Raw genomic sequence first — 115,343 nt, 5'->3', positions numbered from 1 at the left:
CAGGCCGGGCAGCTGCTGACGCCCGAGGTCGGCAGCAACCGGCTCAGGCTGGTTCGCACCAGCAGCTCCCAACAACCCGCCAGCCTGCTGCGGCTGGCCGACGGCACGCTGCTGATGGCGGGCTGGAACGGCATTGCCAGAGTGACACCATGAAACCCGCAATTTCCATGAGCGCCGCCGAATTGGCGCAAGACTTCGACCCCCGCTCGGGCTCGCTGGTGGAGCGCGCGCTGTTCAACCATCGCGGTGTGGTGCTGCTGGTATGCGCCATGGTGACGGTGCTGCTCGGATGGTCGGCCTTGCGCTTGCAGTTCAACGCCAGCTACGAAAAAACCATTCCGCAAAGCCACCCCTACATCGCCAACTGGATGGCGCATCAGGCCGACCTCAAGGGCCTGGGCAATGCGGTGCGCATCGCCGTGGCTAACCCCAAGGGGGAGATTTACGACGCGGCTTACCTGGAGACGCTGCGCAGCCTGAACGACAAGCTGTTCCTGATGCCCGGCGTGGACCGCGCGGCCATGAAGTCGCTGTGGACGCCGAATATGCGCTGGACCGGTGTCACCGAAGAGGGGCTGGAAGGCGGCCCGGTGGTGCCCGACGGCTACAACGGCCAGGCCGACAGTCTGCAGGCCTTGCGCGCCAATGTGCAGCGCTCGGGGGAGATCGGCCAGATCGTCGCCTTCGATGGCCAGTCGAGCGTGATCTTTCTGCCCCTGCTGGCCCAGGACGCGGCGGGCAAGAAGCTCGATTACGTGGCGCTGTCGCAGCAGCTGGATGCGCTGCGCACCGAATATGAAGCCAAGGGCCTCACGGTGCACATCACCGGCTTCGCCAAGATCGTCGGCGACCTGATCGCCGGGCTGCGCCAGGTGCTGGGCTTCTTCGCGGTGGCGATCGTGATCGCCGCGGCCATGGTCTACGGCTATACCCGCTGCCTGCGCTCGACCGCCCTGGTGGTGGCCAGCTCGCTGATCGCCGTGGTCTGGCAGCTCGGCCTGCTGCCGGTGCTTGGCTATGCGCTGGACCCGTACTCGATGCTGGTGCCGTTCCTGGTGTTTGCCATCGGCATGAGCCACGGCGCACAGAAGATGAACGGCATCATGCAGGACATAGGCCGGGGTACACCCAAGTGGATTGCCGCGCGCTACACCTTCCGCCGCCTGTTCCTGGCGGGGCTGACCGCGCTGCTGGCCGACGCCGTGGGCTTTGCGGTGCTGCTGGCCATCGACATCCGCGTGATCCAGGAGCTGGCGATTGCCGCCAGCATCGGCGTGGCGGCGTTGATCTTCACCAACCTGATCGTGCTGCCGATCCTGCTCAGCTATACCGGCGTGAGCCCCGGTGCGGCCGCGCGTAGTGCGCAGACGGAACGCGACTTCGCCGCCGCGGGCGCGCATGAACGCAGTGGTTTTTGGCATGCGATCGAGCGCTTCACCGAGCGCCGCTGGGCCCTGCCCACCGTGCTGGCGTCGCTGGCACTGGCTGTTGGCGGCTTTGCGGTCAGTCGGCATCTGGCCATTGGCGATCTGGACCCGGGTGCGCCCGAGCTGCGCGCCGACTCGCGCTACAACCGGGATGTCGGCTTTGTCAACGCCCACTATGGCGCCAGCAGCGACGTGTTCGCGGTGATGGTTAAAACCCCCGACGGCGCCTGTGCCGACTACGACACCCTGATGCGCGTCGATGCGCTCGAATGGCAGCTGCGGCAACTGCCCGGCGTGGAGTCCACCAGCTCGCTGGCCCGCCTGAACCGCCTGATGCTGGCCGGTCTGAACGAGGGCCACCCCAAGTGGTTCGAGCTGATCCCGAACCAGGCCATGCTGAACATGGTGACCGGCAATGCACCGCGCGGCCTGTACAACGAGACCTGCAGCCTGCTCACCGTCAATGCCTTTCTGAAGGACCATAAGGCCGCCACGCTCAGCGCCGTGGTCGACAGCGTGAACAGCTTCGCGGCCGCCAACGACGGTGCCAAGGCCCAGTTTCTGCTGGCAGCCGGCAGCGCCGGCGTCGAGGCCGCCACCAATATCGTGGTGCGCGAGGCCTGGCACCGCATGCTGTTCCTGGTGTATGCCGCCGTGGTGGTGCTGGCCTTCGTTACCTTCCGCTCCTGGCGCGCGGTACTGGTGGCCGTGCTGCCGCTAATGCTGACCTCGGTGCTGGCCGAGGCGCTGATGGTGGCGCTGGGCATGGGCGTCAAGGTGGCGACCTTGCCGGTGATTGCGCTGGGTGTGGGCATCGGTGTGGACTACGCGCTGTACATCCTGAGCGTGATGTTGGCTGAGCTACGTAAAGGCGCGAGCCTGGCCCAGTCGTACCGGATGGCCCTGCACTTCACCGGGCGCGTGGTGCTGCTGACCGGTTTGACCCTGGCCGTGGCGGTGGCCACCTGGGTGTTTTCGCCGATTAAGTTCCAGGCCGATATGGGCGTGCTGCTGGCTTTCATGTTCCTGTGGAACATGCTGGGCGCCTTGCTGGTACTGCCGGCCCTGTCGCACTGGCTGCTGAAGCCCTTGGCGCAGGCCCAACCCGTGGCTTCTGTGCTGCAACCCGCTTAAGAGCTATTGCCCATGACCGAATCCCTGACCTGTGCCATTGGCCCCTTGCGGGCCCACCATTTCGGCATCAGCGTGCCCGACCTGGGCGAGGCCATCGCCTGGTACGAACGCATGCTCGGCTTCACGCTGGAGGAGCGGGTGTTCATCGCCAAGATTCCGGCGCATATCGCCTTTGTCAAACGCGGCAGCTTTCGCATAGAGATCTTCGAGGTCGAAGGTGCGGCCGCGCTGCCCGAAGACCGCCGCACGCCGAATCTCGACCTCAAGACCCATGGCAACAAGCACATGTGCTTCGAGGTACCGGATGTGCCCGCTGCCGTCACGGCCCTGCGCGCCGCCGGGGCCGACATTGCCTTCGAGCTGACGGTGGACGGCAACCCCACGGCCTTTGTGCGCGACTGCGCGGGCAACCTGATCGAGTTTCTGCAGCCTTTTGAATCCCGCCCAGGCCACCCAGGCCACCCAGGTCGCTCAGCCTGAGCCGTCACTTTTTATTTTTGATAGGAGAACCCCATGATCCAGCATCTCAAAACCGGTAAGCCTGCTCAGTTCAAGGCCGACATCAACACACAAGTGCGCGCCACCGTGGAAGGCATCCTCGGCGACATCGAAAGCCGTGGCGACGCGGCGGTACGCGAATACAGCGCCAAGTTCGACAAATGGTCGCCCGAGAGCTTCCGCCTGAGCCAGATCGAAATCGATGCCTGCATCGCCTCCCTCAGCCCGCAGGCGCTGGCCGACATCCAATTCGCCCAGGCCCAGATACGCCGCTTCGCGCAGATCCAGAAGAGTTCCATGCACGACGTGGAGATCGAAACCCTGCCCGGCGTGGTGCTCGGCCACCGCAACATCCCGATGAACTCGGTGGGCTGCTACATCCCCGGCGGCAAGTACCCGCTGATCGCCTCGGCCCACATGAGTGTGCTCACCGCCAAGGTGGCGGGTGTGAAGCGCATCATCGCCTGCGCTCCGCCGTTCGACGGCAAGCCCTGCCCCGAGATCGTTGCCGCCATGCACCTGGCCGGCGCGGACGAGATCTACTGCCTGGGTGGTGTGCAGGCTGTGGCCGCCATGGCCATCGGCACGGAAACCATCAAGGGCGTGGACATGATCGTCGGCCCCGGCAACGCCTATGTGGCCGAAGCCAAGCGCCAGTTGTTCGGCCGCGTCGGCATCGACCTGTTCGCCGGCCCGACCGAGACCATGGTGATCTGCGACGACACGGTGGATGCCGAACTGGTGGCCGTGGACCTGCTGGGCCAGGCCGAGCACGGCCCCACATCCCCCGCCTATTGCCTGACCACCAGCAAAAAAATCGCCGCCGAGCTGCCCGCCGCCATCGAAGCCGTACTGGCACGCCTGGACACCGCACCCATCGCCAGCGTCTCCTGGCGCGACTATGGCGAGATCATCCTCTGCGACTCCGATGAGGAGATGCTGGCCGAGTCCGAGCGCCTGTGCTCCGAGCATGTGCAAGTCATGACCCGGGACCCGGACTGGTTCCTGCAGCGCATGACCAACTACGGTGGCCTGTTCCTCGGCCATCGCACCAACGTCAGTTACGGCGACAAGGTGATTGGCACCAACCACACCCTGCCCACGCAAGGTGCGGGGCGCTACACCGGCGGCCTGTGGGTGGGCAAGTTCATCAAGACCCATACCTACCAGCGCGTGCTGACCGACGAAGCCTCGGTGGCGGTGGGCGAGTATTGCTCGCGCCTATGTGGCTACGAGCACATGAGCGGCCACAAGGAGCAGGCGGATATCCGTGTTCGTCGATTCAAAATCGTTGCTTGAGAAGGTGAGCATGATGCGTATGTTGCAAGGCCAGGTAGCCGTGGTCACCGGCGGTGCCGGCGGCATCGGCGAGGCGATTTGCCGCGGGCTGGCCGGTGCCGGTTGCGCCGTGGTGGTGGGCTACAACAGTTCGCAGGGGCCGGCGCAGGCGCTGGTCGACAGCCTGCCTGCCGTGGACCTGCCGCATGCGGCACTCAAGGCACCGGTGACGGACAGCGCAGCCCTGGCAGTGCTGGCGACCGAAGTGCAGGCCCGCTACGGCCGCTGCGACATCCTGGTGAACTGCGCCGGCACCACGCGCTTTGTCGCTCATCCGGATCTGGATGGTCTGGATAACAGCTTGATAGACCAGATATTGACGACCAATGTGCGTGGCCCGTTCGCGGCCGTGCGGGCCCTGAAGCCCTTGCTGGCCGCGCCGCGCGCCGAGGGCGGCACGGGCCTGGTGGTCAACATCTCGTCGATCGCGGCGGTCAGCGCCATGGGCAGCAACATCATGTACTGCGCCTCCAAGGCTGCGCTGGACAACATGACCAAGTCGCTGGCGCGCGCGCTGGCGCCGCAGATCCGCGTGCTGTCGGTATCGCCGGGTCTGGCCGATACCGATTTCGTCAAATCCCTGGACCCGGCCTGGCGCAACGAGCAGGCCGGCCGCACGCCGCTGCAGCGCCTGGCCCTGCCCGAGGAAGTGGCTGCTGCCGTTCTGGCGGCCGCCACCCATCTGACCTTTACCACTGGCGCGGTCATTCCCGTGGACGGTGGTCGCCCATTGGCCTAAACCGAGAAAAACATCTTATGAAACTCGCCACCCTCAAAGACGGCAGCCGCGATGGCCGCCTGGTCGTGGTCTCCAAAGATTTGCGCCGCGCCGCTTTCGCCGAGTCTGTTGCGCCCACCCTGCAGTACGCCATCGAGCATTGGGCGGCTACGGCACCCGGCCTGCAGTCGCTCTACGAGTTGCTGAACGCCGGCCGGGCATTGGTCGATTTTGCTTTCGACCCCGCCCAGGCGATGGCGCCGCTGCCGCGCACGCACCAGTTTGTCGATGCCTCGGCCTTTCTCAACCACGGCAAGATCATGGAGCAGGCCTACCAGCTCAGCATCAAGAAGACCGCTGGCATTCCGATACTGGTGCAGCGCCAGAGCGACGACTTTGCAGGCCCCTACGACGACTACCCGTTTCCCACCGAAGCCGACAACGGCGACTTCGAAGGCGAGTTTGCGGCTGTCGTCGACGACATCGCCATGGGCAGCAGCGCCACGCAGTGCGAAAGCAAGATCCGGCTGCTGATGATCCTCAACGACGTCAGCATGCGCACCCATTTGTTCCGTGAACTGGGCATGGGCTTTGGTTTGATAAACGCCAAGCCTGCCACCGTGTTCGGCCCGGTGGCCGTCACGCCCGACGAACTCGGCGACGCCTGGCATGGCGGGCGGGTGCACTTGGACATGCACGTCAGCCGCAACGGCGAGTGGTTCGGCCACCCGAACGGACGCGAGATGGATTGGAGCTTTGGCGAACTGCTGGCGCACCTGGCCTACAACCGTAATCTGCGCGCCGGCACCATTCTGGGCTCGGGCACGGTATCCAACCAGGCGCACCGCAGCGTGGGCTCAGCCTGCCTGGCCGAACGCCGGGCGGTGGAGAAAATCGACAGCGGCGACTCAAGCACGCCGTTCCTGAAGTTCGGCGACCGCCTGCGCTTCGAGGTACAGGATGCGCAAGGCCAATCCATCTTCGGGGCGATCGAGCACCGCTTCGTCGCGACATCTCAACAGGACGCTATATGAGCAACAACTACGACATCGTCGCCATGGGCGCCGGCCACAACGGCCTGGTGGCCGCGGCCTATCTGGCCAAGGCCGGCAAGAAGGTGCTGGTGCTGGAGCGCAAGAGCTACCCCGGCGGCGGGGTCTCCACGCGCCAGCTCAACACGCCCGGCTACTGGCACGACGAGCACAGCAGCGTGCACATCATGATTCAGGGCAACCCCATGCTGCGCAACGATGAGCTGGGTTTGCTGAGCCAGCATGGCCTGAAGTACCACTACTCGCCGGTGCCGCACGCCACCATCTTCCCCGACCAGTCGGTGCTCTACACCTACAAGGACGTGGACAAGACCTGCGAATGCTTCTCCAAGGTGTCGCAAAAAGATGCCGACACCTACCGCGCGTTCGTCAAGATGAGCCAGGGCGTGCTGCAGATGTTCATGCCCGGCCTGTATTCGCCGCCACCGCCGCTGGGCGAACTGGTGGCCATGTTGGACCGCAGCGACGAAGGCAGGCTGATGCTGGACTACATGAATCGTGACTGCCTCGACCTGGTGAACCAGCTCTACGAGAGCGACAAGATCAAGATCCACTTGCTGCGCCTGGTTAGCGAAAACCTGCAGGCCCCCAATGAGCTGGGCACCGGCATGGGCGTGCTGCTGATGCCCGGCATCATCCACACCTACGGCGTGAGCCAGCCCATCGGCGGCAGTGGCAAGCTCACCGAATCGTTGGTGCGCTGCATCGAGAGCCATGGCGGCGAAGTGCGCTGCAATGCCGAGGTGGCGAAGATCATCACCAGCGATGGCCGCGCCAAGGGTTTGCGCCTGAGCAGCGGTGAGGAGATCATGGCACGTGACGCGGTGATCGGCGCTATCCACCCCCATGTGCTGCGCAAGTTCATGGACGGGGTGCCCGAGCCGGTGATGAAACGCGCCGAGCGTGCCACGCTGGCGCCGTTCTCCATCATGGTTAGCCACTATGACCTGAAGGAAAACGTGCGCTACTACGCCGACAAGGACGTGGGCCTGGCGACCATGCTGGAGTTCATGGCGACCGACAAGCTCGACGAGATGCTGGAAGACTTCGACGGCTTGAAGCGCGGCCTGATCACGCCGCGCAGGCTGTGCGCGGGCGGGGACGAAAGCATAGGCGATAAGACCCGGGTGCCGCCCGGCGCAGGCATGTTCCACGGCATCACCTTCGCGCCCTATAAGCTGGCCGATGGTAGACAGTGGGACGACGTGAAGGAAGAGATCGGCGACCTGTCGCTGGCGCACTACCGCAAGTTCATCAGCAACCTCAGCAGCGACAACATCATCGCCCGCAGCATCGTCAGCCCGCTGGACCTGGAGCGCAGCAGCCCCAACAGCATGATGCGCGGCGACTTGCATGGGGTGGCGCCGTACTTCTACCAGAGCGCCGGGCACCGGCCCACGCCCGACCTGGGCCAGTACACGGTGCCGGGCGTGGAGCGCCTGTACCTGGCCGGGCCTTTCCAGCATCCGGGCGGCGGGGTCTACGGTGCCGGCCGGGCCACGGCGATCAAGATGTTCGAGCAGCTCGGCATGGACTTCGGCAGTGTCGCGGGTGGCAGCCGGCAAGACAGCGGCGTGCCCGCCACCATCGCCGCTGCCAAGAAGGAAGGCATGATCCTGCGCGGCGCCGCCGACGAAGAGTTGATGCACGTCGAGTCGATGAACCGCGTTGGCAACGAGCTGGTGATCAAGGGCAAGAGCTTCGGCACCATGCCGATGGAAGCCCGGCTCGACGCCGATTCGGCACGTGCGGGCTTGAAGATGCTGGGCCTGTCCAAGCTGGCCTTCCTGGCGACGCTGCCCTTCCGCAAAGGGGGCGAACGATGAGCCATGTCGTCGTTACCGGCGCACAGGGTTTTGTCGGGCAGGCGCTGGTTCAACGGCTGCTGGCCGATGGCCTGAACGGCCAGGCCGTGCAGCGCATGAGCCTGATGGACGTGGGCTTCGACGCGCCGCATGCCGATGCCCGCGTGGCCCAGTTCGCCGGCAGCATTGCCGATGCTGCCGTGCGTGCTGCAGCCTATGCGCGTCCGGTGGATGCGGTATTCCATCTGGCCAGCATCCCCGGCGGTGCGGCAGAGAAGAACTACGCCTTGGGCCGCAGCATCAATCTGGATGCGACCCTGGGCTTGCTGGAAGATCTGCGCGGCCAAGCCAAAGCTCCGCGCTTTGTGTTCGCCAGCACCGTTGCCGTCTATGGCGAGCAGTTGCCGCCGCAGGTCGACGAAGCCACCTTGCCCGCCCCGGCCCTGACCTACGGCGCGCACAAGCTGATGGGCGAATATCTGGTGGCAGATGCTTCGCGCCTGGGCTGGGTGCAGGGCTGCTCGCTGCGCCTGCCCGGCGTGGTGGCGCGGCCGGGAGACGGGGCCGGAATGATGTCGGCCTTCATGAGCCAGCTGTTCTGGAAGCTCGGCCGAGGTGAGTCCATCACCGTGCCGGTGTCGCCCGAAGGCGTGGCCTGGTGGATATCGGTCGGCGCCTGTGTCGACAACCTGCTGCACGCCGCCTGTGTGGACCCGGCCCGACTGTATGCCCGCCGCAGCTACCAGATGCCGGTGTTGCGCCTGACCGTGGCCGAAGTGGTGGAGGCCCTGGCGCAGCGCTTCGGCGCGGACCGCCGGGCCCTGGTGACCTACGCGCCCGACCCCTTCATCGAAAAGCTGTTCGCGGCTTACCCCCCTTTAGCTACCCCGCAGGCCGAGGCTCTTGGCCTGGTCCATGACGGTTCGGTGGATCAACTCATTACCAGGAGCATGGCATGAATATCGTTGGATTGGAGACGCTGGTCTTCGGCGTGGAAGACATGGCCGCAGGGCGGCAGTACTTGCTGGACTACGGCTTGAAGGAGATCGACGCCTCGGCCGTGGGCGGCACCTACGAGGCGCTGGACGGCACGGCAGTGGTGCTGCGCCACGCCAGCGACCCGGGCCTGCCGGCAAGCAATGCGCCGTCGCCCAACCTGCGCGAAACCGTCTACGGCGTTGCCGACGCGGCCACTTTACGCGCCCTGGCCGACAACCTGAGCGCCGACCGCGAGATGCGCTTCGACGACGAAGGCTCGCTGCACACGCTGGACGACGGCGGCTATGCGATTGCCTTTTGCATCACACGCCGCCGCGCCATCGTGGCGCCGCACATCGGCATCAATGTGCCGGGCCAGGCGCCGGGCCGCGCAGCCAATGTCTGCGCGGCAGACAAGGCCGAGAAGATCCTGCCGCGCTCGCTGTCGCACGTGGTTTACTTCGTGCCCGACGTGGCCAAGGCCGAGGCCTTCTACCAGGACCGGCTGGGCTTTCGCGTCACCGACCGCTTCATCGGCCTCGGCCCGTTCATGCGGCCCCAGGGCACGCTGGACCACCACTGCCTGTTCATGATCCAGAGCTTCAACTCCCACATGGTGGGAATGAACCATTTCACCTTCCATCTGGGCTCGGCCAACGAGGTGCTGCATGCGGGTTGGCGCTTTGCGCAGCAGGGCTACAAGAGCTTCTGGGGGCCGGGTCGCCACATCATGGGCAGCAACTATTTCTGGTACTTCAACAGCCCCTTTGGGGGCACCATGGAATTCGATGCCGACATGGATCTGCACGACGACAGCTGGAGCCCGCGCGCCATGCCGCCGGGCTCGGACAACTCGCAGATCTTCCTGTTCCAGCATGCCCCGAAGTGGGCTCCGGGCGAATAGGCGATGCGAGCCCTGTGCCGTCTTAACGATGTGCCCGACGGTGCCGCCCGCGGCCTGCTGCGGCGCGGCAACGACGACCAGGTCTTCGCGCTGCGCCAGGGCGATGCGGTGCGGGTCTGGCTCAACGACTGTCCGCACAACCACCGGCCGCTGGAGTACCGGCAAGACCAGTTCCTGTCGGCCGACGGCCAGTACATCGTCTGCTATGCGCATTCCGCGCATTTCGACCGCGAGAGCGGCTACTGTTTTGCCGGACCGTGCGAAGGCCGAAGTCTGATTCCGGTGCCCTCCAATGTGGTCGACGGCGTGGTGTGGATTGGCGCCGAGTTGCCTACGATTTTTGATTGAAAGAGAGATTGCGATGTTCCAGTATTTCCCCACCAATTACGTGTGGAGCCTGTCCACCATGATCGCCCTGACGCACGGCGGTAACCTCGGCGAGGTGGATGCCATGTGCGCGCCCATTCTGGAGGCGTCCCGCGCCGGTGACGACATCGGTACGCATGCATTCTTCGATACCTGGAAGGGCGGCGGCGACAAACTAATTGCCTTGGCCGATGACGATCTGCGCAAGGGCCACAAACTGTCTGCGGGCGAAAAGCTGGGCCGCGCGGGCCTGTATTACTGCATTGCCGAGCGCATGCAGGCTCATGGTTTCGAGGCACGGCTGGCCACCTACCAGCGCTCGCTGGAACTGTTCGCCCAGGCGCGTTCCTTGGCCCGAGAAAACTGCGAACGGGTGGAGATTCCTTTTGAGGGTAAACATCTGGCTGGCCTGCTGGTGCGCGCAGAAAACACCAGCGGCCCGGCACCCATCGTGCTGGTCATAAACGGCCTGGACAGCACCAAGGAGATGCTGCAAAAAAGCGTGATGGGCACGATGTTTGCCCGGCGCGGCCTGTCGGCCTTGTTCATCGATCAGCCCGGCACCGGCGAGGCCTTGCGCCTGCACGGCATGCCCGCGGTGCACAACACTGAAGTCTGGGCATCGAAGATCGTGGACTGGCTGGAACAGCAGCCGTTTGCCGATGCCCGGCGCATCGGCGCGCTCGGTGTTTCGCTCGGAGGCTATTACTGTCCGCGCGCCGTGGCTTTCGAGTCGCGTTTCGCCTGCGGTGCCGTCTGGGGTGCCAACCACGACTGGCGTGAGGTGCAGCAGGCGCGCTTGAAGCGCGAAGGCGAGAACCCGGTGCCGCATTACTGGAAGCATGTGCAATGGGTTTTCGGCGCGAGCGATATGGACGACTTCCTGGCCAAGGCCGAGGCCATGCACCTGAACGGTGTGCTGGACCGCATCCGCGTGCCCTTTCTCGTCACCCATGGCGAAAGCGACCGCCAGATCCCGCTGAAGTACGCGCACCAGACCTTCGCGCAACTGGTCAACAGTCCGAAGAAAGAGCTGATGATTTTTGACGAAAGCACGGGCGGTGTGGAACACAGCTCGCTGGACAACCCGAACAACGCGGGCAACCAGATCGCCGATTGGCTGGCCGAGCAGCTCGGCGGCACGACAGCCTGAAGAATAGCGGAGGAGACAAACATGGCATTGGTGAACAAGGTTCTTGTGATCGGTGGCGGCATTGGCGGCATGTGTGCCGCTATCCAATGCGCCAAGCAGGGCATCGCGGTCGACCTGGTCGAGATCAGCCCGGAGTGGACGGTGTACGGCGCGGGCATCACCGTCAGCGGCCCGACCCTGCGTGCCCTGCGCAGCGTCGGCGTGGTGGACGAGGTGGTGCGCCGCGGGGGGCATTGGTCGGCCATCGACATTTGCAATGCCGATGGCGTGGTGCTCAACACCGTGCCCATGGCCCATGCCGTGGGGGCAGACGAATTGCCGCCGGCCGGCGGCATCATGCGCCCGGTGCTGGCCGACATCCTGAGCCAGGCGACCCGTGCGACCGGTGTCCAGGTGCGGCTGGGGCTGTCGTTCGCGCAGATCAACCAGGACGCAGACGGGGTGGACGTGGTTTTTACCGACGGCAGCCAGGGCCGCTACGACCTCGTGATCGGGGCTGATGGCGTCAACTCCAAGGTGCGCGAGGCGTTGTTTCCAGGTGCCCCAGCACCGCGCTTCAGCGGCCAGGGTTCATGGCGCTGCGTGGTGCCGCGCACCCGGCGCAATTCCACCATCTTCATGGGCGCCACCACCAAGGCCGGGCTCAATCCGGTGTCCGACACCGAGAGTTATCTGTTCGTGCTGGACCACCGCGATAACTTCGACTTCATCCCAGCCGCGCAATGGCCGGCGCTGCTCGCCGAGTTGCTGCAGGAGTTCGGCGGCGACCTGGCCGGCATTCGCCAGGGCCTGCTCGACGGCAACAGCTACAGCATCGTCTACCGCCCCCTGATGGGCCTGATGATGGACGCGCCCTGGCACCGCGGCCGGGTGGTGCTGCTCGGCGACGCCGTGCATGCGACCACGCCGCACCTGGCCTCGGGCGCGGGCATCGCGGTCGAAGGCGCAGTGGTTCTGGCCGAAGAACTGGTGCGCTGCCAGTTCCTCGAAGGCGCCTTGCGCGCCTATGCGGGGCGCCGCTACGACCGGGCGCGCCTGGTGGTGAGCAGCTCCATGCGCATGGGGGAAATCGAGCAGACCGGTGGCTCCAAGGAAGAGCACACCCGCGTCATGCTGAACGCGATGACGACGCTGAGCGCGCCGATTTAAGGATCGGGAGACAACATGCAAAGACGTCATCTTTTGCAGGCCGGCACGGCGTTGGCGGCGACCACCGCCTTCGATGCCGTAGCAGCCCTGGGGGCCGAGAGCAAACCCCTGACGATTCTGGTCGGCTTCGGTCCGGGCGGCCCGGTGGACACCGTGGCGCGGCAACTGGTGGAGCCGCTGCGTGAATTGCTGGGGCGGCCGGTGCTGGTTGACTACAAGCCCGGTGTGGGCGGACAGATGGCCTTGACTGCTGTGAAACAGGCAGCGCCGGACGGTGCCGTTCTGGCGCTGTCGCCGCCCAGCCCGTTGACGATTTCCCCCAGCACCTTTGACAAGCTGCCGTATGACCCATTCAAGGACTTTGCGCCGGTCTGCTCGGCTTGCACCTTCGATTTCTCCCTGGTGGTGGGCTCCGATCATCCAGCGCGCACGCTGGCCGAGTTGGTGGCCTGGTGCAAGCAAAATCCGAAGCAGGCGAACCTGGGCGTGGCCGGCCTCGGTTCGAGCCCGCACTTCCTGGCCTGGCTGTTCGCCAGGAAGGCGGGCATTGCGCTGGAGCCGATTGCCTATAGGGGCACGCCCAATATGGCCCAGGAGGTGGCCGGCGGCCAGCTCGCCTGTGCCTTCAGCCCACAGGCCAACTTCGCGGAACTGGTCAAGGCCGGTAGGCTGCGCATGCTGGCGACCACCGGCGCGGTGCGCAGCACGGCCTTCCCGCAAGTGCCGACCTTTGGCGAATCGGGCTATGCCGAATTGCAGAGCGAAGAATGGTTCGCCTTTTTCGCCCGGACCGGAACACCGCCTGCCATGCTCAACGTATTCGCCGAGGCGGTACGCCAGGTCGTGGCGCGCGACACGGTGCGGCTACATCTGCTGGGCATGGGCTTCAACCCCGAGGCGTGTGGTGCCAGCAGACTGGCACAGGACATCCGTACCGATTTCGAACGCTGGGCCGAAGTGGTTCGGCGCACCGGCTTCAAGGCCGACAGTTGAATTTTTTGGAGCCCTTCATGAAAACTGCTTCTCATCCCCGAATCGCGCTGGTCACCGGTGCCGCTGGTGGCTTGGGCCACGCCTTCGCCATGCGCCTGGCGGCCAGCGGTCATCAACTGGTGCTGACCGACCGCCTGCCTTGCTCCGAATTGCTTGAGCAGATTCGCGGCGCGGGTGGCCGGGCCGATGCGCTGGCCTGCGACCTTGCGGACCCCACCGACGTACAGCGCTTCGCCGCCGAGGTGCTGGCCAAGCTCGGCCGGGTCGACGTGCTGGTGAACAACGCGGCCTTCATGCCGCACGCCCCTCTGGGCAGTATCAGCGCCAGCTTGTGGCGGCAGATCATGGCGGTCAATATGGACGCGCCATTCCTGCTGGCCCAGGCCTTCGCCCCGGGCATGGCCGAGCGCGGCTGGGGCCGCATCGTCAACCTCGCTTCCAGCACCGTCTGGGGACCGCCGCCGGGCATGGCGGTCTATGCCTGCAGCAAGATGGGCGTGATCGGCCTGACCCGCGCTCTGGCATCCGAACTGGGCGGGCAGGGCATCACCGTCAATGCCATCTCGCCCGGCCTGACGCGGCATCCCGGCAGCGCCGCCAATATCCCGTCCGAGGCCTTTGAGGGCGTGCGCGCGCGCCAGTTCATCCCGCGCACCGAAGTGCCCGATGACCTGACCGGTGCCCTGGCCTTCCTGGCCTCCGACGACTCCACTTTCATCACCGGCCAGGTGCTGAATGTGGACGGCGGCGGCTTTGGCTTCTGACCACTCCACCCAAGGTAACTCCATGAGCAAACCCCGCAATCCCCTGGTCGGCTGGCAAGTCGATCGCAGCAGCATCCGCAACGTCGGCGTCGGCTTGCAGCGCCCCGAATGCATCCTGGCCGAAGCCGACGGCACGCTGTGGGCCGCAGACCCGCGCGGCGTGATGCGCATCGCCGCCGACGGCACGCAGACCTTGATCCGCCAGCAAGGCCAGCAGCAGGCATCCGGAGAGCGCGAGCTCACCGCGGAGTCGCTGATACTCGGCGGCAGCCTGCCCAATGGCATTGCTTTTGACCGCGATGGCAACATCATCATCGCCAACTTCGGCAATGACAGCATCGAACTGATGACGCGTGTGGGCGACTCGCGCAGGCTCTACGACAGCATCGACGGCCAGCCGCTGGGCAAGGCCAACTTTGTGCTTACCGATTCGAAGGGGCGCATCTGGTTCACGGTGACCACCCGGCTGCAGCCCTGGACCCGCTCCATCAACGAGAAGACGGCCGATGGCTATGTGGGCCTGATAGACGAGAAAGGCATCCGCATCGTCGCCGATGGTTTCGTCGGCACCAACGAGATTCGCCTGGACGCGAAGGAGGAATGGCTGTATGTGGTGGAGTCGAACGCGCGCCGCATCTCGCGCCTGCGAGTGGCGGACGACGGCTCCTGCCATGGACGTGAAATTTTTGGACCGAGCAATCTGGGCGGCATTCCTGACGGCTTTGCCTTTGACGCGTTTGGAAATCTGTGGATCACCCTGATCATGGCCGAACGGCTGGTGGCGCTGACGCCGGAAGGTGACTTGCTGACCCTGCTCGACGACGGCAACCCCGAGGCGATTGACAACTTTGACCAGCATTTCTATGGCGGCAGCATGACGCCCGAGATCATGGCGACTTGCAAGGGCACGCTGGCGCCGTGGATGGCCAGCCTGACCTTCGGCGGGCCGGACCTGCAGACCGTGTATCTGGGCAGCCTCATGGGTGATACGCTGCCGAGCTTTCGCGCGCCGGTGGCCGGGCTGCCCATGTCGCATTGGTGGGCGCGCTGAGACTTTTTCGATTACAAAAAATGAGGAGACAAACATGTCAGCAAATACCGCTTTTCTATCCACCGCACGGCCTGCGCTTGCGCCATCTGAACCCAGGCTGATCCACGCCATCATCCTGTTGGTGACCTGTGGCCTGACGGTGCTGGTCACCGCCGTGCTGGGCCCGAGCTTGCCGGCGATGCAGGCGCACTTCGCCCACGTCCCGGGCGTCGACTTTCTGGTGCCGCTGACGATGACGGCACCGATGCTCACCATGGCCGCCATCAGCGTCTTCGCCGGCGAGCTGGCCGACCGCATCGGCCGCAAGCCAATGTTGGTGGGCGCGGCCGTGCTGTACGCCCTGGTGGGCACGGCACCGCTGTATTTGGACTCGCTGCCCGCTATCATCGCCAGCCGCCTGGCGCTAGGCGTGCTCGAAGGCGTGCTAATGACGGTGAGCACCACCATGATTGGCGACTACTACAGCGGCAAGCAGCGCGAGCGCCTGATGTCGCTGCAGACCACGGTGGCCTCGACCTCGGCCTTCGTGCTCAATACCGTAGGCGGCATGATCGCCGAGCACGGCTGGCGCGCGCCGTACATGGTGTTCGCCATCAGTCTGCTGCTGGCACCGCTGATGGCGATGTACCTGTGGGAACCCAAGACCCGCGCCAGTATGTCGGCGGACGAGGTGGCTGCCGACAGCCGAAGCTTCAGCGCCGGCCTGCTGGTTTTCATCTGCGGGCTGACGGTGTTGCTGGGCATCATGTTCCTAACGGTACCGGTGCATTTTGGTTACCTGCACAGCGCCATAGGCGTGCAGTCGCCATCGCAGATCGGCCTGGCCTATGGCGTGAACAGCCTGGGGGTGATCAGCGGCACGCTGCTGTTTGGCTGGGTGCTTGCCCCACGTTTGAAGGTGGCTTACCAACTGGCCCTGGGCGTGACGATTGCAGGCCTGGGCTTTGTGCTGATGCAGCTGGCCGGGGACTACAGCGCCTTGACGGTCGCGGGCTTCGTCAATGGTTTGGGCGCCGGCATCGTACTGCCGGCGATGGTGACCTGGAATGTGCGCGAGCTGCCGATGTCGCGCCGTGGCATGGGGGTCGGGGCGTTCCAGTCTTGTTTCACTCTCGGGCTGTTCTTGAATCCGCTGATCATCGTGGGCCTGGAAAAATTCCTGCACGTGCCGCGTGCCGAGGTCGTCGGCTTGGTGGGCTTCGTGCTGCTGGTGCTGGCACTCATCGCCTTGCTGAGCGGCGTGCTGGGCAGGCGTGGTCGATAAGGTGAAACAAGCTGCTATGGAAAACGTACCCATGCATCCGGTATTTACACCCGCCATGCCGGGCAAGCGTGGCGACCGGCTGGCCGGCAAGGTCGCCGTGGTGACCGGCATCGGCGCCGGTATTGGCCGCGGCATCGCGCTGATGTTTGCCCAGCAGGGTGCCAGCGTAGTGGGCTGCGATATTGACGCCGCCAGCGCCCAGGCTACGGTGGACGAGGCGGCCCGGCAGGACTTGGCGATCCACAGCCTGCATCCGCTGGACCTGACCCAGCCGGAGCCGGTGCAGCGCCTGATCGAGCAGACGGTGGCTCTGCATGGCGGCATCGACATCCTGGTCAACGCAGCCGCCTTCGGTTCCTTCGCGTGGCTGGAGGCGATGGACTACGAGACCCAGTGGCGCAAGACGCTGACCGGCGAAGTCGACATCGTATTCCTGGCATGCCAAGCTGCTTGGCCGCATCTGAAGGCCCGGAGCGGTAGCTCGGTGATTAACTTCGCCTCGGCCAATGCGCATATGGCCCTGCCTTTGTCGGCGGCGCTCGCGCATTGCGCGGGCAAGGGCGCGGTACTTGCCATGAGCCGCCAGCTGGCGATGGAGGGCGGGCCGTTCGGCATCCGCGTCAACACCATCTCGCCGGCGCTGGTGGAGACGGCCGCCACGCGCCGTCCGCTGGACCATGTTCCGGGCTTTCGCGACAAGGTGCTGGAGAAGTGCATGCTCAAGCGCATAGGCCAGCCCGAAGACATTGGCTGGCTGGCGATTTATCTGGCATCCGACGAGTCGGGTTGGGTGACTGCGGCCGACTTCAACATTGATGCCGGGGCCACCGCCTGGTAAACGCTTTTAAGTTGTCTCCGCCGCAATCGCCTTGAGCTGCTGGCGCAGCCAGGTATGCGCGGCATCCTGGTCGTTGTGGCGGTTCCACTGCATGACCAGATTCAGGGGGGGAATGTCGAAAGGGACCGGCAGTAGGCGTACGGGTAGCAAGCGCGCATACATTTGTGCGAGTCGCTTGTGCATGGTGGCAATGCGCTGGGTCCCGACGACCAGCAGCGGCAGGGCATTGAAGGTGCTGGCCGTGACGACGACGTTGCGCGCCACGCCATGCGTGGATAGAAACCAACTTTCGAAAGTCGGCACGCGCTGGTCGCCAAACTGCGTCGCCACATGCCTGGCGGCCATATAGTCGTCGAAGCTGATGGCATCGCGGCTGTAGCCTGTCCATACCACGCAGGTGTAGCCCTCGTTTAGCAGATCTTCTTGCGGATGCGCGGCGCTGGCATTGCGGTCAGGGTAGATGGCGATGTCCACTTCGCCGCGTTCCAGTTTTTGTAGGTTGCTGTCGCCCAGGCCCACGACGTCGATGGAGATGCCTGGTGCTTCCGACTCCAGCCGTTGCGCCAAAGGTGTCAACAGAACCGAAGTGGCGTAGTCCGATGCGTTAAAGACAAAGCGTCGCAGCTCGCATCCAGGATCGAAGTCGGACTTGGCCGCCAGGGTGGCGCGCGAGCGCAGGATGATGTCGCGTACCGGTTCACGCAAGCTTTGTGCAAGTGGGGTGAGCTCCATGCGGCGACCTACCTGCGTCAGCAGCTCGTCACCGAAGTGTTCACGTAGCCGACCCAGAGCACTGCTGATGGCCGATGCTCCTATGTTTAGTTGCTCTCCTGTGCGGGTGATGCTACAGGTCTCCAGTAGTGCATCCAGTGTCACAAAAAGATTCAAGTCGAAATGGCCTAAACGCATTGTTCGATTGTTGCACTACTGAAAGCAGATTCGTGTCTACCTCCCTCAGAAAATTTCCAACGTCTGGATTTCCAGAGGCGTAGAACTACAAAGCCAGTCCAAGATTTCTGCTGCCCCCCATTGGGGGTTCTTGTGCCAGTTTCAAACGAACCGGCCTCATCGCAAGGAAAGTGTATCCAGCTTAGTTCTACAAGGATTCAGGGTAGTCATCAAATTATTGGCTGTGCTGGTCATTCTGCAGTTGGCACCAGCAGCAGAAACAAAGCAATCAGTACAGCACTACGGAGAAGGCTCAAGCGGGCGACGGGTGACTCGGCGGCCGTTCCGAGGTGGGGCCACCCTGATGGCCGTCTGCTCAATTCACTGCGACGGCTTCCGTCGGTTGGGCCCTTTCAGCGCTTGCCGCTGGAACCGCTATGACGTCTGCGGAGACCGCAATGGGTTCAGCGCGGGTGGTCGTGGCGACGACTTTGATATCTTCCTTCGTCCGCTTAGGTGCCTTTTGGGCTGCCTTGGCTGCGGGTTTGGCGCTGGTGGTCTTCATGGTTACATTTGCCGGCGTCACGGCAACTTCAGCATTCGCTGGCGGCTTGGCTTCGACAGCTGACGCCGCTTTTTCTTTTTTGGAGGCCTGGGTGTCCTTGATGGCTTTGGCTGGCTTGGTCGCTGACGCAGCATTGTCGACAGCCTTGCCAGCACTTGCGCTCACGGCGACAGCTTTGATATTTTTAGCAGAAGCGGCGGTGGGAATGGGAGCCAAGGCAGCGGTTGCTGTCAGCTTTTTCTCCAGCGCTTTGATTTTGCGGGTTGCCGATGCGAGTGCGCGCTGTGATTCTTCATGGGCTGCATTTGCCGCAGCCAACGTAGCCGCATGCTCTCCGACGGTGAGCTTATTGCTGGCTTTGAGGAGCTTCAGTTCGGCTTTTGTTTTGACGATTCTTTGCAGCGCAGCCGCTGGAACCTGTACCGACCAGTCGCCGTCGGTATCGGTGATCGACGTGAAGTCCACTTTCTCCGATGTGAGGAAAGCCAGCTTCTTGGGTAACTCAAACCGTCCAGAGTCGATACGTGCGCGGTCAATTTTCTTAGCCATGGATACTTCTATAGTGAGGGATGAAACGAGAGTATTTTAGGAGGACATTGCTGCGTATCGACTCTCGACTTCAGACTGTCAGTTTTCGGTCGGCGGCAACAGTACGTGTTGACCGACAAGTTAGCATGCATCGACGCCGCCTCCGAATGGGACTGCGACTTCCCAGACACGCCGATTTCTCAAGATCGACCACCGCTCGTTGACGTGCACACACTTGCCCTCAATCATCTCCCGTGGCCACGTCGACCCATAGTCGGCCTCAACTGTGGCTCCAGATGTCAGGCGCACGACAAGCCTCCCGTCTTGGTCCAACTCGTTAGTAGGTTCTAAAAGAATTTTGGTCGCGCGACCTTGGTCCACACGAAAGTGCAACGACTGGTGGAGCACCACTAATAGGGCGGCGAGAGGCACAACCAGCAAGAAGGTCTTGGGAAAGCGCTGACTGATGTAGGGAAAGGCGGCGTTCCTGAAGATGCCGATCCACCAATACAAGATGCCTATGCCCGCACCCAGACCAAGGTAGACGACATTGTTCGCGGTGGCAAGCCGATCGATTCGGAACCAGCCGCGCATCCGCGCATGATGGCATCGAGGACAAAGTAGATTGCGCCACAGGCCGCACCTGCGAGCAACGCGTGCCACCAATCTAGCCACCGCATTCTTTGCAGAACGAAGAAAAGGGGAACTGCGAATGCGACCGTGACCACTAGCATTATTGGGTAGGCGACCAGCGCGAACATCCCAAATGAAAGGCTCACCACCAATGGCGCGAGAAAGAAGGCAAGCCAGACGCGGCGCATGTTTTGCGTGCTAACGTAGAAGTGAGGGGCGGCCGGAGCGAAGTGGAGGGAACCACAAGCGCAGCTTGTGGCCGTCCCTCTCGACTGCCGGGTTAGCCCACGAATGGGCGAAGGTCTTCTTTGGCATACCTCTTACCAACTTTCTTTCCATTCTCTTCCAAGGTGAAAAACCACTTCCGCTCTTTGTGATGCCAAACAAACTCAATGACGGCACCAACATGCGGAGTGACGTTGTTTGCATTCACAACGACCTCGGCCTTATCTCCCTTTCTAAATGCTGGAGGGGGTTTTCCTTGAGAGATTTCATCGTCAGAGAGTCCCATGGCAATTTCTTGAAGCCAAGGGTATGGACGAAGAGCAGCCTCAAGCTCGGCGCGATTCAGAGCCATTGATAAGAGGCCATAGCTCAAATACCACGACAAAATTGACTTGGCGCCAACTAGATCAGCGTTGGGTGAGGACAGAAACTCTTGAAGCTGACCCACGAGCCAAGCCACTCTTGAGTCTCTTCCACACACTGGTTGATCGTCGGAACTCATAAGGGCTAACGTTGAAGCTGAGCCGAGAGCGGCGGCTTGCCGACGCGAGTCGGCTCGAGCGACTGGTTAGACCGCATCTCGCCTGCCGCTAAGAACGTGAATTGGATCGATCACGAAGTCTTGCGCGCGGGACCGCCCTATTGCCGCTGCAAGTTGAGCGAGATCTGGTTCGACTGGCTCCCAGAACTCCGCCGAAAACAGAACACAACTCAAATCCCGGGCAAGCCCGCAAATGGATTGCTCAAACCGCGCATCCCTGGTTCGCACATCCACTCGCGCGAATAGCTCGCCCGAGCCATCCTCATTGAGGAGTAAATCGACTCTGTTCCCCTCGACTTCGCCGAAAACCAGCCAGTTCTCACACATGAGCCAATGCGCTCCAATTCGTTCGCTGAGTAGCGCGTGTGCAAGCACCACTCGTTGGTCCTCCAAGGATGGGACTTCGTGCCCATCTTCCGTTCGCCACGGCAGAGGACCATCCCGCGACGCAAATGACAGATCGAATTGCCAAATTGCCATGATGTGGTTCTGCGGTCTAACGTGAAGATGACCGGACCGCAACACTTTGCGGCTTCGCCGCGTTTTGCTGTTGTGGGTCCGTGTCGATTGGCATGTTAAGCCGCGGGCAGCTTCGTTTCATGGGCGTGTCCGAGGAGTTGTGTCAGCCGTTGGTCGAGGACTAGTTGGTTCGCCGAACGTCCCATGCTCGCCTCCGCCAACGCGAGCAGCTTCAAGATTTCGACGGATTCCCAGTTGGTTTCTTCGGCAATTGATCTTAGCCAGTCACCAGCAATACCGAGTTCGTTGTGCTCAAGGTACTCAGCTACTTCGTCAAGTGCGCCGGTCGTCGCAGGCGTAAGCGTGATGAGCGCCTTTGCCTGTAGCAAGTACTGCTCTGTGCGACTCCAGGAGGAAAGTAGATCGGGCGTGACCATGACTCGTCGAGCGGTTCAACGTAATGTAGACCGCAAAACCTGCGGGATCAGCTGGGCGATGCGGGATATTCTGGACACGGCTTCCTTCTGAGAGTGGCTTGCAGCCTACGTTTTTGACGACCTTGCTGTGCAAACATCCAGGTATAAAAATTCCGTGAAACCCGGCAGGCTTGTAATCGGGAAACTATGGCTTACGACGACATGAAATCGAGGCGCTCGCAGGGCAAGGTTGTGACCTCGGAAATGCTGGGTGGCGCATCGCAGACCGCTTTGGAGAGCGATGCCCACCGTCGGCTTGGGGGCCACAACAGACCTTGGCGATTGTTGGAAGTAGTCGCGTACCCAATAAATTACGGTATCTTCTGGTCATTAAAAAGGCCTCAGCCAATGACTACCAGTAAACGCACCTTGTTATCCGCAGCGTTTGTTGCATTTCCTTTGTGGGGTACAGCTGGCGTGGCTGCTTCAGTTCCCCATCTACCGTTGGCTGTAGGGAACCTGCTGTATTTCTCTTGGTTTTTAGGATTTTTAGTCACACCTGTCAGGCTAATCTTCTTCAAGGACGATGAAGGTTTTTTCTCGAGATTAATTTTGGCCATTTTGTATCTGGCTATCGGCTCAGTCGTAGCATTTTTCACCGGATGGGTTTCGGTGTGTGCCTTCATGTCTGCTTGTCATTGAGCACGAAAGTCCGCTGTTGGCCGATAGTACCTATTCGCCAAACACCTCCCAACGACAGCAACCAGCCTGAAGCGGCCATCGGTAGGGACGGCTTTGCAGCGAAAGCAGCCGGTTGGGCTATCGCTGCGAACGACTCGTTTGCGTGGATAAGCCGACAACTGAGTGCCTAGGCACAGTTGCCAGCCACTTCTTCACAGCTCAGTCTGCTCTGACATTTCCAAGGCGTCCAAGACCTTTATGTCGAGGTAGCGAACCGTAATTTCCAACTTGGTATGTCGGCCACATAGGCCTTGAACACCAGCTTGTCTAGGAAGTGCTTCAACCTACTTGATGGTGGCACTACGCGCAGCCTGCAAAAACGAGACTGCACGGGTGCGTTTCAGCATTCGGGTGAGCGGCCGCAGAAACGACGGCACAGTTCGGTCAGTGCTTGATCATCACGTGGCGAATCACCGTGTAATCCTCCAAGCCATATATCGACATGTCTTTGCCGTAGCCAGACTGCTTTACACCACCGTGTGGCATCTCGCTCACCAGCATGAAATGGGTATTGACCCAAGTGCAGCCGTACTGCAGGCGTGCCGCAAGACGGTGAGCTCGACCTACGTCAGAGGTCCACACCGATGATGCCAGGCCATAATCAGAGTCGTTTGCCCAGGACAGTGCCTGCGCCTCGTCTTCAAATTCGGTCACGGAAACCACCGGGCCGAAAATCTCCCTGCGCACCACTTCGTCGTCTTGCCGCGCGCCGGCCAGTACCGTGGGTTCGAAGAAGTATCCGGGACCTTCCACGCGTTTCCCGCCCGTCACGACTTTTATGTGTGGCAGTAACCGTGCTCGATCCACGAAGCCGACGACACGGTCCAAGTGCTGTTGGGTAATCAGCGGCCCCAGCTCAGTTTCAGGATCATCCTGAAGACCAAATTTGATACTGCGTACGGCGATGCCGAGCTTTTCAACGAAGCGAGCGTAAATACCTTTTTGCGCATAGATGCGGCAGGCTGCGGTGCAATCCTGGCCGGCGTTATAGAAACCGAAACTACGTATGCCCTCTACAGCCGCATCGATGTCTGCATCGTCGAAAATGATGACAGGGGCTTTGCCTCCCAATTCCATATGCATACGCTTAACGGTGGCAGCAGTGCTGGCGATGATATGACTGCCGGTGGCCACTGACCCCGTCAGTGAGACCATCCGCACTTTCTCGTGGGTAGTAAGCGGCTTGCCTACACTGGGCCCTCGTCCGAACACTACATTGACCACGCCCGCAGGGAAAACCGTGGCCATTAACGAGGCTAACTTAAGCGCCGTCAGCGGTGTCTGTTCGGAAGGCTTGAGGACAACGGTATTGCCGGCCGCCAAGGCTGGAGCCAGTTTCCACGCGGCCATCATCAGTGGATAGTTCCAAGGCGCAATCGAGGCGACGACACCCACCGGATCGCGCCGGATCATCGAAGTATGACCTGGCAAATATTCGCCCGCCGCCGAGCCTTGCAAACACCGGCTCGCGCCAGCGAAAAAACGAAATACATCGGACACGTTAGGCAGTTCGTCCCCCAAGACGGCTGCGTAAGGTTTGCCACAATTATTCGATTCCAGCCGGGCCAGTTCTACGGCATGGCTATCGATGAGGTCAGCCAGTTTAAGCAACAACAGCGAGCGATCCTTTGGCGTGGTCTGGGACCAGCTCTCGAAGGCGGCGTCAGCGGCTTGCACCGCGCAATCAACCTGCGCAGGCGTAGCCTCGGCAATGTCCACTAGCGCGGTCCCCAGAGAAGGGTTCATCACCGCGAGCTGTTCGCCTTCGCCTGCGACCAATTTGCCGTTAATAAGCATTTCAATGTGCATAAGTTTCTCCAATGAATGCAAGCGCCATATGCCTGCACTTTCAAGCAATTTAGATTTACCGGACAATAAGTTTCTGACTAAGTCGACTGTCCAGTTGGGCAGTCACGACAGGTTTGCGTATCGGCCACATGGTTTTTCATGCAGCCTTGAACTCATAGTGGGGCGCTATACGGGTATGTCCAACGATTGCTTGCCTTTCAGAATCCACGCGACGATGCCACCGAGTACGAGCCATGCGACTCCGACGAGTTGGGCGTTCGAGTTCGCGCTGAACAGTGCGTAGCAGAGGACGGCCGCACCCAGCACGGGGGAAACGAGATGTCTGAAGAAGGAGCGATCAGTCTTACCCCTGAAGAAAGCGATGACAGAAGCATGCAACATCACATAGGCACACAACGCGCCGAACGTGACCATTGTTACGATGGTTTCAATCTCGTCTTTGCCGACAATGGCAATCACCAGCGAGAGCGCAGCGACTAGGTATAGCGCAGTCGTTGGTGCTTCATTTTTATTAAGTTTGGCGAGCACACGAGGCAGCTTTTTATCGCGTGCCATGCAGTAGATGACTTTTGCCGTGGTGGCCTGGGAGATAAGTGCATTGGCAAGCAAGGCTATCAGTGCATTCGTCAAAGTGATGACGGGCAGGAACCACGTCCCCACCACTTGGGTGCTGACCGTGTAAAAGGCAACATCAACGGCGCCGTCCTGATATTTCGACCCCAGGGGAACGAACACAGACGCCAGGTAGACTTGCGCAACGAACAGCACGGTCACGATCACCAGTAACAACATCGTAGCCCGTGATACGGTTTTACCGCCCCCCTCGGCCTCCTCGTTCAATGTCGAAACAGCGTCGAAGCCGATGAAGGCCAGGGCGGCGATTGGTAGGGCGCCAAACACGGCGGACATGCTAAATTGCGACGGGTTATAGAAAGGCGCTAACAGTTGCTCCTTGGAAACCGCTCCTCCGGCGATAAGGCCAACCGCAAACACGACGAAAATCGAGAGGACAACCAACTGGATGACCAGCAGCACCTTTCCCACATTCACATTAACGGTGATACCGAACAGATTAACGATCATGGGCACAGCGACAAAAATCCCTAACCAAACCACCTTGTCGATGCCGGGAAACAAAGGTTGCAAGGCCGCCGCACCGAGAATCGCCAGCAACGCGGGAAGCAACAGATAGTCCAGCAAGATGGCCCAACCCGCCATAAAGCCGAATGTTGCATTGGTTCCCTTTGTCACATAAGAATAGACCGATCCCGAAAGAGGGATTCGTTTCGCCATTTCGCTGTAGCTGATTGCACTGAACACCATAGCGATGGCAGCCAACGCATAAGTCAGCGCAGTCAGCCCATTGGACGCGTTGTGAATGGCGCCAAAGACAGAGACAGGAGCAATCGGAACGAAGTAAAGCAACCCGTAGACAATGACGTCCGTCAGCGAAAGTTTCTTGCTGAGTTGACTATTTTCACTGGGTACGACCAAGGTATCACTCATTTTTTGTTGCCTCTTGACGATTGGTCCGGATCTTCACCCGGACATTTTTTAGGTACGGTTGCCGCGTGTCTTCAGCGTTGCTGTGGAACCGCGCACCTCTTGTGTTATTTGCACATCGGAACTGAACAAAACCTATTCACTCAAACACCACGATGGGTCTTTTGGTGTTCGATGATTTCAGTTTAGGAGCTCCTGTTACTGTCGACTATCGAACCAGCGAACCGCGCTTTTCGTGTGAGTGCACGGCGCCTTTATTGCTATGAACTTGTCAGTCAATTGCAATCGATGACGACGTCCAACGCTTCAGGGTGCAGGAACCGCTTGAGCACATTGCCGGTGAGCCGCGCGACATTGTTGTCGTAACGGTTGTGGGAAAGTGAACCGGTGTAGGCAATCGATCCCACTGAGAATACGCCGCCCCCTCCTGGCAACGGACACAGAACGATGTCCGCGCGGACACGGGACTGCTCGGTCCCGCCAATGCCGGGGATTGATTCGTAGACGTCCTCGGCGGCGAGAAGATAGGCGTCCGTCAGCGGCCCGGACGTCGCCAGAACCAGCGCTCCCGGCGGGGATCCCAGGGACGGGTCGTACCGGTCAATCTCCGCACCGGCAGCGCCACCACCCATGATTCCGAAGTCGCCAATGCGCTCGTCACTGCCAATCCCTTCAAACGCAAAAGCGGCGAGTGGGTCGTAGCTGTCGGTCAGGCGTTGGTAATACGTGCAGCGGTCGAAACCTTGCGCGGCGAACCCCACGCCTAGCAGTCGCTGCGGCGCCTTACCCTTGTTGCGCCATAAACCGGCCATTTCACCGGATGTCTGGTGGCGACGATCCCCAAACGGCGACTCGTGGGGGCGTGTACCCGCATCTGACCTGCGCAACTCCATGACATGCCGCTCTTCCGGATCAAATGAAACAGTCGCGAAAAAACCGTTTCCGCCCAGGTACATCAAACGTCCGCCGTTCCCCGTAAAAGCCTCGATGGCGTTGAGCTCGTTGCGTGTCACATATTCTGGATGACTGCCCGTGATTAGGACCTTGTAGTCCTTGAGCAGGTCGACGCCTTCGCGATCTAGGTCTTCATCCGTTAGCGCGTCGAATTCGCAGCCGATTGTGTCGAGCCAATGAACGATGCAGAGGTCAGCAGGAAGCCCCCATACGCCCTCTGCCTGGAACCAGGCGCGGTGTTTGGGGTTGAGCGTCAGGATGGGGCGCCGCGTGCTGCCAAAGACGACGCCAGAACCATCGTTATGGATTTCATAACAGGAACGACCGAATTCAGGATGGTTCTGAAGCGTCAGGTCTTGCCGATCAATGATCGGTGTCCGACTGACGATGATTTCCGCGCCATTGGCTTCAAAGGCTATTCGGTCGTTGGCGTAAGCCAGATAAGTCGCCGTTGAGAATAGCACCGCCACTTCACGCTTCTGACGTCCCGGCCTGACGAAGAACGGGATGTATTGTTCAACGCCTGCACCGCACAGTTTCGCGGCGTATACACCACTCGCGAGATCGTTCGGGACCTGAATCTTGAACGCCGTTGGCCACTGGGCGTCGGTGATGTCATCGTCGTGAAAATGAATTGCATCAAACTCGTCAGGTGCCCCCCGGAAGTCGTCGCTCAACCCCTTAAACCTATGGCCCGCCACGCCCCGTGTCGGCGTGTTGAAGCAGCGTCCATGCAAACCATTTCCAGACAGGTCTACAACATCGGTGAGCAACAGGCCATCGTCACGAAGGCTCTTGCCAAAGTGCCAGGCGGCCAGCTCGGCAACAACCGTATCGCCGAGAGAGGGACGCAGAATGCGGACTCCACCGATTTTCCCGTTGTAGGCGGCATTCGCCAGCCATCGACCGTCTTGCTGACGGGCCAGCGCCCCGATCCTGAAGGGTGCCTGACTTTCGGTCAGTCTCGCGCCGAACGGGACATTTCGCGATTCTGCGCGCAAGGCGGTTGCGCTCGCTGAGAGACGGTTCATGATGTTGTCGATTGGTGTCTGCTCCAGGCAGACCGTCCCAGCATCCGATTTGACACTGACTATGACGCGGTACCACTGGTGTGCAATAAGTGGCGTTGCTAACGATACTTTCTTTGTCTCACCATCTGCCACCCATATAAACGTTGGCCGACCTTCCTCCAGCACAAGGGCGTAGCCAGAACAACTGGCCACGGACCAGTCTCCCAAAATGGCCTGTAGGTCCGAACCACTGTCAAATGAGTTCTGCGTAACGTGGTACGCCCCGAAGTTGCCCGAACGCGTGCCTTGTGGCAGTGTCGGATAGACATGGGCTTCAATGACCAAACCCTTAAGGGATCGAAGAAGTCCTTGCGTGTCGGTGATTTCCACATATGAGCCCGGCTGGCACGCATACTGCATACCTTCGTAGCTCCCCTCGAACGACGATTCAACAGGCGCCTCAAGGAAACCGGGGCCCGCCTCCCCCGTAAATCCGTGCTGCAGCTTTACAAGTGAGGCGTCATATCTTTTGACCCCTTCACAACTCACCATGAAAGAAAGGCTTTCACCCGGAGACACAGAGAATCTGTCGCTATAGCCGAAAATTTTCTGACTGATCTGGTTCATTCTCATTTCATCCATTAAGCGATTGAGCATCCGGTTCGCGCGACTCTCCCGCGAAAAGGGCTCGGTATCGAAGCGAAAAAATGTGACGCAAAGCGTCTTCGTAAGTGAGGAAAATGCCAGGGCTTCGAACGAAGTTGCCCGGTTCTCCAATCACAATGTTCCCGACGCCCCATGGCCCGTCGGTACCCAGCGAAATGACAATCGCCTTGCCGGCGATAGACGCGCCGCCCAGCCCACGCACGACCCGTCGGGTCTTATCATCATGTGGCCCGAGCGGAGACCGTTCGTAGGCGCCGATCACGCCAGAGTCGCAGTCGTCACGCAGGCGCCTAAAAACCCGAGTCTGGAACAAAGCGGCCAATTCGGCTTCGCGATCTGAGGAGGTACGCATGGTCATACCCTCTGCCCGGTAGTTATAGGTGTGTTCATAGTTTTCCCTTGCTTGTCAGTCGATTGCGCAGATATCTAAAAATGCGCCTGGCCGCGTGACGGCGCGCTCGTCCAGAGGAGATACGCTGACCGCCCTGTATCGGTAGCGACATCGTCCGACGGATCGCCCCCGCGATCTATCGCGTGAGAGCACCAAGATTTTCGTCAGCGCGCACGGTGCGCAGAGTGGTTGCACGAGTCTGGTCTTTGCTCGCAACCGGCTCACCTACAGAGCAACGGCTCACGGCATACCTCTACTCCCGCACCATGGGTCCGCTTTAACCGGACGCAGTCATCCAACGGTTATCATCGAAATGGCACACGGGGCTTCCGACGGCTTGCTAGGCTGGTCCGGAAGTTATGGCATAAGGCTTGCTTGAGCTTCTAAGGCAGTTTTTTAGGAGGGCGTGTGGATTCTCTACATTTGATAACACGGTTCTCGACGGGTGAGGTTCATCCACAAAGACGTCTTGCTGCCTGGCAAGATTTCATGAGCGATGTCTACTACCCGATAGACGTGGCGGCCTACAACCCGGCATCGTTCTGCGGAGTCATTGAATCCACCCAGATCGGCGCAGTCGGGATTACTCGCTTTGCCGCTGATGCGCAACGGGCTGTGCGCCGCAAAGTACATGCCGGACGCGATGACTCGGATTTTTTCGCACTGGTCATGCCGACCATGCAAACTGAGCAGTTCACGCACCTGGGCCGATTTGGAGACGTTGCACCAGGGCAGGTCTCTGTCTTCAATTCCGCAGAAGCCTATCAGCTGGATATCCCCAACGGCACGAGAAACGTAACAGTCAAAATACCGGCCGACCAATTCAGGGCGATGTGTCCGAAAATTGATGCGCGTTGTGGCCGCGTCGACGTCGCCAATTCGCGTTTTGTGCCGCTGCTAACGCAATTCGCGTTGCAAGCATTGGAAAACGCCTCCTGCCTCTCCCCCGAGCATGTCCGAAGCTTGGAGAGAGGATTACTGGAATTGGCTTTTTTGATGATGGATGTACCGGAGACCGATGCAGCGGGGGATTCACGAACCGTCATCGACCACTTCTTTCACCGTGTCATGGCGTATATCGCGGCAAACTTTCACGACGCGGATCTTGCACCTGAGCGAGCGGCTCAAGCTCATCGCGTTTCCATCCGCTATGTCCACAAGGTTTTCCAGGCCCACGATACGACGTTCGGGCAAGAACTTCGTCTTGCTCGGCTCAGGCACGCTCAAAAGCTTCTGCGCGAGAATGCGCTGCACAAGGCTCGGCCCACGACCATTGCGGAAGTGGCCTACAACTGTGGTTTTTCCAGTCAGTCGCTTTTTTCCGTCCGGTTCAAGGAAGCTTTTGGATATTCACCTCGAGACGAAAAAAGCCATTAATCCCACGTGATTTGTTACTGCCAACCTTCAATTGGCCAGTTTAGCGCGCTTGTGCCAATGCCGAACTGATAGGTCGCATTTATCAGGAAAAGATCATCCAGGTTCTTTCTGCAAGCACTCGGGGTGGTCACGATATTACTGGCTGGTCGATTTGGAATGGACGCCAACACTCCTTGGGCTGATAATAGGCTTGGCCTTTGACCTTGCTGGGACAGTGATTGATGTAAGGAGCACCATTGGTGCCACAAGCGTTGCCAAACGACGGTGCGATAAAGGCATGGCCTGCCGGCTCTTGCTGACATAGGCTAGGCTCTTCGCAGAGTTTGTTTTGCCTGCAGGCCATAACGCTTTTCAATTTTCCTGGGTTGCTTAGCCAAGTGCCGCTTGCCAGCTCAGGACTACGCATCGTAGTCACGATGGAGAACATCTTCGCGTCGCCGAACACCGTCGACCATTCGGCAAAGTCCAGGTTGGTCGTGATCACGACGCGGGTGTGTTCGTATAGCTTGCCGGACGCGTGAGCCAGCCGAATAGGCAAGGTGTTCGGCCTACTCACCGGAATTGCAGTGGTTGTCACCCAGCTACTATCTGCTCTTTGGCCTGCCACAAAACGCGAAAATCTTTCATAATATTGTTCAAATAGGACATCAACCCAGTTTGAATACGCATCAACACGCACCATGTCGAGTGGCGCCATCATTGATTTGACTTTGCCCGGGGACGTCGACAATGTCCCGCGGTCCGTTGTTGCCCTGAGCGCCAAATCTGTAACGAAGGGCTGGGAAAACGCGAGGCATCAACACCACAAGGCACAGCTGATTTACTCCGTTCGCGGCATCCTTAACTGCGAAATCGAGGATGGCGTTTGGATCGTGCCTCCCCAATGCGCCATATGGATACCCGGAGACTTGCCCCACTCGGCACGAGGGTCGGGTGAAACAGAATGCTATTGCCTCTTCTTCGAACCTAACGCTGCACCGGAGCTTCCGAAAACCTGTTGCACGATTTCGGTATCGCCACTGCTACACGAGCTGCTTCTGAAGGTCGCCAGTTTTCCCGTGTTATACGCGCTGGGGGGGCGGGAAGACCGGCTGATTGCCACATTGCTCGACGAGTTAGTCGAGGCTTCTGTGGAGGACCTGCACCTGCCTATGCCGCGCGATCCGCGATTGCGCCGTCTCGCGGAGATGATGCTGGCCGACCCGGCGGGCAAGACCTCCAAGGCTGCATGGGGCCCCCGCATTGGCATGAGCGAGCGAAGCATGAGCCGTCTCCTGCTGCATGACATTGGAATGAGTTTCGGCCGCTGGCGTCGGCAATTGCATGTGATCCTTGCGCTTCAACGCCTGACCAAGGGTGAAAGCGTGCAGACGGTGGCATTGGAGCTGGGATACGAAAACGCCAGCGGGTTCGTCACCATGTTCCGTAAGGCGACGGGCAAGCCTCCGGCACGATACCTCTCGGATCGCACGAACCGCGCAGAGCGTGCTTGCGCACAGGGGATCATGCTCCCCGATGAAATACCGCCCTGATTGGACAAAGCTGTCTTGGCTCGGGACTGCCAGCTTTCATCCACCACCTACTGTCTTTCCTTGCGGAGTTGCCGGCGTTTTGCAAATGTCGTGGTGATGTAGACACCGGCTCGGCGTCGACACCAAAGCCCTCCTCGTATGCCAGCGACTGCAGATGTTCACGCAGATGAATGCCAGTACGCGCGAGAACAACAACGCAGGTCATAGCAGCGTTTAGCGCGTCCTGCTTGATGGAATAGGTTGTCCATGTACCCCTTCCGTATAGACCCGGAACCCAGCAATCCATAAATCATCCAACGCTCGTTTGGTTGATCCCGGCGCGAAGCTGTCGAATCGCCTGCTGAGGGACGGGATGCATCTGGCTGATCTCGCCAAGGCGCTGGTGGCGGTGCGAGTTGCTATATAGGGTCAGCGCCAGGATTGCGTCGAGTCAGCGCTGATTTCACAAGAGACCAGCGACCGCGCTCGCAGGTCGATCTCATGACCATCAATGCAGGCGGCGCACTTTTGGCCAAGGCGGGTGATTGGCCTGAATGAATAATAATCTGGCCATATTCAGCAATACGGTCAGCCTTGCTTCATTGTTAAATACATCATCTAAACGCTAATGAGTTTTATTTGATGCGAGATTTCACGAATGCCGGACAGTTCCAGCGACAAATGGGTATGGGTCTCTTGCGCGTCGTCTTTCTTGGGCGGCGTAGACCCAGCAAGGGCGACATCATGAACGTTCCCCGAAGCGTGCTGGGTCCAGCGGTCGCCGCGGCTATTTTCGTCGGCGCGCAGGGCGCATGCGCCGCCGAGCCAGCGCAGCCCCATGGAGAGATCGAGCAAAACACGGCTCAGGAGGAGCCGACCTTACCGGCCGTCACCGTGACGGGCCGTGTGGATGAAGCGACCACCGAGGGTACAGGCTCCTACACCACGGGCGAGACGACGGCGGCCACGCACCTGCCGCTATCGCTGCAGGAAACACCGCAGTCGGTAACGGTGATCACCCGCCAGCGCATGGACGACCAGCAATTGAATTCGGTGCAGGGCGTGCTGGACAACACCACGGGCGTCGCGTCGTACCAGTCCGACAGCGAACGAACGAGTTTCTATTCGCGTGGCTTCTTGATCAACAACGTTCAGTACGACGGCATCCCCACCATCGTCGGCAACATCGTCAATGGGAGCGGCATCGGTTCTCTCGATACCGCGTTCTATGATCGTGTCGAAGTCGTGCGCGGCGCCTCCGGCTTGCTGACCAGCACCGGCAACCCCTCGGCCGCGATCAACCTGGTACGCAAACGACCGACCCGTGAATTCTCTGCGTCCGCATCGGTTGGGGTGGGCAGCTGGGATACCCACCGGGGAGTGGCCGATGTGTCCACTCCGTTGACCGAGGACGGCCGCATTCGCGCGCGCATGGTGGGGACGTACCAAGACGGGCACTCGTACATCGACGGCTACAAGCCGCAGAGGAAGTCGTTCTACGGCATCATAGAGGCAGATCTGACACCCCACACTACGGTGAGCCTGGGCTATGACTACCAGGACATCACACCGAAGGGCTCCACCTGGGGAGGTTTGCCTTTATGGTTCAGCGACGGCACGCAGGCGGAGTATTCACGCCCCAGGAACTACGCGCAGGACTGGAGCCATTCGGACAACACCCTTAAGACGGCCTTTGCCGAGATGGAGCACCGCTTCAACAACGGCTGGAAAATCCGGGCCGTCGCTAACCAATACCGTACGGCATACGATGCAGAGCTGCTCGGCTTGGTCGGCCGCCCCGATCGCGCCACGGGCCTGGGCGCCTTTCCCGTCGCATTGGAGTCCGAAGGTCGCAGCCGTCAAAACACCTTCGACGTGATGGCGAGCGGCCCCTTCGAACTGCTGGGTCGCCAACATGACCTGGTGGTGGGTGCAACGAGTTCGCGCCGCACGGCCAGCCAAGCGGATATCGCTCCGTTCTTTGCAGGCTTTGCGCCGGTCAATGTCTATGACCTGAGCACAGCTTTTGCCCGCCCCAATTTCGATGCCATGGCTTCGATACCGACCCGCACCCGAATCAAGCAGAGCGGTGTCTATAGCGCAGCCCGGTTTTCGCTGGCCGAGCCTCTGAAGCTCATCGTCGGCGGCCGCTTCAGCAACTACGAAATCGACGACGTCGCAGGTGCGTCGTCGTTGCACTACAAGAAGAGCAGTGAATTCACCCCGTACGCCGGCTTGGTCTACGACATCGACAAGACCTATTCGGCCTACGTGAGCTACACAGGCATCTTCAATCCGCAAACCGACTATCGCGACAGCAGGGGCAACGTGCTCACGCCGTCGAAGGGAAAAACCAAGGAAATCGGCCTCAAAGGCGCTTACATGGAAGGGCGTCTGAATGCGTCGGTGGCCTTGTTTGAGACCGAGCTGGACAACGCTGCACAGATGGTCGCAGGAACCTATACGCCAGGTGGTGCCCAAGCCTATAGAGGCTCTGATGGAACGAAGTCGCGCGGTATCGAGCTGGACTTGCAGGGCGAGCTGGCGCATGGCTGGAACATCTACGCAGGTATCGCCCATTTCACCGCGCAAGATGGCGATGGCGTCCGCTTGAATTCGCAACTACCGCGCACCACGGCGCAGCTTTTCACCACCTACCAGTTGCCCGGAGAGTGGAGCAAGTTGACGCTCGGCGGAGGCGTTAAATGGCAAAGCCGTTTCTACCAGGCGCCCAACACTGGCACCAGTTCGCTGGGCGGAGAACAGGACTCTTATGCCCTGGTATCACTGATGGGGCGTTACGCCATCACAAAGCAGACCAACGTGGCCGTCAACGTCAACAACGTTTTCGACAAGAAGTACGCCCTACAGAAGGGCGATTTCGACACCGTGGGTTATGGCGCACCACGCAACGTGATGGTGACGCTGAACTACAGGTATTGATTTGCCCGAAGGCGAACGCTTCAGCCGTTGGAAATCCTCATACGTACAAACATTGATTATCGAGAAAGCTCCTATGCCCCTTCAGTCCCCCCTACGCCTCGCACCAGACTTGGCCATGAACAACCCAAACAAGGTCGCCTTGTTCTGGTTGACGACAGCTTGCGGTGCCGTTCTTTTTGTCACCTTCCAGTTGTTCTTTTACGTAAACGACTTTGCGAGGGCGCCCGGAGCGAGACCTGCAATTACCTTTGAGCCCGACATACTGTGGATGTTCTCCGCGTTCTACGGTTGTTGGATCATCACGGTGCTCGTCGCACTGATCGGAACCCGTAAGGCGCAGTGGTTTGCCTTGGTCTTCGGCAGCCTGCTTGTCGTGCTGAATACCCTCGGGGGGATCGCGGACGGGTTGCGCGATGGATGGCACATCGCCTTTTCAGCGGCTTTTTTCATTACGTTGCCCGGCGTGTTCGCCATTGCGACCACCTGGCGGCACATCAAAAGAAAAGGAAACAGCCATGCTGATGAATAGTTCTGACTTCCCTTTGGTCTGGATGAATCTTACCCAAGAACCTGGACATGATCACCAGAAGGACTTCGACGAATTCGAGGCTAATTTGCAGCGCGGGGAGCCCTTCGTACTCTTGACCGATACCGCACCTGCTGAAGACCATGAGCACTCGCCGGAAGAAAAGAAACGTACCGCGCTCTGGATGAAGAAGCACAAGGTTGAACTGCGAAGACTGGTTCTGGCAATGGTCCTGGTCGAGCCGAACTCCGTTAAACGTCTTGGATTGAAGGCATTTGCGGTTGTTTTTGCCAAGTTCTGGGGCTACCCTCTACTTCTTGCGCCTTCGCGAGAGCAGGCAATAGAAATGGCAAGAGAACTGCTTTCAATGGACGTGAAGTCATCTTACTGATCTCGCCCACGATCGTCCTGAATATGGGATACGGAATCCAGGGGCAAGGTCAGTTGCCAACGGATGGCTCTGGCCAAGTTCGAAGCGTTGCATCGCCAGCGCGCTGGCGATGCAACGCATCCCCTCACCACCACAGAAATCTATTAACCTCGCAACCAGGACTTCCGCTTTATGGGTGGTACGGCAGAGGGGGCAGGTCATCGTCAGCCAACACTTGTGTTGCTGAAAATTCCCAGGAAGTCCTAAGGATTCCGTCAGACTCTAAAGTCACTAGGCGATGCTCCAAACCTCTGTTTGAATGCCTTACTGAAATGTGCTGCGCTGCTAAAGCCCCATGACAGCGCGATGTTCGTTAGAGATCGTTTTGTACAATCGCTGTTCACCAACTCATCCTTGCATCGTTCTAGTCGGCGCATCCAGATGTAGCGCGAGATGGTCAAGCCGCCGTCGTCGAAAACGTCGTAGAGATAGCGCTTGGAACAGTTGAGTCGTTGGGCGATCAGATTGATCCCAAGTTCGGGATCGGATAAATTGCTTTCGATGAAGTCACGTACCCGGGTTCGCAAAACAAGCTTTAGCGATACCGGGGATCGCCCGCCTGCCTGTTCCCGTACAGCATCTACAACGAGGCTGCAGATCAGTTCGGCAACTTGCTTGATCCCATTCGCGTCGCAGTTCTGCAATTCTTGAAGCGTGGTGTTCAATAAGGCAAGTGCCAATCGTGCACCTCCAGACCTCGCCGAAAGACGTTGCCCCAGGACTTTCGTCGAAGCGTCATGACCCAAAGGCAGGCGATCCATCGGTATGGAAACTACCACCTGCTCGACCGCCTGTAGATTGGTGAATGAGTAACTCGCTGCGGGGTCGTACACGATGAAATCGCCCGAGGCCAGGTCCACAGTGTTTCTGTCTTGCTGGAAGCGACAAGTGCCATGGGTCTGGGCCAGGATCTTCAGGCGATCGATGGAGTCACTGCTCATTCTCTCCACTGCGTGTTCAACCCGATGTGCTGTCGCTGTGATGCGGCAAACGGATAGAAAGCCGACGCTGCCAAGCTCAAGCCGACCTCTGAAACTCTCGCCGACCAAAGCGAGCGAGCGCACGTGCCCGTATCGTTGCCATGCAGGATCATTCCAAAGATCAAATACGCTCGAATCTTCTGGCCGTTCACGCGAAACCACCTTCAGTATGTCCAAATCATCGTCTCCTGCAGCCGGCTCTGTATGGCAGGCATTGCACGAATTGTCGACGCATTAGCGCGTCTGTTCAAGCACGCAAAGCTAGTGCAAATAAACCCGAAAACCGAGGCTTCAGGTCTTTGTTGGTTGGAGGAGTGCACTGCTTGAGCCTCGTGGGCGGGTTTTCCCTTGTGCACGGTGAAACAAGTGCAATCCGCACTAGCAGGCAAGTTGACGCAGGTCCTATTTCATACAGTCTGACCTCGACAGCCGACGCATCCGCAGGGCTGATTCGGACCGACGGTACGACCTGAAAGCAAGCTATGACCACATACCCTGAATTGCAACTCCACATCGATGGCGAATGGCTCGGAAAGAACGGCCGGGATACGATGCCAGTGCTTAACCCTGCCACCGAAGAGGTGCTAGCCCAACTGCCGATCGCCAGCCGGGATGATCTGGCGCAGGCTGTGGCGGCCGCCGCGCGCGGCCACGCAGTCTGGTCGGTGATGTCGGCCTACGATCGCGCCAAGATACTCTGGCGCACGGCGGCGTTGCTGCGCGAGCGCGCCGACCATATCGCCGAGCTAATGACGCTGGAGCAGGGCAAACCGCTTGCAGAGTCAAAAGGCGAAGTGGCCGGCCTTTCCGACATTCTGGAGTGGGATGCGGAAGAAGGGCGGCGCACCTATGGTCGCATCATCCCGTCGCGTGTGGCCGGGCAGCGTCAGCTAGTTGTGAAGGAGCCGATCGGGCCGGTTGCCGTGCTCACGCCTTGGAACTACCCGGCCTTGATTCCGGTGCGTAAGATATCGTCAGTGCTTGCCGCGGGCTGTTCCTGCATCATCAAACCAGCCGAAGAAACTGCTGCCTGCTCGATGGAAATCGTGCGTGCGTTTATCGATGCCGGCCTGCCCAAAGGGGTGCTCAACCTGGTTTACGGCGTACCGGCAGACATTTCCGACCACCTGCTGAAGGCGCCAGAGGTGCGCGGCGTGGCTTTCACTGGCTCGACCGCGATCGGCAAGCAGCTGAGTTCGTTGGCTGCGTTAAGCCTTAAGCGCATGGTGATGGAACTCGGCGGGCATGCGCCGGTGCTGGTGTTTGACGATGTCAATGTTGCGGAGGTCGCCACGATGTCGGCCATGCGCAAGTACCGCAACGCTGGCCAAGGTTGTATTAACCCGACCCGTTTCTATCTGCACGACAGCATCTTCGACGAGTTCTCTGAGCGTTATGTTGCAGCGGTGAAGGCCATCCGCGTCGGCAACGGAATGGACTCCGAATCCCGGATGGGCCCGCTGGCGCATGAGCGGCGCGTGCAGGCGATGCAGTCCTGTGTTGATGATGCCTTGGCGCATGGCGGCAAACTGTTGTGCGGTGGTGAGCGTCCCGCTGGTAAAGGCTATTTCTGGACACCCGCGGTGCTGGCAGACGTGCCCAATACCGCCCATGTGATGAACGAGGAGCCCTTCGGTCCTATCACCGTGCTGAACCGTTTCGGCGATGCCGAGGCGGTCATGCGTGAGGCCAACGGTCTGCCATATGGACTTGCAGCCTATGCGTTCACGAAGGACGGCGCGCGTGCGAACTGGGCGGCATCGACACTGCAGTTCGGTATGGTGGGCATCAACAGCTACACCCTCGGTGCACCTGGTGCCATCGGTTCGCCCGAGCCACCTTTCGGTGGGTACAAGGACAGCGGCTACGGTTCCGAGGGCGGCATTGAAGGCCTGCTGGCTTTCATGGACACCAAGTTCATCTGCCAGGTCTAAGCATGCGCATCGACGTCCACGCCCACTTCATGAGCCGCGATTACTATGCGGCGCTGGAAAACCTGCCCGGGGTCACGGTCGACCGCCGTGCGCAGGGCATGAGCTTTTTGATCAAGGACGGCGCGCAATGGCTGCCGTTCCGTGATGCGATGTTCGGCACAGACAAGCTGCTGGCCGACATGGACCGCAAGGGCATCGACCTGCGCGTGTTGTCGCTCTCCACGCCGAGCGTCTATCTGTTCGAACCAGAGCCCAGGGTGGAACTGTGCCGCCGTATGAACGACGATCTGGTGGCGCTGGTGGCCCAGCGCCCCGACCGTCTGCGTGCCTTTGCGACCCTGCCCTTACCAGATGTCCAGGGTTCCCTAGAAGAGCTGGAGCGGGTGCGCGGCATGCCTGGTGTCGTCGGCATTACCATTGGATCCAACCTTGACGGGATGCCGCTTTCGGACCGTTCGCTCGAGCCGTTGTGGGCGCGCCTGAATGCGCTACGTATGCCGGTTTTCGAGCATCCGATGGTGCCGACGTTCGCTGCTGCGATGAACGAATTCACTTTGCCGGTGCGGGTTGGCTTTCTGCTCGACACCAGTCTGGCCATGTGCAGAATGATTTACGCCGGTGTGTTCGAGCGGCACCCGGATTTCCCGTTTATCGTCGCGCACACCGGTGCCTCGTTCCTTGACCTGATGGAGCGGCTTGACAACGGTTTTCGCAACTATGCCGAATGCCGCGAACACATCACCCGGCTGCCGAGCGAGTTCGCCAGAAACTTCTACTACGACACGTGTTCGTTTTTCGGCCCACTGATCACGCTGGCACACGGGTATATCGGACGCGAAAAGCTGCTGTTCGGCACCGACTACCCCTTCATCGACCGCGGCGCTGAACACGTGGCCGAGCTGCCTATTTCCGCGGACGACAAGGATCTGATTCTCGGCGGCAATGCCCGCCGACTCTTCGGCTTGTAAGGCCATAAGGCTCACCATAATGCACAACACTTTTCCTGATACCCCTGTTTACACCGGATACAACGCACCTGGCCGCTTCGAAGGCGAAATCCATGACCTCGAGGTCGTGAGTGGAGAAGTTCCGAAGGAACTGGCTGGGACGTTCTTCCGCGTCGGTCCTGACCCTGCGTATCCCCCGAAGCTCGGCAGCGATATCCATTTCAATGGCGACGGCATCGTTACCGCCTTCACGTTCAAGAATGGCCACGTCGATTTCAAGGCGCGTTACGCTGAGACGGACAAGTTCAAGTTGGAGCGCGCGGCGCGCAAGGCGCTATTCGGTGCCTACCGAAATCCCTTCACCGATGTTCCAGAGGTGGCCGGCCAAATCCGAGGCACCGCCAACACCAATGTGGTCTACCACCATGGACGCTTGCTGGCCTTTAAAGAAGACAGCCCGCCGCTGGCCATGGACCCGCATACGCTGCGAACGCAGGGCTACTACTGGTTCGATGGTCAGTTCTCGTCCGAGAACGCGAAGTTCAAGAGCCAGACCTACACCGCCCATCCTAAGATTGACCCCAAGAGTGGTGAGCTGTTCGGTTTCGGCTACGCGGCCAAGGGCGTGGCCACCAAGGACATCGCCTACTACGTGGCCGACAAGGAAGGACGTATCACCCACGAGGCCTGGTTCGAGGCACCCTACAGCGCCATGGTGCACGACTTCGTCGTCACCGAAAACTACGTCGCGTTCCCGATCACACCGATCACCAGCAGTTTGGAGCGTGCTCAGCGCGGCGAAAGCGTGTTCATGTGGGATAGCGCGTTGCCCGTCTACGTCGGTGTAATGCCCCGCTACGGACGGGGAGACCAGATTCGCTGGTTCCGCGGACCGACCTGTTTCGAAGCGCACTTTGTGAATGGCTTTGACAAGGACGGCAAGGTCTATATCGACGGCGCGCAGGCGCAAGGTAACGTATTCCCGTTTTTCCCGGACGTGACCGGTGCCCCGTTCAATCCCAAGGTTGTGTTGCCTTACCTGTCGCGCTGGACGCTGGACATGAACGGCGATGGCGAGACCTTTGGCAATGAACGCCTGTCAGACTCTGTGGTCGAGTTTCCGTGCATCGACCCACGTTACGCCATGCGCAAGTACCGCCATGCCTGGCTGCTAGCGCAGGATCCGGACCGTCCCTTCATCCACCAGAAGATGGTCTTCAACTCGCTCGCCCATGTCGATGTGGTCAGCGGCAAAACCCGCACTTATTTTGCGGGTCCGAACGAAGGTCCGCAGGAGCCCTTTTTCATCGGCAAGGGGCCTGATGCCGCCGAGGGGGAAGGCTGGGTGGGCGCGCTGTTCTGCAATCTCGAAAAACTCACCACCGACCTTCGCCTGTTTGATGCGCTCAACGTGGACGCTGGTCCGGTGTGTGTGATCAAGCTGCCGGTGCGGTTGCGGCCTGGCTTGCATGGCGGATGGGTTCACGAAAAAGACTTGGCTCATAAGCCCTGAGCGCCCCCGGTAACGAACGAATCCAAGAGGAGACATATGATAAAAATAACCCCTATGCTGATCGGGGGCGAGCCTACGCTCGCCCATAACCAGGCTACTTTCGAGCGTCTAAACCCCCTGGACGGCAGTGTGGCCTCGCGGGCTGCCGCCGGTACCGCTGGCGATGCGGTAGCTGCAGTCGAGGCGGCGGCGAAGGCATTCCCCGCGTGGTCGGCGTTAGGTCCCAGCGAACGCCGCCGGACACTTACCTTGGCCGCTGACGCGCTCGAGGCGCGGGGCGATGCATTTGCTGCTGCGATGGCGGCCGAGACGGGTGCTTCAGCGTTGTGGGCTGGTTTCAATGTGCATTTGGCCGCCGATATGCTGCGTGACGCCGCGGCGCTTACCACGCAGATTGCCGGCACGGTCATTCCGTCAGATATTCCCGGCAGTCTGGCACTTGCCGTGCGCCAACCCGCTGGCGTCGTGCTTGGCATTGCGCCGTGGAATGCGCCGGTGATTCTGGGTGTACGTGCCATTGCGGTACCACTGGCCTGCGGTAACACCGTGGTGCTCAAAGGCTCCGAGCTGTGCCCGGCCACCCAAGGCTTGATCGTTCAGGCTCTGCAGGCGGGCGGCATACCGCCTGGGGTAGTCAATTTCGTCACCAATGCGCCGGCCGATGCGGCAGAAATCGTGGAGGCCATGATCGCCCACAGCGCAGTGCGCCGCATCAACTTCACTGGTTCGACACGCGTCGGCCGCTTGATTGCGATGAGCTGCGCGCGCCACCTCAAGCCCTCGGTGCTGGAGCTGGGCGGCAAGGCTCCTTTCCTCGTTCTGGACGACGCCGATCTCGATGCCGCAGTAGCCGCCGCTGCCTTTGGTGGGTATGCCAACTCGGGCCAGATCTGCATGTCCACCGAGCGCCTGGTGGTCGACAACGCGGTAGCTGATGCCTTTGTCGCCAAGCTGGCCGACAAGCTGCGCACGCTGCCGCTCGGTGATCCGCGCGACAACTCGAAGGGCCCAGTGGTGCTCGGCTCCGTGGTCGACATGGGCACCGTCGCGCGCTGCAATTCTTTGATCGACGATGCACTGGCACAAGGCGCGACCCTGGTGTGCGGCGGCCGCGCCGACACGACGTTGATGCCGGCGACTCTGCTCGACCATGTGACCCCAGCGATGAAGATTTTTCATGAGGAAAGCTTTGGCCCGGTTAAGGGTGTTGTACGTGTTTCCGGGGTTGAGGCGGCCATCGCCTGCGCGAATGACAACGAATTCGGCCTCTCCGCCGCCGTGTTCGGCCGAGACGTGGCGCGGGCCTGGAGCGTCGCCCAACGAATCGAATCGGGTATGTGCCATGTCAACGGCCCGACGGTGCATGACGAGGCACAGATGCCATTTGGCGGTGTCAAGGGCAGCGGCTGGGGCCGCTTCGGCGGTGCCGCCGGCATTGCCGAATTCACCGATCTGCGCTGGATTACCGTGCAGACCGCGCCCCGCCACTATCCGTTCTGACCCGGTCCGCCTCAAGTCCGAGACTTACCATGAAATCTGAAATCACGATTGACGCGAGCGTGCTCCCTGATGAACAACCGTTGCAGTGGCGGCGGATCATTGTCTTCCTGCTCATCTTCCTTACGCTCGCGATCGACGGTATCGACACGCAGGTCACGAGTTATCTCGCGCCAACCATAGCCAAGGACTGGGGTGTCAGCAAGGCTGCAATGGGGATACTCTTCAGCGTCGGGCTCGCCGGCAGTGCACTGGGTGCGCTGACTTTGGGCGCCCTGGGCGATACGCTTGGCCCGCGCCGCATCGTTATTTGGCTGACCGCTGTCATCGGAGTGGCGACGCTGGCTATGGCGTATGTCCATACGGTCGAGCAGCTCGCGGCGCTGCGTTTTGTTACCGGTGTGGGAGTTGGCGGTTCGCTGCCCAATCTGGTGGCACTTGCGTCGCAACTTGCACCGCGTCAGCGGCGTGCCACGCTGGTCACGATGACCGGTTGCGGGTTCCCGGTGGGTGCCGCGCTGGCTGGCCTACTTAGCACCTGGCTACTTGCGAGTCACAGCTGGCGTGATGTCTATCTTGCCGCCGGCGCTTTCCCTTTGTTGTTGTTGCCGTTGATGCTGGCACTGCTGCCTGATTCGATTCCCTGTCTGTTGCGTCGACGCAATGGGCAGGTTGGGGCTGCGACGACGCTGCGCCGTCTCTATCCAGGCCTGCCGGTGGATTGCCACGTCGGTTGGGGCGGTGTCAATGCGCGTACCACCCGACTGCCGTTGATAACGATCTTCCAGGGCAGGCGCGCGATCGTGTCGATGCTGCTGTCCGGCATCTTCTTTCTGAGCCTAATGAATGTGTACTTCCTCGCCAATTGGCTGCCCGAGCTGCTACAGCGTGCCCACGGTACGCCAAGTGAGTCGTTGATCGCGACGACGGTGTTCAATTTCGGCGGGGTAGCTGGTGCGTTGTTGTTCGGGCGCTTTATCGATGCGTTCGGCTACCGCCGCGTGCTCAGCATTGGCTTCGTTTGTTGCGCTGCGAGCATGTTTGTACTTGCCAATGGACAGTTCGACTTTCAACTCTTACTGGTCGCTGCATTCACCGGAGGCTTCCTCGTCCTTGGTGGTCAAGGTGCGCTAAATGCGCTGCCTTCGCTGTTGTACCCGTCGGACCAGCACTCGACTGCTACGGGTTGGGCGCTGGGCACGGGGCGTCTCGGTTCCGTGCTCGGTCCGGCGCTGGCCGGCATGTTGCTCAGCGCGCATTGGACCAATGCGCAGGTGCTTATGTTGGCCGCCTTGCTACCTCTTGGTGCCGCCACGTTACTGACGGTCCTCACGCGTTTTGCACCTTCTTCCACAGACTCTTCGACCACTAAAACCCTTTAACGACACCCAGGAGACAAAATGAAAAGAACAATTTGTATTACCCTCGCCGCCGCCTTGCCTGCCGTGGCTGCCATGGCCCAATCGAGCAGCGTCACCATCTACGGGACAGTGGGGCTTGGTATTACGCACGTCAACAGCTCAAGCGGCGGTTCGCGCTGGCTTGAAGAGTCGGGTGTGCTGCGCGCTGGGAGACTTGGATTCACAGGAACCGAAGACCTGGGCGGTGGATTGAGCGCCGTGTTCACGCTCGAGCAAGGTATTCTCGCCGACGCCGGTGCTGCTGGCCAGGGTGGTCGGTTGTTTGGGCGGCAGTCGTGGGTTGGACTATCCAGCAAGTCCCTAGGGGCAATTACTTTGGGTCGCCAGTATGACATGATGAATCGTTTGGTTCGCTACTCAACAGCGGGTGATATCGGTGCAGTTTATGGCTTTCACCATGGCGACTACGATCGCGTGAGCGGATTTCGGATTGATAACTCCATCAAATATGTCAGCCCGGTATTTGGCGGTGGTGCACAACTGGCGCTCCTTACCGCACCCGGAGAGGATACGGGGCAGCGCACCATTAGTGGTGGGCTAAGCTACGCAAATGGCCCGCTAGATATTGCGGTGTCATTTGCTTCAACGAAGCGGCAGACCATCAACCCATCGGCCGATCTGGGTGTGGCCACGTTCTTCGGTGCCACCGCGGGATCGATCGTCGCCGACAAGGTGACTCCGCGCGGCTTCGGCGTGAACTACAACTTTGGGTCCTTCAAACCACACTTTGCTTACACCAGCGTTCGCATCGAGCGCAGCGGCAAATCGACGTCGCTGGATAGCATGGATATTGGTGTTAGCTATCCGATCGGTTTGGCATCCATCGGCGCAGGCATGACCCATTCCAAGCTCGAAAGCGCGAGTTGGGACCAGTATTCGGTTGGCTACATCTACAACTTGTCGAAGCGAACCAAGATCTACGGCAACATCAATTATCAAAAAGCATCTGGAACGGCACGCAACGCCGTCATGCCGACGCTGGTGGCTGCTTCTGGGCGATCCCAGCTTGTGCCGCACGTTGGTCTGACCCACGATTTTTGAACGGACTAGCTGAGCATGAACCTGAATATTCGATCCTTCTTTTCCACATTGCTGGCGCTGGTATGGATTGTCCATATAGGCACAGCGTCTGCGCAGGCCTTTGTGCCATCGGCACCTGCTGCGATGGTCGCTGTGGCGCCGACACCGCCGCGCCTGGACTTTGTCTACGAAGCACGCGTCAAGCTTGGCGAGCTGAAGATGATGGGCAATTACAGCGACCGTCACGAGCGTGGCGCGTTACAACTGCTCGGCGGCAGTTTTGAAGGGCCTGGATTGCGCGGCACAGTCTTACCATCGACCAAGGACTGGCCCGTCTATTACGGCAACGGGGTGCGTCTGACCGACGTCAACTACGTTTTTTTGACCGAGGACGGTGTACACCTTTTTGTCACGGTCAAAGGTTTTCGCTACGACCCGTCGAAGATGACAGGCAGTCTGCTGGCCTCGGAGAAGGTGCAGCCCGCTCCCAATCTGTTGCGCGTCTTAATCGATATCCAGGCACCGGTGGATTCCGCTTACGCCTGGATGAACTACAACCTGTTCGTCGGCGTTGCAGGACAGTCGCAGCCCGGAGCCAATCGCACGGCGGTTCTGCGTGTCTACCGTCTGTTGTGAGTGCAATCTGCACTGAGTAAAACAACCATGATTGAACTGAACGACGACCAGCAGCCGCACTGGCTGCCCGACATGCCGCCGCAATTCGAGTTCGCGTTCCACATGCGGGTGGTGACCGGGCCGATCTCGCGCCTGCAGCAAATCAACGGCGGCGGTAGCGACATGCTGATGATGACCATTGACGGCGGCGACGTGCGCGGCCCGCGGGTCAGCGGCAAACTGATGCCGGGCGGCACCGAGTGGCCTCTGGTGTATCCGGACGGTGTATCGCGCATCGATGCCCGTTATTCCTTCGTCTGCGACGACGGTACCGTGATCGGCGTGCGCAACAGTGGCTTCCGGCGCGGGCCGCCAGAGGTGATGGTGCGCTTGCTGAGCCGTCGCGAAGTCGTGGATGCGCGTGACTATTACTTCCGCACCTGGTCGATGTTCGATGCACCGGCGGGACCGCACCAATGGCTTGGCCAAACCGTCTTCGTCGGAATTGGCGAGCGCCACCCGGATCTGCTGCACCTGCGTTATTACGCGATGCTTTGAGGTGGTCGATCCATCATCCCCTTCTGAGGAGAAAAATCTTGAAACGTAGAGACTTCATTATTGGCGGCGGTGCCGCCGCCGCAATCGGTGTGCCTATCGCGGCAAACGCCCAGGGCAACAACTTTCGCATCATTGTGGGTTTTGCGGCCGGCGCAGGTGCGGACGCAATCGCACGCAAGCTGGCCGACAAGCTGCGCGAGTCGCTGGAAGCCCCGGTCATCGTCGAGAACGTGCCCGGCGTGTCGGGTCGCCTGGCCGCAACGCAGGTCAAGCAGGCGGCACCCAACGGCCGCACCATGTTGCTTGCGCCTTCGACGACGATCACTATCGTACCCAATCTCTTTCCAAATGATCGGCGCTACGACCCAGTGCGCGACTTCATTCCGGTGACTGGAATCGCGACGGTGCCGCTCGGGTTCGTCGTAGGGCCGGCAGCCAAGGGAACGACCCTGGCCGAATACGTGCGATGGGCCAAGTCCGACCCGAAGAACGCGACCTACGCTTCCCCGGGCGCTGGCTCTGGGGCGCATTTTATGGGCGCGATGTTTGCCAAGGCTGCTGGCCTGGAGATGGCGCACGTACCCTACAAGGGGGCCGCACCCGCGCAACAGGATTTGCTGGCGGGTCAGGTGCCTGCCTATGCAGGCATCATCGGCCGCTTCGTGATCGACCAGCACAAGGCAGGTCGCATCAAGGTGCTTGCCATGTCGCAGCCCCAGCGCTCACCATACTTACCGGACGTACCTACATTTTCAGAGGCTGGATTTTCTTCCGTTGTTGCCAGTGAATGGACCGGATTGTTCCTTCCTGCGAAGACGCCAACGGACATCGTCGACAACCTGCACCAGAAAGTGGTTGCCGCGCTTCAACAGCCCGACCTGCGGAAGTTGTTAGCCGACGGTGGGCAGGAGCCTATTGCCAACAGCCGTACGGATTTCGCTGCCCAGATCGGGGCTGAACTGACGGCATGGGGGCCGGTGATCCGTGCCTCCGGATTCAAACTGGAAGAATGAGAGAAAGGAACCTTATATGACTGAAACTTTCCAACTTGACGATTCGATTCGTCCCACTAAGCTCGGAACGACCATGCTTCCTGAACTCGAGCTCGCGTTTCGATCACGTGTGCTGGTGGTGCCGGAAATCCGTACGCTGGGTGACGTTGGCGGCATGGGAGTACGCAAGATGTTGTCTATTGTCGGTGGCGACTTCGAGGGGCCGAAGCTGCGCGGTACCATTCTTGCTGGTGGAGGTGACTGGCCTCTGATCCGTCCGGACAAGGTCGGTTTGGTTGATGCACGCTACACGCTGATGACGGATGACGGGGTGTACATCAACATCGTCAACACTGGCTACCGGCACGGGCCGGAGAACGTGATTTCACACCTCGAGTCGAAGCAAGGTGTACCCGATCCGTCCGCGTATTACTTGCGAACCTATACCCGCTTTGAATCACCGACTGGCAAGTACGACTGGCTGAACCACCATGTGTTCGTCGGCCTCGGCGAGCGGCATCCGAAGGTGCTGTTCCTGCATTACTACATGCTGAAATAGGTAGTTGATATGGATATTCAACTGCAGTTCCTGTTCGTATTCAAAGGTACCGGCCGTCCGATCATCCATGAGATGGGACCTGGCCCTCTCGGTAACCGGCGCTTAGTTGCACTGGACGATCAAGCAACCTTTGAGGGTCCACGTCTCCGCGGTACGTTGCTACCTGGTGGCATCGATCTGCAGCTGACACGTCTGGATGGTGTCACGGAAATCGATGCCAACTATCTGCTGCGCACTGACGACGGCGTTCTTTTGAAGGTCACGAACATGGGGATTCGACATACGCAATCAAGGACTGTGGAACTTGGTCAAACTGAGCTGCCGCACGAAAACTATTTCCGCTGCACACCAAAAATAGAAGCGCCATCGGGACGTTACGACTGGCTGAACCGCAGTATCTACATCGGCACAGGAATTCGCAGCAAAGATGGAATAGAACTGTGGTTTTATCGTGTTTTGTAACGTGAATGGGTGCAGCTGTAAAACCATATAGCATTGGAAATGGCCAGCTCACGTCGCCTTGATTGCATCTGCAATCGGACCCGAATGGCCCAGATATCCCGCATCTTGAAGGGGGCTTTCTGGCCGACGATTTTCCCCTTATTCCATGGGGTCGCGGGACTGGTAGATTTGTCATGGTCCATGATGTGCTCCTGTTGAAGGTGCGACGGCGCCGTCTTCGCGTTGACGAACGTCGCCACAATATGGTCCGATGACCCTCGGTGGAACAAAATCGGCCAGCACTGGGTATTACAGCCCGCCCTCCATTTCTCCATATTCTTGATGACGCTAGCACCTACCGGCGTTTCAAGCTACGACAACATACGACGACCCAGACTGCAGAATACAAACTCTTACTCGATGTAAGGATTTTTGACCCAGGGCAGGCTCAAGGCCGGTGTTTGGGACGGTTTCCTATGAACAAGGTCAATCCATGGGTAGTACAGGATCCATCCGAATCGGCGCGATGCCAGTGGCCTTGGACGCAGGTGTTGTGCCCATCTTGAAAAAAAGCGCGCCACGTTCGTTTATTGGAGTGCGCCGGATGGCGACCCTTTTGGCCGGTTGCATGGGGTTGACGGTCCTTGCCGGATACGTCTTTCAGCTCCAGGCGACGCCTTATTGGCCCGCAGAACTCGCTCGAACGCGCCCTTACACCGCAATCTGTCTCGTGCTCTTGGCGCTAGGCATGGCACCATTGCCAAAACGCGGCTCATGGTTGCACCGTGGCGCCTGCTTCGCTCTGCTTACCTTGATCGCCATGATGCTGGCGAAGCTCGCTTTTCTATTGGTCAGCACACGAAGCGCTACACCGATGGTAGGTCCTGATGCCGCATATTCCTGGTGGGCTGTAGACACGTCTTATTCGATGAAGCCCAACATCGCAGGGGCGCTGCTGCTGTTGTCGGTTGGCGAGCTCTTGCGGCGTTCCCTTTACCCGCGAATATCTCAAATACTTGCGTGCGGCGCTCTGGCGCTCATGCTACTGGCCGTGACAGGTGTCCTCGCCGAACTATCCCCCTTTTGGGGATCTGTCGGATTGCCATCCCTGTTTGGCATCGTCGCCCTTTCCACCGCGCTGCTGCTCGGAACTGCCCGCCACGGCTTTATGCGTGCCGTCACGGCACCGACCGAACCCGGCCGTCTAGCCCGCACTCTGCTGGGGGGCTCAACCGTCCTTCTGGTCCTAACGGGATGGGTCGTTTCATACCGTATCGACAATCCTGGGATTCCGCTGCCTGCAGACGGGACGTTGCTGGTTTCTGCGACTGTATTCGCTATCGGCTTGACCTGGGTCGTGATCGCCGTCTCCATCATGCGAGCGGACAGGCATTTTCGGCTGCGGCGGGTCGCCCAGCGACTACTTGAGCGAACAGCCCGCCGCGATGCTCTTACCGGCTTGCTGAACCGGGACAGCGTGGCGGCTCTTCGCGCTGCCAATCTCGCGAATCATCTGCCTTCAGCCAGTCTTTTCATTGATATAGACCGTTTCAGATCCGTGAACGAAGCGTTGGGCTCAGCGCAAGGCGACCTGGTCTTGAAAGAGGTCGCACGCCGCTTGGTGGCGATTAGCAAAGGCGCCTCCGTGGGGCGGCTAGGTGGCGACGAGTTTGCGATCTATATGGGCGGGGTGGCTTTGACAGAGGCGGAGTTGATGGGCGCAGAGGTCGTCGCGGAGCTGGCGAGACCCTTTGTCATGGAGGATCAACACTTCCGCCTGACCGCAAGCGTTGGCATTGCGCACACGGACAGTGCGGGAGAGACAGATCTTCGGCAGGCTGCAGACGATGCCATGTATGTGGCAAAAGCCCGTGGCGGAAATCAGTCGGTCGTTTTCACCCGCTCCATGCATGACATTCGACAGCAAGATGTGGAACTCGAGCAATCGCTGCACAAGGCATTGATCTCCGATGAAGAACTCGAGCTCTTCTACCAACCGGTAGTTAGCGTGAAAGATCGGAAACTCGTGGCCGTCGAAGCGTTGGCACGTTGGCGGCATCCGCAGTTGGGCATGATTCCGCCAGACAGATTCATTCTTCTCGCCGAAAAAGTCGGGCTGATGGCCATATTGGGACGCAAGCTTATGCGGTTGGCCGTGCAGCAGGCCGCAGCGTGGGAGACGTCGCGCCCTGGTCAGGTGCCTGTCCTGAACATCAATGTTTCGCCGGTTCAGTTTGCGGAAGGGGACGTGATTGCGGATCTGGCCGCCATCGTACATAGCCATGGGCTGACCGAAAACCGATTTTGCATCGAAGTGACTGAAAGCGTTTTTGCGACGCCGGCGGCTACAGTGGCACTGTTGCAGGCACGCGAAATGGGCTTCAAGGTTGCCATGGACGACTTTGGGGTCGGCTATTCCACACTGTCGCAGTTGCCTCGGCTTCCTCTGACTTCAGTGAAGTTGGATCGCAGCTTCATTGTCCATGCGACAGAAAGCCATGGCGACGCCGTGATGTTCTCTGCGGTTACACAGCTTGTTCATGCGCTCGGCCCCATGCTTGTGGCCGAAGGGATCGAGACTGAGTCCCAGTGGGATCTGATCGCCGAATCTGGATGCGATGCGGCCCAGGGCTATCTGATCGCCAAGCCAATGGATGCGCCAGCGTTTGCCGCATGGCAGGAAAAACGACTTGTCGGGACCGTTGTGTAGCGGCTCCGAGCAAGCTCAATTCAATAATTTCTTCTCGATGCAAGATATTCTTTTCAAGCTACAGGATGGCGGCCTCGAATGAGAGAACAAAGCTATGCGCCTAGGCACTCCAGTTGTTCCACAGCCTTTCGTTGCACCCTAACGAATGACAGCAGTGGAGCAATCCGCAAAGCGGCTTCGGGCCCAAAGAAGCCAGTCAAGTCTTCTCGCAAGCCGTCATATTAGGGGTGCAAGCTGAGGCCTGCCGGCCCATAAAAAAATGATGCGGATGATCTTCGCTGAACTGACAACGCACATCGAAATGCATGAGTGAAGCACTTGCGGTGCCATGCGATGGCCAACCGGGACACCCCTCTTTGACAAAGCGAACCCAGGAGCCGTGCATGAATTTGGCTAGCGCGGTTGGTGCCCCCGGCCCGGTGATCTCGTCACCGGCCATGGTGGCCACCTGATCGAAGACGAACGGGATTTCGATACCGTGAGCCGCGCCCAATCTTCCGTCGCATTTGGGCGATGACCAATCGAACTCATAGAGGTAAGCCGGAACTCCCGCAGCGCTGGCCTCTTTGGCGATGCTGCGAGCAGCAGTGCGATAGAAGTAGTCCGACTGCATGGCGCAGAGTGTCTCTCCCGGTGTGCGTCCGGCGCCGGTGACCGGATCGATGGCGTAACGGCACGCCATTTCGGCCGTCATGCCTACGTCACGGGTAAATTCCCGTAGGTCGGCCTCGGTGGTGCGCTCCATGGCGCCCGTGGGCACGGCATATAGCCGCATTTCCTCGCGATTGCACCCGACCAGCACTGAGATACGGCGCGAACGCATGACCCAGGCGTCCGCCATCGCCTGCAAGGGTGGTGCCTCGAGGACCGACCCGTCCACCACGGCCCTGATCGGAAAGAAGTTGCGCGTGTTGAAGCCGAAGCTTCGGCGCAGGGCGGGGTCGTCCGCCAGCCGCTTGAGCGTGGCCACCAAGGTCGGCAATGGCACTGCCGAGAGGGCTTCCCGCGTCAGCGGCACGGCCAGCAGCGCAGCAATGGCGTTCGCAGCCACATCGGCCTCGGTGGCCGTGTGGGTGGCCAGGCTCGGGCTTTGCAGAATTACTTTGTCGAAGAGCCCTTCGGCGCAGGGCATACCCATGAGGCATGCGATGGCGCCAGCGCCAGCCGAACCACCGGCAACAGTAACGCGCGATGGGTCGCCGCCGAACGCCGCGATGTTGTGTTGTACCCAACGCAGCGCCGTAATTTGGTCGAGGAGTCCCCGGTTGGCCGGCGCCCCCGGCATTGACATGAAGCCGTCCACGCCCACGCGGTAATTCACCGATATGAAGACGATGCCGTTCTTGGCGAATTTGGCCCCGTCGTACACCGGATCGGCAGCGTCGCCGCGCATGTAGGCTCCGCCAGGAACCCACACCATGACAGGGCAACTGGCGGCCGCATCGGCAGGCGCCCAGATATTCAGGGCCAGGCAATCCTCCCCGCCGAACATCGAAGCACCCGGCACGCGTGCCGCTTGGGGAGAGGCCGGCGCGAAAGTAAACGCCGGCCTCGATCCGGTCCATGCCGGCACGGGCACGGGCGGCTTGAAACGTAGCGCCCCAAAAGGTGCTAGCCCATAACGAACGCCACGGTAAACCGCGACGCCGCCCTCCAGGGTGCCCTCCAAAACCCCACCATGATCCAACGCGGTGCGAACGGTGTTGCGAGGCGCGGACAGAGAATCGCTGCTGCGCGCGCCCTCCGGGACGGTGTCATTCAGCAAGGTCCAGCCTTTCGATCAAGGGTTTGAACACGGCCGTGTACCGGTCCGTCCAGAGCTTCACGTCGGCCGGCGACGATTTCACCGGCACGGCATTGATGGCCTCCATGCGGGTGTTGTACGCTTCGGAGGCAACGCACTTGGCTGTTACGTCGCCCAGCCGCTTCAACACATCGGGTGGCGTTCCGGCCTTTGCCACCAACGCCAGCCAGCCGGGTAGCGCCATCTCTTTCGAGCCGGTCAATTCGAGGATGGTGGGAACCTGTGGGAACGCCTTGTCGCGGGTCTCCGTGTAGATGGCCAGCGGAATCATCCGGCCGTCCTTGATGAGCGGCGCGGCGGTGCCGGAGGTCACCGTCATGATTTGAATCTGGCCACCCATTAAAGCGGTCACGGCCGCACCTTCTCCAACGAAAGGCACATGCGTGCTTTCCACCTTCAGCTGCTGCGCCACACCAGCAGTCAGCAGATGCGCCGGGCTTCCTTTGCCGGGGGAGCCGAAATCGATGCCGCCGGCTGCCTTCTTTGCTGCCGTAGCAATGTCCGAATACTGCTTGATGCCGCTGGAGACGCTTGCGACCAGCAGCAATGGAGAAGTACTCAGCACGGTAATGCCAGCGAAATCTTTCTGCGGGTTGTACGGCAGTTGTTTGTAGATGTAGGGCGTGATCGTCATCTGCGACATCCCCACCGTCATGACGTTGTAGCCGTCGGCCGGCTGGCTTTTCAGGAAATTTGTCGCGAGCACGCCGTTGGCGCCTGGCTTGTTGAGAGTCACGATGGGCTGCCCAAGCTCGCGCGAGGCGCAGTCGGCCCACACCCGGCTGATCGCCTCGGACTGGCTACCGGGTGGCTGCTGTGCAATCAGCTGGATCAGCCGGCTGGGATAGGGTGTGGTCTGCGCGGATGCAATGGCTGCATGGAGTGCAAGGGCACAGCCCAGCAATTTACCTGCCGTGAGGCGCGTTTGGTGGTTCATGTTTTTCAAGGAATGTCCCTATTATTTGAGTTGGTCGACGCCACCTTTCCAGCAAGCGGCGCTGGTTACACAAAAGTGCATGGGTGTCGAAGCGGATGGTAAAAACCGCCTTGTGATCCGGCAAACGGATATTTCGAATGGCAGCCCTCATAAAATTGATGCATGCACCATTTGCCCTCGACTACCGCTCTCCGGTGCTTCGATGCGAGCGCTCGCCTTCTCAGCTTCACGAAGGCTGCCCAGGCCGTGAACCTTACGCAAAGCGCTGTCAGCCATCACATTCAGGCGCTGGAGCAAACCTTGGGCATCGAACTATTTGACCGGGACCGCAGCGGGCTCAAGCTCACGCCAGCGGGGTTGCGCTACTGGGAAGACACTTCGACCGTGTTGCATCAGCTCCAGCGCGCCGCCGTGCGCGCAGTGTCAGGCGACGAAGCTGGGCATCGATTGAACATCGCAGTGCCCTCGGCCTTTGCCAATTTCTGGTTGATGCCGCGGCTGAGCAGCTTTGTCGAGTCCCACCGGGACATCATGCTCAATCTCACCAATCGGGTCGACGGCGAGAATGCCTTCAACAGCAACGATGACGCCGCAATCGAGTTGTGCGAGGGGGCCACGCCGGGTATTGATGCACGCGAGGTGCTCTCGTTGGTGTACCAACCCTACGCCAGTGTCAGCCTGATCGAGCGCTCTGGTGTTGCGATGGAAGCCAATGGCGCGCTGTCTGTAGATGGGCTGATCTATCTGCTGTCAAACTACTCTTTGATCCGGACCAGCATGGCGGGAGGCTGGGCGGCTTGGATCAAGGTCGCCGGCCTAAGGAGCGCAAGCTTGGCTGAAAGAGCGGAGCAAGGCCCCGTCTACGCGCAGGCCTCTTTGGCCTTATCGGCCGCGATGGGCAGCATCGGCATCGCCTTGTTACCGAAATACATTGTGTCTGGCGCCATGGACACTGGCCAGCTTGTTCGATTGAGCGACGTGGGCTGGAAGGCCAACCGCAGTTACTTTCTCAGATGGCCTGCCACTCAATCCAGCAATCCGGCGCTAATGAGATTTGAGGCATGGATTGCGAGTCAAGCGGAAGCGGAGGCTGAGATGCCCACACGGGGTTGATCCAGACCACGCGATGGAAAAGGAGTAGCGCTGCCCAGCACAGCAAGCGCTGAGCAATGAGTTCGGCCCTACAACCTTGAAAAATCTCCGTGCGCTATCGAGCGAGCCGCGAGGCCTGCCACGGATCAGCGTTCATCGGATCGAAGATTTATCTGGAACCGGTGTACTTACTGTGGAACCCAATAGGCGAAGTTGAGTGACTGGTTTTGGCCGGTAGTACCTATTCGGCAGACAGGTGCCAACGACCGCAACCAGCCTGAAGCGGCCGTCGGCTGAAACAGCTCTGCGAGGGGTGCAGCCAAGGACTCGGCCATGCTGTTCTCCGGCCTCTGAGGTACTTGCCGACGTTCAAGTCGATCGGCCGCGAATCAAGCATTTAACTTGTCAAGTTTCGCAACCAGGTCCTCGGCTCTCAAGTGCGTGTACCGCTTAAGCATCTGCATCGATTTATGCCCACTGATTGCAGACACCTCTTGATCGCTCCTGATCAATCTGTCCGCGGCAGCAACACACCGTGGCCAAGAAAGCCGCACCGGCTAAATCGGTTGATGCTAAAGCAGCTGCCGATTTAGCCAAGGCCAAGCCTTTCAAAGACAAGCTCAACAAGACCAAACTGACTGCACATCTGGCAGCAGCGTCTGGCGTAGAGATCAAAGGCGTACGTGCCCTGCTGGCAGCTTTGGAAGCGACGATGCTGGCATCGCTGCACAAGAAGGGTGCTGGCGAGTTCGCCATTCCAGGTCTGGTGCGCGTCGCGCCATCCAGGTGCCGGCCAAGAAGGCCCGAAAAAGTATCAATCCGTTCACCAAGGAAGAGCAGGTTTTCAAAGCCAAGCCAGCCACGGTGAAGCTCCGCGCAACTTTCTTCAAGAGGCTCAAGGACGCGGCGATTTAAAAATCTATGATGAAGACACTGCTCATTTCCGAAACTATCACCGAGCAATCTCTTTGCTAAATACAGGAAACGCTCGGGCGAAGTTATGCGGCCCGGTCTGTTTCCTCACAGGCTCTCAGTTGGATTTTCGCCAGGCAAAACAGGTGCCGGCCAGCAAGATAAATGCGCCGATGATGACCTTTTGCCAGGTACTGGGCACACCGGCCAGTATCAGCACATTGTTGATCAGCGTGACCAGCAGCACGCCCAGCAGGGTGCCGCCCACCGTACCGCTGCCGCCAGTGATGCGGGCGCCGCCCAGGATGACTGCGGCAATTACATCCAGCTCGCTGCCCACCAGGTCGAAAGGGTTGGCCAGGCGCGTGCTGGACACATGCACGATGCCCGCCAGTCCCGATAGAAGGCCGGCATAGGCAAACACGAACACATGCACCGTGCGCAAGTTGTAGCCCAGGCGCTCGGCAATTGTCAGGCTGCCGCCAATGGCGTAGACAGCGCGGCCCACCAGGGTGCGGTTCAGTAGCCACCAGGTCAGGCCGGCGGCCAGTATCAGCACCAAAAATGTCAGGGGCAATACCGAGTGCAGGCCCTCGGGCGTGTCATGGCGCCACAGGGCCAGCTTGCCGAACGCATCCATGGAGGCGGGCACGTTCATGAAGAACACCGTGCCCACAAAGGTCAGCAGGATGCCGCGGTACAGGTACTGGGTGCCTATGGTGACGATCAGCGAGGGCGCCTTCAGCCAATGCACCATCAAGCCATTTAAGGCCCCCAGCGCCGTACCTCCGGCGCAGCCTGCTATCAAAATTAAAGCGATAGAAGTGTCTGGGAAATGGGTGAGTACCAGCTTGGTGATGCCGTACATGGTCAGCGCTGCGATGGCGGCAAACGACACATCGATGCCGCCCGCGGCCAGCACAATCAGTACGCCCAGTGCAAACAGGCCCAACACCGTACAGGCCCGCAGAATGTCGAACAGCACCGGCAGCTGGAAGAAGCTGGGGTTGACGATGCCCACCGCCAGGCTGACCAGCACGATCAGCAGCAGCGTCAGGGCCGACGGATTACGGCCCATCCAGTGGAGCCAGGACCTGGCCTTGGAAGGAGAGGGGGCCGATGCGGCGCGCGGCACCGCTGCAGAGGAGACAGTTGCAGTCATGGTGTGGTGATGGAGGAGTTGTCGGAAACCAAGGTGCGGTAGAGCTCGCTTTCGTCCAGGCCTTCGGCGTCGAAGGTCTGCGTAACGCGGCCTTTGCTCATCATCATGATGCGGTCGCAGTTCTGTAGCAGCTCAGGCAGGTCGTCGCTCACCAGGATGACGCCCAGGCCGTCATCGGCCAGCTTCTGGATGATGCGGTAAATGGTGTCTTTGGAGCCCACGTCCACGCCCACGGTCGGCCCGTGCAGTATCAACACGCGCGGCTGGATGGCCAGCCAGCGGCCAATCAAGACGCGCTGTTGGTTACCGCCGGACAGCGACTGCACAGCGCGATCCACATCGGGGGTGGCGATCTGCAGGTTCTGGATGGTGGCATCGGCCAGGGTCTGGCATTTTTTGGCGTCCAGCGCGCCGGTGCGACCCCTCAGGCGGTTCAGCACCACGGTCACGATGTTGTCGCGGATGGACTTGTCCAGGAACAGGCCCTCGTTGATGCGGTCTTCAGGCACATAGCCTATGCCGTGCTGGATGGCGTCGCGCGGGGTTTTGAGCGCAATCGATTCGGCGCCCAGGGTGATGCGCCCTGCGTCTGCGGCCTGCACGCCGGCCAGAGCCAGTGCCAGCTCATTGCGGCCCGAATCCAGCAGGCCGGTAATGCCCAGGATCTCGCCTTTGTGCAGTTCGAAACTCACGTCGGCGAAGGCCTGGCCATGGCCTAGCTTGTCCACGCGCAGCAACGGGACATGGCTGTGTGACTGCTGGCGGTAGCGCGCGCCGTCGAGCTGCTTGCCGGTCATCCAGTGGCTGAGTTCGGCTTTGGTGAAATTCTGGATCGGACCTTGCGTGACCTTGGCGCCGTCGCGGAACACGATGGCCTGGCCGCCAATGGCAAAGCATTCGTCCAACTTGTGGCTGACGAACAAAACCGCCACGCCGCTGGCGCGCAGGCCCTCGACCACGCGGACCAGGTTGTCCACCTCCTTTTGCGTCAAGGATGTGGTTGGTTCGTCCATGATGACCATGCGGGCGCGGGTGGCGATGGCCCGAGCGATGGCCAGCAGCTGGCGCGTTGCCAGGGGCAGCTCGCCCACGCGGGTGGCCAGAAAATCGTCGTCGGTGGGCAGGTTTACCGTGGCCAGTGCGCGCCTGGCGGTGGCGGCCACGGCCGCGCGGTCAAAGCGGCGTGCCAGCCGACCGCCGGTGTGCACCAGCTGTTCGCTGAGCGCCACGTTCTCGGCCACGCTCATATTGGGCAGCAGCGACAGATCCTGGTACACGGTCTCGATGCCCAGCGTCAGCGCCTGCAGTGGCGACAGTTCGGCATGGGCGACGCCGTCCACCACCAGATCGCCCTGGCTGGGCGGCTGGGCGCCGGAGATGATCTTGATCAGCGTGCTTTTGCCGCAGCCGTTTTCGCCCAGCAGGTGGTAGATCTCACCGGCTTCTATGGTCAGCGAAATGCCGCGCAGCGCGTGCACGCCGGCGAAGCGTTTGTGTACATCGCGCACATGCAGAAAGACGCGGCGCTCAGCGCTCCCGTGCGACGCGCCGTGTGCGTGGGGGGTATCGTTCATGGCTTGGCTCTCATTGCGTGTCTTGGCGGGGGCGGGGGGGGGCAGAGCCCCGTTGCCGGGGCTCTGCTGGAAAGTGCCCAGACTAGAACGCGTATTTCTTGTAGTTCTGCTTGTCCACTTCCACCCAGGCCTGGCCGGTCACGATTACGCCCACACCTGGGCCCTTTTTGACCTGCACCTTGTTGTAGCCGGTGACGCCCATGTCCATGCCATCGGTAGGCTGCTTGCCATCCAGCAGCAGCTTGGCGACCTTGTTCATCACAATGCCGGCGTCTTTCGGGTCCCAGAAGGCGATGCCGCCTACGGCGCCAGACTCCAGGAACTTGGCGGCCTCGCTGGGCAAACCTGTTCCGTAGACGCAGATCTTGCCTTGCAGACCCGCTTCTTCCACCGCCCGGCCGATGCCCAGCACGTCCAGCGAGGACGAGCCCTGGAAGCCCTTCAGGTCGGGGTGCTTGCGCAGCATTTCCTTGGCTTTGGAATAGGCTTTTTCGGCATCGTTGGCGGACTCGTTCTTGGCGTCTACCAGGGTCATCTTGGGGTACTTCTTGGTGGCATTGCCTGCACCGCCATCTGCCCATTGGACCTGCGATTGGCTGCCCAGAGAGCCGACTAGCGAAGTCCATTTTCCGGACTCGCCCATGCAAGCCGCCAGGCGGTCGTTCAGACGCGCGCCATAGGCGGTGTTGTCGAACGCTTCGATGTCGGCCATGGTGTTCTTCTGGTTGTCGGCTTCATGCGTCACCACCTTGATGCCGCGTTCCATGGCGCGCTTGAGTACAGGCTCCAGGGTGGGCGGGTCCATGGACACCACGGCAATCGCATCCACCTTCTTGGCCACCAGGTCTTCGACCAGGCGCTGCTGCTGGGCCGCATCCGATTGGGCGGGGCCGATTTGCTGGGTTGTCACGCCAGGGGTGGACGCGCCAAACTCCTTGACGCCGACTTCCATGCGGTTGAACCAGCTGATACCGGTGATCTTCACAACGGTGACGATATTTTGGGGTTTGCCTTGGGCGAACAAGGCGCCGGCAAAGCCCAGAGAACTCAAAACAAGAACAGCGCAAGCAGATTTTTTAAACATATTTGTCTCCTAACCCTCGGGTGATTTACGGTGATCCAGGAGGGGGCTGGTTCAACGATGCGCGATTGCGCGGTAACAAAGCGGAAAAGTTGGGCAGGCTCCAGCGTGCCGAGGCCAGGAAGACCAGCAGCAGCAGGCCCCAGGCACAGTCGCGGAAGAAATTGGATATGCCCAGCAGGTTGAAGGTGCTCGACAGCAGCTGCAGCGCCATGGCCGAGAAAAACAGGCACACCATGCGGCCATAGCCACCCTGCGGACGGACCCCGGCCATCACCGCCATCAGAATGGCAATCAACAAGTAAGACGTGCCGTAGTCCGATTTCACGCTGGCCGTGCGCGCCGCGATGATGACCCCGGCCACTGCAGCCAGCAGGCCGCTCACCGCATAAGTGCCCATCAGCATGCGCTCTTGCGAGATGCCGCTGTAGCGTGCGGCTTTGGCGTTGGTGCCCAGCAGGAACAGGCGGATGCCAAAAGTGCTGTAGCGCAGCAGCCAGCCCACCAGCAACAAGATCACCAGAAATATGGCAAACGGGATGGGGACACCCCACACCAGCTCATTGCCAATGGCTGATAGCGGCTCTGCATTGCCCACCCGCAGGCTGGAGCCGTTGGTCAGCACCACAGCGGCGCCGGTGAACAACAGCTGTGTGCCCAGCGTGCAGAGTATGGGCGTCAGGCCTGCGATGGAGATCAGCCAACCATTCAGCAGACCGCCAGCCGTGCCCACCAGGAGCGCAATCAGCGCAAAGGTCAACGTGTACATCCACGGCGCCGTGTCGGCAGAGAACAGCAGCGGCGCCATGCTGGCCGCAACCACACCGGCCAGGTTGGCCAGGGCTACGCCCGACAGGTCGATGCCGCCGTTGCCAGAAATCATGGATAGCGCAACGCCGATGGCGATCAAGGCCAGTTCGGGCAACTGGCTGGCCATGGACTGGAAGTTGTAGACATCCAGAAAGTCGCCGCCCGACAACAGCGTGGCTGCCAGCAGGATGGCAACATTGATGCCGACCAGAAAATTCAGCTGCGGGTCTGCGGATTTGAACTTCATGGCGCGTACCTCAGGCGTATTTGCGCAGCAGCGCATCGACTTCGGCGCGCGTGGGCATGGACGGCGCCGTGCCTGCCCGCGTCACCGAGATTGCCGCCACGGCAGAGCCAAAGCGTGCGGCGGCCCGTGGGCTGGCGCCTTCGGCCAGGGCCGTGGCAAAGCCGCCGTTGAACGCGTCACCCGCGCCCGCGGTTTCCACCACGTGGCCGGCCTCGAAAGGCGGGATGTGCACCGATTCCTGAGCGCTGTGCAGCAAGGCACCGTGCGCCCCCAGGGTGATCAGGGCGCAGCCCACGCCTTTGGCCAACAGGGCATCGCCGGCTTTGCGGGCCTGCGCCAGGTTGCCCACCGGCAAGCCGGTCAAGGCCGCGGCTTCGTGCTCGTTCGGCGTGATGTAGTCGCACAGCGCATACACGGCGTCGTCGAAAGCCAGCGCGGGTGCCGGGTTGAAGATGGTGGTTGTGCCCGCGGCCCGGGCAATCTCCAGGCCGCGCTGTGCCGCTGCCGCCGATTGCTCCAGCTGGGTCATGAAGACCCGGGCGCCCTGGATGGCGGAGGCCGCAGCCTCTACATCGCTGACTTGGATGTGCGCAGCCGCACCGGGTGACACGATGATGGCGTTGTCACCCGTGGTCTCCTGCACAAAGATGAAGGCTGCGCCGGTGGCGGCATCTGCAAGCTGGCTCACCTGGATGGTGATGCCTTCTTGGGCCCACAGTGCCAGGGCCGCGTCGCCAAAAGCGTCTTTGCCCAGCTTGGAGATGAAGGTAACTTTGCCGCCTGCGCGGGCCGCCGCCACGGCTTGGTTGGAGCCCTTGCCGCCCGGACCCATGGCAAAGCTGGAGCCGGCAACGGTCTCGCCGATCCCGGGTAAGCCGGCGGCGCGGAATGCCAGGTCGGCCACATAAATGCCCAATACGGTCACGCCGTGCTGGGAGGTGTTGGTGGTGTACATGGCGTCAGGCTTCCGGTGCGATCACGCCTTTTTTGAGCAGAAAGCAGCCGTAGAAGCGGCGCTCGCTGGTCGCAATGACGCAATAGGCTTTGCGGGCGGCTTCGTAGAACGCGAAGCGCTCTATCGAGCCCATGGGCCAATGTTTGCCTTCTGCTCGGTCGATCTCGGCCTGCAGCTCGGTTTGCACCGGGGGGATCTCGTCGGGCTGGCCCATGATTTCCATGCGCTGTACCGGTGTCTCCACCGCGCCGTCGAGCGGCATCACCGACAGGATGGCACGCGCGGCCTCTTGCGTACCGACACCGTCGATGCGCAGCACCCGGCCGAGTACGGTTTGGCGGGCCACCGAGTCGGCGGGGAAGTTGCCGTCGCACAGCACCAGTTCATCGCCATGGCCCATGGCGCGCAATGCGTACAGCACGTCTGCATTGAGCAGCGGATTGATTGATTTCAGCATGTCTCCTCCTATTGTTTTTAGTGCGATGTTTGGGGTGCTAAGTCAGTCGCCATAGGGCACCCAGATGTTCTTGACCTGCACCGCGTGGCGCAGAAAGGTGGGGCCCTCTGCGGCGGCCGGGTTGTGCCAGTCGGTGGCCAGGCCGTGGTCCACCAGCGTGCGTTTCAGGTTGCCGGCCGACAGCTTCTCCGTGCTGAGCGATAGCGCCGCCGAGCCAAAAGCCCATAGGCTGTCCACATCGTCGTGCTCGGCCAGTGTTTGGGCGAGGGTGGCGGATATGCCCGTCACCACGTTCACTACGCCGCCGGGTAGATCCGACGACTCCAGCACCTGGCAGAAGTCCGTCACGGCCAGTGGGAAGCGCTCGCTCGGCACCACTACCACGCGGTTGCCCATGGCAATCAAGGGCGCCACCAGGCTGATGAACGCCAGCAGGGGTGACTCGTCGGGGCACACCACACCCACTACGCCGATCGCTTCGGTCATGGCCAGCGCCACGCCCCGCAGGGGTGGCACGTGCACCACGCCTTCGTATTTGTCGGCCCAGGCGCCGTAGCTGAACAGGCGGGCGACGGATGCCTCTACTTCGGCTTCGGCCGCGGCGGCGCTGACGCCGGTGGTGACTGCAATGCGGTCGGCAAACTCGCTGGCACGGATCGCCAGGTTTTCTGCCAGGTAGTACAGCGCCTGCGCGCGGCGATGCGGTGTGGCAGATGACCAGGCACTGGCGGCGTGCGCAGCGGTCACCGCGTTGCGTATGTCCTTGCGGTTGCCGGTGCCGACTTCGCCTTGCGGTACGCCGTTCGGCGCGTACACGGTGTGGGAATACTCGCCGTCTGGCCGCACCTGTTTGCCACCGATAAAGAGCTTCTGCGTACGGTCTACTCCGACCAGGCGCACTACGGGTTTCTTGGAACTTGTTTTTTCCTTGGGTGCGGTGACGGCCAGGGCTTTGCGTGGCGTACGCTGGGCCCAGGCGCGTGGCTTCAGGTATTCGTAGCAGCCCTCGCGCCCACCTTCGCGGCCGTAGCCGGATTCGCGGTAACCACCGAATCCCACACCCGCATCGAACAGGTTGGTGGCGTTAATCCAGACCACACCGGCTTGCAACTTGGGTGCCATGCCCAGCGCCAGGCCTATGGTTTCGCTCCACACGCTGGCGGCCAGGCCATAGCGGCTGTTGTTGGCCAGGGTCAAAGCTTCGTCAGGCGTGCGGAAGGTCATGGACACCAGCACCGGGCCAAAGATTTCTTCTGTCGCCACGGTGGACGCTGGATGTACATTGGTCAGCAAAGTAGGTGGGAAGAAGCTCCCGCCCGTGGGGCAAGCATGTGGCGCCTGGTAGCACTCTGCGCCTTCGCGTACGCCGGTATCGACGAGTTTGCGCACGCGGGCGATCTGCGACGGATCGATCAGCGCACCCATGTCGATGCATTTGTCCAGGGGCATGCCCACGCGCAGGGTCAGCATGCGCTGCTTCAGGCGGTCGATGAAGTCGGCGGCAATGCTTTCCTGCAGCAGCAGGCGCGAGCCGGCGCAGCACACCTGGCCCTGGTTGAACCAGATAGCGTCCACCACGCCTTCCACGGCAGCGTCCAGGTCGGCGTCGTCGAACACGATGAAGGGGGACTTGCCGCCCAGCTCCAAGGTCAATGATTTGCCGCTGCCCGCCGTGTGTTGGCGTATCAAGCGGCCTACCTCGGTGGAGCCGGTAAAGGCGATCTTGTTCACGTCCGGGTGGGCCACCAGAGCAGCACCGGTGGTGCCGTCGCCCGTGACCACATTCAGTACACCGGCGGGCAGTCCCACTTGGGCAGCCAGTTCGGCAAACAGCAGCGCGGTCAGTGGCGTGAATTCGGCCGGTTTCAGTACAACGGTGTTGCCCAAGGCCAAGGCCGGGGCGATCTTCCAGGCCAGCATCAGCAGTGGGAAGTTCCAGGGAATGATCTGGCCGATGACGCCCAAGGGCACCTGGTCGGAAAACTCGCGTTCCTGCAGCTGGGCCCAGCCCGCGTGGTGGTAGAAGTGGCGGGCCGCCAGCGGCACGTCCAGATCGCGGGTTTCGCGGATGGGCTTGCCGTTGTCCAGCGCCTCCAGCACGGCGAACTGGCGGGCGTGGCGCTGCACCATGCGGGCCAGCGCATACAGATAGCGGGCCCGGCCGGGGCCACCCAGGGCTTCCCACTTGGCTTGGGCGGCGCGGGCGGCGACTACGGCGGCATCCACATCGGCGCTTGACCCTTGGGCCACGGAGGCTAGGCGTTGCGTGGTGGCGGGCTCCAGTGTGTCGAAATACACGCCCTCGGCGGGGGCGGTCTGGCTGCCGTTGACGAAGTGGCCGAAGCCTTCGGCATGCTTGGCCAACCAGTGGCGCACCTCGGTATCGCTTTCGGGGGCTGGGCCGTAGTCCATGGTGTCAAAGTAGTGGGCGACGTTCATCGCTTTATCCGATCGGGTGGTGGTGGAAGGCCGAGTAGCGGCCAGTCAAGTGGTGCTCCAGTTGGCGCTCGATGTCGGCCAGCAGGGTAGATGCGCCAACGCGGAACAGGTCGGGCTCCAGCCAGTCGCGGCCGAGCTCTTCCTTCATCAGCACCTGGTACTCCAGCACGCCTTTGGCGGTGGACACGCCGCCGGCGGGCTTGTAGCCCACCCGGAAGCCCGTCAAGGCCTCGTAGGCGCGGATCATGCGCAGCATCACCAGGGTGACCAGCAGCGTGGCATTCACGCTTTCCTTGCCGGTAGAGGTCTTGATGAAGTCAGCCCCAGCCATCATGCAGACCATGGAGGCCTTGGCGACATTGCGCAGGGTCTTGAGTTCACCGGTGGCCAGGATGGCCTTGACGTGGGCGTCGCCACACGCGCGGCGGAAGTCACGCATCTCGTTGTAGAGCGCTTGCCAGTTGCCGGTGAGCACATGCTCGCGGGTGATGACGATGTCGATTTCTTGCGCGTCGTCACGCACCGAGGCTTCGATTTCCTTGAGCTTGAGGTCGTGGGGAATCAGCCCTGCCGGAAAGCCTGTGGACACGGCCGCGACGGGAATGCCCGTGCCCTGCAAAGCTTCGACCGCTGTGGCGACGAAGCGGTGGTACACGCAGACGGCCCCGGTGCGCAGCTGGCGGTCTGCAAAGCCGAGTTGCTCCAACAAATCAGGGCGTACCGGCTGGATGGCCTTGGCACACAGGCGGCGCACGCGCTCTGCCGTGTCGTCACCACTCAGCGTAGTCAAGTCTATGCAGCTGATGGCTTTGAGCAACCAGCCGGCTTGGGCATTCTTTTTGACCGAGCGGCGGCCGGGCAAGCTGGCGACGCGGCGTTCGGCTGCGGACAGGTTGACGCGCAGAGCGTCGATCCAGCTCCTGTCGAAGGCCACGCCTGCATTGCGCAGATGCTGCGGACTGGCAGCCGTGGTGGGCACGACCCGGTGCAGGGCCTGCGGTACGTCGCGCAAGGCAATCGATGTGGTTGTCATAGTGGGGGCTGCAAAGCGCTGGCGAGCGCATTGGAGTGGGGTGGTGGGAACTCTGAAAACATGCTGTGTCTCGGTTGGCATGCGCTTGCATCTTTGGAGAGCGCCGCGCATTTCGTTGTGGTGTTATGAATGTTATTACAGTAACATTTATTTGTGCAACATGTTTTTATAAAAACATTCAGATGCTCGATACTTACCCTTGGTCAGATATGGAAATTCAACATGCGTAAAACATCCGGGGCTGAAGCTCGGCTCCTGCGACTCGCTCGGATGCAGGAGCTGGTCTATGCCAATGGCCCGCTTCCTCTCAAGGCGGCAGCGCAGGCGCTGAACGTGACAGAAATGACGGTTCGCCGCGATCTGGCTGCCACCGATGCGCCTCTGTCTTGCTTGGGAGGCTACGTGCTGGCAGCCACATTGCCTGCATCGGAGAAGTACTCGTTGGACATAGCAGGCGATGAGCATGCTCCAAACAAGCGTCTGGCCTGCGAGCGGGCTGCCCAGTTCGTGGAAGAGGGGGATTGCATCTTTGTGGATTGCGGCACCACCATGGCGCAGTTTGCCGAAGCTCTGCCAACCGGCATGTCACTGAGTGTGGTGTGCTATTCGCTTAACGTGGCCAACATCTTGAGCCGCCGACCGAACATCCAGTTGATGCTGATGGGCGGCTTGTACAACGCCTCGTCGGCGACTTTTTACTCGGATGACGCGGTGCAGTACCTGGAGCGCCTGGGTGTCAACAAAGCGTTTATTTCTGCTGGCGGTGTGCAAACTGACCGGGGCGTTAGCTGCTCCAATTTTCACGAGGTGCCTGTGAAGCAAGCGGCGATGCGTGTCGCGACAGAGCGGTTTCTAGTGATTGATGAGAGCAAGCTGGGGCGCGTGCGGCCGGCTTTCTTTGGCCCGCTTGATGGGTTTTCCCAGATCATCGTGGGCGGAGCCGTCCCGCCTGGGTTGCGTAAGTTGTTTAAGGGGATGCCCTTGCTGACAGTGCCAATTAGCAGCTGACGGCCATGCCATGTAGTTCGGTGGCGGAATATTCGTAAATGAAACTAACGTGCAGAAAGGATATGCGTTTTTTGGGCTATATCGCTCTCGGGATAGCTTCCGGCAATGGCTTCTACGCGGTCACCAATCAGCTTTTAAGGGCAAACCTGCCTGCAGCGGCAATGTCCTTGATGGGGAGCCGCGACCTATGCATTTTTGCCATACATAACCTTTGTGCCCACAGCACTCGCGGCCGTTTATTTGGGCAAATGGGGACTCGCCATTTTCAGAGGCATTTGATCCTTTTCAGGGTCTACAGATGAATCGAAGAGTTGGTGCCCCCACGACTCAACCAATCTTTGCACGATCTCCGCAACGACTTTGCAAGCCGGTGAAAGCTTGCCCTGTTTGGGCAAGGCCAGGGTCACGTGGCGGAACAGGTCTGGCTTGACCAGCTTGCTGGCTTGAAGCCGGCCACTCTTGAGTTCAGGAATCACAGAATAAGGGCCCAGCACGGAATACAGTCCAGGCGTGTGCGCCACCAGTTCCTTCTGGACCGTCAGCGAATCTGCCTCGGCGATGGGTTCAAGCTTGAATCCAAGGCTTCTAGCGGTTTCGTCCAAGGCATTGCGCCAGTGGCTTGGCCGCCGAGGCAGCACCAAGCGCAGACCTGCCAGGCGGGAGAAGTTCACCGTGGGCTCTTGGGTCATTGCGTCGCCTGGCGCTGAAATCAAATAGGTGTGCGCGACCGACAGCAGCTTTTCTTCCCGCCCGCTCGGGCGATTGAAGCGAAACAGGATTGCCAGATCCACCGTTCCGGTGTCCAGCATCGTGTCGAGTTCGGTGCCTTGCGCTTCGGTGATGTTGAGTCGGACGCCTGGATGCTCCATCTGCAGCTGCTCGAAGAGTCGGGTCATCAGCGGATGTGCGGCCGAAGGAATGATGCCCAGCCGCACTTCTCCCAGCAATTTGCCCGACTCGGCATGCAGTTCCTCCGTGAGTCGGTCTGTGTCCTGCAGCCAGGCGCGCAGCCGCAGCGCCACGCGCGCGCCAAGCTCGGTCAACGCCACTCCGCGCCCTGTGCGCCGGAACAGCGGCCCTCCAAACCCCGCCTCGAAGTCGGTGATCTGCCGGCTGATATGCGATTGCACGGTCTGTCGGCGCGCCGCCACCTTGCTCAGGCTACCTGCCTCGGCGACCTCCAGGAACAGTCTGACGCTCGCAATATGCATGGGGATTACCCGGATGTGTTATGCCATTAATGGCAAATCTGAAACCTCTGAATTGTATCTATTCGGAATTCTTCCAGATTTCTACATTAGCTGCACGAGGTTTCGCGCAAGGGTTTGACAGCGCGAAACCAACGTCCATTCAGCTAAGGAGAAAGCAATGAAACTGGTCAGTTTTGAGCATGAAGGCAGCGCTACCTACGGGGTCGCGCAGCAGAGTGAATACCTCCAACCTTCGGCCGACTTTTTAAGCCGCTACCCGGATGTCGTATCGGTGTTGCGAGGCAATGCACTCGCAGAACTCGAAGCCGGGCTGAGTGCTGCCACCCGCATCCAGGCTGCGAGCACGCGCGCACTGCCGGTCATCCCCAACCCAAACAAGCTCATCTGCGTGGGGCTGAACTACAAGACCCATGTTGCTGAAACCAAGCGTGCCGACAGTGACTACCCCTCATTGTTCCTCCGCTTCAACGACAGCCTGGCCGCCCAGGGCGACGTGGTGTTGCGCCCGGCGTTCTCCGATCGCTTCGACTGGGAGGGCGAATTGGCCTTTGTGATCGGCAAGGGCGGCCGCCATATCCCGAAGGAGCAGGCCTTTGAGCACATCGCAGGTTATGCCTGTTTCAACGACATCAGTGTGCGTGACTGGCAGCGCCACACCCACCAGTTCACGCCGGGCAAGAATTTCCCTGGTACCGCCCCGTTCGGACCTTGCCTCGTCACACGTGACGAAGTGCCTGACGTCACGAAGTTGACGCTGGAGACCCGCGTCAACGGTCAAGTGATGCAGCACGCTAGCTTGGCCGACCTGATCTTCGACATTCCCGTGCTGGTCGAGTACATCTCCCGCTTCACGCCGCTGTCGCCGGGCGACGTGATAGCCACCGGCACGCCCGGAGGTGTGGGTGACCGCCGCGAACCACCGCTGTACATGAAGGAAGGCGATGTGGTCGAGGTCGAGATTACCGGCCTGGGCGTGCTGCGTAACCGCATCGGCACAGCTACCTAAACCCCGCACCCAAAGAGACCCATTCCATCATGGCAAGCAAACCCCAACTGCGCATCGCCGTCGACATCGGCGGCACCTTTACCGACATGGCGGCCTTTGACGAGAGCACCGGCAAGCTGCTGTTCGGCAAGGCCTTGTCGACCCACGGCCAACTGGTCAACGGTATCCAGGCGACGCTGGATAGCGCCGACATCGATCTGCGCGACGGCAACCTGTTCCTGCATGGTTCCACCATCGCGATCAATACGCTGCTCGAGCGCACCGGTGCCAACACGGCGCTCCTGATCACCGAGGGCTTCCGCGACATCTACGAGATCGGCCGTGTCAACCGGCCCGATGCCTACAACCTGTTCTTCAACAAACACCAGCCACTGGTCAAGCGCTCGCTGCGCTTCGAGGTGGCCGAGCGTCTGCGCGCCGATGGCAGCATCCACAAGCCACTGGACGAGGCCGCCGTGCGCGAACTGGCCCGCGAACTGCGCGGCAAGGAAGTGGAGGCCGTGGCCGTGTTGCTGCTGCACTCCTACCGCAACCCGGCACATGAGCAGCGCGTCAAGCAGATCTTGCAGGAAGAGATTCCTGGCGCCTTTGTCTGCGCCTCGCATGAACTCTCCCAGGAGTACCGCGAGTTCGAGCGGGTCTCCACCGCGGTGGCCAACGCCTACGTCGGCCCGCGTGTCTCGGCCTACCTCGGCGAACTGGAGGCCCACCTGGGCCAAAAGGGCTTCAACGGCGATTTCTACATCGTGCAGTCCACGGGCGGCTTGTTCCCGGTGGAACACGCGCGGGTCGGCTGCGTGCGCATGCTGGAGTCCGGCCCCGCTGCTGGCGTGATCGGTGCGCAGGCCATCTGCGCCCAGCTCGGCATGGGCGATGCGATTGCCTTCGACATGGGCGGCACCACGGCCAAGGCCGGCGTCATTAGCGAAGGCCGGCCACTCACCACCGGCTCGGCGCTGATCGGCGGTTATGAACGTGCTCTGCCGATACAAATCCCGATGATGGACATCCATGAGGTCGGCACCGGTGGCGGTTCGATCGCCCGCGTGGAGACCGGCAATGCGTTGCGCGTGGGACCACAGAGCGCCGGCTCCATCCCCGGCCCGGTGGCTTATGGCCGCGGTGGCAAGGAACCGACGGTGACCGATGCCAACCTGCTGTTGGGGCGGCTCGATGCCGAGCATTTCCTCGGCGGCGAACTCAAGCTCGACCTGGAAGCCTGCGAGCGCCAGATGCGCGAACGGGTAGCTGGTCCGTTGGGTCTGGATCCGACCGAGGCGGCCGACGGCATCCTGCGCATCGCGGTGACGCAGATGTCGCATGCCGTGAAGGCGGTGACGACTGAGCGCGGGCTGGATGCCGGCAGCTTCACCATGGTGGTGTACGGCGGCGCCGGGCCGCTGCACGCTTCGGCCATTGCCCGCGAAATCGGCATTCGCAAGGTGCTGATCCCCTACGCACCAGGCTATTTCTCGGCCTACGGCATGCTGTTCTCCGACTTGCGCTACGACTATGTGCGTTCGGTGTTCCGCAAGCTCAACGACGTGTCGTTCGAGGAGATTGAGGCAGCATACAAGACGATGGAGGACGAGGGCCGTGCCGCGCTCGCCCAATCTGGCGTCAAAGCCGATGGTGTGGTGATCGAGCGCGCGGCCGACATGCGCTACGTGGGCCAGGAACACGCCGTCACGGTGGACTTGCCGTTGGCCTACTTCGAAGGCCGCGACCGCTCGGCCATCAAGCAGCAGTTCGACGAGCTGCACAAGGTGCGCTACGGTACCTCAGCGCCCAAGGAGCCGGCCGATCTGGTGAGCCTACGCGTAACCGTGCTGGGCACCATGAAAAAGCCGCCCAAACATAGCGTGGACGAAGGCTCTTCCAAGCCCGAGAAGGCCGCGCTGCGGGCCGTCAAGCCAGTGTACTTCCGCCAGGGCGGCTGGGCCGACACGCCGGTCTACACACGCGAGCTGCTGCGCGCGGGCAACACCATCACCGGCCCGGCACTGATCGAGGAGCACGCCTCCACCACGGTCATCCAGCCTGGTGATGACTTGCGCGTGGATGAACTTGGCAACCTTCAAATCAACATCGGGAGCGACCGGACATGAGCACCAACCAGAACATCAGCGTGGCGATCGACCCCGTCACCGTCGAGATCATCCGCAACGGTCTGTATGCCGTCACGGAGGAGATGAAGACCAACCTCACGCGCACCGCCTACAACCTCATCATCTACGAGGCGCTGGACTTCACAGTCGGTCTGTTCACCAAGGAAGGCGACACGGTCTCCATCGGCCTCGGCCTGCCGATGTTCATCCGTGGCATGTCCGAGACGGTGAAGGCCAAGATCCGGCACTTCGGCTATGACAACATCCTGCCGGGCGACATCCTGGTCACCAACGACGCCTACACCACCGGCAGCCATCTGAACCACTTCACGTTCACGATGCCGGTGTTCCACGAAGGCAAGCTCGAAGGCTTCACCTGCTGCATGGCGCATTGGCTGGATGTGGGCGGCACGCTGGGCAATGTGACCACCGATATTTTCAGCGAGGGGATCCAGATCCCCATCATGAAATACCAGCGTGAGGGCGTGGTCAACCAGGACCTGATCGACATCATCGCCATGAACGTGCGGCTGGCCGAACGGGCACTGGGCGACCTGCGCGCGCAGATCACCGCCATCACCACCGGCGAGCGCCGCTATGTCGAACTGCTGCAGCGTTACGGCGTCGATGCAGTGAATGGCTCGATCCGCCAGATCATGGACTCCAGCGAGGCGGTGGCGCGCAAGAACACCCTGTCGATTCCCGACGGCGTGTACGAGGCCGAATCGTTCATGGACGACGACGGCCTGGACATCGGAAAACGCATACCGATCCGCGTGAAAGTGACCGTCGCGGGTGACGAGATGACGGTAGACCTGTCAGAAGTCAGCAAGCAGGTGCGCGGCTTCTACAACTCCGGTTTCACCACCGGCATCGCCTGCGCGCAGGTGGCCTACAAGTGCTTGACCACGCCGACCGATTACCCGGTGAATGATGGCAGCTTTCGGCCGCTGAAAGTGATCATGCCCATGGGCACGGTGATCAGCGCCCAGCGCCCGTACCCGATGCGGGTGTGGATGACCTTCCCGATGACGGTGATCGACACCATCTTCAAGGCATTGGCCCCGGCCATTCCCCACCGCTCCATCGCCGGCCACCACGCCGACCTGGTGTTCCCCAACATCCACGGCATTTCGCCGGAGGACGGTCGGCTGTTCATCGTGGGCATCGGCCCGCTGGGCGGCGGCTGGGGTGCCAAGAGCAGCGAGGACGGTGTCTCGGTCACCGTCTGCATCAATGACGGCGACACACACAACAGCCCGACCGAACAACTGGAGGCCAAGTACCCCGTGCTGGTGGAGAAGTACGAGATCCGCCGGGACAGCGCAGGTGCCGGTAAATACCGTGGCGGCCTCGGCGCAGAGATGGTGGTGCAAGCACTCTCGCCCTTCACCGTGACCACCCGCATCGACCGCGTGCACTGCAAGCCCTGGGGCCTGGAAGGCGGCGGCGACGCGATGGGGAATGGCTTGGCTGTGCGCCACAAGGGTGAATGGAAGACCGACCACCTGAACGCGAAGATATTTAACGTGCGGCTCGAACGAGGTGACGCGTACAAAATGCTCTCGGGCGGCGGTGGTGGCTTCGGCGACCCGCTGGAGCGCGATGTCGAACTGGTCGCCGAGGATGTACGCGAAGGCTACGTCAGCGCCGAGGTGGCTCGCGAAGTCTACCGGGTTGCGCTCGATTCGAAGGGGCAGGTCGCACAGGAGGCTACACGTGCCTTGCGCAAATCGCCTGCTCCTGTGCGCAATGGTGCGACGGAAAACGTCGCCTGGGACGGACAGTGAGTCTCGCCATGGCGGATGACCTGGCGCAGCGTGCCGACCGCATGCTCAGCCTGTGGAGCGACCTGTCCATGCGCCATGTCGCCCTCGGGGGCGCGTGCGCCTGCGGTACCGGTGGCGTAAGCCTGAGGCTCGAAGACTTCGAGCTAGACATTGTGGGCTATCTGGAAGACGTAGGCCTGCGCTGCGGCGTGGAGGAGGTTGTCAACTTCTTCAATGCGCTGCAGAAGTCTGCTGCGCAGGACCAGCCCTTGAGCCACTTGCTGCACGAAGTACAGCAGGACCGGCTGCCAGGTGTTGTGGCGGAATGGTTGCTCCCCAAAATAGAGCGCACCTTGACGTCGTTTTCCGAGCTGCACGGTGCCGGGGCGAGGGGATAGCCATGGGTGGTCATTTTTCTTCATTGCTGGCTTCCGACGCTGCTCTGGGCGAGCGTGTGCCGGTGACGGTGCTGACAGGCTTTCTCGGCAGCGGCAAAACCACTCTGCTGAACCGGCTGTTGCGGCTCCCGGACTTGCACGGCACGGCAGTGATCGTCAACGAGTTTGGCGCGGTGGGCATCGATCACGACCTCATCGCGCAGACCACGGACGACACCATCCTGCTCGCCAATGGTTGCATGTGCTGCGCAGTACGCGGCGATCTGGTGGAAGCGCTGAATCGAATTGCTGAGCGTACCGGGCCACCGCTGCGGCAGGTGTTGATCGAGACCAGCGGCCTGGCCGATCCTGGGCCGATTCTTCGTACCTTGATGGCGGACCCTGGCATCCGCAGTCGCTTCGAGCTGGCGGGCGTTGCCTGCACCGTCGATGCAGTGCTGGGCATGGGTACCTTGGATCGCCATCCTGAATCTGTGCGGCAGGTGGCAGTCGCCGACCGTCTGTTCTTGACTAAAACCGATTTGCTGGAGGATGGCCCATTGCTGTCACCCCTGGTGGAGCGGCTACGCGAGATCAATGGGCTGGCCCAGCTGCATGCGGACCGTGAAAACCAGCCCCAAGTGCTGCACGATCACATCCAGGCCCGAAAGAGTACGCATGTGGCGCCGACGGATGCGCTGTTTTACCGTGCGCAGTACGCAGCAGGGGACATGGCCGAGGACGCTGCACCACAGCACCGGGACGGTATCTCGAGCTTTGTCCTGGTACGGGATGTGCCGCTACCGCGCGATGCATTCGCCACCTGGCTGGACATGGTGATCGCGATGCGCGGCGAGGATTTGCTGCGCGTCAAAGGTCTGATCCAGCAGGCCGAAGATCCAGACCGACCGCTGGTAATCCATGGCGTCCAGCACCTCTTTCATCCGCCGGAGTTATTGCCGGCCTGGCCCAGCGCTGATCGGCGTACCCGCATCGTCTTCATTACCCGCGGGGTCGATGCGCAGGCGCTGGGAGAAACCCTCGACGTACTGGTTCGCAGACACCTGCGGCGCAGTCCGTCCACTCTTTGACGATCTACATTTTCGAACAATAGGAGACAAGATGAAATTCCTGAAAATAGTCGCCGCGACCGCTGCGTTCGCAATGCTGCCGGCCTGGTCCCAAGGGGCGAAGTTCCCGGAGCACGAGCGCACCATCAAGATCATCGTGCCCTTCGCTGCCGGCGGCGGAGTGGACAACGCAGCCCGTCTGTTGGGCGACCAGCTGCGCAAGCTACTCGGTGTGACCGTGATCGTGGACAACAAAACCGGGGCCAGCGGTACCCTCGGCGGCAGGTTTGTCCAGACCTCGCCCGCCGACGGCTATACCTTGCTGTTCTCTGCCGCGACCCACGTGCTTGCCAAACAGGTGCTGGCCAATGCCCCCTACGATCCACAGACGGATTTCACGCCGGTCGCACGCGTGGGAGAAGCTCCATTGATGCTGGTCATCGCCCCGCAACTGCCACAAACAAAGGTGGCCGAGGTGCTCAGTGCAGCAAGGCAGCAACCAGAGAAGTGGACGGCTGGCATCCCAGCAGCGGGAGCACCCAGTCATCTGGCCACGCTGCTGTTGGCCAAGCAAGGCAATGTCAAGTTCACCTTTGTTCCCTACAAGGGTACGCAGCCGGCACTCGTGGACGTCGCCGGCGGCCACGTGAACGTGCTGCTGGATTCGATGATTTCGGTGATGCCGCTTGCCAAGGCGGGCCGGGTTAAACCGATCGCCATCACATCGAAGAATCGCAGTGCGCTGGCGCCGGAGGTTCCTACAGTGCAGGAAAGTGGCATTCCGAACTTTTCCTATGTGTCCTGGTATGGCGTCTGGGCACCCAAGGGCATGCCCGCCGACCGGGTGGCGATCCTGAATGCAGCGATCAACGCCTCGACTACAGAACTCGCGAAGACGGGAGTTTTTGCCAATTTAGGGATCGATCCCGTCACCGAGAGCGCTGAGCAATTCCGGCAGTACATCGCCGCCGATGTAGCGCAAGGTACCGAGCTTCTGAAGAGCGCCGGGTTCAAGCCTGAGTAGCGACTACAGACCCTGACGCCCGGGGGCCGCCAACGAACGGTCTCCGGAGCCTTGCCGGTGGCGCATGAAACTGCCAGCCGGGTTCACTTCTGCGGTTTGCGATAGCAACGTTGCAGCACAAACAACCAAAAGGAGAAGAAGTATGTTCAGAGCTATGGGTATGGTCGGCCTCGGCATGGCCTGTGTTTCTGTGATGGCGCAATCGTCGGTCACTATTTCAGGAACGATGGACCTCGCCATTCGACAGGTCCGTAACGGATCACTGGGAGCGGTCAACTCTGAAGTCAGCGGCGCCAACTCAACGAGCAAGCTGATCCTTCGCGGCACGGAGGATTTGGGTGCTGGCTTGAGTGCAGCCTTTTACCTTGACGGGACTATCCTCGCTGACACTGGTGTCGGTGGAGCGAATGTGCCAGCAGGCCAAATGTGGGACCGCCGCTCCACGGTGGGTCTGATTGATGCGCGGCTCGGTGAGCTCCGTTTGGGCCGCGACTGGGTACCGACGCACCTGGTGTGGAGTAGTTTCGATCCATTCGCAACCCTTGGCATCGCCAGCGCCAACACCTTTCGATCGCTTTCGGCGTCTCGTGCGCTAGGCCAGGCATTTGGCACGGCACCTGAAAGTCAGGCGGCCAACCCTACGCTGCGGGTCAGCAACGCAGCAGAGTACTTCCTGCCCACTGGTCTTGGCGGCGTGTATGGAAGCGTCATCGCCACTGCGAAAGAAGGTGGCACCACAGCAACCGGCTTTACGCGGGCCGATGGCTTCCGGCTGGGATGGTCTGGCAGCGGCTTCAATATCGCGGCTGCGCAGTTCCGCACACGCAATGCCGCCGCGGACCAGACATTTAAGGACCAAGTGTATGGCGCATCCTATGACTTCGGTGTCGTGAAGCTCGGTGTCGCCCAGAGACGCTGGATCTACGGTGCGGATCGCACGGTCAACACCCAGCTGGGTGCGTCGATTCCCGCGGGCCCGGGTGTCATCAAGCTCAGCTACGTTCGCGCGGACCAGACGGGGGTTACTGTCGCGCAGAGCGCGAACGATGCTCATCTCATAGGCGCGGGCTACGTTTACAGTCTTTCCAAGCGCACGGCTGTGTATGGCCATATGGCTCGCGTTACAAACAAGGGTTCCGCGGTGTTCGTGGTTCCTGGTGGAATGGCGGTAAGTGCCAATGCGGTGGCAGCGAACTACTTTGGAGGCCAGAAGTCGAGCGCTTTTGAGGCAGGTATTCGCCACGACTTTTGATTTTTTAAAGAAAGTGCTGTCCTATGCGTTTTAGAGGGATGAGGGGCTAATTTGAGGGATGTAAACCTATGAGAATTTGCTTCCTCTGGGTTCTCGGACACAGCAAAACCGTTGTCAGTTTGTTGCCAGTGGCTCGCCGGACGCGATGGATTTGGCCGGATGTTGCTGGACGCTGAATTCAATAAAATCAATGACTTAGCGATCTTGAAGTCCGGCTAAATCCGAGTAAATCCAGGGTTTCTGGCCTCATAATCCTTTGGTCGAGTGTTCAAGTCACTTACGCCCTACCATTCATGTCCATGGCTTACGAGAAATCGTAGGCCATTTTTTATGGCCGTCCGAAATCCTGCGGCCAACGCCTGGTGCCTTCATTCGTCTGAAGGGCTCCACGGTCTTCTGAGGCTATCTCATTTCTCTTTTTTGACTTGGACGGCGGTTGCTTACGTCGTAGCATTCAATGTCTGCTTAAGATGGACTGACCAGGTTGAACTGCCCATCACTTCGAAAGAATCGTATGAACTTTCAAGGTCAAAACTATGGTTTACCCATGGGGTCAGATGTGCACCGAGATGGCCTGTTCTTGGAACTCCATCCCAGACGGGGCCACGGCGCCAGTCCTCAATTTAGATTGCTTCGCTGGTGGATCGCCTTGTCATCGGCCCTTTTGCTCCTCGGCCATGGCAGCGCTACCGGCGTGGAGATCGTGCGCTACCCGATCCCCGAGAGCGCTGCCGACCAGCGCTACGACTATCCGCGCAAACTACTAGAACTGGTGCTGTCCAAGACCCGTACTGCATACCGGGTGGAATACCCCGCGGTTTCGATGAGCCAAAGCCGCCAGATCGTTGAGTTGGAGGCCGGACGAATGATCGACGTTGCCCCGCTTCCGTCTTCCGCCGAACGGGAAGCAAGGCTGCTGCCGATACGCGTTCCGCTCAACAAGGGCTTGCTGGGTTGGCGGTTGGGACTGGTTCGTAAGGGTGATACCGACCGTGTTGCGCAAGTTAAAACACTGGCCGACTTGATGGGCGTGCGCCTTGCCCAGGGTCAAGATTGGCCAGACACGCAGATTCTGAGCGGCAACGGCCTTGAGGTCATCAACGGCTCCAACTACGAAGGCCTGTTCAAGATGCTGGAGAGCCAGCGCTTCGATTACTTTCCCCGCAGCGTGATGGAAATCTGGGATGAGCAAGAAACCCACGCCAGCACGCTCGAAATCGAACCGCATCTGGCCCTGCACTATTTCTACGACAGCTATTTTTTCGTCAATAAGCGCAATACCAAACTCGCCGCCGACATCACCGAAGGCATGGAGAAGGCCGTGGCCGACGGGTCGTTCGACAAGCTCTTCAATCAACATTGGGGCGAGCGTGTGCGCAAGGCCAGGTTGAATGAGCGCACGGTGATCGAGTTGCGCAATCCCTTGTTGACACCGGAAACGCCCTCGCACCGGCCAGAGCTGTGGTACGGCGTACGGCGCTGATCCGTGCGGCGGCCGCTATCTGCAAAGCAGAAGTGTCCAACCAAGTAACGCATCTCCGCTCGTGCGTACCAGCGATGAGCACTGGGACGATTGGCAATTCCCAAGTCAGGGCCTGATGCCTTAACCTGGCTTCGGCGAAATGCAACGACGGCGGGAAATACAGTTGCCGGCGAGGGTGCTCCTTGGGCGAATGTGCTGTGTAAGGGTGAAGCTGCCCCGGAGCCGCATTTCAACCGATTGCATTACTCCTTGACGCAGGGTTTCTATGCATATGCCAGTCCGGCGTATCGGATGCTGGCTTGCGGCTAAGTCCGGATCGCCGTCTATCAGATTGCCGCAAGGCAGGCATACCTCGTTAAAAATCAATAACTTAGCTTGATTTTTCCAGCCGTTTTGAAGTGGCACAAGGGTTGCTCTACAGCGTGGCCAGCCGCATCGCCCGATGCGAGACAAGGCCATGACACAGGAGACAACAAATGACGATGATGGGCGACCATGACCCCGCTGAGACCCGCGAATGGTTGGATGCATTGGGCGCTGTGCAGCAGCACCGCGGCAGCGAACGCACCAACTTTCTGCTCAACCGTCTGGTCGACGCAGGGCGACGCGAAGGGGTGTATGTGCCGCGGTCCCTGACTACGGCTTACAAGAACACCATTGCGCCGGAGAACGAGGAGAAGTCGCCTGGCGACCGTGACATCGAACACCGCCTGCGCTCCATCATCCGCTGGAACGCGATGGCCATCATCTTGCGCGCCAACAAGGACTCGTCGGAACTTGGTGGTCACATCGCCAGCTTCCAGTCGGCTGCCACGCTGTACGACATCGGTTTTGGCCATTTCTGGCACGCGGCGACCGACACGCATGGTGGCGACCTGCTGTTCATCCAGGGACACAGTTCGCCCGGCATTTATGCCCGCGCCTTCCTCGAGGGGCGCCTCACCGAGCAGCAACTGTTGAATTACCGTCAGGAGACCGACGGCCAGGGCATTCCGTCCTATCCGCACCCCTGGCTGATGCCCGACTTCTGGCAGTTCCCCACGGTGTCCATGGGCCTGGGCCCGCTGATGGCGATCTACCAGGCGCGCTTTCTCAAGTACCTGCATGGCCGAGGCCTGGCCGACACCACGCCGCGCAAAGTCTGGGCCTTTATGGGCGATGGCGAGATGGACGAGCCCGAATCGCTGGGCGCGATCTCGCTGGCCGGCCGCGAGAACCTCGACAACCTGGTGTTCGTCATCAACTGCAATCTGCAGCGCCTGGACGGCCCGGTGCGCGGCAACGGCAAGATCATCCAGGAGCTGGAATCGGTGTTCCGCGGCGCGGGCTGGAACGTCATCAAGATCGTTTGGGGCAGCGGCTGGGATGCGCTGCTGGCCAAGGACAAGAGCGGCAAGCTGCTGCAGCGCATGGAAGAGTGCGTTGACGGCGAGTACCAGGACTTCAAGAGCAAGAGCGGCGCATATGTGCGCGAGCACTTCTTCGGCAAATACGACGAAACCCGCACGCTGGTGGCCGACATGAGTGACGACGAGATCTGGGGGCTGACGCGCGGCGGCCATGATCCGGTGAAGGTGTTTGCAGCCTATGCCGCGGCCGTCAAGCACACCGGCCAGCCGACCTTGATCCTGCCGAAGACGGTGAAGGGCTACGGCATGGGCGAATCCGGCGAAGGCCAGATGATCGCCCACCAGGCCAAGAAGATGACGCAGGACGCGCTGCGCGGCTTCCGCGACCGCTTCCAGATCCCGGTGTCGGACGAAGACCTGCCCAACATCCCCTTCATCAAGCTGCCCGAAGACAGCCCCGAGATGCAATACCTGCGCGCGCGCCGCGCCGCACTCGGCGGCTACCTGCCGCAGCGCCGGCAGAAATCGGCCTCGCTGGAGATCCCGCCGCTGGCCAGCTTTGAGCGCCTGCTCAAGGACACCGGCGAGCGCGAGATCTCCACCACCATGGCCTTTGTGCAGATGCTCGGCACCCTGGTGCGCGACAAGCAGATCGGCAAACACGTGGTGCCCATCGTGCCCGACGAGTCGCGCACCTTCGGCATGGAAGGCATGTTCCGCCAGCTCGGCATCTGGTCGTCTCTCGGCCAGCTGTACAAGCCGCAGGACGCCGACCAACTGATGTACTACCGCGAGTCGAAAGACGGCCAGGTGCTGCAGGAGGGCATCAACGAAGGCGGCGCCATGTCGAGCTGGATCGTCGCGGCTACTTCGTATAGCACGAACAACGTGCCGATGATCCCGTTCTACATCTACTACTCGATGTTCGGCCTGCAGCGCGTGGGTGACCTGGCCTGGCTGGCCGGCGACATCCGTGCCCGCGGCTTCTTGCTGGGCGGCACGGCAGGGCGCACTACGCTGAACGGCGAAGGCCTGCAGCACGAGGACGGCCATAGCCACATCCTGGCCGGCACGATCCCCAACTGCGTCAGCTACGACCCGACCTTCGCCTACGAGGTGGTGACCATCATCCGCGACGGCATGCGCCGCATGTATGCCGAGCAGGAAGACGTGTACTACTACGTCACCCTGATGAATGAAAACTACCCGCACCCCGGCATGCCCGAAGGCAGCGAGGCGGGCATCCTCAAGGGCCTGTACCAGCTGAGCGATGGCGGCAAGACGCCCGAAACAGGAAAGAAAAAGGGCCTGCGCGTCCAGCTCATGGGAAGCGGCACCATCCTGCGCGAAGTGATGTTCGCGGCCGAGCTGCTGAAGGCGGACTTCGGCATCGCCGCCGATGTGTGGAGCGCCACCAGCTACAACGAGCTGCGCCGCGACGGCATGGCCGCCGAGCGCTGGAGCCGGCTGCACCCCACCGAGCCGGTGCGCAAGAGCCACGTCGAGCATTGCCTGGAAGGCCATGACGGCCCGGTGATCGCCGCTACCGACTACATGCGCAACTACGCCGACCAGGTGCGCGAATACGTGCAGGCCGCGGGTCGACGCTACACCGTGCTGGGCACCGACGGTTTCGGCCGCAGCGACTACCGCAAGAAGCTGCGCCGCTTCTTCGAGGTCGACCGCTGGCATGTGGCCGTGGCCGCACTCAAGGCGCTGGCCGACGACGGCGTGATCAAGCCAAGCGTCGTTGCCGACGCGATCAAGCAATACGGGCTCGACGCCGAGCGTGCCGCCCCCTGGACTGTGTGAGACGCAATATGAGCAATTCAATCGACATCCAAGTGCCTGACATCGGCGACTTCTCTGACGTGCCAGTGATCGAGATCTTCGTCAAGGTCGGCGATACCGTGAAGGCCGAGGACCCGCTGGTCTCGCTGGAATCCGACAAGGCCACGCTGGACGTGCCCGCGCCGCGCGGCGGCGTGGTCAAGGCCATCGCGGTGAAGCTGGGCGACAAGGTCAGCCAGGGCAGCGTGATCATGCAGTTCGAGGCCGAAGGCGGCGCTGCCGCAGCCGCGCCGCCTGCCGAGGTCGCCAAGCCCAGCGTCACTGCGCCACCGTCGGCGGTGAGCGCGCCGGCCGGCCTGGCCGAGGTGCGCGTGCCCGATATCGGCGACTTCAAGGACGTGCCGGTGATCGAAATCTTCGTCAAGGTCGGCGACACGGTGAAGGCCGAGGACCCGCTGGTTTCGCTGGAATCTGACAAGGCCACCATGGACGTGCCGGCGCCGCTGTCCGGCGTGGTCAAGGAGATCCGCATCCAGCTCGGCGACAAGGTCAGCCAGGGCTCGGTGGTCCTGCTGTTGGCCACCGGCGATGTGCTTAGCGCAGCGGCACCCGTGGTCGCCGTCGCCGCGCCCCCGGCGCAGGCCGCGGCCGCCGTTGGCGCTTCGGTCAATGAAGCGGCGTTTGCCCTGGCCTATGCGGGCCCGGCGGTGCGCAAGCTGGCGCGTGAACTCGGCGTGGACCTGGGCCGGGTCAGCGGCAGCGGCGAGCATGGCCGCATCGTGCGCACCGACGTCGAGGCCTTTGCCAGGGGCGGCGGCGGCCCCGCTGCGGCGCCCGCGCCCAAGCCTGCAGCCGCTGCGGGTGGCGGTATTGGCGGGCTCGAACTGCTGGCCTGGCCCAAGGTGGACTTCGCCAAGTTCGGCCCGGTCGAACGCAAGGAGCTGTCGCGCATCAAGAAGATCAGTGGCGCCAACCTGCACCGCAACTGGGTGGTGATTCCGCACGTCACCACGCATGACGAGGCCGACATCACCGAGCTCGAGCAGTTCCGCGTGCAGATGAACAAGGAGCTGGAGAAGTCGGGCGTCAAACTGAGCATGCTGCCGTTCATGATGAAGGCGGCGGTGTCGGCGCTGAAGAAGTTCCCCGAGTTCAACGCCAGCCTGGACGGCCAAGGTAACGAGCAAAGCCTGGTGCTGAAGAACTACTGGCACATCGGCTTCGCCGCCGATACGCCCAACGGCCTGATGGTGCCGGTGATCCGCGACGTCGATAAAAAGACTGTGCCCGAGATCGCCAAGGAGATGGGCGAGCTCGCCAAGCTGGCGCGCGAAGGCAAGCTCAAGCCCGACCAGATGTCGGGCGGCACCTTCACGATTTCGTCGCTGGGCGGCATCGGCGGCATCTACTTCACGCCCATCATCAATGCGCCCGAAGTGGCCATCATGGGCGTGTGCAAGAGCTACTGGAAGCAGCATTCCAGCGACGGCAAGACCTATACCTCGCGGCTCACATTGCCGCTGTCGCTGTCGTGGGACCACCGCGTGATCGACGGCGCGGCTGCTGCCCGCTTCAACGTGCATTTCGCCAATGTGCTCGCCGATCTGCGGCGCGTGCTGTTCTGAAGGAAATCCTCCCATGTCTCAAACAGTGGAAGTCAAAGTGCCGGACATCGGCGACTTCAAGGATGTCGCGGTCATCGAGCTGCTGGTCAAACCCGGCGAGGTGATCGCCGTCGATACCGGCCTGCTCATGGTCGAGTCCGACAAGGCCTCGATGGAGATCCCGTCGAGCCACGCAGGCGTGGTCAAGGAGCTGAAGGTCAAGCTCGGCGACAAAGTCAGCGAGGGTTCGGTGATCCTGGTGGTCGAGGCCGCGGGTGCCGCGGCCTCTGCACCGGCACCGGTTGCGGCGCCCGCAGCGGCTTCGCCCGTTGCCGCCACGCCCGCGCTCAAGGCCGGCAGCTACGCCGGCAAGGCCGACATCGAGTGCGAAGTGCTGGTGCTCGGTGCCGGCCCTGGCGGTTACTCGGCGGCCTTCCGCAGTGCCGACCTGGGCATGAAGACCGTGCTGGTCGAGCGTTATGCGACGCTGGGCGGCGTCTGCCTGAATGTGGGCTGCATCCCGTCGAAGGCGCTGCTGCACACCGCCAGCGTGATGGACGAGGTGAAGAACCTGGGCCACCACGGCATCAAGTTTGCCGCGCCCGAGATCGACCTCGATGGGCTGCGCGGCTTCAAGGACGGCGTGATCAAGAAGCTCACCGGCGGTCTGGCCGGCATGGCCAAGGCGCGCAAGGTCGAGGTCGTCACCGGCGTCGGCAGCTTCCTCGACGCCTACCACCTCGAAGTGGCTGGTGAGGGCGGTGCGAAGAAGGTCGTGAAGTTCGCCAAGGCCATCATCGCCGCGGGCTCGCAGGCAGTGAAGCTGCCCTTCATGCCCGAGGACGAGCGTGTGGTCGATTCCACCGGCGCGCTGCTGCTGAAGAGCATCCCCAAGCGCATGCTGGTGGTGGGCGGCGGCATCATCGGCCTGGAGATGGCCACGGTGTACTCGACCCTGGGCACGCGCATAGACGTGGTCGAGATGCTCGATGGCCTGATGCAGGGCGCTGACCGTGACCTGGTCAAGGTCTGGGAGAAGGTCAATGCGCCGCGCTTCGGCAGCGTGATGCTGAAGACCAAGACCGTTGGCGCCAAGGCGACCAAGGCTGGCATCGAGGTCAAGTTCGAAGGCGAGAAGGCACCCAGCGAGCCGCAGCTCTACGACCTGGTGCTGGTGGCCGTAGGGCGTACCCCCAACGGCAAGAAGATCGCTGCTGACAAGGCCGGCGTGGCCGTCACCGAGCGCGGCTTCATCAACGTAGACAAGCAGATGCGCACCAATGTGCCGCACATCTTCGCAATCGGCGACATCGTCGGCCAGCCCATGCTGGCGCACAAGGCGGTGCATGAAGCGCATGTGGCGGCCGAGGTCGCGCATGGCGAGGCCGCTTACTTCGACGCGCGGCAGATCCCCTCGGTCGCCTATACCGACCCCGAGGTGGCCTGGGCCGGTAAGACCGAGGAGCAGTGCAAGGCCGAGGGCATCAAGATCGGCAAGGCGGTGTTTCCCTGGGCGGCATCGGGCCGGGCCATCGCCAATGGCCGCGACGAGGGCTTCACCAAGCTGCTGTTCGACGAAGCCACGCACCGCGTGATCGGCGGCAGCATTGTCGGTACGCATGCGGGTGACCTGATCAGCGAGGTCTGTCTGGCCATCGAGATGGGCTGCGAGCCGGCCGACATCGGTAAGACCATCCACCCGCACCCAACGCTGGGCGAGTCCATCGGCATGGCCGCCGAGGTCTTCGAAGGGCATTGCACCGATCTGCCGCCAGCAAAGAAGAAATAGGCCACCGCACCATGCCCATCGAGCTAGCCTGTGAGGCCCTGGGAGCGGGACCACCCGTGGTGATTCTGCACGGCCTGTTCGGCGCCGGCTGCAACTGGAGCGAGGTTGCGCGCTCGCTGGCCACCCGCTACCGCGTCTATCTGCCCGACGCCCGAAACCATGGCGCTTCGCCTTGGTCGGACACCATGTCATATCCCAAGATGGCGCTCGATGTGAAGGCCCTGATCGAACGCGAACAGCTGCAGCGGCCGATCCTGGTCGGCCACAGCATGGGTGGTAAGACCGCTATGACATTGGCCTTGAGCCATCCGGAACTCGTCGGTGGCGTTGCCGTGATCGACATTGCACCGGAACACTATGCCGAACAGTTCTCCGCCTATGTAACGGCCATGCGCAGCCTGGATTTAGCCGCGGCAGCTGCCGCAGCACGCCGGCAGTTCCGCGAAGCGCTGGCCAGCAGCCTGCGACCGGATATCTCGCAGAACTTTCTGATGCAGAACTTGCGGCGCCACAACGAGCGTTTTGACTGGCGTCTCAATTTGATGGCTACGGCCGTCTGTATGCCGGATTTGTGCGCATTCCCGGAGACGTTGCCGCACAAATGCTACGAGGGACCGGCGTTGTTCCTGAGCGGAGAGGAGTCTGACTACCTGCGAAAGGAGTCGCAAGCCCGCATCCTGGCGCTATTTCCAGGGGCTGAGTTCGGGCGTATCCCCGATGCCGGTCACTGGGTACATGCGGATCAACCTCAGGCGCTGCTGTGCGGTTTGCACGACTGGCTGAGCGAAGTGCACGCCACTGCTACACGTTGAATCCATCCCCTTTGATAAGAACGGAGACAAAACCATGACCGACAATCTGCGGGAAGCCGCACTCGACTACCACCGCTATCCGACGCCGGGCAAGATCTCGGTGATGCCCACCAAGGCCATGGTCACCCAGCGCGACCTGGGCCTGGCCTATTCGCCCGGCGTGGCCGAGGCCTGCCTGGCCATCGTCGATGATCCGCGCGAAGCCGGCAACCTGACAGCGCGCAACAACCTGGTGGCGGTGATCACCAATGGCACGGCGGTGCTGGGTCTGGGCAATATCGGCCCGCTGGCCGGTAAACCGGTGATGGAGGGCAAGGGCTGCCTGTTCAAGAAATTCGCCGGCATCGACGTGTTCGACATCGAACTCGACGAGCTCGATCCGGACAAGCTGATCGACACCATCGCCCGCATGGAGCCGACCTTCGGCGGCATCAACCTCGAGGACATCAAGGCACCTGAGTGCTTCTACATCGAGACCAAGCTGCGCGAGCGCATGAAGATCCCGGTGTTCCACGATGACCAGCACGGCACGGCCATCGTCGCCGCAGCGGCGATCCTGAACGCGCTCAAGCATGTGGGCAAGGACATCGCCAAGGTCAAGCTGGTCGCCTCGGGCGCCGGCGCCGCGGCGCTGGCTTGTCTGGATCTGGCGGTGAGCCTGGGTGTGCGCCGTGAAAACGTGTATGTCAGTGATGCGAAGGGAGTTGTCTACATCGGCCGCACCGAGGGCATGGACCCGAACAAGGCGCGTTATGCGCAGAACACCAGCGCCCGTACGCTGGGTGACATCATCGAAGGTGCCGACATCTTCCTCGGCCTGTCGGCCGGCGGCGTGCTCAAGCCCGAGATGGTCAAGACCATGGCCCAGGCCCCGATCATCCTGGCGATGGCCAATCCGTCGCCGGAAATCATGCCCGAGGAGGCGCTGGCCGCGCGGCCCGACGCCATCATCGGAACCGGTCGTTCGGACTACCCGAACCAGGTGAACAACGTGCTGTGCTTCCCGTTCATCTTCCGTGGCGCACTCGATGTGGGTGCTACCACCATCAACGAAGAGATGAAGCTGGCCGCGGTGCGTGCAATTGCCGAGCTGGCGCTGGTGGAGATTCCGGAAACCGTGGCCCAGGCGTACGGCACGGTCGGCCTGCGCTTTGGGCGCGACTACCTGATCCCCAAGCCGTTTGACCCACGTCTGATCGAGGTGGTGGCGCCAGCAGTGGCCAAGGCGGCCATGGACAGCGGTGTGGCTCAGCGGCCAATTGCCGACTTGCTCGCCTACCGCCAACAACTGTCGCAGTTTGTCTACCAATCGGGCAGCAGCATGCAGCCCGTGTTCGCCGCAGCCAAGCGGGCGCCAAAGCGCGTGGTTTACGCCGAAGGCGAGGACGAGCGCGTGCTGCGTGCCGCCCAGGTGGTGGTTGACGAGGGGCTCGCGCGGCCGCTGCTGCTGGGGCGCCCCGATGTCATCGCCCAGCGTATCGCCCAGTTTGGCCTGCGCATTGAGCTTGGCAAGGACTGCGAGGCCATCAACTTGCTCGACCCACATGTTTACGGTGATGCCGCCGCAGACTACTACCAACTGAAGCGACGCGATGGCGTCTCCCCTGCAACGGCGCGCGCCGAGATGCGCAGCCGCTGCACGCTGCTGGCGGCGATGCTGGTGCGGCAGGGTCGCGCCGATGCCATGTTGTGCGGCACTTTCGGCAGCTACGGCGACCACCTGCGCCATGTGCGTGACGTGATCGGTCTGCGCCCGGGCAGCCAGACCATGGCGGCGATGCAGATGCTGATGTTGCCTGGGCGTCAGCTTTTTATTTGCGATACCCATGTGAATCGCGACCCCGATGCCGAACAGGTGGCCGAGATTGCATTGCTGGCCGCCGAGGCGGTGCGACGATTCGGCGTAACGCCGAGCGTGGCGCTGCTTTCGCATTCCAGCTTCGGCAGTTCGGATGCTCCTTCTGCCGCGAAGATGCGCACCGCCCTGGGTTTGATCCGGGCCCGTGATCCGAAATTGGCGGTGGAAGGCGAGATGCGCGGTGACGCAGCCCTGTCCAAGACGATTCTCGACCATGAGTTCCCCGAGTCGGGTCTGAGTACCGAAGCCAATGTGCTGGTGATGCCCAACGTCGACGCGGCCAATATCTCGTACAACCTGCTGCGCATCGCCGCCGGCAGCGGCATCACGGTGGGCGGCATCCTGTTGGGTGCGGCGCGACCGGTGCACATCCTCACACCGTCATCGACGGTGCGGCGCATCGTCAATATGACGGCGCTGGCGGTGGTCGATGTCAGCTTGCAGCGTGCCTCAATACACGCGATTGATTGATATGACTGTCCAAGAAGCTGCCATTGCCGGGCCACAGCGCGGCAGTGCCAAGACCGCGCGCATACCCATCCGGGTGGACGCGACCGTGGCGCTGCCTAAGCCGGACTGGATCCGCGTGCGCTTGTCGCAGGCCGAGAACTTCCATACGGTCAAGCGCGTGCTGCGCGAGGCGAAGCTGCACACCGTGTGCGAGGAAGCTTCGTGCCCGAACATCGGCGAGTGCTTCGGCAAGGGCACGGCGACCTTCATGGTGCTGGGCGCGCTATGCACGCGCCGCTGTCCGTTCTGCGACGTTGCCCACGGCCGGCCCCAGCCGCCTGACCCGCTGGAGCCGCAGAACCTGGCCGATACCGTGGCCCGGCTCGAACTGAACTACGTGGTAGTGACCAGTGTGGACCGCGATGACCTGCGCGATGGTGGCGCGGCGCATTTCGCCGAATGCATCGCCGCCATACGCCGGCAGTCGTCCGCCACCCGCATCGAGGTGCTGACGCCGGACTTTCGAGGCCGGGCCACGCTGGCGCTGGACATTCTGGCGGCCAATCCGCCAGACGTGATGAACCACAACCTCGAGACCGTGCCGCGCCTGTACCGCCAGGCGCGGCCGGGCGCGGACTACGGCCACTCGCTGCGCCTGCTGCAGTCCTTCAAACAGCGCTGCCCGGAGGTGCCGACCAAGTCAGGCCTGATGCTGGGCCTGGGCGAAACCGACGATGAAGTGCTGGAAGTCATGCACGACCTGCGTTTGCACGGTGTGGACATGTTGACCGTGGGGCAGTACCTGCAGCCGCGACCGGGCAACCTGCCGGTGCGGCGTTATGTGGAGCCGAGGCAGTTCGAGGCAATCGCCGAACAGGCACGCGCCATGGGCTTTGCGCACGCCGCCTGCGGACCGCTGGTGCGATCCAGTTATCACGCGGACCGGCAGGCCCATGCTGCCGGCATATGAACCAGAAGATCAATTTAGGAGACATCCGTGGACCATCAAAACGTACCCAAGCCTTTCTATAAGTCCCTGTACTTTCAGGTCATTACGGCCATCGTCGTGGGGGTTCTTCTCGGGCATTTCTACCCCCAAACGGGTGAGGCAATGAAGCCCCTGGGTGACGGCTTCATCAAGTTGATTAAGATGATCATCGCGCCGATCATCTTTTGCACCGTGGTGGTTGGGATTGCTGGCATGGAAGACATGAAGAAGGTCGGCAAGACCGGAGGCCTGGCTTTACTGTATTTTGAAATTGTCAGTAGCGTTGCGCTCGTCGTAGGTCTGGTGATCATCAACTTGGTGAAGCCCGGGGTGGGCATGAATATTGACCCGACTACGCTGGATGCCAAGTCCATCGCCGCCTATACCGGACCCGGCAAGATGGCTTCGACCACGGACTTCCTGCTGAACGTTATCCCGAGCACGGTGGTTGACGCTTTCGCCAAGGGTGAGATCCTGCAGGTGCTGCTGTTCGCCGTGATGTTCGGATTTGCGTTACACAAGTTCGGCGGCCGTGGCACCTTGGTGTTCGATTTCATAGAGAAGTTTTCGCATGTGCTGTTCTCCATCGTCGGTTACATCATGAAGGTGGCACCCATCGGCGCCTTCGGAGCGATGGCTTTCACCATCGGGAAATACGGTGTTGGCTCGTTGTTGCAGCTCGGCCAGCTCATGGCGACCTTCTACATTACCTGCTTGCTGTTCATCTTTATCGTGCTCGGCGGCATCGCCAAAGCCCATGGCTTCAGCATCTGGAAGTTCATCAAGTACATCAAGGAAGAGCTGCTGATCGTGCTGGGCACATCGTCGAGTGAGGCAGCGCTGCCGCGCATGATGGTCAAGATGGAGAACCTTGGCGCCAAGAAGTCGGTGGTCGGCCTGGTGATTCCCACTGGCTATTCGTTCAATCTGGACGGTACCTCCATCTACCTGACCATGGCCGCCGTCTTCATTGCCCAGGCCACCAACACGCCCCTGGACATCACACACCAGATAACACTGTTATTGGTACTGTTGCTGACATCCAAGGGTGCGGCAGGGGTCACCGGCAGCGGCTTCATCGTGCTTGCGGCCACGTTGTCGGCCGTGGGCCATGTGCCGGTGGCCGGCCTGGCCTTGATCTTAGGTATCGACCGATTCATGTCTGAGGCCCGTGCGCTGACCAATCTGATCGGCAACGGTGTGGCCACGCTGGTGGTCGCCAAGTGGACTGGTGATCTCGATACCGAGCGCATGCGTCGGCATCTCGACCAGGGCGCCAGCGCCGAAGCCGACGAACCGGAGGCGGTACTCGACGTGGTGGAGACCCACATGCCTGCAGGGCCGGTGCGCTGAGGCGCTGCCGCCATCTACTTCCCTGTGATCCGCACCATGAGCAACCTCATGCCGAGACACCGCATCGTCATCGTTGGTGGCGGTGCTGGTGGGTTAGAGCTGGCCACCCGGCTCGGTGACACGCTAGGTAAGCGCGGCCGCGCCGACATTACCCTGGTCGACAAGAACCGCACCCACGTGTGGAAACCCAAGCTGCACGAAATCGCTTCCGGCAGCATGGATATGAGCGCGCACGAGGTGGATTACCTGGCCCAGGCGCACTGGCACCACTTTCGCTTCCGCGTGGGGGAGATGACAGCGCTCGACCGCGAGCGCCGCGAGGTGCATGTTGCAGCCTACCACGACAGCGAGGGCCGAGAGGTGACGCCCGACCGCAGTTTTGGCTACGACACGCTGGTGTTGGCGCTGGGCAGCCACAGCAACGACTTCGGCACACCGGGCGTGAGCGAGCATGCGCTGAAGCTGGAATCCAAGGCTGACGCGCGGCGCTTCAACGAGCGTATGGTCAATGCCTGCATCCGTGCCCATGCCCAGACCGAGCCCTTGCGGCCCGAGCAGCTGCATGTGGCCATCATCGGTGCCGGTGCTACTGGCGTAGAGCTGGCGGCGGAACTGCACCGCACCACGCGCGAGGTGGTGGCCTACGGGCTGGACCGGGTCGATGCCGAGAAAGACATCCAGGTCTGCCTGATCGAGGCTGCGGACCGGGTGCTACCGGCGCTGCCACCGCGCATGTCGCAGGCCACCGAGGTGCTTCTGCGCAAGCTCGGCGTGGTTGTGCACACGTCCGCCAAGGTTGCTGAGGTGCAGGCTAATGGCGTGCGGCTGGCTGATGGTCGCGTGCTGCCGGCCGAGTTGGTGGTGTGGGCGGCAGGGGTCAAGGCGGCAGATTTCCTGAAGGATATCGCTGGGCTCGAAAGTAACCGCAGCAACCAGCTCGTCGTGCTGCCTACGCTGCAGACCACGCGCGACGAAAACGTGTTTGTGATCGGTGACTGCGCGGCCTGCGTCTGGCCCGAGGCTAATGGCGGCAAAGGCGGCTTCGTACCGCCGCGGGCCCAGGCTGCACACCAGCAGGCATCGCACGTCGCTGTGCAGATACTTCGCCGAATGTCCGGCAAGCTGCTCAAGCCCTACCGCTACCGCGACTTCGGCTCTTTGGTGTCGCTCGGCGAGTTCAGCACTGTGGGCAACATGATGGGCGGCCTGATCGGTGGCAGCCTGATGGTAGAAGGCGCTTTCGCCCGGCTGATGTATGTGTCGCTTTACAAGATGCACGAGCTGGCGCTACACGGCTTCTTCAAGGTGGCGCTGGACACGCTGGCCCGCATGATCACGCGGCGCACCGAGCCGCACGTCAAGCTGCATTGAGACCAGTCATCACTCTTTCCCCCACGTATCTATTTTTTGCGCATCAACAAGGAGACATTCATGAACGACATCGTCATCGTGGCCGCACAACGCACGGCTGTGGGTAAATTCGGCGGCTCGCTCGCCAAGACGGCGGCGCCCGACCTGGGCGCGCATGTGGTCAAAGGCCTGCTGGCCAAAGCCGGCGTTCCGGGCGATGCCATTTCGGAAGTCATCATGGGCCAGGTTCTCACCGCCGGTTCCGGCCAGAACCCGGCGCGCCAAACGGTGATCAAGTCCGGCCTGCCACAGGCAGTGCCCGGCCTGACCATCAACAAGGTCTGCGGCTCGGGCCTGAAGGCAGTGATGCTGGCGGCGCAGGCGGTGAAGTGCTGCGATGCCGAGATCGTCGTGGCAGGGGGGCAAGAAAACATGAGCGCTGCGCCCCATGTGCTGCCGGGTTCCCGTGACGGCCAGCGCATGGGTGACTGGAAGCTGGTCGACACCATGATCACCGACGGTCTGTGGGACGTGTACAACCAATACCACATGGGTACCACGGCCGAGAACGTGGCGAAGAAATACGGCATCAACCGCGAGACGCAGGACGCGTTTGCCCTGGCGTCCCAACTCAAGGCCCTGGCTGCACAGGATGCGGGCCGTTTCAACGACGAGATACTGCCCTTCAGCATTGTCCAGAAGAAAGGCGACCCGATCGTTTTCTCGGTCGACGAGTTCGTCAACCGCAAGACCAGTGCCGAGGCCTTGGCTGCCCTGCGCCCGGCCTTCGACAAGGCTGGTTCGGTAACGGCTGGTAATGCCTCGGGCCTGAACGACGGAGCGGCCGCGGTGCTGGTGATGTCGGCCCAGCGCGCCGCCGCCCTGGGCCTGCAGCCACTGGCGGTGATCCGCGCCTACGCCAGCGCTGGGCTAGACCCAACCATCATGGGCATGGGACCAGTGCCAGCCTCGCAACTGTGCTTGAAAAAGGCAGGATGGAGGGCACAGGACCTGGACCTGATGGAAATCAACGAAGCCTTCGCGGCCCAGGCCTGCGCGGTGAACCAGGAGATGGGCTGGGACACCAGCAAGATCAATGTCAACGGCGGCGCCATCGCCATCGGCCACCCCATCGGCGCTTCCGGCTGCCGCATCTTGGTGACCCTGCTGCACGAGATGCGCCGCCGCGGCGCGAACAAGGGCCTGGCCTCGCTGTGCATAGGTGGCGGTATGGGCGTGGCCCTGGCTGTGGAGCGTGCCTGAGTTTCTATTTTTACAACCAAGAGGAGCAGACAAAATGAACCAAAAACGAGTGGTGCTGGTAACCGGCGGCATGGGCGGTCTGGGCGAGACGATATCCACCAAGATGGTGGATGCGGGCTACAAGCTGGCCGTGACCTATTCCCCGGGCAACAAGACGCATGGCGAGTGGGTGGCGCAGATGAAGGAACGCGGTTACGACATCCTGGCCGTGCCCTGTGACGTGGCCGACTACGACTCCTGCACGGCCGCCGTGGCCCAGGTGCAAGCCCAGCTCGGCCCGGTGGATGTACTGGTCAACAACGCCGGCATAACCCGCGACATGACTTTCAAGAAGATGGACAAGGTCAATTGGGATGCTGTGATGCGTACCAACCTCGACAGCCTGTTCAATATGAGCAAGCAGGTCGCCGACGGGATGGTTGAGCGCGGCTGGGGTCGGGTTATCAACGTCTCGTCGGTCAACGGCAGTAAGGGTGCGTTCGGTCAGACCAACTATTCGGCGGCCAAGGCCGGTGTGCACGGTTTCACCAAGGCCTTGGCACTCGAGGTGGCGAAGAAGGGCGTGACCGTCAACACGATATCGCCCGGCTACATCGGCACCAAGATGGTTACGGCAATTCCCCGAGAGGTGCTGGACAGCAAGATACTGCCGCACATCCCCGTAGGCCGACTCGGCAAGCCTGAGGAAGTGGCCGGCCTGATCATCTACCTGGCTTCGGAAGAGGCTGCGTTCGTGACCGGCGCGAATATCGCCATCAACGGTGGCCAGCACATGCAATAACAAAACGACTTGCGCAGTACCCGGAGGCAGGGCCTCTGGCCCGCCATCCGGGTGCTTGCAAGTCCTAAAGGAGACAAGATGATCAAACACGGCATAGATCAGGACGCGCTGATCGGCACACTCTCCGCCGCCACGGCAAAGCAGGGCGAGGCGGTCCGCAAGGCCGTCAGCGAGGCGACTCTCAAGGCCCTACAGGGCCGAGAGCTGACTCTGGCGCACATAAAGCAGGTGCTCAATACGGTGGCCCAAGCGGCATCCGCTGGCGTCGCCGGCAATCCGCTGGGCGCGGCCGAACTGGAGTCCCTGCTTGGCAAGGCCGTTGCCGGCATGGACGGCGCTCTGGAGCAGGCTGTGCAGGCGAATCGCCGCGCGCTGCAGCAGATGCTGGATCAGGGCGCGAGCCTGCAGGAGCAGCAGTTGAAGAAGGCACTGGCTGACACCGAGAAGATGGAGGACGCACTGTTCGCCTCGCTGCGCAAGGCCGCCGAAGCTTCGGGAACGGCACTCGAAGGCCCATGGAATGCGGTGCAAAAGTCCATGCAAAGCCAGGGCAGCGCTACGGGGACGCAAGCCGCGGCGGCGGTCGAGCAATTGATGCAGAGCGCGCGCCAGAACCTGCGCGACGGTCGGGCGCTAGGGCTGCGCACGTCGCAGGCCATGCTTGACAGCTATGCGACGCTGGTTAGCGGTGTGCTCATCGGCATGTCGGAGGCGTTGCAGCAGGGCAAGGCCGCACCCGAGCCGATCCGTCCAAAGAAGAAGTAAGCGGCTTGGCCACATCCCGGTACGCGCTGTGCACACCCACCAGAGAGGGATTTGATGGACGTGTTCACTCTGGCCCGCATGCAGTTTGCGGCCAACATCACATTCCACATCCTGTTCCCAACCATCAGCATCGGTCTGGGCTGGCTGCTGCTGTTCCTGCGTTGGCGCTGGCTCAAAGCTGGCCGCAGCGGCGAGCCGCTGCGTGCCCAGGGCTGGCTCGACGCCTACCGCTTCTGGACCAAGGTGTTTGCGCTGACTTTCGCGCTCGGCGTAGTCAGCGGCATCACCATGAGCTTCCAGTTCGGCACCAACTGGCCGGGTTTCATGGAGAAGGTTGGAAGTATTGCCGGCCCGCTGCTGGGCTATGAGGTACTGACGGCCTTCTTCCTGGAAGCCGGCTTTCTGGGCGTGATGCTGTTCGGCCACGGCAAAGTCGGCGAGCGCCTGCACTTGATGTCGACTTTTCTGGTGGCCTTTGGCACCACACTGTCGGCCTTCTGGATTCTGGCGTTGAACTCATGGATGCAGACGCCGGCGGGCCATGAGATCGTGAACGGGGAGTTTCAGGTACGGAACTGGCTTGAAGTGGTATTCAACCCCTCATTTCCATACCGGTTTATCCACATGTTGTTGGCCTCGGCGCTGACCTGTGCCTTTTTGCTTATGGGCTTGTCGGCATGGCAGATACTGCGTGGCGTGGGGCAGCGCTCGGCGCCGAAAGTATTGCGTGTGGGGCTCACGCTCGCGGCGCTGGCGATTCCCGTTCAGATCGTCGTCGGTGATATGCATGGGCTGAACACTCTCAAGCACCAGCCGGCCAAGATCGCCGCCATCGAAGGCGTGTGGGACACCGAGCGCGGCGCACCCTTGCTGCTGTTCGCCATTCCCGACGCGCAACAGCGCAAGAACCATTTCGAGATCGGCGTGCCTAAGGGCGCGAGCTTGATCCTGACCCACGAGGTCGATGGCGAAATCAAAGGCATGAACGACTTTCCCGGGGCGCATCCACCGCCGTTGCCAATGTTCTTCGCTTTTCGCATCATGCTCGGTATGGGAGGCCTCATGCTCGTGACGAGTTGGCTCGGCTGCTGGCTCTACCGGCGCGTACAGTGGCAGCCGGCGCGCTTGCCTCGCCCTCTGCTGTGGCTGTTTTCTGCGATGACTTTCTCTGGCTGGGTCGCTACCGTGGCCGGCTGGTACGTCACCGAGATTGGCCGTCAACCCTTCATCGTTTATGGCCTTCTGCGGACTGCCGATGTGGCATCGGATCAACCGCCCTTAATGGTGGGGCTCACACTGGCGCTGTATGTTGCCTTGTATCTGGCGTTGATCGTCGCCTATGTCTCGGTGCTGAAATACATGGCCGAGAAACCCGAGCAGGCGCTGGAAACTGTGACTGGCGAGCAACCATTGGCGGTGGTGCAGGGAGGGGGCGCATGAACTGGATGGATTTTGAGACGGCCTTGCCGGTGATCTTCATGGCATTGATGGGCATCTCCATGTTGGTTTACGTGGTCAGCGACGGCTACGACCTGGGAGTAGGCATGCTGATGCACCGCGCCACCGACGCCGAGAAGGACGTGATGGTCGCCTCCATCGGCCCGTTCTGGGATGCCAACGAGACCTGGCTGGTGCTGGGCGTGGGCATCCTGCTGGTTGCCTTCCCTAAGGCGCATGGCCTGGTGCTAGGCGAGCTTTACCTGCCGGTAGCGTTGATGCTGGTCGGTTTGACTCTGCGCGGCGTGGCCTTTGATTTCCGTGTCAAGGCCAAGGACGCGCACAAGCGCACCTGGGACCGTCTGTTCTTCGCCGGTTCGACCCTGGCGGCGGTTTCGCAGGGCTGGATGCTCGGCCGTTACGTCAGCGGCTTCGGCACCGGCTGGAACTACCCGCTGTTCGCTGCGGCGATAGCGCTGGCGCTGCCCATGGCCTATGTGCTGATGGGCGCAGCCTGGCTGATCATGAAGACTGAGGGTGTACTTCAGGAGCGGGCCGTTGCCTGGGCCCGAACTGCCTGGGCTCCGATGGTGAGCGGCATGTTGCTGATCTCGATGGCCACGCCCTGGATCAGCGCCACGGTGCGCGGGCGTTGGTTCGTGTTGCCGGAGTTGATTGCGCTGATCGCCATTCCACTGATGGCGGGGGTGGCGTTGGTGGCGGTGCGCGGGCTGCTGCATAGCCGCGTGGTGCGGGGGCCACTGTGTTGGCTGCCCTTCGTGTTGCTGATCATGGTGTTCGTGCTGGGTTTTCTGGGTCTGGCCTACAGTATCTATCCGTATGTTGTGATCGACCAACTGACCATCTGGCAGGCGGCCAGCCGCCCGGCGGCACTCAAGGTCATTTTGATCGGTGTCTGTATCTCGGTGCCGGCGATCATTGGCTACACTGTGTTTTCCTACTGGGTGTTCCGTGGCAAGACCGACGAACTGAAATACGCATGAACCTGGATGTAGGAATCTGGGACTTCGAGCCCGCTTCGCAATGGGCTCACCGGGTTCTCACCGATGTGACCCTTTTGGCCTTGTGACATACCCTGTCCATGTCTACATCCGCGTCTGTTTCCCCTCCTCCATCTCCGGCCAAGCAGCCGCGTCGTCGCCGGGGGTGGCTGCGCTGGTGTGGGGCGCTGGCGCTGGTCGGGGCGGCGGCTTTCGTTGGCCACCAGGTGGCGCTGCAGAGCGGGTTGGCGCGGCTGCGTGACGCTGCAGAACACCGGCTCGATATGTTGACCAGCAATCTGGACGCCGATCTGGCCCGCTTTGATTACTTGCCGGCCTTACTGGAGATGACGCCGGTGGTCCCCGCGCTGCTGAACGCCCCAGCCAACGTCCAACTCCGCGACAACGCCAACCGCTACCTTAATGGGGTGAATGCCACCGTTGGCGCCGAGATGCTCTATGTGTTGGACAGTGCGGGGACTTCCCTGGCCGCCTCTGACTGGGGACAGGCGGGCACAACCATAGGGCAAGACTTGTCTTTTCGCCCCTATGTGGTGGCGGCACTGCAGCAGGGCCGTGGCCGCTTTTACGGGGTGGGCATCACCAGCAAGAAGCCAGGCTACTACCTTTCGTATGCACTGCACCGCGATCAGCACCTGCTGGGCGTGATGGCGGTCAAAGTCAATATCGAACAGTCCGAGCAGGACTGGCGAAAGCTGCCTGGCGACGTGTTGCTGGTCGACGAACTGGGCGTGGTCATTCTGTCCACGCGTGACGATCTGAAGTTTCGGCCGCTGGCGCCGATGGACGCTACCCGCCAGGCGGAGCTGCTGCGTTCCCGACCCTATGGCCAGGCTACGCTGCAGCCTCTGCGTTGGAGTCCAACGGAATCGCTGGCGGACAATGCCCAGCTCGTTACGTTGGACAGTGTGGCGCATCTTGCGTCGACTCGCCGATTGCAACAGGCGCCTTGGCGCCTCGTGGTGCTGGATGCACTGGAGCCGGTGCGTTCGGCGGCGCGCTACGCCGCCATTACCAGTGGTCTGGCGACGGCGGTGCTGCTATTGCTTGCGGTCACCCTTTGGCAGCGCCGGCGTGCGGTACGGCAAAAATTGGCTAGCCAGGCTGCGCTGCAAGCGGCGCATGACGGTCTTGAATCCACCGTAGTGGCCCGGACAGCACAGCTGCGCGCTGCTCAAAGCGAACTGGTGCATGCCGGCAAGATGGCAGTGCTCGGCCAGATGTCCGCCGGTATGGTGCATGAGCTAAACCAACCGCTCACGGCGCTGCGTACCTTGTCGGAAAGCGCGGGCATTCTGCTCGACCAGGAGCGTCCGGAAGAGGTGCGCGGAAATCTGCGCAGGATTACCGGTATGGTGGACCGGCTGGCCCGTCTGACATCGCAACTCAAGACCTTCGCGTACAAAAGCGAACTCGCACTGGTGCCCATCCCCTTGGTGCGCTGTATTGCCGATGCGCAAGCTTTGCTCGGTTGGGGTCTGACCGCGCATGGCATCGTGGTGGTTGTCGACGTGCAGCCCGCTACGCTGTGCGTCATGGCCGAAGAAGCAGCGCTCGGCAGCGTGTTGGTCAATCTGATGCGCAACGCGATCGACGCCATGCAAGAGATGCCGGAGCGCCGGCTGCGCATCGAGGCCAGAGCCCAGGGTCGCCGTGCGATCCTGCGCTTCAGCGATACCGGTCCAGGTATTCGCGCGGATATCCTGCCGCGCCTTTTTGATCCCTTCGTCACCAGCAAGCCGGCAGGGGCCGGTCTGGGGCTGGGGCTGGTTATTTCAGCCCAACTGGTGCGCGCCGTCGGGGGCACTTTGGACGCATTCAACCAGGAGGAGGGCGGTGCCTGTTTCATCGTCGATTTGCCTATGGTTGCCACACGGGAGTGAACTGCAAGTGAGCGATAATTTTTCTATTAAGGTGTTGCTGGTCGAAGACGATGAAGACGTGCGGCTCAGTACCGCCCAGGCGCTGACTTTGGCCGGCTTCGAAGTTGAATCCTTTGCCAGTGTCGAACGCGCGCGGGCGCAGGTCAGTTTCGGCGTACCGATCGTCATCGTGTGCGATGTGCGGCTACCGGGTATGAGCGGAGCCGAATGGCTACCCGAGATCCGTACCATCGATGCGGAGCTTCCCGTCATCTTGGTCACTGGCCATGGCCACATCGCGATGGCGGTACAGGCGATGCGTGAGGGGGCCTACGACTTCATCGAGAAGCCATTCGCATCCGAACGCCTGGTCGCCATCGTGCGCCATGCTGTAGAGCGGCGGCAGTTGACGCTGCAGGTGCGTATGCTGCGCGATGCTTTGGAGAACTGGCACGGAATACAGGCGGTGCTGATCGGCCGATCGGCGCAGATGCAGCAGGTTCGACGTACCGTGAAAACCCTGGCAGAAACCTCGGCTGACGTGTTGATCTATGGTGAAACAGGTACTGGCAAGGAGTTGGTCGCGCGCTGCCTGCACGACCATGGCGAGCGTCGGCAGAAGAACTTTGTGCCGCTGAATTGCGGTGGCCTGCCCGAGAGCCTTGCGGAAAGCGAATTGTTCGGCCATGAGGCAGGAGCGTTCACCAGTGCCAACCGCTTGCGGGTGGGAAAGTTTGAGTACGCCCACGGTGGTACCTTGTTCCTGGACGAAATCGAAAGCATGCCGATGGCGGTGCAGATCAAGCTGCTGCGCGCGCTGCAGGAGCGCTGTATCGAGCGTATCGGGTCGAACAAGGCCATTCCGTTTGATTGCAGGATAGTTGCCGCCAGCAAGGACGACCTCAAGTTATTGAGCGACCAACAGAAGTTCCGGGCCGACCTTTATTACCGCATCGGTGTGGCCTTCATCGAACTGCCGCCGCTGCGTGAGCGCCGCGAAGACATTCCCTTGTTGTTCGAGCATTTCGTCTTGCTGGCAGCCAGCCGTTACGAGCGGGCTGCGCCTGTGCTGAGCAGCGCGCAGTTAGCCGATTTGATGGCGTACGCTTGGCCCGGCAATGTGCGCGAGCTGCGCAATGTGGCCGATCGGTTTGTGCTGGGATTGCTGGGCGAGCGCCTGACGCAGGCGCGCGGCACTTTCGATACATTGCCGGGGCTGCCACACGGGCTGCCGCAACAGGTTGAGTCGTTCGAGCGTGCTGTGATCATCGAGGCCTTGCGACGCCACCAGGGCGACCAGCAGGCGGCGGCCACTGCGCTGGCCATCCCGCGCCAGACGCTGCACGACAAGGTTCGCAAGCTGGGCATCGTGGCGACTGAGTTCAAGTCGGCGAAGCAGTAAATTGACGGGGCGGAGTCACGTGGTTGCCAAAAAACTGCTTTTTAAACTTCGATGCAGTGTGCTGCTTAGGCCCCTGTTATGCCGTACCTTCCATTTTTAAGAAGGTCCAGTTATTCGAACTTTATGCTGGTTTGAAAATCCTGTGCCCTGTACCTTAATTCGGTTTCGGCAAGGGCAGCCCCTGCGCAAACGCCACCACTGTGGGCAGTACCGGCGCCAGCCAGTCGAGTGGCCGGGCCAGGGCCGCTACGGTGGTCACGTGCCCGAGACCGTCAAAGATGCGTACGTCCACCTCGGTGCCCGCCGCCCGCAGCTTATGCGCCAGGCCTTCGGTATTGCGTTGGGTGTTGACGACCTTGTCGTCTCGCCCAGCCAGCAGCAAGGTGCGTGGCGCTTTGGTGGCGGCATGGTGGATGGGCTGGGAGTCGGCCGGGGTTTGCGGCCAGCCAAAGGCGACCTGCACCTCCGGGTCGCCAATGGGCAAGAAGTCGTAGGGGCCGGCCAGTCCGATCCAGCCCGCCAGGCGGTTCGGTGCCAGACCTCGCTGGGACAGCCAGCGCGGGTCCAGTGCCAGCATGGCGGCGTTGTAGGCTCCTGCAGAGTGGCCCATGGCCAGTACGCGGCGCGGATCGCCACCCAGTGCTTCTGCATTGGAAAGTGCCCATTGCAGCGCCAGCGCGCAATCACCGAGCAGGTCGCGGTAACCAACCTGGGGGCTGAGCCGGTAATCTGCCACCAGGGCGATGATGCCGTTGGCCGCCAGCGCTTCGCCCACGAAGCGGTAGTCGGCACGCTCGCCGCGTGTCCAGTTACCGCCGTAAAAAAACAGTACGACCGGCGCACCACCGGGTATCGCGGTGGTTGTGGGCTGGTAGACGTCGAGCCGATGCCTTGGGCCAGGGCCGTAAGGCAGCCCAGTCTGGCCCCGGTAGGTGTCCTGGGCGACCAGGCGGTCTAGCGCGGCGGTGGCCGAGCAGCCCGATAACAGCCCCATGGCGGCCGCAGCGGCGCCAAGCAGGCTGGTGCGGCGGGTGATCGCGCCAGGGTGGATCGGGGAGGTGGAAGGTTTAGTCATGGACTGGGTACGCAGCCGAAGATGGTTTGGATGTTGCGACGGGTAAAGCCAGTTTTCCGCCAGAGGCGCTATTGCATCCATGCTGCCATACAGCGCTCCTACAATGCCTATTTGCCGGACATTCGGCGGATGTGCACAAAGGATTCCTATGATTTTTGTGACAGGTGGTGCTGGCTATATCGGCTCCCATACCTGCGTCGAGCTGCTGAATGCAGGCCTTGATGTCACGGTGTTCGACAACTTCTGCAACAGCCAGGCCGAGTCGCTGGCGCGGGTCGAGCGCATCACGGGCAAGAAATTGCAGATCATTGAAGGCGATATCCGCGACCGGGCGGCGCTGGTCGCCGCGCTGCAGTCCAGCAAGGCTACCGCGGTGATCCACTGCGCGGGCCTGAAGGCCGTGGGCGAGTCGGTGCAGCAACCTCTGCGCTACTACGACAACAACGTCGTTGGCACCCTGCGCTTGCTCGAGGCCATGGGCGAATGCGGCGTGAAGACGCTGGTGTTCAGCTCGTCGGCCACGGTGTATGGCGATCCGCAGCGCTTGCCCTTGACCGAAGACCACCCGCTATCGGCCACCAACCCCTACGGCCGCAGCAAGCTGATGGTGGAAGACCTGCTGCGGGACCTGCACCGCAGCGATGCGTCCTGGCGCATCGGCATCTTGCGTTACTTCAACCCGGTAGGTGCGCACATCAGCGGCCTGATCGGCGAAGATCCGCGTGGTATTCCGAACAACCTGCTGCCGTTCGTGGCCCAGGTGGCCGTGGGGCAACGCGAATTTCTGAACGTATGGGGTGACGACTACGCCACCGCCGACGGCACGGGCGTGCGCGACTACATCCACGTGGTGGACCTGGCGGTCGGCCATCTGAAGGCGCTGGAGCGGCTACAGGCGGTGCCGGACTTTTTGACCGTGAACCTGGGCACCGGCATAGGCTATAGCGTGCTGGACATGGTGCGGGCCTTCGAGCAGGCCAGCGGTAAACCGGTGCCGTACAAGGTGGCACCGCGGCGGCCGGGCGATATTGCAGCCTGCTATGCCGAGCCGTCCGCTGCGCGCGAGCTGCTGGGCTGGCGCGCCGAGCGTGGGCTGGATGCGATGTGTGCTGACGCCTGGCGCTGGCAAAGCGCCAACCCTACCGGGTTTAGCGCCTAGTTTTCTAAACGCTGCGCCCGATATTGGGCCAGCGGCGGTGTAGCCAGGTCCAGGCCAGCAAGCCTACCGCCGCCATGCAGGTCGACGCGATGGCCAGGGCGATGGCCGAATGCATCACCAGCGGCGCCAGCACCCCGGCCACCAGGCCGTTGGCGGTAGAGCCCAGGCAGGCCTGCAGCGACGAGGCCATGCCCCGACGCTCAGGGTAGAGGTCGAGCACCAGCAGGGTGACGGCGGGCACCATCATGGCCCAGCCAAACGCGAAGATCGCCACCGGAAACAGCGCCCAGCTCACATGGGCTTTGAACAGCCAGTTGGCCAGCACATTGACCACCGACACCAGCACCATGATCACAAAGCCATGGCGGATCTGCGTCTTGGCCGGAATCTTGCCTGCCATGCGGCCGCTGATCCAGGCCCCGGACATGATGCCGCTGATGGTCAGCACGAAGAACCAGAAGAACTCGGTCGGCTGCAGCGCCAGCAACTTGCCTAAAAACTCCGGGGCCGACAGCACGTACAAAAACATGCCGTTGAAGGGCACGCCGCTGGCCAGGGCCAGCAAGGCGAAGCGTGGATTCGAGCACAGCTGCCAGTAGCCGCGCAGCAGGTGCCGGGCGTTCATGGGCTGGCGCTGCGAGACGTGCAGGGTCTCGGGCAGAAACCGGAAGTTGGCCAGCCACAGCACCAGGCCCACACCGGTGAGGAACCAGAAAATGCTGTGCCAGCTGATGTGCACAAACAGCCAGCCGCCAATGATGGGTGCAATCGCCGGAGCCACGCCGAAGTAGATGGTGATCTGGCTCATCACCTTTTGGGCATCGGCTGGCGCAAACATGTCGCGCACCACCGCCCGCGACACCACGATGCCCGCGCCGGTAGACAGGCCTTGCAGTGCCCTAAAGAACACCAGTTGCCCGATGCTCTGCGACAGCGCACAGCCCGCGCTGGCCAGGGTAAAAATTGCCAAGCCGGTGAGCACCACCGGACGCCGGCCAAAGCTGTCCGACAGCGCCCCGTGGAACAGGTTCATGAACGCAAAGCCGAACAGGTAGGCCGACAGTGTCTGCTGCATTTGGGCCGGGGTCGCGCCCAGCGATGCCGCAATACCCGAGAACGCCGGGATGAAGGTATCGATGGAAAACGGCCCGAGCATGCCGAGCAGGGCCAACAAGATAGCCAAGGCCCAGCGTGGAGCGGGCCACAACTGGGCGGCGTTAGGGTTCATAACAAGGGGCGGGGTGGTGGGCCCACCAGTATCCCCGCGAACCGAATTGCGTGCTTAGCCCTTCAAGCCTGCAGCCGCGCGCAGCAGCTGGGCCTTGTGCCTTCGGCGCAAAACCCATAAGCCCTGCCACGCAGGACTTAGCCTTTCAGGCCTGCCGCGTTCCGCAGCAGTTGGGCCTTGTCGGTGCGCTCCCAGGTGAACTCGGGTTCTTCGCGGCCGAAGTGGCCGTAGGCGGCGGTCTTTTCGTAGATCGGGCGCAGCAGGTCCAGCATCTGGATGATGCCCTTGGGACGCAGGTCGAAATGCTCGTTCACCAGCGCGGCGATCTGCTCGTCGGGGATCACGCCCGTGCCTTCGGTATAGACCGTGACGTTCATCGGGCGTGCCACGCCAATCGCATAGGCCACCTGGATCTGGCACTGGCGTGCCAGGCCGGCGGCGACGATGTTCTTCGCCACATAGCGGGCGGCGTAGGCGGCCGAGCGATCGACCTTTGTTGGGTCTTTGCCGCTGAAAGCGCCGCCACCGTGCGGGCAAGCGCCGCCATAGGTGTCTACGATGATCTTGCGTCCGGTCAGGCCGCAATCACCTTGCGGGCCGCCGATGACGAAGCGTCCGGTGGGGTTGATCAGGTACTTGGTGTCCTGCAGCCATTCTTTCGGCAGCACCGGCTTGATGATTTCTTCGATGATGGCTTCGGTGAAGGATGCCTTCATCTTCTTGTCGGTTTCCGACTGGTCGGGGCTGTGCTGCGTGGACAGCACCACGGTGTCGATGCTGTGCGGCTTGCCGTCCACATAACGCATGGTCACCTGGCTCTTGGCGTCCGGGCGCAGGAAGGGCAGGCGGCCGTCCTTGCGCAGCTGGGCTTGGCGCTCGACCAGGCGGTGCGCGTAATAGATGGGCGCGGGCATCAGCTCGGGCGTTTCGTTGCAGGCGTAGCCGAACATCAGGCCCTGGTCGCCGGCACCGGTGTTCAGGTGGTCGTCGCTCGCGTGGTCCACGCCCTGGGCGATGTCATTGCTCTGTTTGTCATAGCAGACCATGACCGCGCAGCCCTTGTGGTCGATGCCGTACTCGGTGTTGTCGTAGCCAATGCGCTTGATGGTGTCGCGCGCCACCTGGATGTAGTCCACATGCGCGTTGGTGGTGATCTCGCCGGCCAGCACGACCAGGCCGGTGTTGGTCAGCGTTTCGGCAGCCACACGGCTCAGCGGGTCTTGTTTGAAGATTGCGTCCAGAATCGCGTCCGAGATCTGGTCGGCCACTTTATCGGGGTGGCCTTCGGAAACGGATTCGGAGGTAAAGAGAAAGTCGTTCGCCATTTTGATGAAGCTCCTGCGTTTTGAAGACAATACACGGATGCGTTGCTTCCAGCTTAGGGCCTTGGCGAACGCTTTAGCAGATTTGTTTTAAGTCGCCCTGCAAGTAGTTCAATTAACTCAGCGACCCCATTATTTTACCGCCTCGCAAGTATGTCCTTGTTATTTCGATGGTCCGCCCACCTGCCGCTGGCGGTGTTGCACATGGTAGGCGCAGTGCTGGGCTGGCTGGCCTACCTGGCCTCGCCCACCTACCGGCGGCGCTTCCGCGAGAACGTGGCCCAGGCCGGTATTGCCCCGCGCCAGGCGCGCCGCGCGATTGCCGAAGCCGGCAAGCTGGTGACCGAGCTGCCCTGGCTGTGGCTGCGCCCGCGCACTGATAAGCTGCCGAAAATCACTTGGCAGGGCGTGGAGCTGCTGGAGGCCGCGCTGTCCCAGGGCAAGGGCTTGGTGTTTATGACCCCGCATGTGGGCAGCTTCGAGGTTGTGCCGCAGGCGCATGCAGCGCGCTTTAGCGCGCAATACGGCGACATGACCATTCTGTACAAGCCGTCCAAGTTCGCCTGGCTCGACGCCTTGCTGAAGGATGCCCGCTCTGCCCCCGGGCTGGAGGCTGCGCCCACTACCACCGGCGGCGTGCGCATGCTGCTCAAGTCGCTGAAGCAGGGGCGGGTGGTCGGCATGTTGCCCGACCAGGTGCCGGGCGAGGGCCAGGGCGTGTGGGCACCGTTTTTTGGCCGGCCGGCCTACACCATGACCCTGGCTTTACGTTTGGCGCGCCAGACCGGGGCACCGATGCTGGTAGCCTTGGGCGACCGTCTGCCCTGGGGGCGCGGTTATGTGATCCATGTGCACCCCCTGCAACTGCCGCTGGACCAAGGCGACGAGGTCGCGGCCGCCGCGCTGAACGCAGCCATGGAAGACCTGATCCGCCAACGCCCTGGCATGTACCTTTGGAGCTATGCGCGCTACAAGCAGCCGCGGCCAGAATCCCGTCCCTAACTTTCAGGCACTTGGGTGCAGAGCAGCCCGAGTCATGAAAGTTATTTCACATTAACTGGAAGTTCGATGTTTTCGCATGCAGTGATTGTTTTGATGCGCGTGTTGGCGCGCCTGCCGCTGGCCGGGCTGCGGGCCGTTGGCGCAGCCCTGGGGGTGATGCTGTTTCATTTGGTGCGTTCGCGGCGGAAAGTGGCAGATACCAATCTTTTGCTATGCTTTCCAGAGCTGTCTGCGCAGGAACGGCGTGCGCTGGTGCGCAAAATCTTCATTAACTTTACCCAGGCCTGGTTGGATCGCGGCTGGCTCTGGCACGGCCCACCCGAGCGCACCTTGCAGCGCCTGAAGATCGTCGGCGACGTGGCCCAGCTGGACGGTGACACGCCGACCGTGCTGTTCGTGCCGCATTTCGTCGGCCTGGACGCGGGCGCCACCGCCTTGTCGCAGCAGGTGTCTCGCGACTTCAACACCATCTTCACCCCGCAGTCGAACCAGGTGATGGACGCCTGGATCGCCGAGGGCCGGCAGCGCTTTGGCAATGCGCGCCTGTTCGACCGGCGCCAGGGCGTCAAAGAAATCGTCGCCTCGCTGCGCCAGGGCCAGCCGCTGTACCTGCTGCCGGACATGGACTTTGGCGCCAAGGACGCGTTTTTTGTGCTGTTCTACGGCGTGGCCGCGGCCACCGTGCCCTCGCTGTCGCGCTTTGCCCGCCTGGGCCGCGCCAAGGTGGTGCCGGTGCTGACGCGCATGACGCCGACCGGCTACGAGGTGGAGATTCTTCCGGCCTGGGAGGACTTCCCCACCAACGACGCCGAGGCCGATACCGCACTGATGAACCGGCGGCTGCAGGACTACATCGCCACCATGCCCGAGCAGTACTTCTGGGTCCACAAACGCTTCAAGACTCGGCCGCCGGGAGCGGCCGAGGTGTATTGATGCTTACTATGGTTTTGGTAGCTACTGGCGCAGGTGGAATCTGTGCTGGAGGCCTAAAAGACGCTTAATTTTCGTCGAGGTTTTCAGGCTCTTCCAGCGGCGCAGGCGCTGCTGCTGCCGGGGTTTCCTTGACCACCGGGTGCGCCCACTGCCACAGCAGCTGGCTGGCTTCATCGATACCCTGCTTCTTGAGAGCGGAGAACAGCTTGACCTCGCCGCCACCGGCCTGCAGCCGCGCAATCGACAAGGCCTTGGTGGCCTCTTCGCGGTTCAGCTTGTCGGCCTTGGTCAGCAGGATCAGAAACTTCAGGCCTTCGGCGACCCGGGGGCGCACGATGTCGAGCAGGATTTCGTCCAGCTCGGTCAGGCCGTGGCGCGGGTCGCACATCATCACGATGCCGACCAGGTTCTCGCGCGTGACAAGGTAATTGGCCATCACCTGCTGCCAGCGGATCTTGTCGGCCTTGGGCACGGCGGCATAGCCGTAGCCGGGCAAATCGGCCAGCACGGCGTCGGTCACGCCCTGCTTGCCCAGGCTGAACAGGTTGATGTTCTGGGTGCGGCCCGGCTTCTTGGAGGCGTAGGCCAGCTGCTTTTGTTGCGTCAAGGTATTGATGCAGGTGGATTTGCCAGCATTCGAGCGGCCGACGAAGGCGATCTCGGGCACGGTGAGCGGCGGCAGGTGGTGCAGCTGGGGCGCGGTGGTCAGGAATCTAGCCGTGTGCATCCAGCCCGAGGCTATGACGGCCTGGCTTTTCTGCGGGGGCTGGGTGCCGCGGGGCGCGCCGGATGGGCTCGCCGAGGAGCCATCGGTGGGCGGTGTAGAGGTAGGGATCATACAATCTTCAGTAGGTTCTCAGCGAGAGAACCGGGCCTGCATTGTAGAATCATTGGGTTGTACGCCCTAGAACAGACAATAGACACACCCCTCGATATGAAGCTTCTTGTCTCCTTGCTTACCGCCGTCGCGCTGGCCGCTCCCCTGATGTCGGCCTCGGCCAACGAAGAAAAAGCCCCAGCGCCTGTGGCCGCCAAACCAGATCTGGTCAAGGGCGAGGCCAGCTTCACCGCTGTATGCGCAGCCTGCCACGGAGCCGATGGCAACTCGGGCATTCCGGCCAACCCCAAGCTGGCACAGCAGCACCCCGAATACCTGGTCAAGCAGCTGCAGGAATTCAAGTCCGGCAAGCGCAACAACGCCATCATGAAGGGTTTTGCCACCACCTTGAGCGATGAGGACATGCGCAACATCGCTTTCTGGACCGCCTCCAAGAAAGCCAAGCCCGGCTTCGCCAAAGACAAAGAACTGGTCGCCCTGGGCGAGCGCATCTACCGCGGCGGCATTGCCGACCGCCAGATCGCCGCCTGCGCCGGCTGCCACAGCCCCAATGGCGCCGGCATTCCTGCCCAGTACCCGCGCCTGGGTGGCCAGCATGCCGACTATGTGGCAGCCCAGCTGACCACCTTCCGCGACGGTGGACGCAAAAACAGCCCGCAAATGACCCAGGTGGCCGCCAAATTGAACGACCGCGAGATCAAAGCCGTAGCCGACTACATCGCCGGCCTGCATTGATGCTGGCTGAGCGCGGCGTTCTCTAGGGAACCAAGCGCCCAGTTCACACCCTAAAAGGGCGGGCCATCTCTGATGGCCCGCCCTTTTTAGATTCTGTTACCCAAGCCTCTTACCGTTCCATGTCAGTTACCACCCACGGCGTTCGCGTCAAAACCGGCTCCCATGCGCTGCGCTCTGCGGTGGAGTTGCTGTCGTCGATGCGGTTCTCGATCTCGCTGTTGACGGTGATCTGCATTGCGTCGGTGATCGGTACGGTGCTCAAGCAACAAGAGCCGCTGGTCAACTACGTGAACCAGTTCGGCCCGTTCTGGGCCCAGGTGTTTGCTACTGCCAATCTGACCACGGTGTACAGCGCCTGGTGGTTCATGCTGATCCTGGCGTTTCTGGTGCTCAGCACATCGCTGTGCATCGCCCGCAGCACGCCCAAGATCCTGGCCGACTTCAAGGTCTTCAAGGAAAACATCCGCGAGCAAAGCCTGAAAGCCTTTGCGCACCGGGCCGAAGCCGGCTTGGATGAGCAACCCGAAGCCGCGGCCCGCCGCATCGGCCAAACCCTGGTCAGCGGGGGCTGGAAGGTCAAGCTGCAGCAACGCGACAACGGCTGGATGGTGGCGGCCAAGGCTGGCGCCGCCAATAAGCTCGGCTACATCGCCGCGCACAGCGCCATCGTGCTGATCTGCCTGGGCGGCTTGTTCGACGGCGATCTGGTGGTCAAGGCGCAGATGCTGCTCAACGGCAAGTCGGCGTATACCGGTGGTGGTTTGATTGCCGATGTGGCGCCTGCGCACCGGCTGGGCCCGAACAATCCGACCTTCCGCGGCAACATCCTGGTGGCCGAGGGCACACAGTCCAGTACCGCCATCCTGAACCAGGCCGAGGGCGTGGTGGTGCAAGACCTGCCATTCGCCATCGAGCTGAAGAAGTTCATCGTCGAGTACTACTCGACCGGCATGCCCAAGCTGTTTGCCAGCGACATCGTGATCCACGACAAGGAAACCGGCGCCGCCATTCCTGCGCGGGTCGAGGTGAACCACCCGGCCAACTACAAGGGCGTGGAGATCTACCAGTCCAGTTTTGACGACGGCGGCTCGGCGGTCAAGCTGCGCGCCGTGCCGATGGCGGCCGCCACCAAGCCATTCGAGATCGAAGGCGTGATCGGCGGTACTTCACAGCTGGCCAAGGGCGCGGATGGCGAAAAGCTCAGCCTGGAGTACACGGCTTTGCGCGTCATCAATGTCGAGAACTTCGGCGCCAACAGCGCGCCGGGTGTGGACGTGCGCAAGGTCGACCTGCGCCACGCCATCGACTCCCGCCTGGGCGCAGCCAACAAGACCCAGACCGAGAAAGTGCTGCGCAATGTCGGCCCCAGCATCACCTACAAGCTGCGCGATGCGGCCGGTCAGGCGCGCGAATTCCACAACTACATGTTGCCGGTAGACACCGGCGACGGCGTGCCTTCGTACCTGCTGGGTATGCGCGAGAACCCGGTGGATGCCTTCCGTTACCTGCGGATTCCGGTGGACGCGCAGGGCGAGATGAGCACCTTCTTGCGGCTGCGTGCGGCGCTGGCCGACCCGGCAGTGCGCGCCCAGGCGGTGCAGCGCTATGCGGCCCATGCGGTCGACCGCTCGCGCCCCGAGCTGGCCCAGCAGCTGGCCCAGTCGGCCGACCGCGCCATGGCCTTGTTTGCCGGCAGTGCGCCGACCGGTAAGGGTCCGGCTATCGGCGGCCTGCAGGCGATCGCCGACTTCATGGAAACCAATGTGCCCGAGGCCGAGCGGGCCCGGGCTGGCGAAGTGCTGGTGCGCATACTGAATGGCGTATTGTTTGAGCTGGCGCAAATCACCCAGGAGCAGGCTGGCTTACAACCGCTAGAGCCGAACGAGAAAACCCAGGGCTTCATGACCCAGGCGGTGCTGGCGCTGAGCGATGCGCAGCTCTACCCCGCGCCCATGGCCTTCCAGCTGACCGACTTCACCCAGGTGCAGGCCAGCGTATTCCAGGTGGCACGTGCGCCGGGCAAGAAGGTGGTGTATCTTGGCTGCGCGTTCCTGATCCTGGGCGTGTTTGCCATGCTGTATGTGCGTGAGCGCCGCGTCTGGGTCTGGCTCAGTGCCCGCGACGGCCTGACCCATGCCTCCATGGCCTTGTCCACCAACCGCAAGACGCTGGACGGCGACCGCGAATTTGACCACCTCAAGAGCAAACTCATTGGGGCGAAAGACTGACATGAATACTGCAACCGCACCTGCCACGATACAGCTCCACGAAGCCTACCTGTCCCGCCGCAACCCGTTCGACTGGTTGTTTGCCGTGCTGGTGTTGGCCGGCGGCCTGTTCGCCTTCAGCCGCTACATGGACTTCATGGATGTCTATGAAAAAGGCATTCTGCTGGCCGCCATGCCGGCCGCCATCTGGGTCGGCTGGTTCTGGCGGCCGCTGCGGGGGCTGATGCTGGTGGTGACTGCGCTGTCCTTGCTGGCCATCTGGTGCTACCAGGTGGACGGGCAGGGCAGCCTGCCGCGTTCGGAAACCGTGTTCTGGCTCAAGTACTTTTTGTCCAGCCAGTCGGCGATTTTGTGGATGAGCGTGCTGTTCTTCATGGCCACGATCTTTTACTGGTTGGGCATGGCCTTTTCGGGCAGCAATAGCGCCAGCATGGAGGCGATTGGCTCACGCATCGTCTGGGTGGCGGTGACCATGGCCTTGGTGGGCACCATGGTGCGCTGGTACGAGAGCTACCTGATCGGCGCCGATGTAGGCCATATCCCTGTCAGCAACCTGTACGAAGTGTTCGTGCTGTTCTGCTGGCTCACCGCCACCTTCTACCTGTACTTTGAAGCCCAGTACAACACCCGCGCCCTGGGCGCCATGGTGCTGCTGGTGGTGAGTGCGGCCGTAGGCTTTTTGCTCTGGTACACCGTGGTGCGCGAAGCGCATGAAATCCAGCCCCTGGTGCCCGCGCTCAAGAGCTGGTGGATGAAGCTGCATGTGCCCGCCAACTTCATCGGCTACGGCACATTTGCGCTGGCCGCCATGGTGGCCTTCGGTTACCTGATCAAGCAGCAGGCCGAAGAGACCCGCTGGTACAAGCTAACGCCGCTGTGGCTGCTGGGCATTGTGCTGTGCTTCATGCCGCTGGTGTTCCGCAAGACCACCACCGAGGCCGGCGGCAGCTACTGGGCGGTGTACCTGGGGATTTCGGCGCTGATCATGGGCACGATCCTGTGGGGCCGCAAACGCATTGCCTCACGCCTACCCAGCATCGAGATACTGGATGACGTGATGTACAAGTCCATCGCCGTTGGTTTTGCCTTTTTCACCATCGCAACCGTGCTGGGGGCCCTGTGGGCGGCCGAGGCCTGGGGCGGCTACTGGAGCTGGGACCCGAAGGAAACCTGGGCGCTGATCGTCTGGTTGAACTACGCGGCCTGGCTGCACATGCGCCTGATGAAGGGCTTGCGTGGCACCGTGGCGGCCTGGTGGGCGCTGGCCGGTCTGGGCGTGACCAGTTTCGCCTTCCTGGGCGTGAACATGTTCCTCAGCGGCTTACACAGCTACGGAACCTTGTAAGGTTTTGGGGGCTCCATCCGACTGATACCCACACATCCAAGGAACTCCCATGCTGATCAAGAATACCGCCAACGGCTTTACCCACTCCGTCTCCAGCGAGATCACGCCACAGCGCGTGTACGAGGGGCGGCGCGACATGGTGAAGCTGATGGCTACGGGTGTGGCCGGGGCGGCCTTGGCCAGCTGGGCCGGGCGCGAAGCCCTGGCCCAGGGCTCGGGTAAGCTGGCGCCCTTGGTAGGCGGCAAGTCGGCGGTGGCCGGCGCCAATGTGATGGAAAAGCCCACGGCCTACAAAGACGCCAGCAGCTACAACAATTTTTACGAGTTCGGCACCGACAAGGCCGATCCCGCGCAGAACGCCCACACCCTGAAGACCACGCCCTGGACGGTCGAGGTCGAGGGCCTGGTCAAGAAGCCCGCCAAGTACACCCTGGAAGACCTGCTGAAGCTGGCCCCGATGGAGGAGCGCATCTACCGGCTGCGCTGCGTCGAGGGCTGGTCGATGGTGATCCCCTGGGTCGGCTATTCGCTGAGTTCGCTGATCAAGCTGGTCGAGCCGACCAGCAGCGCCAAGTACGTCGAGTTCGTCACCCTGGCCGACCCCAAGACCATGCCCTTTGTCGGCTCCCGCGTGTTGCAGTGGCCGTATGTGGAAGGCCTGCGCATGGACGAAGCCATGCACCCCTTGGCGCTGCTGACCTTTGGCATGTATGGCGAGGTGCTGCCGAACCAGAACGGCGCGCCGGTGCGAATGGTCCTGCCCTGGAAGTATGGCTTCAAGAGCGGCAAGAGCATCGTCAAGATCCGTTTCACCGACAAGCAGCCAGCCACTGCCTGGAACAAGGCGGCGGCCAATGAATACGGCTTCTTCTCCAACGTCAACCCCGACGTGGACCACCCGCGCTGGAGCCAGGCTACCGAGCGCCGCATCGGCGAAGACGGCTTGTTCGCCAAGAAGCGCAAGACCCTGGTGTTCAACGGCTACGAGGCCCAGGTCGGCCAGCTGTACGCCGGGATGGATTTGAAGAAGAATTTCTGATGGCCACGCTGTCCAAAGCGCTGCTGCACCCTGCCGCCAAGCCGCTGCTGTTCGCGGCCTGCCTGCTGCCCTTTATTTGGTTGGTCTACGGCGCGTTCACCGACGGGCTGGGCGCGAACCCGGCCGAGTACCTGATCCGCTCCACCGGCGACTGGACCTTGCGCTTTCTCTGCATCGTGCTGGCCGTTACGCCTTTGCGCACCATTAGCAACACCCCCTCGCTCGCGCGGTTCCGGCGCATGCTGGGGTTGTTCGTCTACTTCTACGTGGTGCTGCACCTGCTCAGCTACAGCGGTTTTGACATGGGTTTTGATGTGGCGGACATCGCCAAGGACATTGCCAAGCGGCCGTTCATCCTGGTGGGCTTTAGCGCTTTTGTATTACTGACGCCGCTGGCGGCCACCTCGTTCAACCGCGCGATCAAGGCCATGGGCGCCAAGCGCTGGCAGACCTTGCACAAGCTGGTCTATCTGATTGCCGGTCTGGGCTTGCTGCACTTCTTCTGGATGCGGGCCGGCAAGAACAACTTTGCCGAGGTGGCGGTCTACGCCGCCATCATTGCCGTGCTGCTGGGCTGGCGTGTAGCCCAGTATTTAAAGAAAAAAGGCCTGCAGCGCTTATCCAATAAGCGCGTGCAGCTATCAAAGTAATAGTATTGACTTAGCCGACGCGGCTTTCGAAGCGCAGCTGGTCGGCCGTGGTTTCGCGCACCCGGATCAGATGGGCTTGCGGACCGTCGACCAGCACTTCGGCTGCGCGGCCCCGGCTGTTGTAGTTGCTGGCCATGCTCATGCAGTAGGCACCGGCAGATAAAACCCCCAGCAGGTCTCCGGGCTGCACCGCCAAATCGCGGTCGCGGCCGATCCAGTCGCCGCTTTCGCACACCGGGCCCACTACGTCGTACTGCGTAGTTTCCCCGGCACGCGGCGTCAGCGGCGCGATGCGGTGGAAGGCTTGGTACATGGCCGGGCGCGGCAGATCGTTCATGGCGGCATCGATGATGCAGAAGTTCTTTTGCTCGCCGGGCTTGAGGTACAGCACCTCGGTGATGCAGACGCCGGCGTTGCCGACCAGCGAGCGACCCGGCTCGATCATCAACTGGCGCTGGCCGTAGCCACGCGCGTCCAGCTTGGCCAGCAGCTTGCGCCACAGCACATCGGCCTCGGGTGGGGTGTCACCCTGGTAGTTGATGCCCAGGCCGCCGCCGAAGTCGATGTGGTGCAGGGTGATGCCGGCGGCCTCGATGGCGTCCACCAGGTCCAGCACCCGGTCCATTGCGTCCAGGTATGGGGTTTCTTCGGTGATCTGCGAGCCAATGTGGCAGTCGATACCGAGCACTTGCAGGCCGGGCAGGCTGGCCGCGCGCTGGTAGGTGGCCAGCGTGTCTTCGTGGGTGATGCCGAACTTGTTGCCCTTGAGCCCGGTGGAAATGTAGGGGTGGGTCTTGGGGTCCACATTCGGGTTCACGCGGATGCTGATGGGCGCGCGCATGCCCAGGGACAGGGCGACTTCGTTCAGCACCTCCAGCTCGGCCGTGCTTTCCACATTGAAGCAGCCGATGCCGGCCTGCAGGGCCTGGCGCATCTCAGCGCGGGTCTTGCCCACGCCGGAGAAGATCACCTTGGCCGGCACTGCGCCGGCGGCCAACACGCGTTCCAGCTCGCCGCTGGAGACGATGTCAAAGCCGCAGCCGGCTTCGGCAAATACCTGCAGCACGCCCAGAGAGGAGTTGGCCTTCATGGCGTAGCAGATCTGCGCGTTGCGACCGGCAAAGCCGCGCTGGTAGGCGGCCAGCGCGTCCAGCATCGAGGCTTTGGAGTAAACGAACAGCGGCGTGCCGTGGGCCTGGGCCAGTGCGGTGAGGGCTTGGCCTTCTATGCACAAGGCATTGTCTTGGTAGGCGATGTGGGGGTGGCCGGGGAGGGGCTGGGTGGTCATGGTGGCTTAGGCAAAAAGGATGGGCAATGTTAGGACGGCGGGCGGCGCCGACCAATAGCAAATGCAAGGTGTTGGCCGCGAACAGCCTGGGTTTTGCAAGCTATGCGGCGATCTGGCCTGCATTTCCCGGTGGATCAGGGAGCCGACGCCGGTACCGCGGGTTTCAGCGCTTCGGGGGTCAGGGTTTGGGGCAGGGTGGCGCGGCGGGCGGCTGCGGCTTCTGCGGGATGGTAGAGGTCGCCTTTTTGGCCGCAGCCTCCTAAAACGACCATGACGCCCGCAAGACATACGGGGCTGACTAGAATTTGGATTAACTTCAACATAGCGAAATTGTATGACCGACCCTGAATTCATGGACCGCGCGGAAATTTTGCTCAAGGCAGTCGAGGCCAACTGCGACCGCATCAACGACAGCACCGATGCCGATATCGACAACCAGCGCACTGGCGGCATGGTGACGCTGACCTTCCCCAACCGCAGCCAGATCATCATCAATCTGCAAAAACCGCTGCAGGAAATCTGGATGGCCGCCAAATCCGGCGGTTACCACTACAAGTTTGATAGCGGCCAGTGGATGGATACCAAGGGCCAGGGCGAGTTTTTTGCCAGCTTGACGCGCGATGCCAGTGCGCAAGCCGGCGAGCCGCTGACTTTTACCGCCTGATCAGTTCTTGAACAGGTCCATGATGCGGTTCCGCTCCTCTGCCGCCGGCGGGGTGGGCGTGGCGCCCTCGGTGCCCGGCGTGGCCAGTTTGTCGTCCAGCCCTAGGCTGGTCACACCGGTGTTGCGCGCGTACTCGGTATAGAACCAGTCGCCTCCGCTATTGGTGACGCCTTCCGGTGCCACTTGCGCGACTACTGGCACACCGCTGAGCGCGGTTTCCATGAAGTTGATCCACACCGGCAGGCTCAGGCCACCGCCGGTTTCGCGCGCGCCCAGGTTGCGTGGCGTGTCGTAGCCGATCCAGGTGATGGCCGCCAGGGTGGGCTGGTAGCCGGCGAACCAGGCATCGATGGAGTCGTTGGTGGTGCCGGTTTTGCCGTACACATCGGGCCGCTTCAGGATGCGCTGGGCCGAC

At 61.4% G+C, this 115,343-nt stretch carries 97 protein-coding genes and 4 pseudogenes (2 of these 101 only partly in view); 70 read left to right on the top strand and 31 right to left on the bottom strand.

All coding sequences use genetic code 11. The features are described 5' to 3' along the window. The 17 genes in view from BLT66_RS27440 to BLT66_RS18505 are tightly spaced (at most 34 nt apart) and all read left to right on the top strand, a layout consistent with a single transcriptional unit that may run on beyond the window. Window positions 1–153: the final stretch of a WD40/YVTN/BNR-like repeat-containing protein gene (locus tag BLT66_RS27440; RefSeq protein WP_143029246.1), read on the top strand. 900 nt of this gene lie to the left of the window's left edge; the window shows 153 of its 1,053 coding nt (coding positions 901–1,053); its start codon lies off the left edge, out of view; its stop codon occupies window positions 151–153. After that, window positions 150–2,561, top strand: coding sequence for an efflux RND transporter permease subunit (locus BLT66_RS18580; RefSeq protein ID WP_092759851.1), 2,412 nt, complete (start codon window positions 150–152; stop codon window positions 2,559–2,561). Before BLT66_RS27440 ends, BLT66_RS18580 begins: the two co-directional genes overlap by 4 nt. Before the next feature lie 12 nt (window positions 2,562–2,573). Continuing rightward, on the top strand, window positions 2,574–3,041 hold the full coding sequence (locus BLT66_RS18575) for a VOC family protein (protein WP_218922628.1): 468 nt from the start codon (window positions 2,574–2,576) through the stop codon (window positions 3,039–3,041). Between the two features lie 33 nt (window positions 3,042–3,074). After that, window positions 3,075–4,358, top strand: coding sequence for a histidinol dehydrogenase (gene hisD / locus BLT66_RS18570; protein WP_092759849.1), 1,284 nt, complete (start codon window positions 3,075–3,077; stop codon window positions 4,356–4,358). Window positions 4,359–4,368: 10 nt separating this feature from the next. Further along, window positions 4,369–5,136: an SDR family NAD(P)-dependent oxidoreductase gene (locus tag BLT66_RS18565; RefSeq protein ID WP_218922627.1), complete on the top strand. Its 768-nt coding sequence runs from the start codon at window positions 4,369–4,371 to the stop codon at window positions 5,134–5,136. 17 nt (window positions 5,137–5,153) lie between these two features. Then, window positions 5,154–6,149, top strand: coding sequence for a fumarylacetoacetate hydrolase family protein (locus BLT66_RS18560; RefSeq protein WP_092759847.1), 996 nt, complete (start codon window positions 5,154–5,156; stop codon window positions 6,147–6,149). After that, entirely contained in the window at window positions 6,146–7,993 is a 1,848-nt protein-coding gene (locus BLT66_RS18555; RefSeq protein WP_092759845.1) for a phytoene desaturase family protein, read from the top strand. Before BLT66_RS18560 ends, BLT66_RS18555 begins: the two co-directional genes overlap by 4 nt. Next, complete coding sequence (locus BLT66_RS18550) at window positions 7,990–8,931, top strand: NAD-dependent epimerase/dehydratase family protein (RefSeq protein ID WP_092759843.1); 942 nt, start codon at window positions 7,990–7,992, stop codon at window positions 8,929–8,931. The genes BLT66_RS18555 and BLT66_RS18550 overlap by 4 nt, the downstream gene beginning before the upstream one ends. Then, window positions 8,928–9,854: a VOC family protein gene (locus BLT66_RS18545; protein ID WP_092759841.1), complete on the top strand. Its 927-nt coding sequence runs from the start codon at window positions 8,928–8,930 to the stop codon at window positions 9,852–9,854. Before BLT66_RS18550 ends, BLT66_RS18545 begins: the two co-directional genes overlap by 4 nt. A gap of 3 nt (window positions 9,855–9,857) precedes the next feature. Further along, entirely contained in the window at window positions 9,858–10,202 is a 345-nt protein-coding gene (locus BLT66_RS18540) for a Rieske (2Fe-2S) protein (RefSeq protein ID WP_092759839.1), read from the top strand. Window positions 10,203–10,215: 13 nt separating this feature from the next. Further along, window positions 10,216–11,373: an alpha/beta hydrolase family protein gene (locus BLT66_RS18535; RefSeq protein ID WP_092759837.1), complete on the top strand. Its 1,158-nt coding sequence runs from the start codon at window positions 10,216–10,218 to the stop codon at window positions 11,371–11,373. A gap of 21 nt (window positions 11,374–11,394) precedes the next feature. Next, complete coding sequence (locus BLT66_RS18530; RefSeq protein WP_092759835.1) at window positions 11,395–12,522, top strand: FAD-dependent oxidoreductase; 1,128 nt, start codon at window positions 11,395–11,397, stop codon at window positions 12,520–12,522. Between the two features lie 15 nt (window positions 12,523–12,537). Next, window positions 12,538–13,515, top strand: a complete 978-nt coding sequence (locus tag BLT66_RS18525; protein ID WP_092759833.1) for a Bug family tripartite tricarboxylate transporter substrate binding protein — start codon at window positions 12,538–12,540, stop codon at window positions 13,513–13,515. A 17-nt stretch (window positions 13,516–13,532) separates the two neighbouring features. Further along, window positions 13,533–14,279: an SDR family NAD(P)-dependent oxidoreductase gene (locus BLT66_RS18520; RefSeq protein WP_092759942.1), complete on the top strand. Its 747-nt coding sequence runs from the start codon at window positions 13,533–13,535 to the stop codon at window positions 14,277–14,279. 22 nt (window positions 14,280–14,301) lie between these two features. Continuing rightward, entirely contained in the window at window positions 14,302–15,330 is a 1,029-nt protein-coding gene (locus tag BLT66_RS18515; protein WP_092759831.1) for an SMP-30/gluconolactonase/LRE family protein, read from the top strand. 34 nt (window positions 15,331–15,364) lie between these two features. After that, window positions 15,365–16,594: an MFS transporter gene (locus BLT66_RS18510; protein ID WP_092759830.1), complete on the top strand. Its 1,230-nt coding sequence runs from the start codon at window positions 15,365–15,367 to the stop codon at window positions 16,592–16,594. A gap of 16 nt (window positions 16,595–16,610) precedes the next feature. Next, a complete protein-coding gene (locus tag BLT66_RS18505) occupies window positions 16,611–17,432 on the top strand; it encodes an SDR family NAD(P)-dependent oxidoreductase (RefSeq protein ID WP_255406989.1) in 822 nt (273 codons plus the stop codon). Between the two features lie 6 nt (window positions 17,433–17,438). Here BLT66_RS18505 and BLT66_RS18500 read toward each other — a convergent pair whose 3' ends face one another. From BLT66_RS18500 to BLT66_RS18475, 4 genes are all read right to left on the bottom strand, one after another. Next, window positions 17,439–18,308 (bottom strand): LysR substrate-binding domain-containing protein, encoded by an 870-nt coding sequence (locus BLT66_RS18500; protein ID WP_255406988.1) that lies wholly within the window; start codon window positions 18,306–18,308, stop codon window positions 17,439–17,441. 388 nt (window positions 18,309–18,696) lie between these two features. Next, a complete protein-coding gene (locus BLT66_RS18495) occupies window positions 18,697–19,434 on the bottom strand; it encodes an RNA polymerase sigma factor (RefSeq protein ID WP_092759824.1) in 738 nt (245 codons plus the stop codon). An 892-nt stretch (window positions 19,435–20,326) separates the two neighbouring features. Next, window positions 20,327–20,557 (bottom strand): hypothetical protein, encoded by a 231-nt coding sequence (locus tag BLT66_RS26535; protein WP_143029245.1) that lies wholly within the window; start codon window positions 20,555–20,557, stop codon window positions 20,327–20,329. Window positions 20,558–21,387: 830 nt separating this feature from the next. Continuing rightward, window positions 21,388–21,708: a hypothetical protein gene (locus tag BLT66_RS18475; protein ID WP_092759816.1), complete on the bottom strand. Its 321-nt coding sequence runs from the start codon at window positions 21,706–21,708 to the stop codon at window positions 21,388–21,390. 186 nt (window positions 21,709–21,894) lie between these two features. Here BLT66_RS18475 and BLT66_RS26530 point away from each other — a divergent pair, with 186 nt between their 5' ends. Then, window positions 21,895–22,389 (top strand): hypothetical protein, encoded by a 495-nt coding sequence (locus tag BLT66_RS26530; protein WP_143029244.1) that lies wholly within the window; start codon window positions 21,895–21,897, stop codon window positions 22,387–22,389. Between the two features lie 191 nt (window positions 22,390–22,580). On the opposite strand, the pseudogene BLT66_RS27240 reads toward BLT66_RS26530, so the two are convergent. The 5 genes and pseudogenes from BLT66_RS27240 to BLT66_RS18455 form a co-directional block, all read right to left on the bottom strand. Beyond that, a pseudogene (locus BLT66_RS27240) lies at window positions 22,581–22,685 on the bottom strand (integrase); the annotation flags it as partial. Between the two features lie 127 nt (window positions 22,686–22,812). Further along, window positions 22,813–24,225, bottom strand: coding sequence for a gamma-aminobutyraldehyde dehydrogenase (locus BLT66_RS18470; protein WP_218922634.1), 1,413 nt, complete (start codon window positions 24,223–24,225; stop codon window positions 22,813–22,815). 177 nt (window positions 24,226–24,402) lie between these two features. Then, window positions 24,403–25,743 carry an APC family permease gene (locus tag BLT66_RS18465; RefSeq protein WP_092759812.1) on the bottom strand — a complete coding sequence of 447 codons (1,341 nt, stop codon included), beginning with the start codon at window positions 25,741–25,743 and terminating at the stop codon, window positions 24,403–24,405. A gap of 272 nt (window positions 25,744–26,015) precedes the next feature. After that, the gene (locus BLT66_RS18460) at window positions 26,016–28,331 is read right to left on the bottom strand and encodes a N,N-dimethylformamidase beta subunit family domain-containing protein (RefSeq protein WP_092759810.1); all 2,316 of its coding nucleotides are present in this window, start codon (window positions 28,329–28,331) and stop codon (window positions 26,016–26,018) included. A gap of 7 nt (window positions 28,332–28,338) precedes the next feature. Then, window positions 28,339–28,728, bottom strand: a complete 390-nt coding sequence (locus BLT66_RS18455) for a hypothetical protein (protein WP_092759808.1) — start codon at window positions 28,726–28,728, stop codon at window positions 28,339–28,341. Between the two features lie 522 nt (window positions 28,729–29,250). Here BLT66_RS18455 and BLT66_RS18450 point away from each other — a divergent pair. Further along, on the top strand, window positions 29,251–30,138 hold the full coding sequence (locus BLT66_RS18450; protein WP_092759806.1) for an AraC family transcriptional regulator: 888 nt from the start codon (window positions 29,251–29,253) through the stop codon (window positions 30,136–30,138). A gap of 424 nt (window positions 30,139–30,562) precedes the next feature. Here the strand turns inward: BLT66_RS18450 and BLT66_RS26520 are convergent. Further along, window positions 30,563–30,664, bottom strand: a pseudogene (locus BLT66_RS26520) (ATP-binding protein); the annotation flags it as partial. A 154-nt stretch (window positions 30,665–30,818) separates the two neighbouring features. On the opposite strand from BLT66_RS26520, the gene BLT66_RS18445 reads away from it, so the two are divergent. From BLT66_RS18445 to BLT66_RS18430, 4 genes are all read left to right on the top strand, one after another. After that, window positions 30,819–31,670, top strand: a complete 852-nt coding sequence (locus BLT66_RS18445; RefSeq protein ID WP_092759804.1) for an AraC family transcriptional regulator — start codon at window positions 30,819–30,821, stop codon at window positions 31,668–31,670. 723 nt (window positions 31,671–32,393) lie between these two features. Beyond that, entirely contained in the window at window positions 32,394–34,592 is a 2,199-nt protein-coding gene (locus BLT66_RS18440) for a TonB-dependent siderophore receptor (RefSeq protein WP_255406987.1), read from the top strand. Window position 34,593: 1 nt separating this feature from the next. Then, window positions 34,594–35,121: a hypothetical protein gene (locus BLT66_RS18435; RefSeq protein WP_255406986.1), complete on the top strand. Its 528-nt coding sequence runs from the start codon at window positions 34,594–34,596 to the stop codon at window positions 35,119–35,121. After that, window positions 35,108–35,509, top strand: coding sequence for a hypothetical protein (locus BLT66_RS18430; protein ID WP_092759800.1), 402 nt, complete (start codon window positions 35,108–35,110; stop codon window positions 35,507–35,509). The genes BLT66_RS18435 and BLT66_RS18430 overlap by 14 nt, the downstream gene beginning before the upstream one ends. Before the next feature lie 254 nt (window positions 35,510–35,763). On the opposite strand, the gene BLT66_RS18425 is transcribed toward BLT66_RS18430, so the two are convergent. Next, window positions 35,764–36,705 carry a helix-turn-helix domain-containing protein gene (locus BLT66_RS18425; protein WP_092759798.1) on the bottom strand — a complete coding sequence of 314 codons (942 nt, stop codon included), beginning with the start codon at window positions 36,703–36,705 and terminating at the stop codon, window positions 35,764–35,766. Between the two features lie 305 nt (window positions 36,706–37,010). Between BLT66_RS18425 and BLT66_RS18420 the strand changes: the two genes are divergently transcribed. The 11 genes from BLT66_RS18420 (at window position 37,011) to BLT66_RS18370 (ending at window position 48,046) form a co-directional block, all read left to right on the top strand. Next, window positions 37,011–38,462 (top strand): NAD-dependent succinate-semialdehyde dehydrogenase, encoded by a 1,452-nt coding sequence (locus tag BLT66_RS18420; protein WP_092759796.1) that lies wholly within the window; start codon window positions 37,011–37,013, stop codon window positions 38,460–38,462. A gap of 2 nt (window positions 38,463–38,464) precedes the next feature. Beyond that, the gene (locus BLT66_RS18415; protein WP_092759794.1) at window positions 38,465–39,430 is read left to right on the top strand and encodes an amidohydrolase family protein; all 966 of its coding nucleotides are present in this window, start codon (window positions 38,465–38,467) and stop codon (window positions 39,428–39,430) included. Between the two features lie 19 nt (window positions 39,431–39,449). Further along, entirely contained in the window at window positions 39,450–40,922 is a 1,473-nt protein-coding gene (locus BLT66_RS18410) for a carotenoid oxygenase family protein (RefSeq protein WP_092759792.1), read from the top strand. 36 nt (window positions 40,923–40,958) lie between these two features. Next, window positions 40,959–42,422 (top strand): aldehyde dehydrogenase, encoded by a 1,464-nt coding sequence (locus BLT66_RS18405; protein WP_369821615.1) that lies wholly within the window; start codon window positions 40,959–40,961, stop codon window positions 42,420–42,422. Window positions 42,423–42,451: 29 nt separating this feature from the next. Next, on the top strand, window positions 42,452–43,801 hold the full coding sequence (locus BLT66_RS18400; protein WP_092759790.1) for an MFS transporter: 1,350 nt from the start codon (window positions 42,452–42,454) through the stop codon (window positions 43,799–43,801). A gap of 18 nt (window positions 43,802–43,819) precedes the next feature. Next, window positions 43,820–44,881, top strand: a complete 1,062-nt coding sequence (locus BLT66_RS18395) for a porin (protein ID WP_092759788.1) — start codon at window positions 43,820–43,822, stop codon at window positions 44,879–44,881. Window positions 44,882–44,896: 15 nt separating this feature from the next. Then, window positions 44,897–45,496, top strand: coding sequence for a DUF3237 family protein (locus tag BLT66_RS18390; RefSeq protein ID WP_092759785.1), 600 nt, complete (start codon window positions 44,897–44,899; stop codon window positions 45,494–45,496). A 27-nt stretch (window positions 45,497–45,523) separates the two neighbouring features. Continuing rightward, on the top strand, window positions 45,524–46,033 hold the full coding sequence (locus BLT66_RS18385) for a DUF3237 domain-containing protein (protein WP_092759783.1): 510 nt from the start codon (window positions 45,524–45,526) through the stop codon (window positions 46,031–46,033). Between the two features lie 38 nt (window positions 46,034–46,071). Beyond that, entirely contained in the window at window positions 46,072–47,046 is a 975-nt protein-coding gene (locus BLT66_RS18380; RefSeq protein ID WP_176955095.1) for a Bug family tripartite tricarboxylate transporter substrate binding protein, read from the top strand. 73 nt (window positions 47,047–47,119) lie between these two features. Further along, complete coding sequence (locus tag BLT66_RS18375; RefSeq protein WP_176955094.1) at window positions 47,120–47,584, top strand: DUF3237 domain-containing protein; 465 nt, start codon at window positions 47,120–47,122, stop codon at window positions 47,582–47,584. 9 nt (window positions 47,585–47,593) lie between these two features. Further along, window positions 47,594–48,046 carry a DUF3237 domain-containing protein gene (locus BLT66_RS18370; RefSeq protein ID WP_092759776.1) on the top strand — a complete coding sequence of 151 codons (453 nt, stop codon included), beginning with the start codon at window positions 47,594–47,596 and terminating at the stop codon, window positions 48,044–48,046. 32 nt (window positions 48,047–48,078) lie between these two features. Here the strand turns inward: BLT66_RS18370 and BLT66_RS27235 are convergent. Then, window positions 48,079–48,228, bottom strand: a pseudogene (locus BLT66_RS27235) (integrase); the annotation flags it as partial. A gap of 290 nt (window positions 48,229–48,518) precedes the next feature. On the opposite strand from BLT66_RS27235, the gene BLT66_RS18360 reads away from it, so the two are divergent. After that, window positions 48,519–50,735: a putative bifunctional diguanylate cyclase/phosphodiesterase gene (locus BLT66_RS18360; protein ID WP_092759774.1), complete on the top strand. Its 2,217-nt coding sequence runs from the start codon at window positions 48,519–48,521 to the stop codon at window positions 50,733–50,735. Between the two features lie 196 nt (window positions 50,736–50,931). Here the strand turns inward: BLT66_RS18360 and BLT66_RS18355 are convergent, their stop codons facing one another. Both BLT66_RS18355 and BLT66_RS18350 read right to left on the bottom strand, forming a co-directional pair. Next, on the bottom strand, window positions 50,932–52,500 hold the full coding sequence (locus tag BLT66_RS18355) for a carboxylesterase/lipase family protein (protein WP_255406985.1): 1,569 nt from the start codon (window positions 52,498–52,500) through the stop codon (window positions 50,932–50,934). Next, window positions 52,490–53,476 carry a Bug family tripartite tricarboxylate transporter substrate binding protein gene (locus BLT66_RS18350; RefSeq protein WP_092759772.1) on the bottom strand — a complete coding sequence of 329 codons (987 nt, stop codon included), beginning with the start codon at window positions 53,474–53,476 and terminating at the stop codon, window positions 52,490–52,492. Before BLT66_RS18350 ends, BLT66_RS18355 begins: the two co-directional genes overlap by 11 nt. A 162-nt stretch (window positions 53,477–53,638) precedes the next feature. On the opposite strand from BLT66_RS18350, the gene BLT66_RS18345 reads away from it, so the two are divergent. Then, window positions 53,639–54,589, top strand: coding sequence for a LysR family transcriptional regulator (locus BLT66_RS18345; RefSeq protein WP_092759770.1), 951 nt, complete (start codon window positions 53,639–53,641; stop codon window positions 54,587–54,589). Between the two features lie 368 nt (window positions 54,590–54,957). On the opposite strand, the pseudogene BLT66_RS27230 reads toward BLT66_RS18345, so the two are convergent. Further along, window positions 54,958–55,071: pseudogene (locus tag BLT66_RS27230) on the bottom strand (site-specific integrase); the annotation flags it as partial. 32 nt (window positions 55,072–55,103) lie between these two features. On the opposite strand from BLT66_RS27230, the gene BLT66_RS18340 reads away from it, so the two are divergent. Then, on the top strand, window positions 55,104–55,436 hold the full coding sequence (locus BLT66_RS18340) for an HU family DNA-binding protein (RefSeq protein ID WP_369821614.1): 333 nt from the start codon (window positions 55,104–55,106) through the stop codon (window positions 55,434–55,436). 162 nt (window positions 55,437–55,598) lie between these two features. Here BLT66_RS18340 and BLT66_RS18335 read toward each other — a convergent pair whose 3' ends face one another. The 8 genes from BLT66_RS18335 to deoC form a co-directional block, all read right to left on the bottom strand. Continuing rightward, window positions 55,599–56,558: an ABC transporter permease gene (locus BLT66_RS18335; RefSeq protein ID WP_255406997.1), complete on the bottom strand. Its 960-nt coding sequence runs from the start codon at window positions 56,556–56,558 to the stop codon at window positions 55,599–55,601. Window positions 56,559–56,638: 80 nt separating this feature from the next. Next, window positions 56,639–58,216, bottom strand: a complete 1,578-nt coding sequence (locus BLT66_RS18330; protein ID WP_092759766.1) for a sugar ABC transporter ATP-binding protein — start codon at window positions 58,214–58,216, stop codon at window positions 56,639–56,641. An 82-nt stretch (window positions 58,217–58,298) separates the two neighbouring features. Next, a complete protein-coding gene (locus BLT66_RS18325) occupies window positions 58,299–59,300 on the bottom strand; it encodes a substrate-binding domain-containing protein (protein WP_092759764.1) in 1,002 nt (333 codons plus the stop codon). 25 nt (window positions 59,301–59,325) lie between these two features. Next, a complete protein-coding gene (locus tag BLT66_RS18320) occupies window positions 59,326–60,354 on the bottom strand; it encodes an ABC transporter permease (protein ID WP_092759762.1) in 1,029 nt (342 codons plus the stop codon). A gap of 10 nt (window positions 60,355–60,364) precedes the next feature. Further along, the gene (gene rbsK, locus BLT66_RS18315) at window positions 60,365–61,309 is read right to left on the bottom strand and encodes a ribokinase (protein WP_092759760.1); all 945 of its coding nucleotides are present in this window, start codon (window positions 61,307–61,309) and stop codon (window positions 60,365–60,367) included. Between the two features lie 4 nt (window positions 61,310–61,313). Then, a complete protein-coding gene (locus BLT66_RS18310; RefSeq protein WP_092759758.1) occupies window positions 61,314–61,766 on the bottom strand; it encodes an RbsD/FucU family protein in 453 nt (150 codons plus the stop codon). Window positions 61,767–61,808: 42 nt separating this feature from the next. After that, window positions 61,809–64,205, bottom strand: coding sequence for an aldehyde dehydrogenase family protein (locus tag BLT66_RS18305; RefSeq protein ID WP_092759756.1), 2,397 nt, complete (start codon window positions 64,203–64,205; stop codon window positions 61,809–61,811). 4 nt (window positions 64,206–64,209) lie between these two features. Then, complete coding sequence (gene deoC / locus BLT66_RS18300) at window positions 64,210–65,238, bottom strand: deoxyribose-phosphate aldolase (RefSeq protein ID WP_092759754.1); 1,029 nt, start codon at window positions 65,236–65,238, stop codon at window positions 64,210–64,212. Window positions 65,239–65,460: 222 nt separating this feature from the next. Between deoC and BLT66_RS18295 the strand changes: the two genes are divergently transcribed. After that, window positions 65,461–66,246, top strand: coding sequence for a DeoR/GlpR family DNA-binding transcription regulator (locus BLT66_RS18295; RefSeq protein WP_092759752.1), 786 nt, complete (start codon window positions 65,461–65,463; stop codon window positions 66,244–66,246). Between the two features lie 236 nt (window positions 66,247–66,482). Here BLT66_RS18295 and BLT66_RS18290 read toward each other — a convergent pair whose 3' ends face one another. Continuing rightward, window positions 66,483–67,457 (bottom strand): LysR family transcriptional regulator, encoded by a 975-nt coding sequence (locus tag BLT66_RS18290; RefSeq protein ID WP_092759750.1) that lies wholly within the window; start codon window positions 67,455–67,457, stop codon window positions 66,483–66,485. Between the two features lie 157 nt (window positions 67,458–67,614). Here BLT66_RS18290 and BLT66_RS18285 point away from each other — a divergent pair, with 157 nt between their 5' ends. The 23 genes from BLT66_RS18285 (at window position 67,615) to BLT66_RS18175 (ending at window position 99,422) form a co-directional block, all read left to right on the top strand. Then, on the top strand, window positions 67,615–68,463 hold the full coding sequence (locus BLT66_RS18285; protein ID WP_092759748.1) for a fumarylacetoacetate hydrolase family protein: 849 nt from the start codon (window positions 67,615–67,617) through the stop codon (window positions 68,461–68,463). Between the two features lie 29 nt (window positions 68,464–68,492). Beyond that, window positions 68,493–70,571, top strand: coding sequence for a hydantoinase/oxoprolinase family protein (locus BLT66_RS18280; RefSeq protein WP_092759746.1), 2,079 nt, complete (start codon window positions 68,493–68,495; stop codon window positions 70,569–70,571). Continuing rightward, a complete protein-coding gene (locus BLT66_RS18275; RefSeq protein ID WP_092759744.1) occupies window positions 70,568–72,361 on the top strand; it encodes a hydantoinase B/oxoprolinase family protein in 1,794 nt (597 codons plus the stop codon). Before BLT66_RS18280 ends, BLT66_RS18275 begins: the two co-directional genes overlap by 4 nt. Before the next feature lie 8 nt (window positions 72,362–72,369). Beyond that, window positions 72,370–72,738 carry a hypothetical protein gene (locus BLT66_RS18270; RefSeq protein WP_092759742.1) on the top strand — a complete coding sequence of 123 codons (369 nt, stop codon included), beginning with the start codon at window positions 72,370–72,372 and terminating at the stop codon, window positions 72,736–72,738. A 2-nt stretch (window positions 72,739–72,740) separates the two neighbouring features. After that, window positions 72,741–73,808: a CobW family GTP-binding protein gene (locus BLT66_RS18265; RefSeq protein ID WP_092759740.1), complete on the top strand. Its 1,068-nt coding sequence runs from the start codon at window positions 72,741–72,743 to the stop codon at window positions 73,806–73,808. Between the two features lie 31 nt (window positions 73,809–73,839). Beyond that, window positions 73,840–74,811 carry a Bug family tripartite tricarboxylate transporter substrate binding protein gene (locus BLT66_RS18260; protein ID WP_092759738.1) on the top strand — a complete coding sequence of 324 codons (972 nt, stop codon included), beginning with the start codon at window positions 73,840–73,842 and terminating at the stop codon, window positions 74,809–74,811. A gap of 64 nt (window positions 74,812–74,875) precedes the next feature. Beyond that, entirely contained in the window at window positions 74,876–76,063 is a 1,188-nt protein-coding gene (locus BLT66_RS18255; RefSeq protein ID WP_255406984.1) for a porin, read from the top strand. Between the two features lie 514 nt (window positions 76,064–76,577). Next, window positions 76,578–77,546, top strand: coding sequence for a substrate-binding periplasmic protein (locus BLT66_RS18250; RefSeq protein ID WP_092759734.1), 969 nt, complete (start codon window positions 76,578–76,580; stop codon window positions 77,544–77,546). Between the two features lie 476 nt (window positions 77,547–78,022). After that, the gene (gene aceE / locus BLT66_RS18245; RefSeq protein WP_092759732.1) at window positions 78,023–80,707 is read left to right on the top strand and encodes a pyruvate dehydrogenase (acetyl-transferring), homodimeric type; all 2,685 of its coding nucleotides are present in this window, start codon (window positions 78,023–78,025) and stop codon (window positions 80,705–80,707) included. 8 nt (window positions 80,708–80,715) lie between these two features. After that, a complete protein-coding gene (locus BLT66_RS18240; protein WP_092759730.1) occupies window positions 80,716–82,311 on the top strand; it encodes a dihydrolipoyllysine-residue acetyltransferase in 1,596 nt (531 codons plus the stop codon). A gap of 13 nt (window positions 82,312–82,324) precedes the next feature. Continuing rightward, window positions 82,325–84,079 carry a dihydrolipoyl dehydrogenase gene (lpdA, locus tag BLT66_RS18235; RefSeq protein WP_092759728.1) on the top strand — a complete coding sequence of 585 codons (1,755 nt, stop codon included), beginning with the start codon at window positions 82,325–82,327 and terminating at the stop codon, window positions 84,077–84,079. Window positions 84,080–84,135: 56 nt separating this feature from the next. After that, a complete protein-coding gene (locus tag BLT66_RS18230; protein ID WP_255406983.1) occupies window positions 84,136–84,891 on the top strand; it encodes an alpha/beta fold hydrolase in 756 nt (251 codons plus the stop codon). 34 nt (window positions 84,892–84,925) lie between these two features. Continuing rightward, on the top strand, window positions 84,926–87,220 hold the full coding sequence (locus BLT66_RS18225; protein WP_092759724.1) for an NADP-dependent malic enzyme: 2,295 nt from the start codon (window positions 84,926–84,928) through the stop codon (window positions 87,218–87,220). A 1-nt stretch (window position 87,221) separates the two neighbouring features. After that, entirely contained in the window at window positions 87,222–88,169 is a 948-nt protein-coding gene (gene lipA / locus BLT66_RS18220) for a lipoyl synthase (RefSeq protein WP_092759722.1), read from the top strand. Window positions 88,170–88,196: 27 nt separating this feature from the next. Beyond that, window positions 88,197–89,540, top strand: a complete 1,344-nt coding sequence (locus tag BLT66_RS18215) for a dicarboxylate/amino acid:cation symporter (protein WP_092759720.1) — start codon at window positions 88,197–88,199, stop codon at window positions 89,538–89,540. A 36-nt stretch (window positions 89,541–89,576) separates the two neighbouring features. Continuing rightward, window positions 89,577–90,911, top strand: coding sequence for an NAD(P)/FAD-dependent oxidoreductase (locus tag BLT66_RS18210; protein ID WP_092759718.1), 1,335 nt, complete (start codon window positions 89,577–89,579; stop codon window positions 90,909–90,911). 60 nt (window positions 90,912–90,971) lie between these two features. Further along, window positions 90,972–92,153: an acetyl-CoA C-acetyltransferase gene (locus BLT66_RS18205; protein WP_092759935.1), complete on the top strand. Its 1,182-nt coding sequence runs from the start codon at window positions 90,972–90,974 to the stop codon at window positions 92,151–92,153. A gap of 34 nt (window positions 92,154–92,187) precedes the next feature. Next, window positions 92,188–92,934 carry an acetoacetyl-CoA reductase gene (gene phbB / locus BLT66_RS18200; protein ID WP_092759716.1) on the top strand — a complete coding sequence of 249 codons (747 nt, stop codon included), beginning with the start codon at window positions 92,188–92,190 and terminating at the stop codon, window positions 92,932–92,934. A 78-nt stretch (window positions 92,935–93,012) separates the two neighbouring features. Continuing rightward, window positions 93,013–93,699 carry a DUF6781 family protein gene (locus BLT66_RS18195; protein WP_092759714.1) on the top strand — a complete coding sequence of 229 codons (687 nt, stop codon included), beginning with the start codon at window positions 93,013–93,015 and terminating at the stop codon, window positions 93,697–93,699. A 54-nt stretch (window positions 93,700–93,753) separates the two neighbouring features. After that, entirely contained in the window at window positions 93,754–95,139 is a 1,386-nt protein-coding gene (locus BLT66_RS18190; RefSeq protein ID WP_092759712.1) for a cytochrome ubiquinol oxidase subunit I, read from the top strand. Between the two features lie 5 nt (window positions 95,140–95,144). After that, window positions 95,145–96,140, top strand: coding sequence for a cytochrome d ubiquinol oxidase subunit II (locus BLT66_RS18185; RefSeq protein ID WP_092759933.1), 996 nt, complete (start codon window positions 95,145–95,147; stop codon window positions 96,138–96,140). Between the two features lie 98 nt (window positions 96,141–96,238). Further along, window positions 96,239–98,041: a sensor histidine kinase gene (locus BLT66_RS18180; RefSeq protein ID WP_092759710.1), complete on the top strand. Its 1,803-nt coding sequence runs from the start codon at window positions 96,239–96,241 to the stop codon at window positions 98,039–98,041. 7 nt (window positions 98,042–98,048) lie between these two features. Next, window positions 98,049–99,422, top strand: a complete 1,374-nt coding sequence (locus BLT66_RS18175; RefSeq protein WP_092759707.1) for a sigma-54-dependent transcriptional regulator — start codon at window positions 98,049–98,051, stop codon at window positions 99,420–99,422. 154 nt (window positions 99,423–99,576) lie between these two features. Here the strand turns inward: BLT66_RS18175 and BLT66_RS18170 are convergent, their stop codons facing one another. After that, entirely contained in the window at window positions 99,577–100,497 is a 921-nt protein-coding gene (locus tag BLT66_RS18170) for an alpha/beta hydrolase (RefSeq protein ID WP_176955091.1), read from the bottom strand. A 148-nt stretch (window positions 100,498–100,645) separates the two neighbouring features. Here BLT66_RS18170 and galE point away from each other — a divergent pair, with 148 nt between their 5' ends. Continuing rightward, window positions 100,646–101,656: a UDP-glucose 4-epimerase GalE gene (galE, locus tag BLT66_RS18165; protein ID WP_092759705.1), complete on the top strand. Its 1,011-nt coding sequence runs from the start codon at window positions 100,646–100,648 to the stop codon at window positions 101,654–101,656. 4 nt (window positions 101,657–101,660) lie between these two features. Here the strand turns inward: galE and BLT66_RS18160 are convergent, their stop codons facing one another. Then, the gene (locus BLT66_RS18160) at window positions 101,661–102,884 is read right to left on the bottom strand and encodes a multidrug effflux MFS transporter (RefSeq protein ID WP_092759703.1); all 1,224 of its coding nucleotides are present in this window, start codon (window positions 102,882–102,884) and stop codon (window positions 101,661–101,663) included. 137 nt (window positions 102,885–103,021) lie between these two features. Then, on the bottom strand, window positions 103,022–104,209 hold the full coding sequence (gene metK / locus BLT66_RS18155; RefSeq protein WP_092759701.1) for a methionine adenosyltransferase: 1,188 nt from the start codon (window positions 104,207–104,209) through the stop codon (window positions 103,022–103,024). A 150-nt stretch (window positions 104,210–104,359) separates the two neighbouring features. Here metK and BLT66_RS18150 point away from each other — a divergent pair, with 150 nt between their 5' ends. Both BLT66_RS18150 and BLT66_RS18145 read left to right on the top strand, forming a co-directional pair. After that, window positions 104,360–105,208 (top strand): lysophospholipid acyltransferase family protein, encoded by an 849-nt coding sequence (locus BLT66_RS18150; protein WP_092759699.1) that lies wholly within the window; start codon window positions 104,360–104,362, stop codon window positions 105,206–105,208. Between the two features lie 66 nt (window positions 105,209–105,274). Next, window positions 105,275–106,141, top strand: coding sequence for a lysophospholipid acyltransferase family protein (locus BLT66_RS18145; RefSeq protein WP_092759697.1), 867 nt, complete (start codon window positions 105,275–105,277; stop codon window positions 106,139–106,141). Between the two features lie 64 nt (window positions 106,142–106,205). On the opposite strand, the gene yihA is transcribed toward BLT66_RS18145, so the two are convergent. Continuing rightward, window positions 106,206–106,868, bottom strand: a complete 663-nt coding sequence (gene yihA / locus BLT66_RS18140) for a ribosome biogenesis GTP-binding protein YihA/YsxC (RefSeq protein WP_255406995.1) — start codon at window positions 106,866–106,868, stop codon at window positions 106,206–106,208. A 207-nt stretch (window positions 106,869–107,075) separates the two neighbouring features. On the opposite strand from yihA, the gene BLT66_RS18135 reads away from it, so the two are divergent. The 5 genes from BLT66_RS18135 to BLT66_RS18115 all read left to right on the top strand — a co-directional run bounded on the left by BLT66_RS18135 (window position 107,076) and on the right by BLT66_RS18115 (window position 112,976). Beyond that, window positions 107,076–107,714, top strand: coding sequence for a c-type cytochrome (locus BLT66_RS18135; protein ID WP_092759693.1), 639 nt, complete (start codon window positions 107,076–107,078; stop codon window positions 107,712–107,714). Window positions 107,715–107,833: 119 nt separating this feature from the next. Continuing rightward, window positions 107,834–109,942, top strand: a complete 2,109-nt coding sequence (locus tag BLT66_RS18130) for a cytochrome c biogenesis protein ResB (RefSeq protein ID WP_092759691.1) — start codon at window positions 107,834–107,836, stop codon at window positions 109,940–109,942. 1 nt (window position 109,943) lies between these two features. Further along, the gene (gene ccsB / locus BLT66_RS18125; protein ID WP_092759689.1) at window positions 109,944–111,287 is read left to right on the top strand and encodes a c-type cytochrome biogenesis protein CcsB; all 1,344 of its coding nucleotides are present in this window, start codon (window positions 109,944–109,946) and stop codon (window positions 111,285–111,287) included. Between the two features lie 49 nt (window positions 111,288–111,336). Beyond that, window positions 111,337–112,326, top strand: a complete 990-nt coding sequence (msrP, locus tag BLT66_RS18120) for a protein-methionine-sulfoxide reductase catalytic subunit MsrP (protein WP_092759687.1) — start codon at window positions 111,337–111,339, stop codon at window positions 112,324–112,326. An 8-nt stretch (window positions 112,327–112,334) separates the two neighbouring features. After that, window positions 112,335–112,976, top strand: a complete 642-nt coding sequence (locus BLT66_RS18115; protein ID WP_092759929.1) for a protein-methionine-sulfoxide reductase heme-binding subunit MsrQ — start codon at window positions 112,335–112,337, stop codon at window positions 112,974–112,976. 10 nt (window positions 112,977–112,986) lie between these two features. Here BLT66_RS18115 and lysA read toward each other — a convergent pair whose 3' ends face one another. Then, window positions 112,987–114,264, bottom strand: coding sequence for a diaminopimelate decarboxylase (gene lysA, locus BLT66_RS18110; RefSeq protein ID WP_092759685.1), 1,278 nt, complete (start codon window positions 114,262–114,264; stop codon window positions 112,987–112,989). A 134-nt stretch (window positions 114,265–114,398) separates the two neighbouring features. Further along, complete coding sequence (locus BLT66_RS18105; RefSeq protein ID WP_255406982.1) at window positions 114,399–114,536, bottom strand: LPS translocon maturation chaperone LptM; 138 nt, start codon at window positions 114,534–114,536, stop codon at window positions 114,399–114,401. Between the two features lie 62 nt (window positions 114,537–114,598). Here BLT66_RS18105 and cyaY point away from each other — a divergent pair, with 62 nt between their 5' ends. Further along, a complete protein-coding gene (gene cyaY / locus BLT66_RS18100; RefSeq protein ID WP_092759681.1) occupies window positions 114,599–114,928 on the top strand; it encodes an iron donor protein CyaY in 330 nt (109 codons plus the stop codon). Here cyaY and BLT66_RS18095 read toward each other — a convergent pair whose 3' ends face one another. Beyond that, on the bottom strand, window positions 114,929–115,343 hold the final stretch of the coding sequence (locus BLT66_RS18095) for a penicillin-binding protein 1A (RefSeq protein ID WP_092759679.1). 1,976 nt of this gene lie beyond the right edge of the window; 415 of the gene's 2,391 nt are visible here — the last part of the coding sequence; its start codon lies off the right edge, out of view; it ends in the stop codon at window positions 114,929–114,931.

Origin of the sequence: Rhodoferax sp. OV413 (genome assembly GCF_900104385.1) — a bacterium.
Classification (GTDB): domain Bacteria; phylum Pseudomonadota; class Gammaproteobacteria; order Burkholderiales; family Burkholderiaceae_C; genus Rhodoferax_B.
This window is presented reverse-complemented; position numbering and strand designations above follow the sequence as displayed.

Coding starts and splice junctions, on each gene's coding strand:
- BLT66_RS18580 (WP_092759851.1), top strand. CDS start 150: ATGAAACCCGCAATTTCCATGAGCGCCGCCGAATTGGCGCAAGACTTC.
- BLT66_RS18575 (WP_218922628.1), top strand. CDS start 2,574: ATGACCGAATCCCTGACCTGTGCCATTGGCCCCTTGCGGGCCCACCAT.
- hisD (WP_092759849.1), top strand. CDS start 3,075: ATGATCCAGCATCTCAAAACCGGTAAGCCTGCTCAGTTCAAGGCCGAC.
- BLT66_RS18565 (WP_218922627.1), top strand. CDS start 4,369: ATGATGCGTATGTTGCAAGGCCAGGTAGCCGTGGTCACCGGCGGTGCC.
- BLT66_RS18560 (WP_092759847.1), top strand. CDS start 5,154: ATGAAACTCGCCACCCTCAAAGACGGCAGCCGCGATGGCCGCCTGGTC.
- BLT66_RS18555 (WP_092759845.1), top strand. CDS start 6,146: ATGAGCAACAACTACGACATCGTCGCCATGGGCGCCGGCCACAACGGC.
- BLT66_RS18550 (WP_092759843.1), top strand. CDS start 7,990: ATGAGCCATGTCGTCGTTACCGGCGCACAGGGTTTTGTCGGGCAGGCG.
- BLT66_RS18545 (WP_092759841.1), top strand. CDS start 8,928: ATGAATATCGTTGGATTGGAGACGCTGGTCTTCGGCGTGGAAGACATG.
- BLT66_RS18540 (WP_092759839.1), top strand. CDS start 9,858: ATGCGAGCCCTGTGCCGTCTTAACGATGTGCCCGACGGTGCCGCCCGC.
- BLT66_RS18535 (WP_092759837.1), top strand. CDS start 10,216: ATGTTCCAGTATTTCCCCACCAATTACGTGTGGAGCCTGTCCACCATG.
- BLT66_RS18530 (WP_092759835.1), top strand. CDS start 11,395: ATGGCATTGGTGAACAAGGTTCTTGTGATCGGTGGCGGCATTGGCGGC.
- BLT66_RS18525 (WP_092759833.1), top strand. CDS start 12,538: ATGCAAAGACGTCATCTTTTGCAGGCCGGCACGGCGTTGGCGGCGACC.
- BLT66_RS18520 (WP_092759942.1), top strand. CDS start 13,533: ATGAAAACTGCTTCTCATCCCCGAATCGCGCTGGTCACCGGTGCCGCT.
- BLT66_RS18515 (WP_092759831.1), top strand. CDS start 14,302: ATGAGCAAACCCCGCAATCCCCTGGTCGGCTGGCAAGTCGATCGCAGC.
- BLT66_RS18510 (WP_092759830.1), top strand. CDS start 15,365: ATGTCAGCAAATACCGCTTTTCTATCCACCGCACGGCCTGCGCTTGCG.
- BLT66_RS18505 (WP_255406989.1), top strand. CDS start 16,611: ATGGAAAACGTACCCATGCATCCGGTATTTACACCCGCCATGCCGGGC.
- BLT66_RS18495 (WP_092759824.1), bottom strand. CDS start 19,434: ATGGCTAAGAAAATTGACCGCGCACGTATCGACTCTGGACGGTTTGAG.
- BLT66_RS26535 (WP_143029245.1), bottom strand. CDS start 20,557: ATGGGACTCTCTGACGATGAAATCTCTCAAGGAAAACCCCCTCCAGCA.
- BLT66_RS18475 (WP_092759816.1), bottom strand. CDS start 21,708: ATGGTCACGCCCGATCTACTTTCCTCCTGGAGTCGCACAGAGCAGTAC.
- BLT66_RS26530 (WP_143029244.1), top strand. CDS start 21,895: ATGGCTTACGACGACATGAAATCGAGGCGCTCGCAGGGCAAGGTTGTG.
- BLT66_RS18470 (WP_218922634.1), bottom strand. CDS start 24,225: ATGCTTATTAACGGCAAATTGGTCGCAGGCGAAGGCGAACAGCTCGCG.
- BLT66_RS18465 (WP_092759812.1), bottom strand. CDS start 25,743: ATGAGTGATACCTTGGTCGTACCCAGTGAAAATAGTCAACTCAGCAAG.
- BLT66_RS18460 (WP_092759810.1), bottom strand. CDS start 28,331: ATGAACCAGATCAGTCAGAAAATTTTCGGCTATAGCGACAGATTCTCT.
- BLT66_RS18455 (WP_092759808.1), bottom strand. CDS start 28,728: ATGACCATGCGTACCTCCTCAGATCGCGAAGCCGAATTGGCCGCTTTG.
- BLT66_RS18450 (WP_092759806.1), top strand. CDS start 29,251: ATGAGCGATGTCTACTACCCGATAGACGTGGCGGCCTACAACCCGGCA.
- BLT66_RS18445 (WP_092759804.1), top strand. CDS start 30,819: ATGTCGAGTGGCGCCATCATTGATTTGACTTTGCCCGGGGACGTCGAC.
- BLT66_RS18440 (WP_255406987.1), top strand. CDS start 32,394: ATGAACGTTCCCCGAAGCGTGCTGGGTCCAGCGGTCGCCGCGGCTATT.
- BLT66_RS18430 (WP_092759800.1), top strand. CDS start 35,108: ATGCTGATGAATAGTTCTGACTTCCCTTTGGTCTGGATGAATCTTACC.
- BLT66_RS18420 (WP_092759796.1), top strand. CDS start 37,011: ATGACCACATACCCTGAATTGCAACTCCACATCGATGGCGAATGGCTC.
- BLT66_RS18415 (WP_092759794.1), top strand. CDS start 38,465: ATGCGCATCGACGTCCACGCCCACTTCATGAGCCGCGATTACTATGCG.
- BLT66_RS18410 (WP_092759792.1), top strand. CDS start 39,450: ATGCACAACACTTTTCCTGATACCCCTGTTTACACCGGATACAACGCA.
- BLT66_RS18405 (WP_369821615.1), top strand. CDS start 40,959: ATGATAAAAATAACCCCTATGCTGATCGGGGGCGAGCCTACGCTCGCC.
- BLT66_RS18400 (WP_092759790.1), top strand. CDS start 42,452: ATGAAATCTGAAATCACGATTGACGCGAGCGTGCTCCCTGATGAACAA.
- BLT66_RS18395 (WP_092759788.1), top strand. CDS start 43,820: ATGAAAAGAACAATTTGTATTACCCTCGCCGCCGCCTTGCCTGCCGTG.
- BLT66_RS18390 (WP_092759785.1), top strand. CDS start 44,897: ATGAACCTGAATATTCGATCCTTCTTTTCCACATTGCTGGCGCTGGTA.
- BLT66_RS18385 (WP_092759783.1), top strand. CDS start 45,524: ATGATTGAACTGAACGACGACCAGCAGCCGCACTGGCTGCCCGACATG.
- BLT66_RS18375 (WP_176955094.1), top strand. CDS start 47,120: ATGCTTCCTGAACTCGAGCTCGCGTTTCGATCACGTGTGCTGGTGGTG.
- BLT66_RS18370 (WP_092759776.1), top strand. CDS start 47,594: ATGGATATTCAACTGCAGTTCCTGTTCGTATTCAAAGGTACCGGCCGT.
- BLT66_RS18360 (WP_092759774.1), top strand. CDS start 48,519: ATGGGTAGTACAGGATCCATCCGAATCGGCGCGATGCCAGTGGCCTTG.
- BLT66_RS18350 (WP_092759772.1), bottom strand. CDS start 53,476: ATGAACCACCAAACGCGCCTCACGGCAGGTAAATTGCTGGGCTGTGCC.
- BLT66_RS18345 (WP_092759770.1), top strand. CDS start 53,639: ATGCACCATTTGCCCTCGACTACCGCTCTCCGGTGCTTCGATGCGAGC.
- BLT66_RS18335 (WP_255406997.1), bottom strand. CDS start 56,558: ATGGGCCGTAATCCGTCGGCCCTGACGCTGCTGCTGATCGTGCTGGTC.
- BLT66_RS18330 (WP_092759766.1), bottom strand. CDS start 58,216: ATGAACGATACCCCCCACGCACACGGCGCGTCGCACGGGAGCGCTGAG.
- BLT66_RS18325 (WP_092759764.1), bottom strand. CDS start 59,300: ATGTTTAAAAAATCTGCTTGCGCTGTTCTTGTTTTGAGTTCTCTGGGC.
- BLT66_RS18320 (WP_092759762.1), bottom strand. CDS start 60,354: ATGAAGTTCAAATCCGCAGACCCGCAGCTGAATTTTCTGGTCGGCATC.
- rbsK (WP_092759760.1), bottom strand. CDS start 61,309: ATGTACACCACCAACACCTCCCAGCACGGCGTGACCGTATTGGGCATT.
- BLT66_RS18310 (WP_092759758.1), bottom strand. CDS start 61,766: ATGCTGAAATCAATCAATCCGCTGCTCAATGCAGACGTGCTGTACGCA.
- BLT66_RS18305 (WP_092759756.1), bottom strand. CDS start 64,205: ATGAACGTCGCCCACTACTTTGACACCATGGACTACGGCCCAGCCCCC.
- deoC (WP_092759754.1), bottom strand. CDS start 65,238: ATGACAACCACATCGATTGCCTTGCGCGACGTACCGCAGGCCCTGCAC.
- BLT66_RS18295 (WP_092759752.1), top strand. CDS start 65,461: ATGCGTAAAACATCCGGGGCTGAAGCTCGGCTCCTGCGACTCGCTCGG.
- BLT66_RS18290 (WP_092759750.1), bottom strand. CDS start 67,457: ATGCATATTGCGAGCGTCAGACTGTTCCTGGAGGTCGCCGAGGCAGGT.
- BLT66_RS18285 (WP_092759748.1), top strand. CDS start 67,615: ATGAAACTGGTCAGTTTTGAGCATGAAGGCAGCGCTACCTACGGGGTC.
- BLT66_RS18280 (WP_092759746.1), top strand. CDS start 68,493: ATGGCAAGCAAACCCCAACTGCGCATCGCCGTCGACATCGGCGGCACC.
- BLT66_RS18275 (WP_092759744.1), top strand. CDS start 70,568: ATGAGCACCAACCAGAACATCAGCGTGGCGATCGACCCCGTCACCGTC.
- BLT66_RS18270 (WP_092759742.1), top strand. CDS start 72,370: ATGGCGGATGACCTGGCGCAGCGTGCCGACCGCATGCTCAGCCTGTGG.
- BLT66_RS18265 (WP_092759740.1), top strand. CDS start 72,741: ATGGGTGGTCATTTTTCTTCATTGCTGGCTTCCGACGCTGCTCTGGGC.
- BLT66_RS18260 (WP_092759738.1), top strand. CDS start 73,840: ATGAAATTCCTGAAAATAGTCGCCGCGACCGCTGCGTTCGCAATGCTG.
- BLT66_RS18255 (WP_255406984.1), top strand. CDS start 74,876: ATGAAACTGCCAGCCGGGTTCACTTCTGCGGTTTGCGATAGCAACGTT.
- BLT66_RS18250 (WP_092759734.1), top strand. CDS start 76,578: ATGAACTTTCAAGGTCAAAACTATGGTTTACCCATGGGGTCAGATGTG.
- aceE (WP_092759732.1), top strand. CDS start 78,023: ATGACGATGATGGGCGACCATGACCCCGCTGAGACCCGCGAATGGTTG.
- BLT66_RS18240 (WP_092759730.1), top strand. CDS start 80,716: ATGAGCAATTCAATCGACATCCAAGTGCCTGACATCGGCGACTTCTCT.
- lpdA (WP_092759728.1), top strand. CDS start 82,325: ATGTCTCAAACAGTGGAAGTCAAAGTGCCGGACATCGGCGACTTCAAG.
- BLT66_RS18225 (WP_092759724.1), top strand. CDS start 84,926: ATGACCGACAATCTGCGGGAAGCCGCACTCGACTACCACCGCTATCCG.
- lipA (WP_092759722.1), top strand. CDS start 87,222: ATGACTGTCCAAGAAGCTGCCATTGCCGGGCCACAGCGCGGCAGTGCC.
- BLT66_RS18210 (WP_092759718.1), top strand. CDS start 89,577: ATGAGCAACCTCATGCCGAGACACCGCATCGTCATCGTTGGTGGCGGT.
- BLT66_RS18205 (WP_092759935.1), top strand. CDS start 90,972: ATGAACGACATCGTCATCGTGGCCGCACAACGCACGGCTGTGGGTAAA.
- phbB (WP_092759716.1), top strand. CDS start 92,188: ATGAACCAAAAACGAGTGGTGCTGGTAACCGGCGGCATGGGCGGTCTG.
- BLT66_RS18195 (WP_092759714.1), top strand. CDS start 93,013: ATGATCAAACACGGCATAGATCAGGACGCGCTGATCGGCACACTCTCC.
- BLT66_RS18190 (WP_092759712.1), top strand. CDS start 93,754: ATGGACGTGTTCACTCTGGCCCGCATGCAGTTTGCGGCCAACATCACA.
- BLT66_RS18185 (WP_092759933.1), top strand. CDS start 95,145: ATGGATTTTGAGACGGCCTTGCCGGTGATCTTCATGGCATTGATGGGC.
- BLT66_RS18180 (WP_092759710.1), top strand. CDS start 96,239: ATGTCTACATCCGCGTCTGTTTCCCCTCCTCCATCTCCGGCCAAGCAG.
- BLT66_RS18170 (WP_176955091.1), bottom strand. CDS start 100,497: ATGACTAAACCTTCCACCTCCCCGATCCACCCTGGCGCGATCACCCGC.
- galE (WP_092759705.1), top strand. CDS start 100,646: ATGATTTTTGTGACAGGTGGTGCTGGCTATATCGGCTCCCATACCTGC.
- BLT66_RS18160 (WP_092759703.1), bottom strand. CDS start 102,884: ATGAACCCTAACGCCGCCCAGTTGTGGCCCGCTCCACGCTGGGCCTTG.
- metK (WP_092759701.1), bottom strand. CDS start 104,209: ATGGCGAACGACTTTCTCTTTACCTCCGAATCCGTTTCCGAAGGCCAC.
- BLT66_RS18150 (WP_092759699.1), top strand. CDS start 104,360: ATGTCCTTGTTATTTCGATGGTCCGCCCACCTGCCGCTGGCGGTGTTG.
- BLT66_RS18145 (WP_092759697.1), top strand. CDS start 105,275: ATGTTTTCGCATGCAGTGATTGTTTTGATGCGCGTGTTGGCGCGCCTG.
- yihA (WP_255406995.1), bottom strand. CDS start 106,868: ATGCACACGGCTAGATTCCTGACCACCGCGCCCCAGCTGCACCACCTG.
- BLT66_RS18135 (WP_092759693.1), top strand. CDS start 107,076: ATGAAGCTTCTTGTCTCCTTGCTTACCGCCGTCGCGCTGGCCGCTCCC.
- BLT66_RS18130 (WP_092759691.1), top strand. CDS start 107,834: ATGTCAGTTACCACCCACGGCGTTCGCGTCAAAACCGGCTCCCATGCG.
- ccsB (WP_092759689.1), top strand. CDS start 109,944: ATGAATACTGCAACCGCACCTGCCACGATACAGCTCCACGAAGCCTAC.
- msrP (WP_092759687.1), top strand. CDS start 111,337: ATGCTGATCAAGAATACCGCCAACGGCTTTACCCACTCCGTCTCCAGC.
- lysA (WP_092759685.1), bottom strand. CDS start 114,264: ATGACCACCCAGCCCCTCCCCGGCCACCCCCACATCGCCTACCAAGAC.
- BLT66_RS18105 (WP_255406982.1), bottom strand. CDS start 114,536: ATGGTCGTTTTAGGAGGCTGCGGCCAAAAAGGCGACCTCTACCATCCC.
- cyaY (WP_092759681.1), top strand. CDS start 114,599: ATGACCGACCCTGAATTCATGGACCGCGCGGAAATTTTGCTCAAGGCA.